Source organism: Bacillus sp. NPDC093026, assembly GCF_044754665.1.
In the GTDB taxonomy this organism is placed as follows: Bacteria; Bacillota; Bacilli; order Bacillales; family Bacillaceae; genus Bacillus; species Bacillus maqinnsis.
The window spans coordinates 115344-230686 of record NZ_JBIVPN010000002.1; the positions used below are offsets into that span (position 1 = coordinate 115344).

Below are 115343 nucleotides of genomic sequence, written 5' to 3' on the forward strand. Positions count from 1 at the left end.
ATGGTGCACTTGTGCAAAATAGCCATACAAACGAAGTCGTGTCAGAGCTGACTTTATCCTACGCTGATTTGAAATTACTGTATGAGCTGAGTCGTCAACTGGATACACCTATGCATTATTTCGATTCAGCTCATTTGTATACACCGAATCGTGATATTAGCGAGTACACGGTGCTTGAATCTTATTTAACAAAATTACCACTTAAATATTTGCCTGTAGAAGAGGCGGATCAAGCGATGAGACTGCCGAAGATGATGTATATTGATCAGCCGGAACGATTGGAAAAAACGATTCAAGCCATTCCTTCCGAGGTGAAGGACAAGTATATGATGGTGAAAAGCACTGAGTACTTTCTTGAAATTCTGCATCCTGAAGTGAGCAAAGGAAACGCTGTTCGGCTTCTTGCAGAGGAGCTTGGTATTACTCGTGAAGAAGTGATGGCGATTGGAGACAACGGGAACGATGTGTCGATGCTGGAGTTTGCAGGCTGTGGTGTGGCAATGGCAAATGCTATTGATGATGTAAAAACAGTCGCTGATGTCGTAACAAAATCCAATAATGATGCTGGAGTCGCCCATGTGCTACATGAGCTTGTATTAGGAAAATAAAGAGAGAGCGGTCTATCTTTTAATGAATGAAAGCGAAAAATCCCTTTTTCTTCAATATGTTTCTTTAGAAAAAGGGTATGACGAAGGTCTGAAAGTAGTCGAATGACTACTTTTTTTGTTCAATCAACATCTGCCCTTATTTAGTTGTTATGAATAGAGAAGTGGTTTTGCATGATTTCATCATATGCAATAGCTGATAGTTAAATTAACGCCTAAGAGAAGTTTCTTGTAGAATTCATACAATCGGTAAAGACTAGGGTGAAAATCCCCCAGTCTTTTTTTATGATGAAGACACGTCCCCTTTTTGCTTGATGCTAGTTGTAATGAGCTGTGTCAAAGTATCGGATCCACTTGTTGAGAGGTGGACACCATCTGACTGAAAATACGCTGGCTTCCCTGTAGCGGCTGAGTGCCAATCAATCAACGTAATGTTACTGTCTTGTTCAGCCACTCGCTGCATGACTGCATTGACATCATCTTCCCAAGTTCTAGGAACTCTCGTGTTCACAAGGAATATGTGTGCTTTCGCAAAGTGTTGAATGAAGGATTTCAATGTCTCCTCTGTGAAAAAACCATTAGTGCCAAGCTCAATAATTACGGCTGCATCAGCTCGGTTAAACGAGGCGTATTGTGGTGCGATACGAATGGCTTCTTTTATTTGTCTTCCAACCCTTGCATCAATGGTGATTTGTTGATAAGTCTTTTCAAGGTTTGGGGCAATATCTAACATGACAGAATCGCCAATGGCGAGAATTTGATGAAATTGTTTTTGATTGGTCGCTTTTTTCTGCTGTTTTTCTTTCTTTTGCTTCGCTTTTGTTTCTTTGTGGTCTACTGCTTTTTTTGGTTCGGTCTTCATTTTCGTCACTTCTTTGGCTTGCGGGGATGTGTGAGACGAGCTTGACATGCCAATCGTAAACAAAATCAAAAGAGCCGCTGCAACCCCAAGGAAGACTTTATTGGAGACGGACCATTGTTTGACGTCCTTTTTCCAAATAGACCAAGAGGCAAAAAATTGTTTGAAGCCAAGCTGACGAATCGGCTGTTCAATGTAACGATAGGAAGCTTCTGCTATAAGTAAAATAGCGATGAGTTGCAATGTGACACGCCACATAGAAGGATTACCAATTTCAATGACAGGTGTGGTCAATACAATTATTGGATAGTGCCACAAATAGATACCGTAGGACCGCTTTCCGAGCCAGACGAGCGGTTTCCAGGACAACCATTTCCCAACGAGACTTGCAGGGTGGCAAACGCATGCAATTAAGATAGCGGTATTGAAGCAGAACAAAAGCATACCGCCCTGATACAGAAAGGGATCAAATTCGTCTACTGCATAAACACAGATTAAGAAAATCACTAGCGAACCAAATCCGGCTATATGTAATATACGTCTGCCGACAGGAAGTAATTTTCTGCTTGAAAGTCTTTGCATTGGCCATACAAATGCAAGACTGCACCCAATCAAAAGCGCAAATGCACGTGTATCTGTTCCGTAATAAATTCTGCTCGGGTCTGAGTCAGGTGAATAGAGAATCGCCATCCATAAGGCGGAGACTAGCGCAAGTCCAAACGTGATCATTGGGAGATGGGTGCGAGTTTTAATCCACTTAAGTCCAGTAATCAATAGCACCGGCCATATCATATAAAATTGTTCTTCAATCGCCAAAGACCACAAATTTTTTAGTGGAGAAACGGCATTGAAGCTATCGAAGTAAGACAACTGATGAAAAATATACCACCAGTTACTGACATAAAAAAAGGACGAAAAAGCATCGCCTCGGATGGACAATAATGCGTTTGTACCTGCGATGGCACAAAAGCTGACAGTTAAAAAGATCATCACATAGGCAGCTGGAAGAAGCCTTCTGATGCGGCCCATCCAAAATGGCAAAAGCTCTTGAAAGCCTAAATCTTGTTTATTTAACAAGATCGTCGTAATTAAATAACCAGAAATCACAAAAAACAAATCAACTCCAAGAAACCCTCCGCTTGCAGAACCAATATGTAAGTGATAAGCAATGACCGCCAATACGGCGATTGCTCTCAACCCATCTAATCCTAATATATAACGTAAACGATTTTCCTTGCTGTTCATCAGAATGAATCCTCCATCAATTTCAAACGCCTCTTTTTAGTTGTCACTTCTAGTGATCAATGATTCTTTTATTTTATATAAGTTTAGACGAATGAGCATCATATTTTGTTGGAGATATTCTGCTTTTTTTTTATGAAAAAAGAAAATGGTATGTACAGGGGGCTGGCCTCTTTTTTATACTCAAATTCAAAATTCCTGTCATAATAGAAGAAGGAAATAAGGGGACTCTAGGTTAGCCTACACGATTTTCTTCAATTGAACATTTGTGCATTATTAGATGAACAATTTGTTATGATAGAAGAAAAAAAGGGGGCTTACAAATGGATCGGGAGAAACAGCAGTTAAGTATTGAAGCAGCAAGGCTTTATTATTTATCTGATTACAGCCAGCAGGAAATTGCCAAACAACTCGACCTGTCGAGACCTACAGTATCACGACTGCTTCGATATGCAAAGGAAAAAGGTTACGTCCAAATTACGGTGATGGACCCGTTTGAGGATTTGAACGAGCTATCCTCGCTGCTCAAAGAAAAATATAATCTGTTAGAAGCACATGTTGTGTTCTCGCCAAAGGACGACTATCCAACCATTACGGATTATCTCAGCCAATTTGGTGCGGACTATCTGCAACAGACAGTCAAAGATGGTGATATCGTTGGAGTGAGTTGGGGAACTACAATGTATCAAATGGCACAAAAGATGCAACCTAAACAGGTAAAAGGTGTAGAGGTTGTGCAGCTTAAGGGAGGAGTCAGCCACTCACATGTGAATACATATTCTGCTGAAACCATTCAGCTGTTTGCAAAAGCCTTTCAAACAACACCTCGTTATTTGCCGCTCCCCGTTATTTTTGATAGTGCAGTCGTCAAGGAAATGGTGGAAAAGGACAGACATATCCAACGCATCATTGAAATGGGCAAACAGGCGAATATTGCTGTTTTTACTGTTGGTACAGTGAGAGACGAGGCGCTTTTGTTTAGGCTTGGTTATTTTCGTGAAGAAGAGAAAGCATTGCTCAAACAATCAAGTGTAGGCGATATATGCTCACGATTTTATGATCAAGACGGACACATTTGCAGTGAAGCCATTAACAATCGCACGATCGGTGTAGAGCTTCATGATTTAAGAGCAAAAGAACGCTCCATCCTTGTAGCTGGCGGACATCGAAAGGTCGCCTCCATCCATGGTGCTCTTAGAGGAAAGTATGCAAACATATTGATCATTGATCAGCATACCGCAAGAGCTCTTTTACATGTCACAAAATAGATGAACAAAATTTCACAACTGTATTTACAATTGTTCAGCCATCATATAAGATGAAAGTATCTTAACTAAAAGGAAGTGTGAAGCATGACGATAGCAAAGCTCATTGATCATACGGCACTAAAACCAGATACATCTAAAGCTGCGATTCAGCAGTTACTTGAAGAAGCAAAGACTTATCAATTTGCCTCCGTTTGTGTAAATCCAACGTGGGTTTCACTTGCAGCGAAAGAACTCGCTGGGACAGGCGTTGATGTATGTACAGTTATCGGTTTTCCACTAGGAGCAAATACAACAGCGGTCAAAGCATTTGAAACAAAAGATGCGATTGAAAATGGGGCTACAGAAGTTGACATGGTGATCAACATTGCGGCACTAAAAGATGGCGACAATGAACTTGTTGAAAATGATATTCGTGCAGTTGTAGAAGCTGCAAAAGGAAAAGCACTTGTGAAAGTCATTATTGAAACATGTTTACTGACAGACGAAGAGAAAGTAAGAGCATCTAAGCTCGCTGTGAAAGCCGGTGCCGATTTTGTCAAAACCTCGACTGGATTCAGTACAGGTGGTGCAACTGTTGAAGATGTCGCACTCATGCGTAAAACAGTAGGTCCTGAGATTGGAGTTAAAGCATCAGGTGGTGTCAGAACGAAAGAAGACGTAGAGGCAATGACAGCTGCAGGAGCTACCCGTATCGGAGCCAGTGCAGGCGTATCTATTATCAAAGGGGAGCAATCAGCTCCTTCTAAAGACTATTAATTTATACGATCCTATGGTAGGATAACACTCATGAATCATTATAAATCATGCGGAAGTATCTCATTTATGGGAATATCTTCCGCCATTTGTTTACGTTATCGCCTTTATTTGTTACAAGCGCATTAATGTAAACGAATTCATTTAAGGAGGAAAAACATGAAATATGTAATTGGCATTATCGGTTTGCTGGTGATTCTGGCTATTGCATGGCTGGCGAGTAATGGGAGAAAGAAAGTCAAGTTCCGTCCAGTGATTGTAATGATTGTATTGCAATTCATTTTTGGTTATATCCTGCTTAATACAGGTGTTGGGAACTACCTAATCGGTGGCTTTGCTAGAGGTTTTAACATGCTTTTAGGCTATGCTGGTGAAGGAATTAACTTCGTATTTGGCGGTTTGATGAATGATAAAGCTTCAACTTTCTTCCTCAACGTATTGCTGCCGATTGTCTTTATCTCTGCATTGATCGGTATCTTGCAACACTGGCGTATCCTTCCGCTCATCGTACGCGGAATTGGTTATTTACTTAGTAAAGTAAATGGTATGGGGAAACTTGAATCTTACAACGCTGTAGCGTCTGCTATTTTAGGTCAGTCAGAAGTGTTTATTTCCATTAAGAAACAGTTAGGATTATTACCTAAGCAACGTCTTTATACATTATGTGCATCAGCTATGTCTACAGTATCAATGTCGATTGTCGGTGCTTATATGCAAATGATTAAACCAGAGTACGTCGTAACGGCACTTGTGCTGAACTTATTTGGTGGATTTATTATTGCTTCTATCATTAACCCATATGAGGTTTCTAAAGAAGAGGATATGTTAGTGATTGTAGAAGAAGAAAGACAGTCCTTCTTTGAAATGCTTGGTGAATATATTATGGATGGATTCAAAGTAGCGATTGTTGTTGCAGCGATGCTCATTGGATTCGTAGCATTGATTGCCATGATTAATGGCATCTTCACAGCTGTCATTGGCATATCATTCCAAGATTTACTTGGATATGTATTTGCACCATTTGCCTTCCTTGTAGGTGTGCCTTGGAACGAAGCGGTACAAGCAGGAAGTATTATGGCAACGAAAACGGTGTCTAACGAATTTGTTGCGATGCTTGCCCTATCTGGTGACGGTCTTCATTTTACAGCTCGCACAGAAGCAATCATTTCTGTATTTCTTGTGTCGTTTGCGAACTTCTCATCTATCGGTATTATTGCTGGAGCAGTCAAAGGCTTAAACGAAAAACAAGGGAATGTCGTGGCTCGCTTTGGATTAAAGTTGCTATTTGGTGCAACACTCGTCAGCTTCTTAACTGCAGGCGTTGTCGGCTTGATTTACTAATTTAAAAAAGGAATGGTGAAAACTATGAGAATGGTAGATATCATTGCGAAAAAACGTGACGGTAAAGAACTATCTTCAGAGGAAATTTCTTTCTTTGTCAAAGGTTATACGGACGGAACAATTCCTGACTACCAAGCAAGTGCCTTGGCGATGGCGATTTTCTTCCAAGATATGACGGATCAAGAGCGTGCAGATTTAACACTGGCCATGGCGAACTCGGGTGATACCATTGACCTTTCTGCCATTGAGGGTATTAAAGTCGACAAGCACTCTACAGGCGGTGTAGGCGATACAACAACACTTGTTCTTGCTCCACTTGTGGCTGCTCTTGACGTTCCGGTTGCAAAAATGTCTGGACGTGGCCTTGGTCATACTGGTGGAACAGTGGACAAGCTTGAAGCGGTGAAAGGCTTCCACGTAGAAATCACCAAAGATGAGTTCATTGAGCTGGTCAATCGTCATAAAGTAGCGGTTATTGGACAATCAGGCAACTTAACGCCTGCTGACAAAAAGCTATATGCACTTCGCGATGTTACTGGCACTGTTAATTCCATTCCGCTAATTGCAAGCTCTATCATGAGTAAGAAAATTGCAGCAGGTGCAGATGCCATTGTACTTGATGTGAAAACAGGTGCAGGTGCATTTATGAAAACACCGGAAGATTCTGAAAAACTTGCAAAAGCAATGGTTCGTATCGGAAATAACGTCGGCAGACAAACAATGGCTGTTATTTCTGACATGTCACAGCCGCTAGGTTTAGCGATTGGAAATGCATTAGAAGTGAAAGAAGCCATTGATACACTGCGCGGCGAAGGTCCAGAAGACTTAAACGAGCTTGTGCTCACTTTAGGAAGTCAAATGGTCGTTCTTGCGAAAAAAGCCGACACACTAGATGAAGCGAGAGAGAAGCTGATTGAAGTGATGAAGAACGGCAAAGCACTTGAGAAGTTCAAAGAATTCCTAGAGAACCAAGGTGGAGACAGCTCAATTGTTGACCATCCTGAGAAATTACCTCAAGCACCATATCAAATTGAAGTTCCTGCAAAAGAGTCTGGTGTTGTCGCTGAGATTGTTGCAGATGAGATCGGCGTTGCAGCGATGATTCTAGGAGCAGGTCGTGCAACAAAAGAGGACGATATCGACTTATCTGTCGGCATCATGTTGAACAAAAAAGTGGGAGATCGTGTAGAAAAAGGCGAATCGCTCGTGACACTACATGCGAATCGTGAAGACGTTGCAAATGTCATGGAGAAAATTTATGACAACATTCGCATCGCTGATAAAGCAGTTGCACCAACACTGATCCACACAGTCATTACAGAATAAAGGAAAAGGACAAAAGTGATTCGTCGCTTTTGTCCTTTTTTCTAAAAATATTAACATAAAATATTAACATAAAATATTAACATAGTGTTAAGTTGTACTTATCTAATAAATTCTTTGAATACTTATAAATTATGACTCCAATTAATGTACCTAAAGTATTTGTTATGATGTCATCAACATCAAAACTTCTATAATTGTAGCCTACAATCAAATCTAAAACAAATTGTATCAATTCAATGCTCAGGCTCACTAGGAAACCTATATAAATAACCTTTCGTAATTGATAAAATGAAAAAAGAATAGGCAGAATAAATCCAAGTGGTATGAATAGAATAACGTTTCCAATGATTTGTTTTATAAATGATGTCAGGCCTAATTCAAGTGTGACAATTATTGTTTTAAAAGGTATAAAATTATGAATAGTACCTAAATTGTCTTCTATCATGATTTCTATTAACTTCTTTTGATAAGGAAATGGAAAAAAAGTTAGTGAAACAAGACTAGCAATATATAAAGAAAACAATATATAGTATAGAAATAAGATTTTACTTATAGTACCGCGCATAAATTTATATACGAAGATCACTAAACTAATCCCACATATAATGAAATAGGGTAGAAAAGGATTTAACATATGAGACTCTCCTTGAATTTAAGATTATCAGTAACTCAGAGAACCTTTACCTATGATTCTCTTATAATTATAATTTTTCATATTTCGTAGCTATATGTATGCCCTTTTTCTACAGAATAGTCGGTATCTGTATATGGGGAACCTTTACTGGATTTTTCAAATCCTAGACGAGTAACTAACTGAGCATTACTCCACCAGTTCTTTTGTTCATATACATGAATGGTAAAATAGGTATCTCCACCCCAACTTGTCATGTTTATCTTTCCAGTTACTGAATTTTTAGTTGACTTGTATTTACCAATATATAATTGGTGGGTCATATCAAATTTGAAATCTTTAGTTGCTGCTTGAGCTACTAATGGAGTAATCATAATTAAACAAATCATAATAACAGTTAAAAACTTAAGAAAATTCTTTTTCAAAATTATCATCCTTTATTATATTTTAGCTTACTTTTACAATAATTTCATTTTATGGTAATAAAGTCAATGTTTTATTTATTTTGGCAGAGTTGATTCACTTTATGAATTAAATCTCTTGCAAACATTAATCAAAGGGTGTATATTAGTTGATAAGTCAATGATTGATATATCAAACAATTGATCTGAATAGAAATGAGGGGATGGCATTGACTGCATTTTGCTCTGAAGAAGCAGAGATATTATATCGTTTGCAGTGTGTAAACCGTATGATGGGCGTGAAGTTCGAAGCATGCACGGGCGTCAGCCAATCAAGACTGGAGTTGCTATCGCTGTTATTTCAAGCAGATGAAATCAGCCAATCAGATTTGCAGAAAAAAGTAAATATTGATAGTGCGGCTGTGACTCGTCATTTGAAACAGCTTGAAACAAAAGGAATGGTTACACGCAGAAGAAAACCGGAGGATAACCGCGTAACGCTTGTTCGTCTTACAGAAGAAGGAAGAGCAAGAATCGCATCCTCTAAAAAAGAAAAAGAACGATTTATCTCAGAAATGCTTGAAAATGTAAGTGTTGAAGAACGAAAGCTTCTCACTAATGTGCTCACCCGTATACAGCAAAATATAGATAAGATTCAAACCACCTAAAGGAGTGTTACACATGGCTACAATTTTAAAAACAAATGATTTTATGGATATCATGAAAGGGCGTCGTTCAATCCGCAACTACGACCCATCTGTGAAAATTAGCAAAGAAGAAATGACGGAGATCTTAGAAGAGGCAACAACTGCTCCATCATCAGTAAATGCACAACCATGGCGTTTCATGGTCATTGACAGCCCAGAAGGAAAAGAAAAGCTTGCACCACTTGCAAAATTCAACCAAACACAAGTAGCAACATCAGCAGCAGTCATTGCTGTATTTGTAGACATGAAAAACAACGAATACTTAGAAGAAATTTATTCAAAAGCAGTAGAACATGGCTATATGCCGCAAGAAGTGAAAGAAAGACAAATTGCCGCATTAACTGCACATTTTGACAATCTTCCAGAGCAAGTGAATCGTGAAACCATTTTGATTGACGGTGGTATTGTGTCAATGCAGCTTATGCTTGTTGCTCGTGCTCATGGCTACGATACAAATCCAATTGGCGGTTATGACAAAGAAGTCATCGCTGAAACATTTGGCTGGGATAAAGAACGTTATATACCAGTGATGCTGATATCAATTGGTAAAGCAGCTGACGAAGGTTATGCGTCTTATCGGTTACCAATCGATCGTATTGCAGAGTGGAAATAATAATTGTTTAAAGGAGACGAATAAATGATAATTATTCATGCAGGGATGACCATTCATCCAGAAAAAGAAAACGTATTTTTAGAAGAAATCAACGCGCTCATTAAAGCCTCACAAGCCGAAGAAGGCAACGTATCCTACAAACTGTTCAAGGATACGGAAAAAGAAAATGCCTTTTTAATGGTGGAAGTGTGGAAAGATGAAGCAGCGGTTCAGAGCCATAATGCAAGTACACATTTCCAAGGCTTTGTGGCAAAAGCAAAACAATTTTTAGCAGCCCCACTTGATGTCGTCTCATTCAAAGGAGAGCAGCTTTCATAAAAGTACACAAACACCCTAGACGGTCATCGTCTAGGGTTCTTCTATTTTCTACAGCATTTTCACTCAATGATATTCATGCATTGTGCATGTTCCACAAAATTCCTGAAAGTAAAATATTTTTCGACTTAAGTATATTGGAATATGCTAGAATTAGATATTATTTATTACCAAATTAGGGAGGAACCCATATGAAAAAAGGAAAATGGACGAGCATAGCACTAACAGCTGTCCTCAGTTTAGGTACATTGACAGCTTTCAGCACCCCTCTATCTGCCCACACATCAGAAAAGTCAACATCCTCAGATGGCGGTCATTATTCAGGCATTCCATTCGACGCAAGTGTAGTGAATGAAGACCGCCTCATCAAAGCCTTAAAAAAACAAGGGAAAATCAAAAAGAATGCAAATGAGGTTGAAACTCAACAGGCGTTAAAAAACTATCTAAAGAAAAAAGAAGAAGCTGCCATGAAACAAAATGCAAGTAACTTAACAGAAGAGCCTGAGTTCCTGAAAGAATACAAACAAGAAGTACATAATAAACTAGCAAAAAAGAAAAAACTGAAGAAGCATAAAGGAATAGAGAGCAATGAGCTCAAACCAGTCCAAAAGGAAAAGTATAAAGGCGAAGTTCGCAATGATAAAGTGTTGGTTTTATTAGTAGATTTTAAAGATTATAAGCATAATAGCATCAAAAAAGAAGAAACAGATATGTTTTATGAAAATTATGATCAACAACACTATCAAAATATGCTTTTTGGAAAAAATGGCTACATTGGTCCAGACGGTAAACGCAAAGTTTCCATGAAGCAATATTATGAAAAACAATCTGGCGGCAGTTACACGTTGAGTGGAACAGTTGCTGGATGGTACACAGCCAAGCATGAAGCAGCCTATTACGGTGGAAATACGCCTGAAGAAGGAGGCAGTGATGGAAGACCGCGTGAATTGGTGAAAGAAGCCCTTGAAGTTGCTGCAAAAGATCCGAATATTGATCTAAGTGATTATGACCAATGGGATCGCTATGATATTGATGGAGATGGCGTCTATAATGAGCCAGACGGCATCATTGATCATCTCATGGTTGTTCACGCTGGTGTAGGTGAGGAAGCAGGTGGTGGGCAACTCGGTGATGACGCAATTTGGTCGCATCGCTGGTCACTTGGTGATGTTTTTGAAATTCCAGACACTGAATCTGAAGTCGGTCAAGGCGGCAAATTAGGCGGTTTAGATTATACAATTGAGCCTGAAGATGGCGCTGCAGGTGTCTTCGCACATGAATTTGGGCATGATCTTGGTCTACCTGACGAGTATGATACACAATACACAGGCAGAGGAGAACCCGTTTCCTACTGGTCGATTATGTCGAGTGGTAGCTGGGCAGGTAAAGTGCCTGGTACGGAACCAACAGGCTTTAGTCCATATGCGAAAGAAATGCTCCAAAGCTTGCATGGTGGAAACTGGCTTTCTGGTCGAACAATTGATGGCAAAACATTAAAGAAAAGCAAAACAGTGTTGATTGATGAAGCAGCAACAAAAGGCACTAATCATGATACTGTTCGAGTAGATTTACCAGATAAAGAGATTGTCGTCACAAAGCCCGCCCAAGGAGAATACTCCTATTATAGCGGTACGGGTGACAATCTGAATGCGACAATGACGACAACAAGCATTGACTTGACGAAGGGCAACAAAGCAGAGCTTAAATTTAAAGCTTGGTACGATATTGAAGAAGATTATGATTACGCCTATGTAGAGGTACGTGAAGCTGGAACAGATCAATGGAAAACCATTGCTGGAAATATTACAAATGATCAAAATACAGCAGGTGCAAATGAAGGCAATGGCATAGATGGCAAATCGGATGGCTGGGTAGATGCGACCTTTGACTTATCTGCCTATGCAGGGAAAAAGATTGATCTGCAATTCCGCTACACAACCGATGCGGGTTATTCGCTACCAGGTTTACTAGTGGATGATCTCAAAGTAACAGCAGATGGAACTGAAGTATGGTCAGATGATGCCGAGGGAAAATCTACTTTTTCATTTAATGGATTCTCGCAGTCTAACGGAAAGCAATATACAAAACAATATTATTTACTAGAGTGGCGCTCCTATGCCGATGTAGATAAAGGGTTGAAGCATATCAAACGTGGAGCGAGCCTTATGAGCTATAATAATGGTTTACTCGTGTGGTACGTAGACCAATCTTATAGCGATAACTGGGTGGGGAAACATCCAGGAAACGGTTTCCTTGGTGTGGTAGATGCTGATCAGCAGGTATTGAAATGGAGTGACGGCTCAATCGGAGCCACAGGCTTCCAAGTACATGATGCAGCATTTTCTCTTAATCCAAGTACAAAGCTGAATATTGATTATACAGCGACAACAGGACTGACGTTGGAAGATCGCTATATTCGTCCAACTCGTACATTTAGCGATAAAAAGAATTACGTCAATTCAAATAATCCAGATGCTGGACGTGATGTACCGACATTTGGTGTTTCCTTTAAAGTCATTGGACAAAGTAAAGATCGCTCCGTTGGGAAGGTATTAATTTCTAAAAATAATTAAATAGAAAGCCGGATTCTACAATGAATCTGGCTTTTTTATATAGCATCAAAAGGAATTTCTGCTTTTATGATTTGTTTTTATCGAATATATGTTCTGATTTGTTTTGATATCCGAATGAAATCATTATATAATAGAGACTGGAAGGTTTTTCTTTCAATTAGGACTCTTTTAGCTGTTAAAAAACAGGAAAGGATGAGCGTTATCAATGAGTTGTGTCACTGACAAGCAATTAAAAGTGATTCGAGGGACGATGCAGACTTTTTGCAGCCATTTGGAGTATGATGGGCATGGTAAGCTTCATATTAATACCATCATGGCTTTTCTTAAAAAGGAATTCGGTGTAAAGAAAATGAAAGATATTCCACAAAGTCGTTTTAGTGAGGCTTTAGATTTGATACAAGACTTTGATTTATACACCGATAAAATAAAAATTCATGATCGTCTACAAGAAAGGAGTTAACTAATTGAATGTTTTGGCCATGATTTTAGTGGGTATTGTAGCTTTTGAACATATTGTCATCATGTTATTGGAAATGTTTTTTATGCAATCAAACATGGCAAAGAGGTCTTTTCGGTTACCTGAACATTTACAAGGAGACCCAAATGTGAAAGTGATGTTTGCCAATCAAGGTCTGTATAATGGTTTTCTTGCTGCAGGACTCATTTGGGGGCTTATTCTCGGATCAAATCCAGTCGGATATATGATTCAGTTATTCTTCGTCATTTGTGTAGTAATGGCTTCTTTGTTTGGGGGCTTTACATCCAATAAAATGATTATTGTGAAACAAGGATTACCAGCTATATTGGCATTAGCTACGCTCTTATATGTCATGTAATCTTGATCATAAAAAAATGCCGCCACATTGGGCGGCATTTACTTTCGAAGGCTAATTAATCGAACAACTGATGTCAGACAGATAGCAAGGGCAACAGCCAAAATAATTTTTCCGAACAGGACTGTTGTTAATTTCATTAAAAATACGGCCAATATGATACAGATTGTGATGATGATCATCACAATCGAATAGGTTTTCATCTCGTTTTCCACTCCTTTGAAAGTCTCTTCTAGGGTAATAGGTTCTTCATGCATTTTTTCATAATCATATGACTCAATGACAATTTTACATGAAAATCCCTTTCAATAGAATATGATCTATTGATTAGATATCATTTTATGTAAAATATTTTAGAAAATCGGGTATATTTAAAGACTTTATCCCAAATCTAATTGTTTGATATTTAATTGTACAAAATATAAAATGGTCACATGATGAATGGAAAGGATGATTAAATTGAGTAAGAAAGTTTTATTAGTATCGACAAGCAGCAAGGAAATGAACGGACATCCAACTGGTTTATGGTTAGAAGAATTAGCTGAACCATTTCATATTTTTAAAGAAAATGAGCTAGATGTACAAATTGTCTCCATTCAAGGCGGCACTGTACCGATTGATAAAAACTCAATCCCAGATGGTATTCCAGCAAAATATCAAGATGTGTATGAATTACTTCAAGACACAACAGCTTTAACAGATGTCAACCCAGCTGATTATGATGGCATCTTTTTTGCAGGAGGACATGGACCGATGATCGACTTCGCTTCCAATTCACTAGTAGCCGATGCGATCTTGGCTATTTCAGAGAAAAATGGTGTAGTCGGTGCCGTTTGCCACGGGGTTTCTGCCTTCGTTGATGTAAAAGGTCAAGATGGTCAACCATTTATCGCTGGTAAGAGAATAACAGGCTTTACGAACGAAGAAGAAGATGCCGTTCAGCTCACTTCAAAGGTTCCATTCTTATTGGAAACGAAGCTTCGTGAGCAAGGTGCAAAGTTTGAAAAAGGTGAAGCATTTGCGCCGTTTGCGATTGTAGACGGACAAATCATTACGGGACAAAATCCAGGATCAAGTGAAGAAACAGCACGTCTTTTTGTCAAAACCATCTAATATACAGATCAAAACATTGAATTAAGAAAGGCGGTTGACAGCCATTCGCCACAAGTGTAGAGTAAAGATAATTAAATGACAAAAGTCCACTAGGGGAGTCATGTATGACTGAGACAAGAGAAATCTTGGACCCTTTGAACCTGATCTAGTTCATACTAGCGGAGGGAAGTGGAGCTGGACCTTGTCTTATTCATGATTGAATCGATAAGAAGGCCGCTCCATTTGGGGTGGCTTTTTCATTTATTCAACTGAAGAAGAGGAGGCTTTTTTATGACATTTTCAACGCAATTAAGGAAAGAAGCAGAGCCATTATTTGAAGCCATTTATCAACATCCGTTTGTCAGGGGACTGGCAGCAGGAAAGCTTGAAAAGGAACAGATCATTCATTACGTCAAACAAGATGCAGAATACTTAAATGCATTTATTAAAATTTATGCGGCAGCGATCAGCAGGTGTACAGACAGAGAGGACATTGCCTTTTTCCATCAGCAGATGGCTTTTGTACTAGATAGTGAGACACATCCTCATCAAAACCTATGCCGAGTGGCAGGTGTGGAATATGATGATTTGCAAGGTTCTCCTTTGGCGCCAAGTGCTCATCACTATATCCACCACATGCTGCAAGTTGCTCAAGAAGGTACACTTGGAGAAATAATCGCCGTCCTGCTTCCATGTCCTTGGACATATTGGGAAATAGGTAAGCGGCTGATCTCAGACGTTCAACCTAAACCAACTCATCCATTTTATGAATGGATTACGTTCTATGGAGGGCTAACCGATTCAGTAACAGTAGAGCTCTGCAAACGGCTTGATCAGTGGGCAGAAGAAGCAAGTAAAAAAGAGAAAGAAAAAATGAAACAGCATTTTTTCTTAAGCTGCCAGCTTGAGTATAAATTCTGGGAAATGGCGTTCACTGTGGAAAAGTGGCCAGTCCAACTGGAGGTGCATTCATCATGACGTGGAAGATGAAAGAAGTCGTCCTTGCTGTGATTCTATCTGTTGTGTGCGGTGTGATCTACTTAGGATGGTCCACTCTTTATTTACCGATTACAGCACTTGTTGGTCCAGCAGGCGGCAATATCATGTTTGGTATTTGGGTGATCGCTAGCCCAATCGTTGCTTACATTATACAAAAGCCAGGCGCTGCTCTCATTGCAGAAACTGCAGCTGCTGCAGTGGAATTACTAACAGGCAGTCATTTCGGATTGTCTGCGCTATTGATAGGTGTATGCCAAGGACTTGGGGCAGAAATCGCTTTTGCTCTTTTTGGCTACAAACGATATCACATGTGGATTCTCATGCTGTCTGGTGCCTTTGCGGCTGTGGGAGCCATGGCTTACAGTCTTATCGCCAATGGATTTGGTTATTACACGCCTCAAGTTTTACTCATGACACTTGTGACTCAAATCATCAGCGGCACGATACTTGGAGGATGTTTAGCAAAAGTTGTAGTGGATGCATTATCCAAGACCGGTGTACTGAATCAATACGCGATCATGAAGGAAAAACGAAACAAGGGTGAACAGCATGGATTCATTTCTCGCGTGCAGTAAACTCACTGTCCGTTTTTATGAGCAGTCAAAGCCCGTCCTTCAGCAGGTTTCCCTTTCTATTCAGAAGGGGGAAAAGGTGCTTATTTTAGGACCGAGCGGCTGCGGGAAATCCACACTGATTTCTGTACTTGCTGGGATCATACCAGAACATATGGAAGCAGATATTCAGGGAGAAGTTATTTTAAGAAAGCATACAGGTGTCATGTTTCAAGACCCTGATACTCAGTTTTGTATGCACCGGGTCAATGAAGAAATTGCATTTAGCTTAGAGAACCGTTCCGTACCTCGTGAAGAGATGGATGACATCATTCAGCATCTCATGCAAAAAGTACAACTAAATGTCGATCCGCATACAGACATTCAAACATTGTCTGGCGGCATGAAACAGCGTTTGGCTCTTGCTTGCTTACTAGCTTTAGAGCCAGAGGTACTGTTCTTTGATGAACCAACTGCACAGCTCGATCCAGCAGGGCGAATGGAGGTATTTCAACTGCTTCAGAACCTTGCAACTGATCAAGATCAGACCATGATTTTTGTTGAACATGTGTTAGATGGTGTCATCGAATGGATGGATCGAGTTATCTTATTAGATCATCAAGGTCATATTTTAGCAGATGGACATCCAAAAGACGTGATCACAACATATGAGGAAGAGATGAAAGCAGCAGGTATTTGGCGACCAAAAATATTTCCCGAGAAATGGTCAACTATTATTCAAGACCCATTTCATCCAATCAGTCAAACCCTCATTCAAACTTTTGAAGCAAGAAAACAGCAGTGTGAACAGAAAGAATCCACAGATTACGAGACGTTTATTCGAACAGAGAAACTGCAATTAGGATACGGAAAAAAGTCGATCATGAGTGATCTTCAAGTTGAAATGAAAGCTGGGGATTGGATTTCTGTGATTGGGGAGAATGGAAGCGGCAAAAGCACATTTCTCAAACATTTGATTCGTTTAGAACCAGTGAAAAAGGGTCACATTTTCTTGAAGGAAAAACATCTGAAAAAATGGTCTGACCGGTTATTATATGAAAAGGTAGGCTTTGTGTTTCAGAATCCAGAGCTTCAGTTTGTACAGGATACAGTGTTTGATGAAATCGCATTTGGTGGGAGACAGCGGAATTGGCCAGAATCAGATGTGCGAGAAAAAACGTATCAACTTTTGGAAGAATTCGGTCTAGCCAAACATGCAAAGGCACACCCATTTACTTTAAGTCTAGGGCAAAAGAGAAGATTAAGTGTCGCCACGATGTTGCTCTTCGATCAAGATGTATTAATCTTAGATGAACCGACATTTGGTCAGGACGAAAAAACAGCGAAGGAATTAATTAGACGTTTGAAAGAGCGTCAACGTCAAGGGACAACCATTATCATGGTCACACATGATATGGAGCTTGTCGATGAGTGCGCTGATCAGGTACTTCTTTTTCATCAAGGGGAGCATGTGTATGATGGCACTCCTTATGATTTATTTTCGAATCGTGAACTTGTTGATTCTTATCAATTGAGAGTGCCATTGCATTATCAATATATGTTTGAAAGAAAGGAAGTGCTGACCATTGCAGAGTAACCACTCCTTTCTTTCCACGGTAAATCCAGTATTGAAATTACTTGCTCATCTTCTTGCTATGTGCTGTTTGATGGCCATTTCAGATCCAAAAACAACTTTCATCATTTGGTTATTTGCGGTTGGGATCGGGCTTGTCTTAGGTGGATGGAATATCAGGTATCTCACAACAAGACTGGTTCCTTATCTACTCTTTTTCATTCTAGTGTTTTGGATGATGGCGGCTTTTGGCAAGGGGGATCATACTGTCTGGAAGTGGGCATGGTTTCATATGACAGAGGAGAGTCTAAGAAATGGACTGACCATATCTTTCAGAATGCTTGGCTTTGTTACATTTGGTCTCCTTTTTACGTCAACGACCGATTTGACTGCTTTTATGATGAGTTTGATTCATCAATGTCGACTTTCACCAAAATGGGCGTATGGTATGCTCGCTGGTTTTCGCTTTATCCCTTTGTTTCAAAGTGAATTGAAACAAATGAAGGTTGCACATAAAATTAGAGGATACAAGCAAAAAAGCGGCTGGAAGGCCTTTATTCGCTATGCAGTGCCCCTTTTTACACAAGGTGTACGAAAGTCAGAACGCATTGCCATTGCGATGGAAGCAAGAGGCTTCACAGGGACGAGGGAGCGAACGTATTATCATGTCATCAGCACATCCTGGATCGACTATATGTATCTTTTATTCATAGTGGTCAGTGTCCTATTATGTATGCTCTTTTTTTAAAAACACACCCACAATCTTTTAATAGAATGTGGGCTTTTTATATGTCTTAGGTCATTTGGTTGATATTAGTACACATTGCAGGCTGTAATAGATCATATAAAGAACTGACGGTATTAGAGTGAGAGTTAATATTTTTAAACTTAATTGATGTCGCCTTTCGTTTTGGATAAATTGGTAAATATTTATATTTTCACTTTACCACGAAGAAATATAATCAAACAACTTTATCAAAGAAAAGAAAGAACCGTAAGCGGTCCTTTTCTTGGTTGTATCAGGTTTTAAGTAGATCAACCTATTCCCACACTTGGTCAGCAATCTCGATTACATGGCGCAACTTTTCCCATTGCTGTTCTTCTGTCAACAGATTTCCTTCTTCAGTGGAAGCGAATCCGCATTGTGGACTCAGACAAATTTGGTTGATGTTCACATATTGAGTCGCTTCTTCGATTCGCTTTTTGATTTGTTCAGCAGGCTCAAGCTCACCGTACTTTGATGTCACAAGTCCAAGAACGATTTGAAGGTTTGGATTTTTGACATATCGAAGGGGCTCGAACCCACCTGAACGCTCATCGTCGAACTCGAGGAAAAGACCATCCAAGTCTAAACCATCAAAGATCGTTTCTGCCGCCGCCTCATAACCACCTTCAGCCGCCCAAGTTGATTTGAAATTACCACGGCAAATGTGCATAGTGACGACTAAATCGTCTGGACGATCAGCAACGGCCTCATTGATTGTTTTAGCAAACGACTCACGGAGCTCATCTGCCTCACGACCAAAGGCTTTAATTTGTTCATGACCTTTTTCAGAAAAGAACACAGCCCATGCAGTATCGTCTAATTGTAAGTAGCGACAGCCAGCATCATAGAAGGCGTGAATTGCTTTTTTATAGGCTTGTGCGACATCATGGTGGAAATCATCTAAATGGTCGTACACACCTTCTTCTAGCTTCCCACGGAAAAAGAGCATATTTGGGCTTGGGATGGTCATTTTAGCCGTATGGTTACCTGCAATGCTGTGAAGAAAACGATAATCCTCTAGCATCGGATGATCTGTAAAGTCAATTTTGTCCGTCACTTTAATGCCTCGTGCTTTTGTTGTTGTGTTGTGGAATTGAATGCCCTGATCTGCTTCAAAGCCTTCGACTCCATCAAGCCCTTCAAGGAAATCAAAATGCCACCAAGCACGTCTGAACTCTCCATCTGTGACAACCTCTAGCCCAATCTCTTTTTGTTTTTCAACAATTCGTGTGATTTCTTCATTTTCAATTTGCCGAAGCTGATCTGCTGTCAGCGTACCGGCTGTTCTTTGCCGGCGTGCTTCTTTAATGCGGTTAGATCGAAGCAAACTGCCTACTTGATCTGCGCGAAACGGCGGTTTTTTTGTTTTCTTTCCGGTTGTTTGCACTTTAGTCATAGTGAATCCCTTCTTTCCTTGAGTTCAAAATAAAAAAGCCCTTCCTTTGATAAGGAAGAGCATCATATACTGTAAGATCTCTGCCTTATCTTCAAACAAGCACATATGCTTGTTTAAGGAATTAGCACCATTCTGTTCCAAGGAACAGCGGTTGCCGGGTTTCGCAGGGCCAGTCCCTCCACCACTCTTAATAAGGTTACCTTTTGATTCAATTTTCTTAATAAACACAATTATTCAACCTTTTTGAGGAAAAGTCAATGATTTTTCAATTTATTTTTCTACATGAATCAATCAGCAATGAGGACACCGGCTAGTCCGACGCAGAAGCCGTGAGATCGTGATACTGACGGCAATCATCCAGACTTCAGGTTTTCAGGTCACGCTAAAAAGAAAACAAAGGGCTAAAATGATACTTATTTAGCCCTTTGTCCATTATCTGAAAAGAGCCACGTGGGAGACTCTTTCTTTACTCTATACTTGTTTGGGTGCATTGTTTAAAGGGTGTTGGCGTTTGCCATTGTAATGGCGGCGGATACGAAAGATTTCAAACTCCGAGAGATCTGCATTTTTTCGTTTTTGGGTGCGGTTATCTTTTTTGAAAGAGAAAAGTAAGTAGCAACAAAGTGAAGCGATAATGAACAAAATGATCATATGACATTCCTCCAATTCATCCTATTCTTTAAGTATAGACAGGGTGAGTGATGTTTATAACTGAAAATAAAAAGCAGAAGTGACTTAGTTCTTTTGGTTTAGTACATCTGCTAATTTAGGTATAAAATACTGGTTGTTTTTAACTATTATATTTCCAATTATTTCATTCGTCAAGAAGAATTTTTCTGGGGTTGTCTTTATTAGTACGAATCAGTGTCATAAAAGTTTCAGAAAATTGTAAACTTTTATTAAAAAACCGTTCCCGAACAGGAACGGTTGTAAACATATTTTATGCTTTTTCTTCAAATAAACGCGCTATTTCTACGATGACTTCTGTTGCTTTGAGCATATTTTCAACAGAGATAAATTCATATTTGCCGTGGAAGTTCTCTCCGCCTGTAAAGATATTTGGTGTTGGAAGTCCTTTGTATGAAAGCTGAGAGCCGTCTGTTCCGCCGCGAATTGGTTCAATAATAGGTGTCACTGATAGGTTTTCCATCGCTTCATAGGCGATATCCACAATATGTTTCACCGGCTCAATTTTTTCTTTCATATTATAATATTGATCCTGAATCTTGAGCGTGATGCTCTTTTCGCCGTAGACAGCTCTTAAGTCATTTGCAATCTTTTCAAAGAGTGCTTTGCGATTGTTGAATGTTTCTTTATCAAAATCTCGAATAATATACTGTAGCTCTGCTTCTTCCACTTCTCCCACAAACTTCGTCAAGTGGAAAAAGCCTTCATACCCCTCTGTATACTCTGGAGATTCATCAGAAGGAAGCTTGTTGTGAAAAAGCATCCCGATTTTAGCAGCACTGACCATCTTGTTTTTCGCTGTTCCTGGATGGACGTTGTTTCCTTGAATGGACACTTTCGCACCTGCTGCGTTGAAGCTTTCATATTGAAGCTCTCCAAGCGGTCCGCCATCAATCGTATAAGCATAGGAAGCGCCAAATGCATCGACATCAAACTTGTGCGGTCCCCTTCCGATTTCTTCATCCGGTGTGAAGGCAACTCGAATCTTGCCATGCTTGATCTCTGGATGCTGAATGAGGTAATGCATGGCGGTCATAATCTCTGCAATGCCCGCCTTGTTATCTGCACCAAGCAAGGTTGTGCCATCAGTGGTAATGATCGTATGTCCTTGGTACTTTTGTAAATTAGGAAACTGTTTTGGAGATAAAACGATATGTAGCTCTTCATTTAACGTGATGTCGCCGCCCTGATAGTTCTCATGAATCTGTGGTTTCACATTCTTACCGGTGAAGTCCGTCGCTGTGTCGATATGAGCTAGGAAGCCAATGGTCGGTACTTCTTTATCTGTATTGGATGGTATTGTTCCCATGACATAACCGTTCTCATCCATTGTCACTTCTTGAATCCCGATTGCTTTCATTTCATCGACAAGCTGTCTAGCTAAGTTCAATTGTCCTTCAGTGGATGGGCAACTTTCTTGATTTGCATCAGACTGGGTATCAACTTTCACATAGTTTGTGAAACGTTCAATCATTTCCTCTCTCATCTATACGTCACTCCTTTTGTAGAATACCACCATTTTATCATGTCTTGAATGCGCTTCATAACAAGAAAGGTTTTCACTGGAAAATAGAGAGGAAAAAGGCCTACTTTGATTAGGTGATGTGCTGAATGGTTTTTTAGAGTGATTTTTTTGGTGTCTTTTTATTTATAATGAGAACATATAAAATCATCCATTTGTACGTTAAATTGGGAAAGGGGTGCGAAAGTTGGATTCAAGTCAAACGCTTGCGCTCACTCAAAAGTTTCAGGAAGCGGCTGAAGAGATTCGGCAGTCGAAGCGGAAATTCGAGAATGGGAAGAGCTTGAGCGAAAAAGACGAGAGGAAAAGAGAAGAAGGGATATAAAGACTATGGCATGTAACATTGCGGTGTTTTGAAAGGACCCGGATTCATGCTGTAGTGGATTAAGGGAAAAAAGCATTTGAGCTAGCGGGTAAGGTGTGAAAGCAGCCAATGACACCATTGATCAAGCAAATCAGGTGATACATAAAGGGATAGAACCACTGATATAATAAGCATAAAAGAGAGGACCATGTAAAGGGTGCCTCTCTTTTATTTTATACTTTCAGAGTGTTTTTCGCCCGAATAAAGGCAACAAGCTGTTTAATGTCTTCATCGGTTAGTGGAACGCCATCTACGAGGACGGTTCCTTCTTTTGCTTCCGTTAGTTCAATTTTGATATCAGAGATGTTACGTTGGAACTCTGGCTCGTCCGTTCTACCAAGTAAAAAATCAATGGACGTATCATACAAATCAGCGAGCAGCTTCACTGCTTCAAGCGAAGGTCGTCGGTATCCAGATTCGTAACCGGCATAGGTGCTTTTGGCGATACCTAGGCGATCTGCCGTATGCTGGAGAGACCATTTTTTCTTTTTTCTAAGGGTGGTTAAACGATCGAGTATCATACATGAACGCTCCTTTATATACAAACAGTATATCATATTCTTATTAAAAGTGTACGCGTAATGCGTAACAGTTTCTTGATTAATTCGCGTTATGTGACTATAATGGCAATGACGGTACGCGTAAAGCGTATATTATAGAATAGCACAAGGGAACTTATCATATGCGTGACAAACGAAGTCATTTTACTGAAAGAGGTGGACCTGTTGAAGAAACTATTACTTTTAACCACTGGTGGAACGATTGCATCTGTAGAAAGTGAAAATGGTTTAGCTCCTGGTGTCAAAGCTGAAGACCTTTTAAAATATTTAAACGAAATTAATGCTGAGTACACAATGGACACGAAGTCCCTTATGAGTATAGATAGTACAAATATGCAGCCTGAATATTGGGTGGATATCGCAACAGCCATTTATGAAAATTACGATCAATATGATGGCTTTGTCGTCACCCATGGAACAGATACAATGGCTTACACATCAGCAGCTCTTTCCTATATGCTGCAAAATCCTGATAAGCCAATCGTGATTACAGGCTCACAAATCCCTATCACGTTTAAGAAAACAGATGCAAAGAAAAACATCACAGATGCGATTCGCTTTGCATGTGACGGTGTAGGCGGAGTGTATGTCGTGTTTGATGGTCGGGTGATTCAAGGAACTCGTGCAATTAAACTAAGAACGAAAAGTTATGATGCATTTGAAAGTATTAACTACCCATATATTGCATCTATTGAAAATCATCAAATTGAATACAATAACAAAGTAAAAAGAACATCCATGAAACCGTTTAAATTAGATGCGTCTTTGAATACAGATGTATGCCTATTGAAACTGCACCCCGGTCTTAAGCCAGAGTTTTTAGATGCCATCAAAGGTGTGTACAAAGGTCTAGTGATCGAAAGCTATGGCAGCGGCGGAATTCCTTTTGAAGGAAGAAACCTTTTAGAAAAGATCAACGAACTGTTAGATGAAGGCATTTCTATTGTTATCACGACTCAATGTCTGGAGGAAGGGGAAGACATGAGTGTGTATGAAGTAGGGCGTAAGATCAATCAAGAACTTGTAGCACGTTCAAGAAATATGAATACTGAAGCCATCGTGCCAAAACTCATGTGGGCACTTGGTAAAACAACAGATCCAAGAGAAGTGAAAAAGATTATGGAAACACCAATCGCTGAAGATTTAGTGATTTAACCTATTTTATAGAAAGCAGGTCATATGAAATGGTTCACGCAACTTATCGCTACGAGAAAGATTTCCTTGGAGAAAAAGAAATTCCAGCAGATGTGTACTACGGCGTCCAAACCTTACGTGCAAAAGAGAATTTCCCGATTACTGGCTATCGCATGCACGAGGAACTGATTAGAGCCTTTGCCATCGTCAAAAAAGCGGCAGCTCTAGCCAATATGGAAGTTGGACGCTTATATGAAGGAATCGGCAATGCGATCGTCAAGGCCTCTGAAGAAGTCATTGAAGGAAAACTGCACGAGTACTTTATCGTTGATCCGATTCAAGGCGGCGCAGGAACTTCCATGAATATGAACGCTAATGAGGTCATTGGCAACAGAGCCTTAGAGATAATGGGACATCAAAAAGGTGAATACATTCATCTAAGTCCCAATACGCATGTCAACATGTCACAATCGACAAACGACTCATTTCCAACCGCTATTCATATTGCGGTGCTCAAGCAGTTAGACATTCTACTTGAGACGATGCAAGCAATGCAAGATGTGTTTCAAAAGAAAGCAAACGAATTCGATCATGTGATCAAAATGGGGCGAACGCATTTACAGGATGCTGTTCCAATTCGTTTAGGACAAGAATTTGAAGCATATAGCCGCGTAATAGGGCGTGATATCAAGCGTATTCATCAATCAAAGCAGCATTTATACGAAGTGAATATGGGTGCTACAGCCGTTGGGACTGGTTTAAACGCAGACCCTCGCTATATTGAGATTGTGGTGAAGAAACTCGCTGATATTTCTGGATTACCTCTTGTTGGGGCAGATCACCTTGTTGATGCGACTCAAAATACAGATGCTTATACAGAAGTATCCGCAGCTTTAAAAGTATGTATGATGAACATGTCTAAGATTGCCAATGACCTTCGTTTAATGGCATCTGGTCCGCGTGCAGGTCTTGCTGAAATTGCACTGCCAGCCCGTCAGCCTGGATCATCCATTATGCCTGGGAAAGTGAATCCCGTCATGGCAGAGCTCATTAACCAAATCGCTTTCCAAGTCATTGGGAATGATCACACCATCTGCCTTGCATCTGAAGCAGGTCAGCTTGAGTTAAATGTGATGGAACCTGTTTTAGTCTTTAACTTGCTGCAATCTATTAGTATCATGAATAACGGATTCCGTTCATTTACTGATCATTGCCTGACTGGTATTGAAGCAAATGAAAAACGTTTGAAAGAATATGTAGAAAAGAGTGCAGGTGTGATCACTGCAGTAAACCCTCATTTAGGTTATGAAGTAGCTGCAAGAATTGCTAGAGAAGCGATTTTAAAAGGTCAATCCATCAGAGATCTCTGCTTGCAGTATGATGTACTAACGGAAGAAGAACTTGATATTATTTTAAATCCTTACGAGATGACAAAGCCTGGTATTGCGGGTCAAGAGCTGCTTGAGCGGCAATAATATCAAAAATTTAATTTTTCTAAAATGACGAATTGCCTGTGAAAAAGAGAGAAGCAGGCAATTCGATTTCGTTCAATGGACGCACTCTTTCACAATAATTTGAAAACGCTTAACAGACGAACAAAGGAAGGAAAAAATGAAATCACCAGGTCTACTGTCTTTGATAGAAGTCGTGTCTGTGCTTGGTTTGTTTTTCGCAATCGTTTTTTCATTTACTCATTATTCACCCTAATATTTTCTTATTAGCTACACTTGTGATATGTGCCATTATGTCTATTGCAACAGGGACTTCTTGAGGCGTGTCCACATTCGAGGTTAAGCTTTGTTGTAATGAATCTTGTGATTATTTACGGGTACACAGGTCAATTCATTTGGACCAACAAAATAGAAAAGAATCGGCGCCGTAAAAGCCGTTTGAAAAAGTAAGTCACTTCTGATCGAGTGGCTTTTTAATGTCCTAGGACTTGATAACTATTCACTATACATAGAAGGAGAATGTGATTTTAGACCCCTTATAAAGAAGGACTAAAGGTGTAGCGTATGGCAGATTAAAAGCATATTTATGACAGAAAAAGAGTATAAATACCTATTTAAACATGAGTCTTTGAACCTTATAATAACAATATTGGAAAAAGTGCTATTCACCAGTGCGCTCGTTTAGATCTATCTCTAAGCAGCGTTTTTATTTTTTAGACAGGAGGGAGGAACCCTTATGAGCTTATCGGACATGCTTTCTGCCCTTAACGGCGGTATCTCAAGTAAACAAACAGAAATAGAAGAGAAAATAGCTCGACTAAAAAAAGCGAAAAGCAATGTGGAGAAAGAACAAGATGCGGCAGAAACAGACTTAAAGCAAATCAAGCAGCCAAAGCTTGGGACCTCTTGGAAAGGTGAGCGAAGCCAAGATTTCAATTCAGAGCGAAATGAAGCACACAATGCGCTACAAACGATCGTAAATGAACAATATCCTCGTTATGTAAGCCGTATCGAGTTTAAGATCAGTACATTAGAAGCCGAACTAGCAACGTTATCCTTTGCCAGTTCCTTAGCTGGAGATGCGGCACGTCTTGCTGAAAAAGGGGAAGACGCAGTGGAAGATGCAAAACGTTTGATCTCAAAAGCATGGAGTAGCTTGTAGAGCTACTTTACTAGCGGTTACATGAACAAATTTGGAGGATATCATAAATGGGACAAATTAAGTTAAACAATCAATTAGTCATGGGAAAACTAGATGAAGTCTCGCAAGCAGTAGAAGCCTTAATGATGAAAAAAGCATCAGATAAAGTTGGTGAAAACAGTTTGGAGTTTGTGTCAAAGTGGACAGTGCGTGAAGCTAAGATCAATGAAATGGTCTCTGCTTTTAAGAAGGCCCTCATCAAAAATGTCCAAGATACACGCTCCAATGTGAAGACCTTAAAAGAACAAGACGAAGCGATTGCTGCAAAATAAAGCAGGACACATTATTCGTTTTTGATATGAAGTGAAATGATAAATATAGACCTAAAGACTTATATAAGATTCGTGATTTATGGCTTTGATTTATTCCTTTTTCCTTCCAAAAATCTCGTTAAAAGGACACTTTTTCCTATTTGAGACTAAGTCTTTTCGCCTTATACTATAACAGGAAGCGAACGATAGAAATCAATAGAAAAAGTAGGTGCGCTTGCTAGATTCAATTGTTTCTTACGGAGTGTTTCGTAAGATGTCCAATAGAGGTGGATGACATGAATTTATCCGAGATGCTTCATCATTTGCATATGGGGATTGAAAACAAACGTGCGGAATTTGACGAAATGATCTCTCGGCTAAAGACAGCAAAAAGCAATATTCGTACAGAACAAGGTCTTGCACAGTCAGACATAACGGAAATTGAGAAGCCTGCTCTTGATTCGTCATGGAAGGGTAAAAGGGGAGCAGACTTTCATTGCCTTCGGAAAGAGGCCTTCAGTGCCATGCATCACATTGTGAACAATGAGTATGAACAATACATCACTGAAATTGACCAAAAAATCATGCACTTTGAATTGAAGAAAATGGAGCTTGCTGTCGCAAGTAACTTTGCGGGTAGAGCCCAGGATGTCATGGAAAAGGGCGAAGATTTTGCAATGGATGTAAAACAATTGATTGAACGGGGCTGGAAAGCTCTTTAATGAAATAAATGGGCAGCCGTCTATAGTGGACGGTTGTTTTTTCATGTTTCTCATCTTTTGTCACATCTAGCGCCGCCAATACTATCTCCATTACATGAAGCGTCGTGTGCATGATGGTGCATTGTTTGATCTGTACATGATGAAAATGATTCTGATCAGAAAAGGAAATTCTTCATTTGGTCTTAGGAATGATCTGATTAAAAGGATGAACAACAAGAGAATACAGCCGATAAAAAAGATAGTAAACATGTGATCTCTCCGCATAATTGCTTCTATACATGTGATACGATTAAAAAGAATAGAAGTTCCGATCACTTCTTCATAAAAGTATGGTTAAGTCTGTTATCATCACACATACAGAAAGAGAAGGATAATTTATAAATGATAAGGAAAAATATTTTTTTAGCTGTCGGCATTACACCGAATTCGCATTACACCGAGTCTTTCACCAGAAAGCTTTGGCAGGCTGGTAGAGGGGAATTCTTAGATTTTAGATCATAAATGTTCCACATGAAACATTTTACGACAAGTTTCACTATAACGAATCAATCAATCGACAATCACATACAGTGGTCTTGATCTGGATAGGTTTCAAATGTGATCATAAAAAGAGAATATAGTTTTTATGGTATTGAGAAAAGAAAGGAAGAGAGGATTATGTCAAATTTTTTTGGAATCGACCATGTTCAATTAGCTGCCCCAAAAGGTAGTGAAGAGAAAGCACGTTTGTTTTATGGCGAAATTTTAGGAATGGAAGAAATACCTAAGCCTAGTAATCTAGCTAAACGTGGAGGTGTCTGGTTTCAATGCGGCAATCATCAGCTTCACATTGGCATTCAGGATCAATTTCAAGCTGCAAAGAAAGCCCATCCGGCTTTTCTTGTAAAGAGTCTATCGGAATTAAAAGAGACATTAGTGAAACATCAAATTAGTATAAGAGAAGATGAGCCATTGGAAGGAGCGATCCGGTTCTACGTAGAAGATCCATTTGGAAATCGAATTGAATTCTTGCAGAGAATAGAATAGTAGACCGACATAAAAGGGGAAAATTAGACAATTTAGCTATTATCATTATTTTTATCATGGACTCTGTTCAATTATTACAACCTTTAATAATAATTATCGTTCATATGTTGTTGCAAATGACAGGCTCGTCGTACCTCCCATCGATGCAAGCATTTACTAAGGAACGGTTTGAAGAAAAAGATGGAAGTTGTGTTTTTCTTTCAAATCAACTCCCCTTTTACATCAAATACGTTTTTTACTAAATCAGAAACAGAAAATAATAAATGATTAATCCCTTTGATCGACAATTTTTTTCCCCATTTAAATAAAAGAGCTTGTAGACAAAATCTACAAGCTTTTGTTGTTCATTGATAAACGGGATAACCTGTTATTTTGATATCTTTCCCCAATTGTTCAATGGTGAGCTGATCAAGTTCAATCGCATCACTCATCAGGCTTATGCCTTCGCCTCCGAAAAAGGAAGGGGATTGTTGTCCCCCGATGAGTTTAGGTGCCATGTAGATGACAAGTTTATCAACGAGCTGCTGCTCTAAAAATGAAGCATTGACTTGTCCGCCGCCCTCAATCATCAGTGAGGAGATGTTCTTTTCTCCAAGCACCTGCAGTACGTCCTGTAAAAGCACTCGATGCTCTCCACCTGTCATAAAGACCTTTACGCCAGTAGCTTCTAGTGCTGCTCGTTTCTTCTCATCAGCTCGCTTCGTTGTAAAAATCCATGTAGGGGCAAGCTGATCGGTAACGACCTTTGCCGTTGGCGGTGTGGAGAGTGTAGAGTCTAAAATGACCCGTATCGGATGATGGCCATTTGGAATCCGAGCGGTTAAAGATGGATCATCATGAATAACGGTATTGGCACCGACCAAAATCGCATCATTGATACTGCGTATGTGGTGAGCGTCATAACGTGAAGCCTCTGATGTAATCCATTTGCTGTCAGAAGTAGCCGATGCAATTTTCCCATCTAGTGTGATGCCCGCTTTTAACGTCACGAAAGGCGTTTTCTTCGTAATAAAGTGATTAAACACTTCATTCATAAGGATGGATTCCTGCTCACATACACCTGTGATGACTTGAATGCCTGCCTCTTGTAAAATAGCGATTCCGCGACCAGCTACAAGTGGATTAGGGTCGAGTGCCGCAACCACAACAGTTTTGACACCGGCTTTTACAAGTGCTTCAGCACAAGGACCTGTGCGCCCATGGTGTGAACAAGGCTCTAGTGTCACATAAATCGTTGCCCCTTTTGCTTTTTCTCCAGCCATTCTAAGTGCATGAATTTCAGCGTGGGGTTCGCCGGCTTTCATATGAGCACCGACGCCCACAATCTCATTATTTCGCACAATCACAGCCCCGACAAGCGGATTCGGTGATGTCTGTCCTCTCATCGCCTGTGCATTTTCAAGGGCCAGCTTCATATATCGCTCATGATGTGGCAATTGTACGCACCTCTTGATCCGCTTTTATGTGACCTGAGCGGTTAATTTTTGTTTGCAAGTATTTTTCATTGAATTCTGAGACATCCCCCCAAAGCGGGATACGTCCAGAAAGTGAGAGGCCTGCATGACTGATGGCATCTGTTTTTTTCGGATTATTTGTAATGAGTCTCACTGGTTTTGTGCGCAATGTTTGAAGGACGGCGATCGCTTCTTCATATTGACGTGTATCATCCTCAAAGCCCAGCGCTTCATTTGCTTCCACTGTGTCATAACCATTTTCTTGAAGAATATAAGCCATGGCTTTGCTGAAAAGACCAATGCCGCGACCTTCATGGTTGGCTAAATAAAATAATGCACCAGCGCCATTTTCCTCAATCATGCGCATTGATTGTTTCAATTGGAACCCACAATCGCAACGTTTGCTCCCAAAAATATCGCCAGTATGGCAGATGGAGTGCATGCGAATGAATGCTTCGTCGGCATTTTCGAAATCTCCATATACAAGGACGCTAGATTGCTGGTGATCTGCAAGCTGTCGAGAAGAGAGGCTTTCAATGAGAGCTTCATCTGACAAAGCTTCTTTTCCCTCGTCCTTTAACCAAGAATACCATTTGAACATAACTGTTCTGCCGTCCAAGTTGATTGGCAGTTGAATAGGTCCAGTGATATATATATAACCATCATCTTGTTGTACTCGTTTGATTTTATCTTTTAAAATGGCTGTTTTCAGATCTGTCTGTTTGTCCATGTTCTGCACCTTCTTTTTTGTCTATTTCTTCAATCTGTAAACGAACGCGAATGCCAAATGGATCAACAAATTCGTTACTTTTTTCTATCGTTTCTACGTGAATGCCTGCTTCTGTCAGACGCTCTACGACGGATTGTCTGTCTGTTTCTTGTGGAAAAATGAGCGTATAGCTTCTAATTCCTGAAAAACTTGGATTAATGGCTCCTTTTCTTCCGCCTCCCCATGCATTAAAGGCAAGGTGGTGATGATACACACCATATGCGATAAATAGACTCGCTGGCGGAGCCATTCGGATATAAAAACCGAGCGTGTCCACATAAAATGAATTGGCTTCCTCTGGATTGAGATGGAAGTGCAAATGTCCCATGACTGTGCCAGCGGGGAGTCCTTCCCATGTGGAATCGGCTGCTTCTTGCATGAGACCATCTCCATCAAGCGGTGCATTTCCGCCACCTTTCAGTTCTCCATTTTCGCCTACCCAAATATCCTTAGGGCGGTCAGCATATATTTCAACACCAATGCCGTCAGGGTCACTTAAATAAATGGCTTCACTGAAATAGTGATCGCTTGCTCCAATTAAAGGATAGCCTTTTTTGATCACATGTGCCAGCCATGTGCCTAGGTTTTTTCTGGCAGGTAATAAAATAGCAAAATGATAAAGCCCTGGCTCATGATCAGGCTTTTTCTTCAAATGCACGTCTTCTTTTAGGAGGAGAATAGGTTCCTTTGCATTGTTTCCAAGTGTGATAGTTGAATCTGTTTGTTCTAATAACGTGAATCCTAAAATGTCTGTATAAAAAGGCAAGGAACGCTCAAAGTTGGAAACATGTAATTCTGTTAAACCTAATGTTAACTCCTCAATCATATTCAAGCTCGCTCATCTCCCTCATGTGATATGCATTGGCATGTTTAAATGTTTTTAAATAGCTATTGTAAATTTATACCTTGTTACTTTTAGTAACTAAACTATATAATAGTTAGTGACTTATTTCAAGTAATTAATTGTGTTATAATGAAAAAAAGTGGAGAAAAGCAGGAGGGAGTAAGAAATGCTTCAAGTAGACAGATGCCCAATTACAGATGCTATGGAGATTCTAGGGAAGAAATGGGTGATTCTGATCATCAATCAGCTTCTAACAGGACCCAAACGGTTTTGCCAGTTGGAAAACGAAATGAAAATTAGCGGACGACTATTATCCGAAAGGCTGAAGGATTTAGAAGCTGAAGGACTCGTTGAGAAAAAAGTATACCCAGTCATTCCGGTGCGGATTGAGTATGAATTAACGGAGCAAGGAAAGAAAGTTGAACCTGTCATCCGAGAAATGTATTCATGGTCTGTGGAGAGGCAAAAGAGCAGAAAAGGCGAACACTTGCCTTCTTAATCAATTTCGATCAGTATGACTGATCGAAATTTTTTTGTGCGATGTTCCAACATTCTAAATCAATTTTTCCATGAATTATGATTGGACAGATTGCTTAAAAACAATGTGCGTATCAAATCATCAGCGAAATACAGACATCTTTGCCGCTTTGGATGCAAAGGTTTAATTTTCAGCGTGTAGACAGAACATCGCACTGTTTTTTTCGGTTCATTCCATTCTGTCACATATTTTTGACAAAGTAGTCAAATAACTGACACAATACCATCCAATTTTTAGGTAAAATTTACTTTATTTTTGAATCGTATGGGTGTAAAGTACAGGTATAAATAACTAACCGAATGAAAAACAAGAGTAAAATTTCACTAGGAGCACCATTTCAGATGCACTCTTATTTGTGAAACATTGAACAAACAGTGAACTTATTGTGAAATGGTGAACATAGTGATTCCGAATCATTCGGCATATGAAAGTAAGGGAGGATGTAAAGCTGTGAGTGAGTTGTTTTTAGCAAGATTTCAATTTGCCTCAACGACATTATTTCATTTTATTTTTGTTCCTATATCTATAGGGTTGGTCTTTATCGTTGCATTGATGCAGACCCTCTATGTTGTAAAGAAAAAAGACATTTATAAAAAAATGGCGAAATTCTGGGGACACCTTTTCTTGATCAACTTTGCAGTAGGTGTGGTCACAGGGATACTGCAAGAATTTCAATTTGGAATGAACTGGTCTGATTACTCACGGTTTGTCGGTGATGTATTTGGTGCACCGCTTGCTATTGAGGCACTACTAGCCTTCTTTCTAGAGTCTACATTTATTGGGCTTTGGATTTTTGGTTGGGATCGTTTGCCGAAGAAAATTCATTTATTGTGCATTTGGCTTGTTTCCCTTGGTACGATCTTTTCAGCGTTTTGGATTTTATTAGCTAACTCATTTATGCAGGAGCCGGTCGGATTTGTCATTAAAAATGGCCGTGCAGAAATGAATGACTTTGGGGCACTTGTCACCAATCCGCAGCTCTGGGTAGAATTTCCGCACGTACTGTTCGGTGCACTTGCTACAGGCGCCTTCTTTATTGCGGGTGTTAGTGCGTATAAAATGATCAAAAAACAAGAAGTAGCCTTTTTCAAAAAATCATTCCAGCTTGCAATGGTTCTTGCTTTAATTTCTGGCTTAGGTGTTGCGTTCTCTGGACATGATCAAGCAAAGCATTTGATGAAATCACAGCCGATGAAGATGGCAGCAAGTGAAGCCCTTTGGAAGGATAGCGGGGATCCAGCTGCATGGACACTATTTGCCAATATTGACACAGATAAGAAAGAAAACTCTGGAGAAATCAATATTCCTTTTGCGTTAAGTTATCTGGCTTATCAGAAATTCAGTGGAGATGTTCCAGGAATGCTGTCACTTCAAAAGGAATATGAAGCAAAGTATGGTCCAGGAGATTATATTCCACCAGTGAAAACGACGTTTTGGAGCTTTAGAATCATGGTAGGTTCAGGTATGCTCATGATTTTTGCCAGTATGTTTGGATTGTACTTGAGTTTTAGAAAGAAACTTGAATCAAACAAATGGTATTTACGTTTCATGGTTTGGATGATAGCTTTCCCATTTATTGCGAATGCAGCAGGCTGGATTATGACGGAAATTGGGCGTCAGCCGTGGACTGTTTTCGGCATGATGACAACGGCACAATCAATCTCGCCAAACGTTTCATATGGCATGCTTCTCTTCTCAGTCATTAGCTTTACGACTATTTATCTGATTCTTGCAATTGTGCTGGCGTACTTGTTTGTTCGTGAAATTAAAAAAGGTGCACATTCTGAAGATGACAAACATCTAAAGGATGAAACGGACCTATCTACAGATCCATTTGATGGAGGCGCATATCATGGCATATCTTAATGAGATTTGGTTTATGCTTGTCGCAGTGTTGTTTGTTGGGTTTTTCTTTTTAGAAGGATTTGATTTCGGTGTAGGTATGTCCATGCAGCTACTTGGTCAAAACGCACATGAGCGCCGTATTTTAATCAATACCATCGGACCATTTTGGGATGCAAATGAGGTCTGGCTCATTACAGCAGGCGGGGCGATTTTCGCTGCATTTCCTCACTGGTATGCCACGATGTTTAGTGGGTACTATATTCCGTTTACCGTTCTTTTGTTAGCACTCATAGGGCGAGGGGTCGCCTTTGAGTTTCGAGGAAAGGTTGAGAAAGCCTCTTGGACCAAAACTTGGGACTGGGTGATCTTCTTTGGTAGCCTGCTTCCGCCATTTTTACTAGGTGTTTTATTTACAAGCATTTTACGCGGAATGCCGATTGATCAAAGCATGAATATGTACGCTGGTTTTACAGACTTTGTGAATCTCTATTCGTTGATTGGCGGCGTGACGGTCACAGTCCTATGCCTCCTGCACGGATTGATTTTCGTTACGCTTCGAACAGAAGGGGATTTAAAACAGCGTGCAAGAAGGCTCGGTCAGCGTGTATTGCTGATTGCACTGCCACTCCTCGTCTTATTTGTCGGTGTGTCGATCATGGAAACCGATATTTATACAGTGCGCCCGATCATCACCATTCCTTTAACTGTGCTGATTGTGGTCTGTTATGTAGCCGCATTTGCGTTCATGAAAAAAGAGCGTGATGGATGGACATTCTTGTTCACAGGATCAGGCATCATGGTCACAGTAACGATGCTCTTTGCCGCATTGTTCCCGCGCGTGATGATTAGTTCAATCGATCATGCGTTTGACCTAACGATTCAAAACGCTGCATCAGGTTCTTATTCACTGACGGTGATGACGATTGTGACCATTTCTTTGCTGCCTTTTGTGCTTGGGTATCAAATATGGAGCTATTACGTCTTCCGTAAGCGTGTAAGCGGTAAGGAGCCAATGACGTACTAATGGATAAACGTTTGCTTCAATTAAAAGGAATGAGAGGGCTACTTGCCCTCTTAGGTATTGTGTCGCTCATCCAAGCAGCAAGCATCATCTTTCAAGCACAGTGGCTGGCACATGCTATTACAACGCTGTTTGACGGAAAAAGCCTCACGCAGGCTACTCCCTATGTTTTGCTGTTCCTTGCTGCCTTTGCGGTGCGACATTGCTTAACCTTGATTCGAGAAAAAGTCATGTTTGTCTATTCCTCTCGAATTGGTGCAGACGTGCGGAAACAGCTTCTGGACCAACTATTCCGTTTAGGTCCGGGCTTCGCAAAGAAAAAAGGAACAGGAAAACTTGTGACATTAGCAATGGAGGGGATCGCTCAGTATCGTCAGTACTTACAACTGTTTTTGCCTAAAATGGTGAATATGGCAGTCATTCCGGTCATGGTGCTCATCTATATATGGATATTAGATGAGACATCTGCCGTTATTTTGATCGTGACGTTGCCGATTTTAATAGTTTTTATGATTTTGCTTGGACTTGTAGCCCAGCGAAAAGCGGTCAAACAGTGGAGTTCGTATGAGAAATTATCCAATCATTTTACTGATTCACTCCGTGGTCTGGAAACGCTTCGTTACTTAGGTATCAGCAAAAAACATTCCCGCAATATTGCGGAGGTGTCGAAGCGATATCGAAAGGCGACCATGAGCACGTTGAAAGTGGCATTTCTTTCATCATTTGCACTTGATTTCTTTTCGATGTTATCCATTGCTACCGTCGCTGTGTTCCTTGGCTTACGGTTAATTGACGGTGATCTTCTGTTATTGCCGGCTTTGACAACGTTAATGCTTGCACCTGAATATTTCTTACCAGTACGAGAGGTTGGGAATGACTATCATGCGACCTTAAATGGAAAAGAAGCGAATGAAGCCATCCAGGTCATTTTAGATGAGAAGGGCTTTCGGACGCAGGATACACAATCAATACAGCTCAATCGGTGGACAGACCAAGACGTGCTGTCACTACAAGATATTTGTGTCTTGCATGAAAAAAATGCTCCTTATTCGATTCAAGATGTAGACATTACTGTTAAAGGAAAGAAAAAGATTGGCATCATTGGTGCAAGTGGTGCGGGTAAATCGACGTTAACAGATGTTCTTGGTGGCTTTGTAGAGCCGTCTGCTGGTCAAATGATGATAAACGGTCAGCCACTTTATCATCTGCAGATGAATTCGTGGCAAAAGGAAGTCGTCTATATGCCGCAGCATCCTTATTTGTTTCACACTACTTTAAAGGAAAACATCCGTTTTTATGAACCGAATGCAACAGATGAAGAGGTGGAAAGAGCTGCTGAAGAGGCAGGTTTATCACAGTTAGTGGCCCAGCTTCCAAACGGTTTTGATGAGGTGATTGGAGAACAGGGGAGAGGGCTAAGTGGCGGGCAGGCGCAACGAATTGCACTCGCTCGAACCGTTCTATGTCAGCGTTCAATTATGCTTTTAGATGAACCAACTGCTCACCTCGACATTGAGACAGAGTATGAGTTGAAGAAAACCATGCTTCCGTTATTTGAAGACAAGCTGGTGTTTCTTGCGACACATCGGCTTCATTGGATGACAGATATGGATGAGATCATTGTCATGGATCAAGGAACAATTGCGGAGATGGGGACGCATGAGTCATTAATGAAAAGAAAAGGTGTGTACTATCAATTGGTACAGGAGCAAATGGGGGCGGTTACGTGATCAGTAAAGGTTGGTTTATACCGTATATCAAGGAGAATCAAAAGTTGTTTGCCTTGGTGATTTTTTTAGGAGCTGTTGCTGAGTTCTCCGCTTCCATGCTGATGTATACCTCGGGGTTTCTCATATCAAAAGCGGCGACAAGACCTGAGAATATTTTAATGGTATACGTGCCGATTGTGGCAGTGCGGACATTTGGAATCTCGCGTTCCGCAGCTCGTTATGCGGAGAAGCTTGCGAGCCATCAATTGATTTTAACCATGATTGAAAAAATGCGAGTACGCTTGTATGACATGGCTGAACGAAGTGCCAAACAGAAAAGGCTTGGAACAGGTGAAATGCTTGGGCTTTTGTCAGAAGATGTAGAGCGATTGCAGGATGCTTATTTAAAAACAATCTTTCCGTCCATTGGCGCATTGCTTTTATATGCTGCATCAATTGGTGCACTAGGACGATTTTCATGGTCATTTGCTGGTTTGATGCTGCTCTATATGGCACTTTTGGTGTTTGTCTTCCCATACATCACAGTACTTGTCAATCGGGCAAGGCAAATCCAAATGAAAAAAGGCAGAAATGAACTGTACAGTCATTTAACGGATGCTGTTATGGGTGTTAGTGATTGGTTGTTTAGCGGCAGACAAAAAGATTTTGTTGAAGGCTATGAACAGAAAGAGGCACAATTGTTAAAACTTGAAGCAGCAAAACAGCGGTTTATCCGTTTGCGTCAATTTCTTGTGCAGCTTGTCGTTGGAGGAGCTGTCGTGATGGTGGTTTATTGGAGCGGCTCGGTCGTACAGTCAGGATCTATGTCGCACACACTGATTGCAGCCTTTGTGCTTGTGCTGTTTCCGTTAACGGAAGCATTTATGCCCCTATCCGATGCAGCAGGTGAAATTCCTGTTTATCAGCATGCTGTGAGCCGATTAACTCAATACGAGAAGCAGTCGTTTGAAGGGTCTTTTGACAAGGTTGCACTGAATCAGTCAACTGTTCCTGATGATCAAATGGTCTGTTTTAATCAAGTGTTCTTTGGCTATGACGAGCAGAACCAAGTGCTTCAGGGGTTGTCATTTTCGCTCAAGCAAGGTGAAGCACTCGCCCTCTTAGGAAAAAGCGGCGCAGGAAAGTCAACGGTATTAAAATTATTAGAAGGTGCTGTCCTTCCAAATCAAGGATTTGTGAGCATTCAAGGAATGCCGGTGCAGCGTATTCAAGAACATATATCAGATTATGTGTCTGTTCTCAATCAACAGCCATATTTATTTGATACTTCTGTTTTGAATAATATTCGACTAGGCTCACCAGAAGCGACAGAGGAGCAGGTGAAAGAAGCGGCTAGACAGGTGCAACTTCACGATAAAATTGAGTCGCTTCCAGAAAGTTATCAAACAGGCGTACAAGAGACAGGGGTTCGTTTCTCAGGTGGGGAAAGGCAGCGTATTGCGCTGGCTCGTATCTTGTTGCAAAATACGCCGATTGTCGTATTGGATGAACCAACTGTTGGACTTGATCCTCGTACGGAACGTGATTTGCTTAAAACGATATTCCATGTTTTAAAAGGGAAAACGGTGATTTGGATCACTCATCACCTGACAGGCTGTGAAGCATGTGATCAGATCATGTTTATTGAAAATGGACAAATCGAAATGAAGGGACATCACCAAGAATTACTCAAGGAAAGCCCGCGTTATCAAAGGTTGTATCAAATGGATCGTCCGTTTTCTACCATTTAAATAAATGAGAAGAGCGTTCGGACAGGTGATCTGCCCGAACGTTTTGTATGGTTTATGGGTTTATTTTTCCAACACCAGTATTTGATAAAACTTCTGATTTGACATTGTTCACGTTAAGCAAAGAGTAGCTATAAGGAAGATTGTACGTACCTGTTGAAGACGTTGGTAGACTGCCTGTGCTGTTAATATAGGAGTTGTTGATAACATGCCATGTTCCAACTTGACGGCTGTCCCAGCTACCAATGGCATTATTCGTATTTTCAAATACGTTGTGCTCAATTCTCATCTTTGCGCCCATACGAGAGTTAATGGCTGTTGTTTGGATGCCTTTATAATAGTTGTTATACAAATGACCTTCTCCGTAACGCATGGATGGTACACGAGAGTTCAAGTTTTCAAAGCGATTGTTGTGGAAGGTGATTTTACGGTTGTAGTTGTCGTTATCAGAGCTACCCATGAGCATTGTTTTCCAGCTATCATGCACATAGTTCCAAGAAAAAGTAATGTAATCAGAGTCATTTTTGACGTCAAATAAGCCGTCGTAGTCATCCTTATCAGAGTTTAAGGTGTTATACAGTTCATTATGATCTACCCACACGTTTTTAGAACCGCCTTCGATTCCGATAGCATCCTTATCGCCAATTTTGCTGTGATGGATTTTGAGGTTACGGATGATCACATTATTCGCTCGCCATATCTTAATGCCAATTCCGTTAAATTCGCCTTTCGTGCCTTTACCGACGATGGAGACATTGTTTGTATCTTTGACATCAATTTTATTTGCAGATGTATTAGAAGGGGTAATCGTCCCGTCTACAATGATTTTTAATTTTTCATTTGTACCTTTACTTTTAAGGGCGGCTAATAGTTCATTTCCGGTTTTTACTGTCACTGTTTTACCGCCTTCACCGCCTGTTGTGCCGCCATTCAACGTGGAGAATCCTTGCTGATTAAAATTGGCCATAATAGAAGGACTTTCTGGATATTTGGCTGCCGCTTTTGCCTCCCCATTTGGTGCAAATAATGAAGTCACGAGACCAACCGCTAACACACCAGCTAACATTGGAACTTTTTTCTTCAAAATCAACCTCTCCATTCTATATCGATTTAATGTAAACGTTTCCAAAATAAGCTGCGATTCAAACGCTCCTCCTTCTTTCGCCGGCATCGCCTCATTCGGAATGTAGGAAGAGCATAGCACGCGAAAAGGTATCATCGGCTAAGAATTGGCGCAGTGTATTCCGGGATTTTCTAGGAAACTAAGGCGATGATTATTTCATTTTCATCTAAATGAGACAAGGACCATTGACGATAGGTATTGGGATGACATCATGATTATGGGGGAGAGGCTATCCGTTTCATAGAAAATCAAGATGATTACGAAAACATCATTTTGTTAGAGACGAAGGAATGTCATAATCATTACATAAGAAAAAAATGGATGTAAAACGAACCAATGACCGGATCAACAGGGAGAAAAGGAGACATTTTAAAAAATAGAGCCTATTTTGAACGATGTCGTCATCCATGTCGTCTCATGAATAAGAGAAGAAGAGGAAGGAGGGACGTGTTTGGAGCAGACAGAAGAGACATTATTGATTCAGCGGGCAAAACAGGGAGATGATGCCGCATTTACAGCCCTTTATCGGCAACACTATTCCTTTCTTTACCGGTATATGATGAAGCTCACCCTTCAACAAGAGCTGGCAGAAGAAATCATGCAAGAGACGATGCTGAAAGCGTACATGAAACTTTCTTCATTTAGAGGAGATTCCTTATTTTCAACATGGCTCATCTCCATTGCATCGAGACAATTTTTAGATCACCAAAAGAAAAGAAAACGTGAACAAATGAGAGAAGGGAAGGCAAATCAAGAAGCCATACGCCGCTTCAAATGGGACGTTCAGCAAAAGGGACACACATGGCATGAGATGTGGGATGCTTTAAATGAATTGAAGGCTCAGGAGAGGGCACCGATTATTCTACATTATTATTATGGCTTTACTTACCCAGAAATCGCTTCAATGCTCGGTATGAGAGAAGGCACTGTGAAGTCGAGAGTTCATCATGGATTAAAGAAAATTCGAAAGGAGTGGTTCTTATGAAGGAAGATCGTTTTACCGAACGTTTAAAAGAAGAGTTACAGCAGCTAGATGAACAAATTGAAGTGGAAAAGCCAAGTGAGCAGGCTGTCATGATGATGCTAAAGCAGGCAAAGGAAAAAGAAAAAAGACGTTTTAAACAAGAAATGCTGGCGTACGTTCTCATCAGTCTCACCATTCTGGCACTTTTTGCGGCTGCCATCACCCATTTGCCTATTATTTTAATTCTTCTCCAAGTGGTGAGCGTCCCGCTTTGTGTAGTAGTAGGCATTAAGGAATATCAACACATTAAAGGAGGGTCTTCCTTATGAGTCAGACGGAAATGATCATCTTATTGTGCGCATTGCCGTTATTATTTGCACAGGGATTTCTTTTGTTTATGGATGCCAAAAAAAGAGGGCGTTATAAGTGGTTCTGGGGCATTGTTGGTTTAATTAACTTCCCATCGTCTTCAATTTTATATTGGCTTTGTGTCGTATTACCTGATCGAAAAAGAGGCGAGAATCTCCGAAAGGATTGAACGCGTACCATCAAACTTTTGACCCTTTTTTCGTTTTGAAATCATCTAGAAATAATAGATGGTTCATCAATATGTCAAAGATGGCGGGATACAGGAAGTCCAATTGATCATTTCTAGCACAATAGTCATTCCTTGAGCGGTTATTTTTAAAGACAATAGTTGCTGCTGCTTGATCCATCTCAATTCGGCATCATTTTCATCTGTTATCAATATTGATCATATTTTACAAATGATGTTAAATTAGTCTCAATATGCGTTAGAAAATCTAACAATCAAATGTGTGAAGTTATCTACAAGGAGGCAAATGAGACATGTTGACCTTAGATCGAGCAGCACAAACAGCTCAAAGCTATATCCACCGCGTTTTAGAGGATGTGGAAAAAAGGAATCCAGGAGAGGAAGAATTCCTGCAAGCTGTCAAAGAAATTCTGGATTCACTCGTCCCCGTTTTTGCGAAGCATCCAGAGTATGAAAAACTAGCGATATTAGAAAGGTTAGTTGAGCCAGAGCGGCTTGTCGTTTTTCGTGTGCCATGGGTAGACGATGCAGGCAAAGTACAAGTGAACAGAGGATTTAGGGTTCAATTTAATAGTGCCATCGGTCCTTATAAAGGAGGCATTCGGTTTCATCCATCTGTTAATGCGAGTATCATTAAATTTTTAGGATTTGAACAAATTTTTAAAAATGCACTGACAGGTTTACCCATTGGGGGAGGGAAAGGCGGAGCTGATTTTGACCCGAAAGGAAAGTCTGACGGGGAAATCATGCGTTTTGTCCAAAGCTTTATGAGTGAGCTTAGTCGATATATTGGACCTGATCAAGATGTTCCAGCAGGGGATATTGGAGTAGGCGCACGCGAGATTGGTTATATGTTCGGTCAATACAAAAAAATGCGAGGTGCTTATGAAGCTGGTGTTCTCACAGGGAAAAGTCCTGGGGTTGGCGGCAGTTTAGTGAGAAAAGAGGCGACAGGATACGGACTTGTCTACTTTATGGAGGAAATGTTGAAATCTCATGAACTGCAATTTGAAGGTCGATCAGTTGTCGTTTCAGGCTCGGGAAATGTCTCCATTTATGCAATGGAAAAGGTGATGGAGCTAGGTGGAAAGGTTGTCGCTTGCAGTGATTCAAGTGGTTGTATTTATGACCCTAAAGGCATTTCACTTGATACAGTCAAGCGGCTGAAAGAAGTCGACAATAAGCGAATTCAAGTATACACAGATGTTCATCCGCATGCTGAATTTATTGAAGATTATGAACAAATTTGGTCAATTCCATGTGACATTGCACTGCCGTGTGCCACCCAAAATGAGATATCAGAGACGCATGCGAAGCAACTTGTGGCAAATGGCGTGTTGGCTGTGGGAGAAGGTGCAAATATGCCATCAACCCTTAAGGCAGTGAAAGTATTTGAGGAACACGGCATTCTGTTTGCACCAGCAAAAGCAGCAAACGCTGGCGGAGTGGGCGTTTCTGCATTAGAGATGGCACAAAACAGTGCGAAGATGTCGTGGACATTTGAGGAAGTAGATCGTCAGTTGAAACAAATGATGCAATCCATTTACCGACATTGTATCAAGACAGCAGATGAATACGGACACTCCGGGAACTTAATTGTAGGAGCGAATATTGCAGGATTTCGTAAAGTAGCAGATGCAATGATCGCACAAGGTGTTATATAACTCCTGCTCCCTCTGCATCTGTTTATTTCATGACAAGATTGGGAATAGTCTTGTATGAATGACAATAAGGAGGCACAGGAGATCATGAAAAAATGGCTGAAACAAATTGTCAAATGGGCACCAGTTATATATCCATTGTTGAGAAAAATATATAAAGAACGGAAAACATCAAAAAGTCGGAACGTCACAGCCGGATAATCCGGCTTTTTTTTTTTGGAGTTCAGTGTTTGATACAAAAGAAAGAAAACATCACTACATATGCATGGGGTTGGACCGCTTACATGCTCTCTTTCTTTTCAGTAGAAAAAACGAATGTTTGAAAGACATAAAGGTATAAAGCTATCCGCGTAAAAAGTTTTTTCGGATGTTCCTTTACAGGCAATCTCAATTAAATCACATGCACTTGAGCATTTAAGCATGCGGCAGGTACACATAAAAAAAGCGCGTCATGTATACTTTGTTAATCACCTCATAAATAAGGGCGAATACACTAAGGTGTATCGTCTTTTTTTATGACTTCCATTGTGCGATGAAGAGGGAGATTAATAGATCATTGGTTACGTTTATTAGTATAAATAGAGCCTTTTGTCATATAAATAAGTTGGTCATTTTTATTTCTTTTCAGTAGAATATGGATAATGAAGAGAACCTGCAAGCGCATACAACTTAACCAGTCAAGGCAGATTCTCCATCCTCAAATAAGGAGGTCGATCCTATGTTGAGTAAAAGGCTGGCTCACATATTAAGTCAGCTCATGGCAACTGAAACCCCTCTGTCGAGCTCTGTCCTTTCTGTCAGCCTGCAAGTGACAAGCCGCACCATTCGAACCGACATCAAGGAATTAAATGAACGTCTAGCCCCTTATCATGCTGCTGTATTAGCTGTTAAAGGAGCTGGGTATGAGCTGTTAATCAAAGATGAGAATGCTTTTCGCCGTTTTATGAAGGAGGAGGTCGAGCAGGAAGAGCCTCTAGCCGTCCTGCCGGAAGAGCGTGTTCTGTTTATTTTAAAAAAGCTTCTCTTAGCTGAGCAATATGTGAAGCTAGAAGATTTACAGGAGCATCTGTTTATTAGTAAATCGACGATGAGTAACGATATGAAGTCGGTCAAACGTAAACTTGAGCCATTTGAGTTAACGCTCGAAGCAAAACCGAATAAAGGCTACCGGATTCAAGGTTCAGAGATGAAAATCCGCTATTGTATGTCAGAATATTTATTCAATGAGCGCCGATCCTACCAAACTATAATAAGCACAGCTGTGACTATTTTGCCAAAACACGAGTTAGAGTTAATTCAGAAAACGGTGATTGATTATATAAACGAGGAGAGAATGAATCTATCGGATATATGCATGAATAATTTGATTGTCCACGTGGCCATTGCCTGTAAACGAATTAGACACGGAAATTATGTATCTGTTCTTCCAGAGGAAATTAAAGAGATTCCCCGTGCAAAGGAATACGAGGTAGCAAAGAAAATGGTGGAGCGTCTTGAAGGTTTGCTAGATGTCTTATTTCCACAAGAGGAGATTGTATATATCGCCATTCATTTGCTTGGAACGGCAAAAATGGTGCAATCTTTTTCAACGAGTGGGCAAAAGCAAATTGTGGATGATGACACGAGCCGCCTTGTCCAGAAAATGCTGGCGGCTATTGATCAAAAGCTGCAACTTGATTTAGCGGATGATGCGGAATTAATGATCGGATTAAGCCTACACTTAAAACCGGCGATGAACCGCTGTAAATACGGAATGAACTTAAGAAATCCTATGCTGGATGAGATTAAGGCAGGGTTTCCAATAGCTTTTGAAGCAGGAATTGTCGCAAGCAAAATCATTGAAGAACAGACAGGACTGCCAATTCATGAGAATGAGATTGGATATATGGCGTTACATTTTGGTGCTGCCTTAGAGCGGAGAAAGATGGAGATTCCGCCAAAGCGTTGTCTCATTGTATGTGCATCGGGTGCAGGTAGTGCGCGGCTCTTGCAAGACCGTTTGCGGTCACAATTTGGGTCAAAACTGACCATCTTAGGAACGGCAGAGCTTTATTCACTTCCTCATGTCTCCTTACATGCGCTGGATTTGATGATTAGCACCGTACCTATTCAGTTGGAGTTACCTATTCCGGTAATCCAAGTGAATACCATATTGGGAGGCAGTGACTTTCAGAAAATTGAAGAAGCCCTTACGAGTGAAACAAGGGTGACATTGGCATCACAATATATAAAAAAGGAATTAGTCTTTACAAAACGTGCATTTCAAACAAAGGAAGAAGTCATCATCTTTCTCACCAAAAAAGTAATTGATATGGGTTTGGCGCCAGTCGATCTGACACAATCCGTCTTGGAAAGAGAGCAGGCAGCGCCTACCTCTTTTGGTCATGATACAGCAATCCCACACCCCATGACACCAATGACAGAAGAGACATGTTGGGCAATATGTACATTAGAAAAACCAATCGCTTGGGGTGACAAAAAAGTCCAATTTGTCTGCCTACTTTGTGTAGAAAAAGAGAACGCCAACGATTTAAAGGGAATGTACCGACTGCTAGGAGAGCTTGTGCACAATGTCAAATTAATTCATCACCTAATCGCCTGTGATACGTTTGAAGACATGCTAGATGTAATGTTTAAAAAGCTTCCTTCGTACAAGAACTAACGTTGTGATATTAACTTTTTCCGCTTCCTATAGGAAAAAGTATAGGTGTTTATGAAAGCGATTTCATAATATGATGAATGTGTAAAGAAAAACTTCAAATTTCTAAAAGGGGGCGTTTACTCATGAACATCTTATTGGTTTGCGCAGCAGGTATGTCCACAAGTTTACTGGTCACAAAAATGGAGAAAAGCGCACAAGAACAAGGAAAAGACTATCGGATATGGGCGGTATCTGGAGATGCTGCAAAAAGTCATATTGATCAAGCAGATGTGCTTTTATTGGGACCTCAGGTTCGATATTTGTTACCACAAATGAAAAAGCTTGGAGAGGAAAAAGGCATTCCGGTGGACGTCATTAATACAGTGCATTATGGCGTATGTAATGGCGCTGAGGTTTTGAAATCTGCTGAACAGTTAGTGAACGGATAAAGGGGGCGAAAGGGATGAATGGGTTCAACCGATTTTTAGAAGAGAAGGTCATGCCGTTTGCAGGGAAGATTGCCGCTCAAAGACATTTACAAGCATTGCGTGACGGAATTGTTTTAACCATGCCTCTCATTATTGTCGGTTCACTGTTTCTCATTTTAGCCAACCTTCCAATCCCAGGATATAGCGATTTTATGGCAAGTATCTTTGGAGCCGAATGGGCCACGAAACTATCCTATCCTGTCAATGCAACCTTTGATATTATGGCACTTGTTGCGACCTTTGGGATTGCCTACAGGCTTGCTGAAAAGTATGGTGTTGATGCGCTATCTTCTGGTGCTATCGCAGTCGCCGCCTTTTTATTGGCAACACCATTTCAAGTGCCTTTTACACCTGAAGGATCGACAGAAGCGATTTTAGTGAATGGCGGGATTCCTGTTACATTAATGGGCAGTAAAGGGTTGTTCGTCGCCATGATTATTGCCATGCTTTCAACAGAGGTCTACCGCTTTATTGTCCAGCGGAACATCGTCATTAAAATGCCTGATGGTGTACCGCCAGCAGTGAGTAAATCGTTTATCGCACTTATTCCAGGTTTTGTGGTTATCACCTTGATCTGGGTTGCGAGACTTATAATTGAGATGTCACCTTTTGAGAGTATTCATCACATCATCACCGTCTTAATTGGTACGCCGCTTTCCATTCTCGGTGGAAGCTTAGGCGGCAGTATCGTGGCCATGGGTGTGCAAATGCTTCTCTGGGCTTGTGGGATCCATGGGGCAACGATTGTCGGCGGCGTCATGGGACCGATTTGGCTTGGTGCAATGGATGAGAACCGCCTTGCGTTTCAAGCAGGAGAAATGCTGCCGAATATTTTCACAGCACAGTTCTTTGAAATTTTCATCAACGTTGGCGGAAGCGGAGCGACACTTGCCTTAGTACTGACCATGATTTTACGTGCAAGAAGTAAGCAAATGAAACAACTTGGTAGGCTAGCGATTGGACCAGCGATTTTTAACATCAACGAACCGATCATTTTTGGAATGCCGATTGTCATGAACCCAATGCTCTTGATTCCGTTTATTCTTACGCCAGTCATGATGATCATCACGACATATATCGGGATGAGCACAGGGCTTGTGGCGAAGCCGGCTGGAATCGCCGTTCCGTGGACAATGCCGCCAATTATTTCAGGCTATCTCGCAACGGGCGGAAAAGTCTCCGGTGCTGTCATGCAGTTGATCAATTTGGCGTTGTCATTTGCACTATACTACCCGTTCTTTAGAATGTGGGATAAGCAAAAATTGAAAGAAGAAAATGAACTAGAAACAAAAGCTTCGACTGATGAACATATAGTCAGTCTGTAATGGAGGGAACAAGGAGGATGCGACCGATGGAAATGGAACAAATTGTGTTTCAACTCATCTTGCACGGTGGAAATGGCAGAAGCTTGGCAATGGAGGCCATGACATGTGCAAAAAAGGGGTGCTTCGATGAAGCGAAACAAAAATTGCGGGAGGCACAAGACGCGTTAAATGAGGCGCATCACGCACAAACAGAGCTGATCCAAGGAGAAATCAGAGGAGAAAAGACCGACATCAGTCTCTTAATGATTCATGCCCAAGATCATCTCATGAACGCAATGACTGTCAAGGAGCTTGCAGCAGAAATCATAGAGCTCTATGAGAAAATGAAGCAATTCGGAGGTGTCAATTCATGAAAGACGGTATTAAAATTGTTACGATCGGTGGCGGATCAAGCTATACGCCGGAGCTGGTAGAAGGGTTTATCAAACGATATCATGAATTGCCTGTGAAGGAATTATGGCTTGTTGACATTCAAGCAGGTGAAGAAAAATTAAACATCGTGGGCGCACTCGCCAAGCGTATGGTTGAAAAAGCTGGACTGCCGATTGATATCCACCTCACCCTCGATCGCCGTGCAGCCTTAAAGGATGCTGATTTTGTCACAACACAATTTCGTGTGGGTCTGCTGGAAGCCCGTGCGAAAGATGAGAGAATTCCACTCAAATACGGCGTAATTGGTCAGGAGACAAATGGACCAGGAGGTTTATTGAAAGGCTTGCGGACAATACCAGTCATTTTAGATATCGTGAAAGATATGGAAGAGCTTTGTCCAGATGCATGGCTTGTGAATTTTACAAATCCAGCGGGTATGGTCACAGAAGCTGTTTTACGCTATACTCATTTGAAAAAAGTGGTCGGATTATGTAATGTACCGATTGGGATGAAAATGGGGATTGCCAAGGCGCTTGATGTAGATGTGGAACGCATTGAAGTGCAGTTTGCCGGTCTCAATCACATGGTTTATGGATTAGATGTGTATTTAGATGGTGTCAGTATTATGGATCAGGTGCTAGATGAATTAGGAAACCCAAATAGCCAGTGGTCGATGAAAAACATTGAAGCGAAAAACTGGGAGCCTTCTTTTGTCAAAGGGCTAGGAGTCATTCCTTGTCCGTATCACCGCTATTACTATAAAACAAAAGATATGCTGGAAGAAGAACAGAGGGCGGCACAAGAAAAAGGAACAAGGGCAGAGGTTGTGCAGCAAGTCGAGCAAGAGTTGTTTGAACTGTATAAAGATCCGGATTTAACCATTAAACCACCACAACTTGAAAAAAGAGGCGGGGCTTATTACAGCGATGCTGCATGTAACTTAATCAGCTCCATCTATAACGATAAGCATGACATTCAGCCAGTCAATACATTAAACAGAGGGGCGATTGCAAGCATCCCAGCTGAATCAGCGGTTGAAGTCAACTGTATCATTACAAAGGATGGACCAAAACCGATTGCTACAGGGGATTTACCCGTTGCGGTAAGAGGCCTCGTTCAGCAAATTAAATCATTTGAACGTGTGGCAGCGGAAGCAGCAGTGACGGGAGATTATGAGACGGCTCTTGTCGCCATGACGATTAATCCACTCGTACCTTCCGATGAGGTTGCAAAGCAAATATTAGATGAAATGCTTGAAGCACATCGTGAATATTTGCCCCAATTTTTTACATCTGTTGATGCATAAAAGTAAACGACTCCATCAAGGGGTCGTTTCAGCTTGTAGAGAGTTTATTTATAAATGCTTACCTTTTCATTTTCAGCGGTTTGAAAATCATTGAGTAGATGGGAAACACATTAAATCAGTGTTACGATAGTTGAAATGATACATTATTATCCATTAGGAAGATTTGATTATAAAATGATCTGCTATCATTTTTTGAAAGGGGAAAAGAAAAATGTCTTTTTGGCTAATGACAGCTATTCTCGCAGTTATCATACTAGGCGGTTCTTTAATCTTTAAAAAGAAGAAGTCGCCTATACAGTATGGATTTCCAGCGATTTTCATAATGGTTAGTCTCATCTTATTTATGATCAGTTTTTTTGTAGGAGAATGGGAAGGTATGGGATTAAGTGCAATTAGCGTATCTTTGCTGATTGCATCAGTTATCGCTTTAATGATGACCAGCATTTTGAGTTATTTTAGTGGTGAATCACAAAGATGACAAGTGATTAACAGCTAGACAACGGGCTTAGGGCACGTTTTAGATGGTCAAGAGAATCTGACTGAGGAACAATATGATATTTTTACTATATAGGCAAAAAGGAACAAGAAAGGGGTCGTCCCCCAAGTCGTTTTGAGTGCTTTAATTAAAACAGGTAAAAACACCTGTAATGGCGTTTAAAAGGTGATTAATCATCTAATCGCTCCTTAGGGTGATCAAGAGAGATAAATTCTAATAAGAGACATGCTACGGTTAGACCAATAGACATTATTATATTATCTGCAATACCAAATGAGCATATAGCACCAACAGAAAAGACACATAAGAACCTAAAAAGTGAAGCAAAAACAGTATTCAAGATATTGTCTCCTAATATGTGTTTGCCTACTGCAATAAATATATGATCGAGGGTAAATAAATAGCAAACTAACGCTAAACTTAGAATAATAATTTGGGTAAAATCTACATCTAAACCTAATGATTTCACGATTACACTTGTTGATCCTGTAATAATCAACACTATAATCATGATCACCACTGTAGGAATTAAAGATAATAAAAGCGCACCTATAAATGTCGAGAACAAATACTTTTCATTTGTTTTGCTTTCCTCAGCTTCCTTTTTTTCTCCTTTATACATAAAAAAGAAAAAGACTCTGAAGAAAATCAAATAAATGAATCCTGTGATGACAAGGAAATTCAATTCTATTCTCCTTAAATGCGTTTTAGGGTATGTCACATTGGCATGTAGATTAAAAATGATAAATAAAAAGCAGACTAGGAAGCCTGCTTTTTTGGAAATACTTTATCAATAATAACCATGGAAAGTGTAAATAACATGGAAAGGAACACCATGTCTAGTATTGTGACATCTGAGGTCTTTTTAATAGCTAGGAACCATAGAAGCTGTAATACTAAAGAAATTACAAAATAAGATATGTACTTAACAGTATTCATCTATCATTCACCCCCTTTACTTTTGGCTTATGGCAACAAACGCTGAACCAAGCAAGGCTGACTGATCATCCAAAATCTAATCGTGTTCTTTCTAATGATTTTTATGATCTCAACAGCTAATTTATTCTATAGATTTTTCTCGATCTATTTTTGCGTTTCACCTGTGATCCATTTCATTGGATAGGGAGCTTTTTTAACCTTTTTCTCCCTCTATTATCAGTTTAACAAAAACAACGGTTAATGCAACGTTCTCTTGTCCGAATTTATACAACAACTAATGGCTCATTTAAAATAAAATACACCTAAAAAAGATTGCTCTTGCTTCCTTGTGTAATGGGTATAATACCATCTATTAAGGCAAGGCTCAATAAATAATGTTCTCATATAAAATGCCCCATCCATGTTCATTTGTTAGCTTTCGATTCCAAAACTTATCAATGTATTTTGATGCCAGAGTATTTCCTGTTTTATGATCAATCTTGCTGTCATAATTGATCATTCCGTAGCATTCGTCCGCAATTTTTGCCTCTTTAGGACATTGAATACTGCATCTTGAGCATCATGACTTGATAAGGAGATTTTGACAAAATTATATATGTAAAGCCGGAAATAATTCCGAGAAAAAGAACCCTTCATCTTAAATGAAAGGTTCATTGGAATGATTATGCTTGTTTGACGACAGAGTCGACTTCTACTGTCCAGCCAAAGATATCTGGCTGTTTGCCTTTTTGAATACCGGTAATGGCGTCGTATAATTTTTTAGATACTTCACCTGTTTGACCATCTTGAATGACATATTGTTGATCATGATAGATTAATTCACCAACAGGAGAAATGACAGCGGCCGTTCCAGTACCAAAAATCTCTTCAAGCTCTCCTGTTTTGTGTGCTTCAATGATTTCATCAATTGAAATTTTGCGTTCTGTCACTGGAATCTCCCAATGCTTTAACAATTCAATGACAGAGTGACGTGTAATCCCCTCTAAAATACTGCCGTTCAATTCAGGCGTGACGATTTCCCCATTGATTTTAAAGAAAATATTCATGCTGCCCACTTCTTCAATGTACTTTTTCTCAACCCCATCAAGCCAAAGAACTTGTGAAAATCCTTTGTTCTCTGCTAATTGCTGTGCTTTCAGGCTAGATGCGTAGTTTCCTGCTGTTTTTGCATTTCCAGTTCCGCCTTTTACGGCACGGACAAATTCGTTTTCAACAGCAATTTTTATAGGATGAATGCCTTCTTTATAGTACGATCCCACCGGAGACAAAATAATGAATAACTTATAGGTGCTAGACGGTGCAACACCTAAATAAGGTTCAGTCGAAATAATAAATGGACGGATATACAAGGAAGTTCCCTCTGCATCAGGTACCCAATCCTTATCAATGCGAATGAGTTCAATTAATCCCTCTAAAACCGTTTCTGTATCAATTTGCGGAATACATAGGCGGTCATTGGATCTGTTCAGGCGTTCCATATTCTTTTCCGGACGGAATAAGAGAATTTTTTGATCTTCAGAAACATAAGCCTTTAAGCCTTCAAAAACAGATTGGCCGTAATGGTAGACCATAGACGCTGGATCCATTGGAATGGCCTGATAAGGGATAATTCTTGGATCGTACCAGCCTTTATCAATTGAATAATCCATCACAAACATGTGATCTGTGAAGATCTTTCCGAATTCAAGCTGATCAGATTGAGGTTTTGGTTTTTTTGTTGAACTAAGTTCAACGCGGATGGGTTGTTTTGACATTGTAAATCTCCTTGCTGTTTGATTATTTGAAAATTCTAATAATATGAAATAATTATGATTCTATTCTATACCTTCACAAAATATTAGCAATAGGTTTTCTGGAATTCAAATAAGAAAAATCTGTTAAAGCGCTTTCCTCCTCCCTGCCGAATGTTTTTTGATTTCACCTCTCTTCAAAACAAGATATAAAACCTAAATGCATGATTAACTGATTAATCTGATCATTTAAAACAAGTTGTTTTCCTGTAAGATATTCTTTCAACCATACACCTTCTGACTAGAAAATTGCAAGGGGCAAAACATCATATGTTAAAACCTCTTTTTAATTGATACGGAAAGAAGAGATGTGAAAGGAGCGGTCAAACTCTGGGAAAGCTGTCATTTATGCTTCAAGTGAGCAGTCAGAAATTGCAGGTATAGCAGACCGAATGATGTTATGGATATTGTAAAAGAATCTGTTCTTGAGCGAGCTTTGACATTGACCTATTACAACAGCGAAGCTAACGACGTATCATTTTTTAAAACCAATCACGTCCTCTCTTCGTCTAATAAACGGAAAGCGGTGTAAAAGCCGTTTGCTTAAAGGAGATGACAAATAGAAATGAATATGTCAGCAACTCATGTAGAAGATTTGAAAAGTGTCATGGAAGATTGGAAAAATGAATTGTTAGTATATAAATTTGCGTTAGATGAGATAGATACAAAGTTTTCAATTATTAGCCAAGAATATAATTTAATCCATGGACACAACCCCATTGAGCATACAAAATCACGTATTAAATCCTTTGAAAGCATCGTGAATAAATTAGCGAGAAAGGGATGCGACATCACTACACAATGTGCTAAGGAGCATATTCATGATATCGCAGGTGTCCGCATCATTTGCTCATTTATTCAGGATATCTATAACATTATTGATGTACTGAGGCAAAGAGAAGATTTAAAGATTCTCGAGGTAAAGGATTATATTCAGCATCCAAAGTCAAACGGCTATCGAAGTCTTCATTTAATTGTTGAGATTCCGGTCTATTTAACCAATCGTGTGGAGCATGTGAAGGTCGAGATTCAGGTGCGGACCATTGCGATGGATTTTTGGGCAAGTCTTGAACATAAAATCTATTATAAACTGAACAATGATGTCCCTGCTCAGTTGACTGATGAATTGAAGGAAGCGGCAGATATTGCCCATTACTTAGATGAAAAGATGCAAAATATTAAACGAGAAATTGACTAAAAAACCGTCCCCATTCATCAGTTTCAGACCGTCATGAAAAGTGTAGAATGCTCATGATTCTTTAACAGATATGAAAAACAGAGTAGCTGTAATAAACAATAGCTACTCTGTTTTGTCATTGGCAGTACCTAAAGGCTGAAGGTGTCCATGTTAAGGGTTAGTTCCACGATCTCTCTGAATATTGGTTCCCGTATCTTGTGATTGTGCGGTTTGGTTGTCTTTTTGGGTGGAACATCCTATGAAAACACCTGTGATCACGAGAGCAAAAATCCCACTTGTTATGAGCCATTTCTTCATTACTCATCAACTCCTTAGATCAACATGTCTTTAATGATAACGCTTTGTTCCAAAAATAAGTTGATTCTTCATAAAGACCATTTTCTGTTAAATATTCTGCCACATCCGTACAGATGGCCTCAAGGTCTACGAGAAAATTCATTGATTCTAATTGATCACAATACGACGTGATTTGTTCAATCATGTTGGATTGCTGTAACATGAGCGCTTCCAAGATGGATAACTTAAGCGAAATGTTTCGCTGTTTTAAATTTTCTGCTTTTTGAAGTGAAAGCTGTACATAATAATGGAACAATCCAGGCTTTTTCAGCTTAAATAACGCTTTTGTATAGGTATACATGGCAAGCAAATAGCCGCCTGGAGAAGAAGTTTCAAATGTCTCGATCAATAAAGCCTTCTCAAGAAGCGGCACAGCTTCACTGTATTCGTTTCTCAGACTTTTAATAAAGGCAGCATTACAATACGCGTGACCGAGTAAATCTGGGTCTTTCATATGTTCTAGTGAATGAATCACCTGCTGAAATAAAGTCTCTGCCTCATCATATTTTGCTTGGTCAGCATAATTCAACGCGAGCATCATCTGACAGCTAATTGATTTTTTCACATAACATGGGTCTGCGTCATAAATAGATGAAGCAATCTTCAAGTGGTGTATAGAGAGAAGTGTAGACCTGATATTGTAGTATAGGCACCCTGTTTTATAATGAAACTCTGCTTTTTCAATGTCGTCGTGCACGAGATCCAACTTATTTTCAGCCAATTTTAAATGGTGAAATGCTGTATTGTGATTCCCTCTGCGCATCTCATACATTCCTTTAAAGAAGTAGAAATAGTAGCTGAGCATATCATCAGTACGGATCGCATCTTCATCGACAAAAAGACTATGATCTAGCGATGAAGTATCTTCAACGAGGTCTTTGAAACGGTATTCTAGTAATTGATAATAAAGTAAGACGTCTTGATTCTCTTCCATTCGATCAAACGCTTTAAGAATGTCTTCTTTCAATTGAATGGCATCTTGTATCTCTCTTTTTTTCATCATGATATACCAGTCATTTAGCATATTTGCTACGTCAACGGATGACAAAACCTTTGTTTCTTCCAATTAGTATCCTCCTTTCTTCATTATTAAAGCTGGTAAGTCCAGAACATGATATTATTTTACAATTAAACATTGGTTAGAATTTAAATATTTTCTTATATTTTAAGCTGTCTCACACAATTTGTAAAACGTGTTTTTTGATGTAAATTCAACCAGTAGTGAAAAATTTAGGGGGGTGTAAAACCTTTTTGTATGCACTTGCATTCCTTTAGGTAAAAAGAGGTTCATCGGAAAAATATATCACAATATCAATGGGGACATTGGAGCCGTCTTTGTACGCTTAATCCATAGATCAGGAAGAAAGCACTGATTTCAAGAAAACTCCTCATTTTTTGTGAGATTATGTCACATAAATATTGTGACTCACTCCCCTTTCAGAATAAAATGAGTTATTCGCAAAAAAGTAAAATTTAAAGAGACTATTGGTCTAGTATTGTATGAAACTTTAGTATTGATAAAAAATATCACACACTATAGCTTTAGCGTGGTATAGTAATATTGTTGTAGCGAATATTGAGACAAAACTGACAATAGGGGGTCTTTTGTATGAAGAAATCGATTTTACTGATGATGGGACTTGTTGTTGTGCTCGTCATGGCAGCCTGTGGATCAAAATCGGACAGCGGTTCCGGAGAAGGCAAGGGCACATATAAAATAGGGATAGATACAACATATCCGCCATTTGAGTTTGAAAAAGGCGATAAATACGAAGGAATAGACGTTGATTTAATTAATGCAATTGCCAAAGACCAGGGCTTCAAAGTCAAACTTGAGGCAATGGACTTCTCAGGTATTATTCCAGCCATGCAAGCTGGCCAGCTTGATGTTGGAATGGGCGGTATGAGCATTACTGATGAGCGTAAAAAGAAAGTGGATTTCTCAGAGCCATACTTCGATGCCGGTCTAACGGTTGTTGTGAAAAAAGACAGCAGCATCAAATCGATTGAAGATTTAAAAGGGAAGAAGCTAGCTGTTAAAAATGGAACAACAGGTGCAAAATTTGCAACTGATAACGCAGATAAATATGGGTATGATATTGTTCAATTTAATGACAGCCCATCTATGTTCCAAGAAGTATCTAACGGGAATGCAGATGCACTGATCGAAGACTATCCAGTCATTACCTATGCAATTGCTCAGCAAGATTTAAATTTGAAAACAGTCGGAGACCGCTTGAATGGAGATCAATATGGTATCTCTGTCATGAAAGGCAAAAACCAAGACTTATTGAAGAAAATCAATAAAGGTCTAGAAAATCTAAAGAAAAACGGTGAATATGAGAAAATTCTGAATAAATATTTGAAGTCATAACACAAGCGAAGCGCGCTCGAGTGCGCGCGCTTTCTTTATGTGTAACTCGTATGTGAATGATGGAGGGAGAAACATGGATACGATTATCAACGCATTCCCGTATTTAATGGATGGTTTGCAAACCACTTTATATATCTTTGTTGTTGCTATCATTTTAGGATTTATTATTGGTTTAATTGTGGCATTATTTCGCCTGTCACCATTTAAAATATTGAATTTCATCGCACTCGTATTTGTGAATGCGATTCGAGGCACGCCATTTATCGTACAGCTATTTTTCATTTATTTTGGCTTGAATACGCTTGAATTCATTTCGCTTGATCGAGTGCCGGCAGGGATTATTACTGTAGCAATTAATGCAGGGGCCTATTTCTCAGAGATTATACGAGCAGGGATTCAATCAATTGATAAAGGACAAACAGAAGCTGCGCGGTCTTTAGGGTTTACAGGGGGCCAAAACATGCGCTTTATTATTCTGCCACAGGCATTCCGCCGTATGTTGCCAGCCATTACAAACCAAGCAATAATCAGCTTGAAAGATACATCGCTCTTATCTATTATTGGCATCGCCGATATTATGCAAAGAGGACAAGTCCAAGCATCTGCCACGTTTGATCCTTTAAATGTATGGCTCATTGTGGGTGTCATTTATTTCGTGATTATTTATTTACTTTCTCTACTGGCTAGCTATGCAGAAAGGAGATTCGATATCAAATGAGTATGATTAAGGTGAAAAATCTAAAGAAATCCTTTGGTGATCACGAAGTGTTAAAGGATATTAATGTAGTCATCGAGGAAAAAGAAGTTGTTTGTGTCATTGGTCCATCTGGATCAGGGAAAAGTACATTTTTACGCTGCCTCAATAAATTAGAAGATATTACGGCTGGAGAAGTCGTTGTCCATGGACATACGATTACAGATCCAAAGGTCAATATCAATAAAGTGCGCCAAGAGGTCGGAATGGTGTTCCAGCACTTCAATTTATTTCCTCATAAAACAGTTTTAGAAAACATCACGATTGCGCCGATCAAGGTAAAAGGCGTAGACAAGAAGGCGGCAGTCGATAAAGCCCTTGATTTGCTAGAAAAGGTCGGCTTAAAAGAGAAAGCAAAAAGCTACCCTAACCAACTATCTGGTGGACAAAAACAGCGTGTTGCTATCGCAAGAGCCTTAGCGATGGACCCGAAAGTTCTATTATTTGATGAGCCAACATCTGCTCTTGATCCAGAGGTCGTCGGGGATGTATTAGCCGTCATGAAACAATTAGCCATCGAAGGAATGACGATGATTGTTGTAACACATGAAATGGGTTTTGCAAGAGAGGTAGGAGACCGCGTAATCTTTATGGATGGCGGATATATTGTCGAAGAAGACAAGCCAGAGGCGCTATTTGGAAATCCGCAGCACGAGCGCACAAAATTATTTCTTAGTAAAGTGTTATAAACAGAGTAAAAGCAGGTATGTGTGCTATACCTGCTTTTACTCTGTTATTTTTCGTGAAAAAAATAGAACCACATCTCTTAACCAGGTGCTCACATTGCCCACTAAGAGGCGGTGCCCAACACTTATAGTTAAAAGCCCAATGATGGTTAGGCAGATGGCCCCGATAAAAAGTTTTCATTGATTGAATTGACCTAAAGAATTCTACGATAAATCACCAAGCATTTCCTAGGAAATATTAACGCTGGAAGAATTCAATCCATTCTTGGTCTGGTCCTCTGAAGAAGAAGTAGCAGTAGCCATTTGGAAGTGTTGTAATTTCCTCATCAATCAATTCAATTTGAAGCTTTTGAATGCGACTGAACAAAGAAGTACCTCCTCTATGTGACTAAGATAAACGGTTCGGGGTTTTGGGATGATAGATCTTTTGAGGGGGTTATTGCTGCAATGGGAAATGTTGGTTTCCCATTAGTTTTAGCTGTGGACCTTTTAATAAGATTTGAAAAGAAAATAGAGAATTTGACTACAGCGGTAAACCATTTAAAAGAAGTTATTAAGAAATAGGGTGAATTACGGGGGAGGTTTTCTCTTTTTGATTTTGCTGTCGATAAAAAGAACTTTGATAATTTAGGGTTTTTGGTAAAATAAAGTAATGCAATTAATCATTTGAGGTGGTGATTGTTTGTCCAAGTTAATATTGTCTATATTTTTAGTTATAAATTTGTTTTATATCTCAAATTATTTATTTGAGATTGTGGAACGGTTTAATATTTTAAGTGGTGTTTGGTTAGCTATTTTTGCATTCGGGGTTATCGTTTCTTTGATAGACTTGTTTAGGTATAAACAGGTGTCTGGGGTTAATATTTCTCTCGCACTGGGTGTTTTAGTTACAGCTATAAGTTCTTTTGGAGTATACGGTTTTTATTTTTTAATGGTAACTTAGATAGAGAAGAGGGGTTCTGTCCATCTTCTTTTTTATTAGCATACGCTTCCTAAGTGGCTTTTAGCACATTCATATCCAAAATCTGCAACCATATACCAACCAGGATTTGATGTTTTGCTAGTACAGCCGGTAAAGTTCCATATCAAAACCGTTAGCACCATGTCAAGGTGATAAACTCGATAAGGTTAGCTACCTCTTTCATTAAAGATTCTATAAGTTGTTCATTTAGTGGTGTAATTGTGATCCCCATTTGATTAATCTGGATGCGGTGATCAAGAATTTTGCAATTTGCAGTTCGGTGCCTTATTTGTAGCAGTCACATCGGTTAAAAACCACATCCCCTTTTGAGTAATTTTATATTCTGCTGGCAGTATTTGCGGTTAGGTTTGAAAAGGAGATTTGATTGGGCGTTATCAATTAATTTTTTATCCATATATGTATCCCTCCTTTTTGCTCTTAATATTAAAAGTGATATTAGATTTAAAAAACTAAAAAGAAAATGAAAATCTTTTTAAGTTTTAAAAAGATCTCATCACTATTAAAGACAATTGCCTTTAAGAAGGATGGTGGCGGGAGCTTGTTATTATTGATTGACAGGACCTCCTGCGTGTATTACTTGTACGGTTATAAATATGGAGGAATACCTGTGGTAACAGCAGTGTATTGTGTATATAAGGTGTGGTAATAATGGTTTGTGAGGGAGGTGTAGCAATGAGTGAAGAATAGATAGACCTGAATAAGGGAATTTTTATGGCTGTTTTTGATACTGTCACTCTTGGAGTCCCTTCCTATCTTTGGTATCTTGTTAAGAAACCTAGTAAAATACTTAAACTTTCTTTAGTGATTTTTCCGATTGTCTCTATAATAGTATTTTTATTATCGAATTAAAAAGAAGTGTATAGTCGTTCCCCCTTTGAAGAAAAAGCAGTCCCTAGTCCGCTTTTTGAGTGTTTTTCATCAAAGGGGATTGGAAACTAAAGAAAAAAGTAGGCTATCTAAAAGTCTACTTTTAGATAGATTGAAATTCATTTGAGGAATTTTGTGATTATCCTGCTTTTTTATAACGATTTGAAATATATCGTAAAATTTTTGTTATTACAGATGTGCACATGCTTAAAAAAGTCACAATTCCTACCCAATACATATTTGACATGTCGAACCCAGTGTAGGCAAATATGAAGATGGTCGATGTTATAAATGTGATCATGAGTACCACATAGACCTTCTTAAAGATTAAATAGCCGATCATCCCCCAAGCCAAATACAATAATGGCAATGTGAATAACACAAGACCCATGGGTTGAAGATAATGTAAGTTAATATACTCCACTCTCCTCTATAGTTATCTTATAACTTCCATGCTTGTCATTTCCCAATCTCTATCAGATTTTAGAGATATCTCTTTAGAGTCTTTGCTTTCAATATTATATTCAATAATTCTGCCAATAACTCCATCCTTATCTCTATCAAACATTCTTACCAATGCATAAATCTTGCCGTCTAAAATCTTGACCTCTTCTAAACGTTCGTCATCTGATTTAAAATTAAGTGGAATTTTTTCAGATGATAACTCTTTGAAGTCTTTATTGAATGTCTTGACTTCTCCTTCATAGGAAACCATCGTGACTCTATCCTTATCTACATTGGTCTTGTAGATAGTGAATCCCTTATCCATTACTATTTCTCTTTTCTTATCGAGAGTTTTTTTGTCGAGTATGATTAGAATAGAGTTTTTCTTACTATCGACATCGTCATTGAGAGCAATCATTAATTCTTTATTGTTCAATGACTTCAAAGATTCATTGTTGTCAGGATAGAAAACAGAGTCAACGTCCAGCTTCTTTCTTTTAGCCTTATGGCTTTTTGGGTCTATAGAGGATAATATGATATTTTCATCATTGTTCAAAATGGCATATATTTTTTTATCGTCAAATATAGCTGTTCTCAATTCACCGTTGAATTTGACTTGTTCTTTACTTCCACTGTCTTCTTCCCAATAAACTAACTCTCCTGCTAATCCACCTTCTACATAGCCAACGTTTATATCATATAGAACATAGCCATTAGAGTAGTTAATGAAGAATGCTCCCTCGTCTTCTGTAGATTTTGAAAGTGATTTTGTATGTAGAGGGTTTACCTTGCCATTATTCTTGTCTATCGATACATGATAATTAGACCTATTAGATGAGAAGTACATATTATTATCACTCCGAGTAGATGAAGTAAACCCTACGCAGTCTTTTAATGACACGCTTGATAGCTTACTCCCTGTATCGTTATAGTTTACTATCTCGCATCCTCTGTCCATCATCTCTGAATAAATTACAACAAATTTGCTGTCTTTCATATCGCTCAACTCTCTTTTAGGGGAATCTACCACTGCATCCGGCCTCTTTGAACATGCTGTACATATTAATGCTATGGCGCAAGCTGATACAAATAACTTAAAGTATTTCATTCAATCATCTCCTTTCAATTTTAAACAAGCAAAGCAATCGGGGAATATCCCCGACTGCTTATTTACTTACTTTTTATGATAAAAGACCTTCGTGTTGTTAGAGTTAACTAATTCCATTGGCGACACGACTGTATCAATTTTTATATTGTCAATATCGTGTCCTTGATTCTTCCAAGCTCTCCAAGTTAATTGAGAGCAATAAAAAGCCTTTGTGGTATGTTTATTGAAAAAGTTTATATTGTATGGCTTCTTTTGTTTAGCTTGTTTCTCGGCATATTTAGCCGCATTAATATATTTCTTGTTATTAGACTTCTTCACCCAAAGTCCATAAACCTTCTTTCTAGTACCCCATTTATTATTGTATTTTCTGACTCCATGCTGTTTAATTGGACTCCAGTTTTTATGCCAAGATTCTACGGTCTTAGCTGGTTTTCTTGAGACAATTGCGGCGTGTCCGAAACCAATTGCAGAACTACCTGAATTCAAGTCATAACTAACCAATACATTGTCTTTAGTTCCTCAATAAAGTGGAAGCATATTACTACTTATGAAAGCTTATTTTCATTACATCTTTTTACGTTAATTACACAAATTTCGATTGTTTTTTATTAATTATGGAGTAAAAATGGAGTGCGAACTTACCAAAGTGGTTCTCTACTCCTTCTTTATTGAACAAGGTCTATCCATATTTAAAGCAGCTAATTTTTTAAATTTTAAAGGCTAAGCGTTGCACATCTTCAGAAGCTAAAGCTTTATCATGTAATTTAGATATATCCCCTAAAGCCTGTTCTGCTTCATCAAGCAAATAGAGCGCATCCCGCATAGAATAAAATCCCCCCTTTTTTCATAAACAAGAATTATTACACCAAAGAATAGGTGAAAAAATCTTAAAGAACTATTGTGAAATATTTGAAGAGTAGTTTTCTGCTAAATCGATTCTTTGAATCTAAGGTGGTGATGGTACTGATGACCTTGAAATGAAAAAAGAATTGTACGAGTGGCGTTTTGTTGAGGCAATGAATAAAGAATAAGCGCTATCTCTTCCCTTCTGCTCAAGATACATAATGCTAGCTGTGCTTATTCTTTCTTAGCGTTACAATAAAGCTCCCTCATAACAAGGGAGCTTAAATTAAAAAGCTTTATTTAACTCATGTTTAATCCAAAGTTCGAAGTATTGAGTAGCTTCATCTTCACTTAAATCTTTACTTGTTATCGAGAATATCTTACAACCGAATGGATCGATTTTTGAAAACTTCAAAGGCGGCTCATCCATTGCATGATCCTGAAAGTTAATATACACGTCCCAAACATCAACATCTAGTCTCTTTAATCCTACTGCTTCAAAATCTAATCCATTTTTATTGTAACTAATATGTAGATGTTGCGTTTCATCATAATTCATTAGGAAACCCTCCCTTTAGAAAATGATATGATGTTTTTTCATGTTAGGCGGCACATGATAATGAAGTTTATAGGGGCCTCCCGTCTTAACTGGATAATAATCTAATCTGAAAATTGGTTTTCCGGTAGATTTTAAACGAACTTGAATAATTCTGCCACCACCACCGGGGCCATCAATCTTGTATTTACTCGGCGCCTTTAAAGCTTTTTCAACATATGGTCTCGCGATTGCCCAACCTTTTTTCATTCCAGACCTGCCAACTTTGCTAATTAAGACCCTTAAAGCTGTAGCAACAATTGGCACCCACATCGGTTTTATTTCAGCGGCCTTAACCTCTTGTTCGGCAAGCACCTGTTCTAACTGCTGAAATACTGGGTCTTCTATTAAAAAATCAAACTCTTTTTCAAACTCTTCATTATCCAAACTTTGAATATTCTTTTTATTGAGTGTTGAAATTGATGATATTCCATCAATGTTTTTTGGAAAATTCTCATTCAATGTATTGAGAGTTGAGTTGAAATCAATGCTTTCATCCTCTTTCCCCTCTTCAATTGCTTGAGATAATGGACTTAGAACACCCATAACCAACACAAAGACCAAAAGTGAGACAATAGTTTTAATAAACTTTTTCGCCATATTTGACCTCCTAGTTAATCATTTTCATTCCAAATATATCAATATATGTTATGAGAATCAATAACTAAAAAAACTAGATGAATATAAAAAATACCAAGGGCGCTTAAACCCTTGGTATTCCTATGATGCGACCGAGAGACTTGAACCTCCACGGGTTATTCACCCACTAGGCCCTAGTGCAGTGGCATTTACGCTCATCTTATCTTTCTCTTCGTTGTATTTAGGCAAATACTCGTCGATCACACCATCTTTGATATATTGGTCGATATCTTTCTGCGACTCTTCGAATATAGCTTCTGCTTTTGCTTCTGTAGATACAGAGTCATATTCCTTTTTGCTCATCTCGTAAAGCTCTTTAATCTGTTCAGAGGTCATTCCCTCTGCCTTCATTTCTTCTACTTCTTCCTTGACTCTTTCATCATTCATAGAAGGAATACATCTTTTGCCTGAGCGTCTCCTTCCAATTCAAACCCAGTGAATAATACAGATGCTGACAACAAGGATGTGACAATAACGTTTCGTTTTTTCATATTATTACCTCCAATTCCTTTTTTCAGTGTGCAACACATTTACCATATTAATAGTTAATATGTATCATGTATACAAAAATAGGAATTTAAGGATTATTTAATGTATGTTGAATTGACATGTAAAATTTGAGTAAATTTTTAAATTAAAAAAGAGACTACTCGTAGTAGGCTCCCTTTCACTCAGGTACATCGTCTTTATTATTGTCTACTCGATCTAAAACTTTAATGACTCGATTATAATAGCGCCCAGTTTCTTCTGCTGCTTCTCTTGAAACATCAATTACTAGGACGGGTTTCTTTTTGTCTTGGGATTCAACCAATACAATGTCACCTTCTTGGATATGGTCTCTTAGTCTTTTTTGAATATGCTACTTGAAAGCCTAAGGAATCCACCTTTAAATGGATCTTGTACACTTTTGTAAGGTGTTAATGTTCTATATACGAAAGAGTATGCGTTATCTTTAGGAAGTGCACTTGTTTTAATTTTATCTTCTTGATTGAATATCTCTTCTGTTTTTTTAAATTCTAGTTCATTGTTTTTAGGGATTGTGATAAATATTAATAATTCTCCATAAATGCTAATTACATTTTTTTCTTCTTCAGTTTTTGTTGTGGCCTATTAATTGCCTATAGTTTGTATTCTTTTTCTAATGTAATGTCTTTATCTTTAAAGAATAAATTCTTCGTTTCTCCGACTTTTTTCATTTTTAAACACTTCATATATACCATCTTCATCAGGTAACTGGTCCCGTTTTATAGTAACAGATTTGCTGCTTGCTGTGGTTTCAAGGATTGAACTATTAATCGCTTTTTCCATAGCTTTTGCTTCCAGACCTTTAGTATCATCACTGTTTGTTTTCCGTTTATTTCCTTTTGGTTTATTGATATTTAATTTAATAATTTTTTTCTTTTCAAAGACTCCAACTCTATATTTTTGAATGTCATCTGTGAGTTTATCTTTAAATGTGTTTGATTCCCCTTCATATATTCATTCGTCATTTTTTCATATTTTATAGTAATCACCATGTGTTTATATCGACTTTCACTGAGTTATCACTAGTTGAGATGTTTGTTTCTTGTTGTTCATTAGCAAACAATTGATCGGGGATGAAAATCAGTATTAACACTGTAAATAAGAAAATTAAGAAGTTTATACGTTTTTTCAATTTCAATCATCCATCTGTTAAAATATAGTCATTCAAAAATTTGTAAAGAAAGGGTATTATGAGAAGTTTAACTATGCCGATTCTGCTTTCGAGCTTATCTTTAGGAGTAATTCAATATCTTATTGTTGGTCTTTTTTCTGAGGTGTTTTTAATTTTTGTATTTTACTCTTTATTTTTTTATTCCTTTGTTAGTTTTTGCTTTTCCTTTACAGTATGTGTTGAATAAAAAACCTAAAAAATTCTCTTTTATTTATTTTTTTTATTATCTTTTTTTATCCTTATTGGCTAACCTTTTGCTTTTTTATGTGTTTGTTTCGTCAGTTTATCCACTTACTATTACAAGGGTGGAGCTGTATTTTTATGCTTTTGTTTCTGCTCTTGTGTATTGGTTTTGGGATTCTATTTTTTTAAATATAAAAAAAGCAAGATAAAGGTCACCTCTTCAAAGTATTTTTTGGTTGCGGTGTCCGCAATCATTTTTTTATTTTTCAGTGCTTCGGTTTGATAAATATTTCTGTGATAGAATCCCTTCACTGTGGGGGTGAATGGATTGGTGCATTCATTTTTTGCATTATTATGTTCATTGCATTTGTTTATTCAGAAGAAGTAGGCGACTGAAGCCTGCTTCTTCTATTAAAAAGTTAGAGAAAAAGCTTGATTGAATAATACTTATATTAGTAGCAACCACAATATTTTTAGTTTGAAATTCAGTGGGTTTGTTTCTTACTTTCTTTTATATATTTCAGGATTAAATATACGTATAAATCTAAAAAAGACTAGTAACAGAAAAAGGCAGAACCTCTGTATCGTTCTACCTTCCAATACGCCATGCTTGGTTCAGCGTTCTCTGTATTGTAAAATAAGCTAAAAGTAAAGGGGACAAATTAATATGAACGGTCTTAAATACATATCTTATTTTGTAATATCTCTAGTACTACAGTTGCTGTGGTTCCTAGCAATCAAAAAGAGCCCATATATCACGTTACTAGACATGTTAGTCCTGTCTATATTATTCACACTTTTCATGTTTGTTACTGATAAAGTATTCAAGAAAAAGCAGACTTCCTAGTCTGTTCAGGCTGTCGAGAAAATCTCAACAGCCTTATTTTTTCTAAATTTTCCATCTCCTCATTTTATAATAGAGTAAAGTCCGTTAAAGAAAGGTGTGTTTTTCATTTATTGTATTATCAAAGAAATCAACGATAAATCACCAAGCATTTCCTAGGAAATATTAACGCTGGAAGAATTCAATCCATTCTTGGTCTGGTCCTCTGAAGAAGAAGTAGCAGTAGCCATTTGGAAGTGTTGTAATTTCCTCATCAATCAATTCAATTTGAAGCTTTTGAATGCGACTGAACTCTGCGTGAATATTGTCTGTCGTGAAGGCGAGATGATGCACTTTTCCTTCAGCAGGCAGCTCACTGTTGTAGCCTTGAATTAACTCAATTTCCGTTTCTTCCTCATCCTTAAAACCGAGAAATGCAAGCTCAATGACTCCGTTTGAATGGGTGATCCGATCTTTTAATTTCATGCCCACAACCTTTTCATAAAAATCAATGGACTGATCAATATCTTTTACCATCATACCTGTATGATCTAAGCGTAATGTTGTCAAAAGAAGTACCTCCTCTATGTGACTATGATATTTTTTCTCATCTTATCATAATAGAAGTAACACATACATTCATATGGTAGGATAGAGAGAGTCAATTTAGGATAAGGATGACACATATGAAAAAAATCATTTTAAAACAAACATTTGCAGAACAAGTGAAAAAGGGATATCCGCTTATTTCAAAAGATGCTGTGTTGCGTGTGAATGGTATACAAGAGGGCGATCTCATTGAATGGGTGGATGAAAGAGGTTCTTTTTTAGGTAAAGGTTATTATGGTGTGCAGAATAAAGGAATCGGCTGGGTGCTTTCTTTTGATGCGAAAGAAAAAATAGACCAAGCCTTTTTTGCTTCTAAGTTAGAGAAGGCTGCTAAAAGCAGAACGCATTTATTTCGAGATGCACAGACGACAGCTTTCCGTGTATTGAATGGAGAGGGTGATGGAATTGGTGGTATCACTATCGATTATTATGATGGATTCTATCTCATCCAATGGTATAGCCAAGGAATCTTTACGTTGAAATCTGACATTTTAGCTGCGATTGAGCAGGTGTATCCAGATTATAAAGGGATTTATGAAAAGAAACGCTTTGATACGTCAGGACAATATATTGAGGATGATGACTTTGTCAAAGGGGAGAAAGGCGAATTTCCTCTTATCGTCAAAGAAAACGGAATGAGTGTGGCTGTTTACTTAAATGATGGTGCAATGACTGGTATCTTTCTTGATCAACGTCACGTGAGAAAAGCGATTCGAGATCGCTATGCGAAAGGAAAGACGGTTCTCAACACCTTTTCATATACGGGTGCTTTCTCAGTTGCAGCAGCGCTTGGTGGAGCGAGCCGTACGACAAGCGTTGATGTGGCAAATCGTAGTTTGAAAAAGACGTCCGAGCAGTTCGAGATCAATGAAATTGATGTGTCTGGACACGACATAAAAGTGATGGACGTATTTAAATACTTCCCATTTGCAGCAAAGAAGGGGTGGACATATGATTTGGTGATCTTAGACCCTCCTTCCTTTGCGCGCACAAAAAAACACACATTCAGTGCTGCTAAGGACTATAAAAAGCTGTTAAAAGAAGCAATCCAAATCACGGCTGAGAACGGCGTCATTGTGGCATCAACCAATAGCAGTGCATTTGGAATGAGGAAATTTAAAGGGTTTATTGACCAAGCCTTTAAGGAATCTAGACAAACGTATCGTATCCTTGAAGAATACACACTTCCTGAGGATTTCCGTACAACAAAGAACTATCCTGAAGGAAACTATCTGAAGGTCGTATTCATCCAAACATAATGATAAAGCCATTTTCCAGCCATAAAAAACTCCCCTAAGGCAAACAGATTTGTTCATTCATCTGTCTATCTTTAGGGGAGCATTTCATCAGAGGAAATGGCTTTTTTCTATAAGGCAAACGACATGAGGAGGGGGGCCGCACATAATGTAATAATGGCTGAAATAATCATCGATACACTTGAGATCGTACCCGAGACAGAGCTTAACTCAAAGGCCTTTGAAGTGCCTGCGCCGTGTGCACCTGTACCGAGCAAGACGCCTTTTGCGATGTCATTGTCAATTCGGAAGTAACGGATGACCATTGGGCCAATGATGGAGCCGAATAGTGCAGTTAAGATGACGAATACAGCCGTAACGGACGGCATGCCGCCAATCATTTCTGAGACACTCATGGCAATTGGTGTTGTCACTGATCTTGGGACAAGACTTTCAATAAGGCCTGTATCCAAATGAAACAATTTGGCGATAAACGCTGTTGATAAAATCGCAATGACAGAACCGCAAGCAACATTCAATACAATTTCAACTGCATGCTTCTTCAGAACGTGAAAATACTTATATAAAGGAATGGCAAAGGCAACAGTCGCAGGCTGAAGCATATTCGTTAGCCATTTCCCGCCTTGATTGTAAGCATCGTAAGGAATGTTTACGATTAACAGCAAGACCACAAGGACAAGCGGAGTTACAAGTAATGGGGAAACATACACTTTCGGATGCCGTTTGTATATCGCTTTTGATCCAAGATATAAAAGAACTGTTAAGATCAGAAATAATCCGCCCACTAACATAGCTTTTTTCGCTCCTTTCTTTTCGCAATCATTTGCGTCATGATGCCAGTTGAGAGCATGACCACAAAGGTACTAAGTAAGACGACAAGGACAATACTTGTGCCGGATTGAGAAAGCAATTTCCCATAATCAATCACACCAACGGCCGACGGGATAAAAAAGAGCAGCAGTTCTCCGAGCAGCCATACGGCGCCAAGTTCAATCCATTTTAATTGAATGATGTTAAAATGAAGTAATAAGAAAATGACAAAAATGCCCAATATCGTACCTGGGATTTTTAAATGCAAAAAAGCCGCTAGGGCATTCATTAATTTCGCAAAAACAAACAAAGCTGTAATCTGAAGGGTAGCAATCAGCGACGTTTTAAGCAATTGCACTTTCCATTCACTCCTTTTTCTATATAAAATGTTCACTATTTCACAAAAACTTAACAACGTTTTAATTGATGAACTTACTTTAAAGTGTACAGCACGTTTCGTTATAGGTAAAATACATATATTGAATAGTTATTATTCCTTTTGTCTATAGGGGGTGACCGAGATGGACATTAGACATTTAACATATTTCTTAGAAGTGGCAAGGTTAAAGAGTTTTACGAAAGCGTCTCAATCTCTTTATGTATCACAGCCGACCATTTCCAAAATGGTCAAGAATCTTGAAGATGAGCTGGGCGTCCAGTTATTTTACCGAAATGGTCGGCAGGTTGAAATGACAGACGCAGGACTAACCATGTATACAAAGGCAAGTGAAATCACACAATCTTTTCAAAATTTAACGAGTGAATTAAATGATGTAATGAACGTGAAAAAAGGGCACATTCGAATTGGGCTGCCGCCAATGATAGGATCAAGTTTCTTTCCAAATGTCATGGGGGAATTCCGCCAGCAGTATCCAGATGTCACGTTTCAATTGGTCGAACATGGCTCCATTAAAGTGGAGGAAGGGGTAGAGGATGGTTCGTTAGATATTGGTGTCATTGTTCTCCCTGCAAATGATAAAATTTTTCATACGTACACCATTATGAAAGAGAACATGAAGCTTGTGACGCATCCATCACATCCGATGGCATGTCGTGGTGAGGTGGAGTTAGCAGATTTAAAGGAAGAGTCTTTTATTTTCTTTAGAGAAGATTTTGTTCTGCACAGCCGGATATTGAATGAATGCATGAATGCAGGCTTTCGACCCAATGTCATCTATGAAACCTCTCAATGGGATTTCATTAGTGAAATGGTAGCCGAGAATTTAGGGATTGGGCTTCTGCCAGAACGAATCTGCCGTGATCTTGATCCTGAAAAGGTAAAGGCCATATCCTTAAATCCGTCAATCCCATGGCATTTAGGTGTCATTTGGCGAAAGGACCGCTATTTGTCGTTTGCGGCAAGAGAATGGTTAAAGCATACTAAATCCTATGTGTGGGATGCAGAGTAAAAGGGAGGACGATACTGATGAAAATTAGCTACGCGTCTCATTTATTGGAGAAGGTTCGAGCGGAAAATCCACTCGTCCATAACATTACCAACCAAGTCGTGACGAACTTTACAGCAAATGGACTGCTTGCCTTAGGTGCTTCTCCGGTGATGGCAAATGCGAAAGAAGAAGTCGCCGAAATGGCTCAATTAGCTGATGCGCTTGTTTTAAATATTGGCACTTTGACAAAAGAGACAGTTGAAGCGATGATCATTGCTGGACGAGCGGCCAATGAAAAAGGTGTGCCTGTTCTATTAGATCCTGTTGGTGTGGGAGCAACAACATTTCGGACAAGTGCAGCAAATCAGCTATTACAGCAAGTCAATATGTCAGTCGTAAGAGGAAATGCTGCGGAAATTGCGAACTTGATCGAAACGGATGGCTGGGAGTTAAAGGGTGTTGATGCGAAAAAGGCGAATGGTGACGTGTCAGCATTAGCAAAGCAAGCAGCGAAAGCACTTCATACGGTTGTCGTCATTACAGGAAAAGTAGATGTTGTATCGGATGGAGATGTGGTGATGTCCATTCATAATGGACATGAGTGGCTGACAAAGGTGACAGGAGCAGGCTGTTTACTCACATCTATCATGGGGGCATTTTGTGCAACAGGTGAACAGCCTCTTCATGCAGCGGCATCTGCCCTGTTATTTTATGGTGTCGCAGCAGAAAAAGCGGCTTTGCAAACCAAAGGAAATGGACCTGGGACGTTTCAAATGGAACTTTTAAATGAATTATCAAACACAAGCGCTACAGATGTGATCACTTTAGGGAAAATAGAGGGAGATGTATATGACAAAGGTTGACCAACAGCAACTCAAGGAGCAATTGTCGCTTTACTTTATTATGGGAACAGCGAATACGGATAGGCATCCGCTAGACGTCATTAAAGAAGCTATTAAAGGCGGGATTACGATGTTTCAATTTCGCGAAAAGGGAGAAGGAGCACTGCAAGGTGAAGCCAAGAAACGATTGGCTGAGCAAATACAAGTACTTTGTAAAGAAGCGCATGTCCCTTTTATCGTGAATGATGATGTTCAGCTCGCCATAGAGATTGATGCAGACGGTGTCCATGTGGGTCAGGAAGATGCAAATGCACAAGACGTACGACAGAAGATTGGGGAGAAAATTTTAGGTATCTCCACTCATCACATTGATGAAGTCAAGCAAGCAATTAAGGACGGGGCAGATTATGTTGGCATGGGACCGGTCTATCCAACAAAAACGAAAAAGGATACACGAAGTGTACAAGGGGTCTCTTTGATAAAAGAAGTACGTAGCCATGGTCTAAATATCCCGATTGTCGGAATTGGGGGCATCACATCTGATAATGCTGCACCCGTGATACAAGCAGGTGCAGATGGCATTAGTATCATTAGTGCCATTAGTCAAAGCAAGCAGCCAAGAAAAGCAGCAGAACAACTGAAATCACTTGTTGTATCAGAAAAAGCATCTCTCTAAGTCTTTGAGTCTTGGAAGGTATGGATCAACTCATCTATGCCTTTACTTGTTCGGGGATAAAAATGGACAGGGGGAGAAACGGTTGTGTACAATTTTATCATTAGGAAAATAAAGAAGAATGCATGATGGAAGTGCTTAGTACGTATTTTCGATACGATGAAGCGGGTAAAGGTCAGAAGCAAATGGATGAATTGTTTTCTGATAACGTCATGATTATGCTGAATGGCGCTCAAAAGCTTGTTCATAAAGATATTAAGCATAGTCAATGGGGAAAAAGAGAAGATGGAAACGTTGAAACAAACAGGGCCGTTTGCGGGAAGCTGACGAACGGTCATTATATACAAGTAGTAGGAATTAACATTGTTTGTTGCGCTAGACGAAAATGGAAAAATCATTTACTTAGAAAACGTTCCACAACATCCAGCATTATTTCAGCGTTACTAAAAAGCCGGCTTTTAGAGCCGGCTTTTGCTTATGAATCAGTGCCCATGTGCATCCCTGTATGTGCCTTCACTTGAATTTCTGTAAAGGTTTCATGATCAGCTTTTTCAGAGGAGAAAATCGTTCCTAAATAAGCTGCAAGGAATCCAAGTGGAATGGAAATAATGCCAGGGTTAGACAGCGGGATGAGTGGTTCACCTGTAAAAATGGCTGCACCTGACGGATCCCAGACACTCGGGCTGAGCGAGACAATGAGGAGTGCACTTAGAAGACCGGTTAAACTTCCTGCAATGGCTCCAGTTGAGTTGAATTTTTTCCAAAAGACGGTGAAGAGAATTAATGGTAAATTGGCACTTGCTGCAACTGCGAAGGCAAGTGACACAAGGAAAGCAACGTTTAAGGACTGGGCAAATAAAGCAAGAACGATTGATAGAATGGACACGCCAATTGAGGCAAAACGAGCCGCTCTTACCTGCTCTGGTTCGCTAGCTTGCCCTTTTCGAATGATCTGACTGTAGAAATCATGCGCAAATGCAGATGCGGCGGATAGCACAAGCCCTGTCACAACAGCCAAAATGGTCGCAAATGCGATAGCGGAAACAAATGCAAATAAGAAATCTCCTCCAAGGGCTTGTGCAAGTAGCGGCGCTGCCATATTTCCTGCTGCATCCGCTGCTATGATCGCTTCTGTTCCAACAAATGCAGCCGCACCGAAGCCGAGGAAAACCGTCATTAAATAGAAAATCCCGATGATCCAAGTCGCAGAAAGAACAGATTTCCGCGCGGAGATGGCATCCTTTACGGTATAAAACCGGATCAAAATATGTGGTAAACCCGCAGTCCCAAGTACCAGTGCAAGGTTAAGAGAAAGGGTTTCTAATGGGACGTCATATTTATTACCCGGATGAAGGAAGGACTCGCCTAGCGGGGTCGCTGTTTTCATTTGCTCAAACATGTTCATAAGGTTAAAATCAAACTTTGCAAACACGAGCAGTGAAATGATTAAAGTACCAAGCATCAGGAGAACGGCTTTTGTGATCTGTACCCAGCTGGTGGCGATCATTCCCCCAAACACCACATAGATGGTCATCAATACACCCACAATCAAAACCGCAATCCAATAATCAATGCCAAGAAGTAGCTTGATTAATGCTCCTGCACCAACAAGCTGTGCAATCATATAAAAAGTAGAGACAGTGATCGTATTAAAGGCAGCGACTCCTCTAATTGCAGGTCGTTTAAATCGTGCAGCAATCATATCTGCCATCGTATATTTCCCGAGATTTCGAAGCGGTTCAGCTACAATATACAAAACGACAAGGTATGCTACGAGAAAGCCAATGCTATAGAAGAAACCATCAAACCCATTTAACGCAATCATCCCCGCTATCCCTAAAAATGAGGCAGCGGACATATAATCTCCAGCGATGGCAAGACCGTTTTGAAACCCTGTCAGCCCTCCTCCTGCTGTATAAAAATCACTAGCACTGCTTGTTTTCTTCGCGGCAAAATACGTGATGACCAAAGTGAGTCCTACGATCGCTACAAATAAAATGAAAGCGGTCATGCTCATTCGTCATCACCTCGAGACTCAATTTTTAAAGCGCTTACATATTTGTCGAACTGAGCAGCCTTTTTCGCATAAAGTCCACATAAAACCCATGTCATGATGAATTGTGTGAGGGCGAATAACCAAGCCCATGAGATTGCACCAATTGCTGGTGTGTTCAAAAAGGTGAAGTAGGATGTAGCAACCGGAAGTGAAAAGTAAAAGAGAAAAAAGAAAATCGTCAACGGAACAATAAATCGGCGTTTTTCCTCAAGAAGTTTTCGGAAATCCTCTGAAGCAGCAACCTTCCTATAATGAACTTTTTTGTCTGCCATTGTTTCCTCCTTTGTACGAAATAGGGACAAGGTACTCCAATGCATATGAGACAATCTAGTTGTTTATGACAGTATAACATAAAAAAGACACCCGAAAAGGGTGCTTTTTACTGATAATTTGCAAGAAATATTTGTCTAGCTTTCTCATATGCATCCGCATCAAAGTGATCTCCGCATTTGTGAATACACCAAGGTTCTTGCTGTCTAGCGATACCGACTTCATAACCATTTTTGATAAATTCACAAGACTGCGAGACATCATAAAAATGAAACCCGTCAAAGAGATCATCACGCCACTTTATATCATATTGCGTGGCCATCAGTAGACCGTCAATAGCTGCTGCTTTAATAAAGTCACGAGGCCCGGCTTGCTCATGGACTGTTTCAAATGAAAGCAATTGATATGTGTCGTGCCGATATTCAATCACCTTGCCTCTGCAACCTTTGCTCTCCCACCAAATCCCATTGTCAGGAATACTTTCTGCTCCAATCACCCCGAGCATTCCAAGTGACGGATTTTGTAAAAAAAGTGGGATGAGTTCAAGTAACATTTGTTGTTTGACAATCAATGTATCCTGATGAAGATAAATTTTAAATTGAGCGGGATGAGTCAATGCCTTATTATATCCGGAGGCCATACTCGATGCATCTCTAATTGGAAAAACCTCAACGTGATAACCATGCGGAGCAGGGAGTAAGGCGAGCTGCCGGAAGCATGCTTGGAACATCGACTCATCGTTAACACATAGTACAAAAAGAATGGTCGGGTTATTCATTAAGCGGAACCGCCTCAACAACATATTGATAAGCTGTAGATGCCTCATGAAAATCGAAACGTATTCCATGCTTCACAAGCAGGTCGTGTAAATCATTGGTCACGTTCGCATAGGAAGGATGCTGTACACGAATGGTCTCCAGATCACGAATACGGTAACCTGCTGACTGAAAGAGTGCATGTATTTCGTGAAGGGTAAAGAAACGTAAGTGTGTTTGATCCATCAGCCCTGCATCTGTATAAGACCACCTTCCAGCTAACAATTCTAAAACAGTTGAGATATGGCCGATATTTGGGATAGATGATAGGATGGTTCCCTCCTTTTTGAGGAAGGGTTTGACTTTTTTTAAGACAGCCCAAGGATCAAGTAAGTGTTCAAGTACGTCGCCGAAGATGATGCAGTCAAATTGTTCTTGACGATAAGGGAGAGTCATCTGTTCTATATTACCGCATAGAACATGATCTAACTCCAGTTCAGCCTGCTTTGCTGCATGTTCAAATGATTCGATTCCGCATATTGTCCGCCCCTCTTGTTTCAAGGCTTTTCCAAGCTGGCCTGTTCCGCATCCAATATCCAAAATAGATGTCCATTCATCACGAATACGATTGACGATAACAGGGTTCGCGCCGTGATAATATTGATCCTTTTTTTGGTGATAATACGAAAGGGAATCTGAACTCACGCTCTACCCCACCTTTCTTTTTTTCTCATCGCTTTCATGATTAATATATGGAAGGGAAGCTTGTTTTTATAACGAAGGTAGGCAGAATTTATTCAGTGCGGGCAAAAAGAGATCATATAAAGAACATGAAACGGACTGTCCTCCTAATATAGAAAGACAGAACCCCATTGTGAGGAAGGGATTGGTATGATGAGGTGTTGAACAATTGTAGCGCGTCATGAAAGGATTTTCCAAAGGTCTATTGACCGGTCAGAACTTTTCGCCAAAGCATTCTGAAAGACAAAGGATAACGGCGTTGATTTATGGTTTGTTTATCATCTTCTGATCACCGTTGGATGTTAAAAAAGCTTGTATTTCTTCGATGCCTAGTCCGATTTTTTTCGCTTCCTGAATCAAATAAACCCACTCTTCGTCAACTCTTCTTTTCACTTGCGTTTCCATAATATCCTCCAGTTCAATAAGACATATTCATCTGCAACCAATGACTTGAACAAACCGTCTAGTAACTGTACGTGTTTTGTGAAAGCTGCCGCAAAATAGATTCTTGTCGAAAAAAGATGACATTTAACCTATTTTGTAAAAAATATCACCTACCACACTCCTAAAAAAATGACTAAAAAATCCAAAAAATATTGATTTCTTACTTCTAATAATAAACAATTGTAAAGTCAGTTAAAAGATTATAAATTAAAATAATGACAAAGACCTAAATCATATGACTCGTATAAACCATTTAGGTTAAATTGTGCCATCTCTTTGAATGACTTTCATCTTTGCAGAATGTGAATATTGTTCATTTGGGAAGTTCTTGTCAAGATGGTATTCTAAAAGAAACAGAAACCACCAAGAAGGAATGAAGAAAGACATGTATAGCCTTTTTCAAAAGTATCAAGAAGTCGTCATGTATCTTGTCATGGGTGTGTGTACAACCATTGTCAACATTGTCAGCTTCTATCTATTCGTTGAGATGTTTTCCATGGATTATAAAACGGCAACGGTTGTTTCATGGGTATTTGCTGTTCTCTTTGCCTATATCACCAATAAGAAGTATGTCTTCAAGCAAAAGGCACGTGACACAAAAAGCCTGATGCGTGAGCTTTCTTCATTTTTTAGTGTACGTCTCATGTCTCTAGGTGTTGATATAGGGCTGATGATTTTATTTGTGAGCCAGATGGCATTAAATGAAACCGTCGCAAAAATTCTTGTTAACTTTGTGATTGTGGTGGTCAATTATGTCGCCAGTAAATGGTTCGTCTTCAAGAAAACAAAAGAAGATGCGATTTAACCACATGAAAAAGATAGGTGATCTGAAATGAGCAGCAGGCCAGACGAATTATATGATGTCATATATCAACAAACAGAAAAGCAGCATGAACAAGTGCTGAAGCTAGTCAAAGAAATGACCGCACATCCAGAAGCGTTTACGGAACAAGAAAAAGAAAAGATCGATCGCATGGACATTGCGCTTCAAACGGCAACGGACATTTTAGAAAACTTAATGACCCCTGACACGCAAATGACCATTGTTTTAAGACAAGGGAGAATTCGTGTTGATCTGACGAAAGCGTAAAAGAAGCAGCCAATTGAAAAGCGGCTGCTTTTTATTATGCATCGCTTGTTTCCCGCAGTTGCTTTGGAGACATGCCGATTTTCTTGCGAAAGACTTTATTTAAGTAATTCGCATTTCGGTAGCCGCACTGTATGGCGATTTCTTCAATCGAGTATTTCGTTGTTTTCAGTAACGTTTCCGCCTTTTCTAATCGAATATTTGTTAAGTAGTGAATAGGTGTAAAGCCAGTTGCCTTTTTGAATTCCCTCGTAAAATGACTTTTGGATAAACGTGCCACAGCCGCCATATCGTCAGGACCAATTTCTTCGTGAAAATGATGGCTTGCAAATAAAGCTGCCTGTACGATTGGCTCAGGCCATTTCTCCATTTGTCCTTCAAGCTTTGGCAAATAAGAATAAAGTTCCATGACAAATTGATAAGCAAGGCTAGACCCCTCAAACGAATTGGTAATCCGTCTTTCACAGGCTTCATCATAAATCTTCTTCAGCAGGCGGATCGGTTTGGAATTTGGATGAAAACGTATGACCTGCTTTCCTTGTTCTATAAAATGATCGAAGCAAAAATCACAGGCTTCCCCGTAAAGCGTCAAATATAGGAATTCCCAATGCTCACTGTCCTCTGGGAAAAAGTATTGGTAGGCACTGGGGCTTTTCACAAGAAAGGCCTGTCCCGGCAAAACTTTGTATCGTTTTTGACCAATTTCAATCATGCCATGACCGGACAGTGTGAGCTGAAAGATGCATTTGCCTTGATCCTTCCGCTCTACGCCATTCCAGCTGTATAACGAAGATGATTGAACTTCCCAGCCGACAGACCAAATTTGCGCCGGCAATGTCACATCCGAATGGTGAAAACGAAATGCAAATGCTTCTTTCTTCAAATTGGAAATCCTCCTTCACAGCAAAAAACAACCTTTTTTGGTTTTGAATCATGGTACACCTCATATCACATCGTACCATCCACAGCAAAAAAAGGGTATTTTTAAACGGTTTTTTTACCATTGAACACCAGCCATTTAGACAACTAAAATAAGATTATCAGAACAGAAGAAAAGGGGAATGGATATGATCGATACCTTGCGAGCGGCATTTCATCAACAATTTGGGAATAGGGAGCCACTTCGTTATTTTTTCGCCCCAGGCAGGGTGAACTTGATTGGTGAACATACAGATTACAATGGGGGACATGTTTTCCCGTGTGCACTTACACTAGGTACTTATGCGGCATGTGCAAAACGGTCAGATGGTCTTGTCAGGATGTATTCCCTGAACTTTGAAGAAGAAGGTGTGAAAGAAGTGGACCTTTCTGAAATCGCTTACGAAGAGTCAGACGGCTGGGCGAACTATCCAAAAGGTGTATTCAGCAAGTTTGCAGAAGCAGGAATGAACGTGAAAGAAGGCTTTGATATTGTGTACTTCGGTAATATTCCAAATGGTGCAGGACTGTCTTCAAGTGCCTCCATTGAACTTGTCACAGCTGTATTGATGAATGAATGGTATTCATTTGGCGTATCAAACGTCGATCTTGCCCTTCTTGCACAGCGTGCAGAAAATGAATTTATTGGCGTCAATTGCGGGATTATGGATCAATTTTCTATTAGTCTCGGAAAAGAAAATCATGCCATACTTCTTAAATGTGACACCCTTTCTTATGAGTACAGTCCATTTCGACAAGATGGTCTATCACTTGTCATCGCCAATACAAACAAAAAGCGGACACTGGCAGATTCCAAATACAATGAACGCCGAGCAGAGTGTCAGTCTGCCTTAGATGATCTCAGAAAAGAATTAGACATCGCGCATTTATGTGAGCTAACCGCTGATGAATTTCAGCAGCATGCCCATTTGATCCAAGATACAACGAGCCTTAAACGTGCGAGACATGCGGTGACGGAAAATGAACGGACCTTGAAAGCTGTAAATTTTCTGAAAGATGATAAAATTGAGGAACTAGGCGCTCTGATGAAGGCATCTCACCTCTCTTTAAAAAATGATTATGAAGTAACTGGACTTGAATTAGATGCACTTGCAGAAGCAGCTTGGCGTCATCCTGGTACGATTGGTTCACGAATGACCGGTGCAGGCTTTGGCGGCTGTACAGTCAGTATTGTGAAAGATGAGTTGCTGGACTCATTTATAGAAGAAACAGGTGCGATTTATTATGAAAAAACGGGCATTCAAGCATCGTTTTACACAACTGGAATTGGAAACGGCGCAAGAGAAATAACATAAGGAGGAATGGTAATGACAATTTTAGTTTGTGGAGGAGCAGGTTTCATTGGCAGTCATGCGGTGGCAGCCCTTTTAGCCAAAGGAGAAAATGTGGTGATTGTCGATAATCTCCAGACAGGTCATAAAGAAGCTGTCCTCGAGGGAGCGGTATTAGAGCAAGGTGATTTAAGAGATACAGCCTTTTTAAGGAACGTCTTTGAGACACATTCAATTGAAGCAGTCATGCACTTTGCTGCCGATTCGCTAGTCGGTGAAAGTGTCATTGACCCGCTAAAGTATTATGACAACAATGTCGGCGGGGCCATTGCCTTACTTCAGGTGATGAACGAATTTGATGTGAAAAAGATTGTGTTTTCTTCAACAGCTGCTACATATGGTGAACCAAAGCGTGTGCCTATTGTGGAAACCGATGAGACGAATCCAACCAATCCTTACGGTGAAACCAAATTAGCGATTGAAAAAATGTTGAAATGGTCTGAGAAAGCATACGGCATTGAATATGTTGTGCTTCGCTACTTTAATGTGGCGGGTGCTCATACAGAAGGGCTTGTCGGTGAGGATCATCAGCCTGAGACGCATCTCATTCCCATTATCCTTCAAGTAGCTCTTGGGAAACGGGATCAAATCATGATTTACGGTGATGATTATGAAACAGATGATGGTACATGCATTAGAGATTATATTCATGTGATGGACTTAGTAGAGGCACATATCTTAGCAGTTGATCGTTTGCGGCAAGGAAAAGGGAGTGCAACTTATAACTTAGGAAATGGTACAGGTTTTTCCGTCAAGCAGGTTGTAGAAGTGGCAAGAGAGGTAACAGGTCATCCTATACCAGCACAGGTGGCAAAAAGACGAGCAGGAGATCCGGCAAAACTCATTGCTTCATCCGACAAGGCGCTCCAAGAACTAGGGTGGCAGCCTCAATACGCAGATCTTCATACAATCATTCAAAGTGCATGGGAATGGTTCCAGAAACATCCGGAAGGCTACCAGAGTGAATAAAACCTAACCGGCAGGCATGAGAGGAGAAAGAGGGAATGGCAATTGATATTTTTGAAAAACTTGAACAGTTAATTCGATACGGGATAGATACAGAGCTCATCACACCACTTGATACAGATTATGTGAGGAATCGACTGCTGGAGGTGCTTGGTCTTGATGACGCTGAGCCAAGAACGGTCTCAGGTGGTATCGAAATTGAAGAGATTTTGTCACCTATTTTAGATTGGGCAGTAGAAACAGGTCTTCTTCCTCATGGAACAGATACGTATCGCGATTTACTTGATGCAAAAATCATGGGTTGTTTGGTGGCACCGCCAAGTGTGATTGAAGCCAAGTTTGAAGAGATACGTCTTCATGAAGGAGCAAAGGCAGCCACAAGCTGGTTCTATGAGATGCAAAAAAATGCACATTACATTCATACGGGCAGAATAGCCAAAAATGTTCAGTGGTTTACAACAACAGACGATGGTGTGCTGGAAATCACAATCAATCTATCTAAACCGGAAAAAGATCCAAAGGCAATTGCTGAAGCCAAGAAGCTCAGTCAAAAGCAATACCCTCTTTGTCTTCTCTGTAAAGAAAACGTTGGATTTCAAGGGCGAATCAATCATCCAGCTAGACAGAATCACCGTATTATTCCTGTCACGTTAAAAGGAGAAGCGTGGTATCTGCAATTTTCACCTTATGTGTATTACAACGAACATTGTATTGTGTTCAAAGGCGAACATGAGCCGATGAAGCTTACAAAAAAAACATTTGAACGCTTGCTTTCCTTTATATCAATCTACCCGCATTATTTCATTGGATCGAACGCTGATCTCCCGATTGTCGGAGGCAGTATATTAAGTCATGATCATTTTCAAGGCGGTGCTCATGAATTTCCGATGGCGAAAGCAGAAATGGAGGATATCTTTTCTCTTAAGGCGTTCCCAGAAGTGAAGGCTGGGATTGTGAAATGGCCAATGTCAGTCATTCGATTGCAAAGTAACAGTCAGCAAGTTCTTGCAGACGCCGCTGGTTACATTCTAAACAAGTGGAAAACGTATTCAGACCAAGAAGTCAATCTGATTTCTCATACGGGAGATACCTCGCACAATACCATCACACCTATAGCACGCCGCCAAGGTGAAGCTTATGAATTAGACCTTGTGCTCCGTAATAATCGTACAGATGAACAACATCCGTATGGTATTTTTCATCCGCACGAAGAAGTACATCATATTAAAAAAGAGAATATCGGATTAATTGAAGTCATGGGTTTGGCCGTTCTTCCTGGAAGATTAGCCGATGAATTGAGCCAATTAAAAGAAGCGCTATTATCCAAGCAGCCTCTTGAAGAAATCAAACTCCGCCCTGCCATCATGAAGCACGAAAGGTGGGCAAAGCACATGCTCGAAGAGAAAACCTTCACAAAAGACAATGTAGCAGCTATTTTACAAGAGGAGATCGGGCACATCTTCTCTCGCATTCTCGCACAAGCTGGTGTGTTTAAAAGAACAGAGCAAGGGAAAACAGCTTTTAAACGTTTCATTCATACATTAAACACAGGCGGGTGATGAAATGATAGAACAAGTGAGAAATCTTATGAAAGAAAAACAGCTCGACGGTGTCCTTGTGCAAAAACGAAATAACTTCTCTTGGCTGACTGGAGGAAGAAGGAATCACATTGTTTTAAACACGCCAGAAGGTGTCTGCAAGCTGCTTGTGTTGAAAGATGACATTGTATTGTTTGTGAATCAAATGGAAGAAAAACGAATCATTGAAGAAGAAATGGCGTATGTCGATCACCCATTTCAAGTGGTGACGATGGATTGGTATGAAGAGGATGACACTTACGTTCAAACATTCACGAAAGACAAACGAATTGGGGCAGATACACAGATGGAAGGGTTTGAATGGATTGAGGCAGAATTGTCTCACATTCGATCTATTCTCTCCCAATCACAGCTCAATCAATATGAGAGTCTTTGTCATCAGGCGGCGGTTATAGTAGAAACGGTTTGCAAAGAAATCGTTCCGGGTCAAACGGAGCACGAGATTGCTTCACTTGTGGCGCAAAAAGCAATTGCTCAGGGGATGACCATTGAGGTACTGCTTGTCGCAACAGATGACCGCATTTATCAATACCGTCACCCCATTCCAACAGAGAAAGCCTTGCAAAAGCATGCGCTCGTTGTTCTTTGTGCTGAACGGCATGGACTCGTCGCCAACGTCACAAGGTCAGTTTACTTTGGGCGTCTCCCGAATGACCTTGAAGAAAACAAAGAAAGGCTTGCGCGGATTGATACGGTCATGAATGCGGCAACACGTCCAGGAAGAACCATTGGAGATGTGCTCAAAGCAGGAATTGCCCAATATGAAAAAGAGGGTTTCCCTGACAGTTGGAAAAAACTTCACCAAGGCGGAAAGACGGGTTTTGTGTCCAGAGAGATCATTGCAGTGCCCTCATCAGAGGAGGAAATCCAGCTTCATCAGGTGTTCACATGGAATCCATCATTGCCTGGTTTAAAATCAGAGGATACAATAGTTGTAGAGAAAGAGGGAAATCGATTTTTAACCTATACTGGTAAATGGCCGTATATTGAAATCGAACATGAAGGTCACGTCTACAGACGACCTGACATCTTGGTAAGACATGGATAAAACCGATAAGCCGGCGATAAGCCGGTTTTTTGATGAAATTCTGTAGTGAGATTTCACTCATTTATCACGATTACCATTTCTTACAACGCATAGGTCAGTGATCGAAGCTTTCTTTTCTCGTTAACTTGCGTTAAAATAAGTAAGGTTTTTGTTAAATACGGGATACCTATTTAGAAATTGTTTACCTAGATAAAATTTCATAAAGTTAAATTGAAATTTGACCAAACTTTTTTATTGTGGTAAACCTAAATTTGACAAAGTTCTTTCTTGTATGTCCTTTGCCTTCAACTCTCAACTTTTCAAATTCCTAGAAATTTATTGTTCATACAATAATATAAATTTATGTCGAAATTATGACACTTTAATAGAAATCTGTTAAAAAATAAATGAACTTTTTAAAAAAGGGAAGCTAACTTCTACAGATTTTGATAGCATTACAAAGGGAAGAAAAGTTTTAGAAGGCAGATGGCTTTTCACAATGATTCAGCAATTTATACATTATATAAGGAAGGATGGTGATCTTCTTGTTCAGAGCCATTAAACCTATGCTTTTATTAGCGATGCTCGTGAGTGTTTTTATATTAGGAGGTTGCAGCAATATTGCTGTTTTAGATCCTAAAGGACCAGTCGCAGCACAACAAAAAGACTTGATTCTCTTATCAATTGGATTCATGCTCTTTATCGTTGGTGCGGTATTTGTTCTATTTACCATCATCTTAGTTAAATACCGTGAGCGGAAGGACGTTGGAAACGCCTCTTATAACCCAGAACTACACGGGAATACGCTTCTAGAAGTTGTCTGGACAGTGATCCCAATATTAATCGTTGCTGCCCTTTCGATTCCAACTGTGAAAACAATTTATTCTTTGGAAGAGGCACCACAAGCAACAAGTCACAAAGATCCGCTTGTCATCTACGCAACAGCTGTCGATTGGAAATGGATCTTTAGTTATCCAGAGGAAAATATTGAAACAGTGAACTACTTAAACATTCCAAAGGATCAGCCGATTTTATTCAAAATCACTTCCGCTGATACAATGGCATCACTTTGGATTCCTCAGCTAGGTGGAGAAAAGTATGCAATGGCTGGAATGGAAATGGAACAGTACCTTCAAGCTGATGAAGTAGGCACATATGAAGGAAGAAACGCAAACTTCACAGGTGAGGGTTTTGCTCAGCAAAAATTCAAAGTCAATGCAATGACGCAGTCTGACTATGATCAATGGGTAAACAAAACGAAAAAAGAAGCACCGAAGTTAACGAAAAAGACGTATGACTACTTGATGCTTCCTGACGCTGCAGATGTGCAGACATTCTCATCCACACATTTATCCTTTGCGAAGCATGGAGAGGATTCTGAATACGCACTTCAAGCTCGCAAACGTTTAGGTTATGAAGCAGTTTCTCCGCATTCAAAAACAGATCCTTTCGAGAATGTGAAGAACTATAAAAGAAAACTAGAAAGTGAATAAACTGACTAAGGAAAGGAGGAGGCCGTTATGCATTTAAAATGGGATGAGTTTTTTGTAACTGGAGACCCATTAATTCTTGGTGCGCAAATTTCTATCGCTCTGACTTCCATTGCCATCATTTTTGTCTTAACATACTTTAAAAAATGGAAATGGCTCTGGAAAGAATGGCTTACATCAGTTGATCATAAAAAGCTAGGGATCATGTATATCCTTGCTGCTGTGATTATGTTCTTCCGCGGTGGAGTAGACGGACTGATGATGCGCGCACAGCTGGCGCTTCCTAATAATACGTTTTTAAATTCAAACCACTATAATGAAATTTTCACAACACATGGTACGATCATGATTCTCTTCATGGCGATGCCATTTTTAATCGGTTTAATCAACGTTGTTGTACCTCTTCAAATTGGTGCACGTGACGTTGCATTCCCGTATTTGAACAACTTGAGCTTCTGGACATTTATGGTCGGAGCTATGCTGTTCAACATTTCCTTCGTCATTGGAGGATCACCAAATGCAGGATGGACGAGTTACATGCCGCTCGCTGGAAATGACTTCTCACCAGGACCTGGACAGAACTATTACTTGCTCGGGCTCCAAATAGCAGGTATTGGTACACTGATGACAGGTATTAACTTCATGGTGACCATCTTGAAAATGCGTACAAAAGGTATGACGCTTATGCGTATGCCGATGTTTACATGGACAACATTGATTACTTCTGTGATCATTGTCTTCGCATTCCCTGTATTAACTGTTGCTTTAGCACTTATGACATTTGATCGTTTATTCGGGACGGCATTCTTTACACTCGAAGCAGGCGGTATGCCTATGCTTTGGGCGAACCTTTTCTGGATTTGGGGACATCCTGAGGTATATATCGTTATCCTGCCGGCTTTCGGTATTTTCTCAGAAATCTTTGCGACGTTCTCGAGAAAGCAGTTGTTTGGTTACAAAGCGATGGTTGTATCAATTGTGGCAATCTCTGTTCTTAGTTTCATTGTGTGGGTTCACCACTTCTTCACAATGGGGAACAGTGCAGCGGTTAACTCATTCTTCTCGATTACAACAATGGCCATTTCTGTACCAACAGGTGTAAAAATCTTTAACTGGCTCTTTACAATGTATCGTGGACGTATCAGCTTTACATCACCAATGCTTTGGGCACTTGGTTTCATCCCGAACTTCGTTATCGGTGGTGTCACTGGGGTTATGCTTGCGATGGCAGCTGCGGATTACCAGTACCATAACACGTACTTCCTTGTATCCCACTTCCACTATGTATTAATCGCAGGTACAGTATTTGCATGTTTTGCTGGTCTTGTTTTCTGGTATCCAAAAATGTTTGGCTACAAGTTAAACGAAAGAATTGGCAAATGGTTCTTCTGGGTATTCATGATCGGATTTAATATCTGTTTCTTCCCGCAGTACTTCTTAGGACTGCAAGGTATGCCTAGACGTATTTATACGTATGGACCAGAGGATGGCTGGACTGCACTAAACTTTATTTCAACAATTGGTGCATTCATGATGGGTGTTGGATTTATCATCCTTTGCTATAACATTTACTATAGCTGGAGACACTCAAAACGTGAAGTGTCTGGAGATAGCTGGGGAGTTGGACGTACACTTGAGTGGGCGACATCTTCTACGATTCCGCCACACTATAATTTTGCAGCACTTCCAGAAGTGACAGCACCAGATGCATTTCATGTTTGGAAGCAAAACAATGTGGACATTCACCCAGAAAAAGAATTTAAGAAAATTCATATGCCGCACAATTCAGGCAGACCACTGATTATGTCCGCATTCTTCGGACTTGGTGCATTCGGTCTTGTGTTCGAATGGTACTGGATTGGCGTCATCGGCTTAATCGGTGTATTTGCAACAATGATTTTACGTTCATTCGAATATGACGATGGCTACTATATTCCTGTTGAAAAAGTCATTGAAACAGAGAAAAAGAATAAGGAGGCGCAGAAGTAATGGGACATAATGATAGCAGTTACGCAAATGCCCCGCTTGAATATCAGTCTGAAACTGGACGGTTAAACATCCTTGGTTTCTGGATATTCCTTGGTGCGGAGATCGTGTTGTTCTCAACACTTTTTGCGACCTACTTTGTTCTTCATGGCAGAACAGCTGGTGGCGTGTTACCAGCTGAACTATTTGATATGAAGCTTGTATTAATCATGACATTCCTGCTATTGGTTAGTTCATTTACTTGTGGGATCGCCGTTCATGAGATGCGTCGTGGAAGTACAAAAGGGGTTGTCATTTGGACAATTCTGACGTTACTTTTAGGTGCAGGCTTCGTTGGCTTTGAGATTTTCGAGTTCTTCCATTATGTACATGAGGGTGCCTCTATCCATACAAGTGCGTACTGGTCTGCCTTCTTTGTACTTTTAGGAACTCACGGATTACACGTATCAATCGGTATTTTCTGGATTTCTGGTATTTTGTTCCAAATTAAAAAGCGTGGATTAACTCCACAAACAGCAGCGAAGATCTTTATTTCAAGTTTATACTGGCATTTCCTTGATGTTGTATGGATTTTCATCTTCACAGCTGTTTACTTGATTGGATTAGGGGGGCTTTTGTGATATGGCAGGAAAAACACATTCCTCATCAGAGCACGAACACTTCCCTTGGAAACATGTAGTCGGCTTCATCTTGTCCATTGTGCTGACGATCTTAGCATTTTGGATTGCCATTGGAGCTGAACTTGGCAGTGCCGCAAAACTTTGGATTATCTTTGGTTTTGCATTTATTCAAGCATTCTTGCAGCTTTTCATGTTCATGCATATGACAGAAAGCGAAAATGGAACTGTTCAAGTCGGAAACACATTGTTTGGTCTATTCTGTGCGATTATTTTCGTTATCGGATCTGTTTGGATCTTTGCGGCTCACTACAGCCACGGAGAGAACAGCAAAGACGGATATTCACCGTCTGCACCAAAGCAGTCTGAGCATTCAGGTCATTAATAAAAAACCACTCATCCTTGTAGATGAGTGGTTTTTATGATGGTATTGGTAACGCTTCCAATTGGTGGTGTTATGTCTATCTGCTACTGAATCTTTTGCGAATGAACGGAAGACCATAGATGAGGAATGCAGCGATGTGAGCCAAGATCACATTTATCGCAAAGAATGCAATCATGAAGGTATGTCCTGTTGGAGATAAACTACTTGTCATGTAAAGTCCGAAAAAGACCCACATAATCATGATCGGTGGAATAGAAGCAATTGCAATTTTTCTGTTTTCTAGCCATAAAAACAGGGGTGTAGCCGATGCAATACATAGGTACGCAAAGAACATATCCATCGTATCCAACTCCTTTGTCAGTTGATGTTCAATTCAAATGAGAGGTCAGGATTCAATTGTGTCTGTTTTTAGGAGATATTGTGAACATTTTGTTACAAGTATTATACCACAATTGACATTGAAGTAAACTCAATAATTGGAAAATGGGTCTTATTCCATAGTAGGTGTGTCTTTTATCATCATATATCAATCCCGTACGCTACCTTTGTGTTTGCTCGATTTTTTCTCCACAAAGATAATTGAATTTTCCCCTTAAAATCTGTAAAATGATCTTTTTAAAGGACTGATGATCGTATCAAATAAATGAGTAGAAGGAATTTATTCCTATTGTTAGAAGGAAAAGTCTTTCATTTTTGAAAAATGAATGGAACTTTTGGGGCTTATCCTCCGTCATATTTAAAGTGAGTTGCTTTTGTGAAAATTTAAATTTAATATAAATAAGGGCTTTTATGTTTTGTAATAAGGGTGGTTAGTTCATGAACAAGCAGAATACATCCCCTTACTATCAGGGAGATTTGATTTTTATATTTTTAGCGTTCTTTGCCATTAGTGTGATTGCCATTTATGCTGCTGGTCAGTTCGGACAGTATGGAACTAATGCTTGGACCAGACAGATTATTTACTACATGGTTGGTGTCATTTGTATTATTGCCATTAATTATTTTGATCTTGAACAATTAGAAAAGCTGAGCTTATATATTTTTATTGGTGGGATTCTGCTGCTGATCCTCCTTAAAATTAGTCCTGCGCAAATCGCTGGTCATGACTTTGCACCAATTAAAAACGGTGCAAAAAGCTGGTTTGTTTTACCAGGTGTTGGGACGTTTCAGCCTTCAGAGTTTATGAAAATTGGTTTAATCATGATGCTAGCATCTGTCATAGGAAAGTCGACGCCTAGAGGTAAGCGAACATTAGAAGATGATATTTTTCTTCTGTTAAAAATCGCTGGGGTATCTGTTGTTCCAGTTGGACTCATCTTCATGCAGGATGCAGGTACGGCAGCCGTCTGTATGTTTATCGTTATCGTGATGGTGTTTTTATCAGGTGTCAATTGGAAGCTTATTTCACTAATTGGATCTGTCGTTGTGCTATTAGTCGCTGCAGTGTTAGCTGTGATCATTTTATTCCCTGATTTTGCGCAAAAAATAGGGATTCAACAGTACCAAATAAACCGGATTACTGCTTGGATACCGGACGATTCCAGCTCTGCCAACCAAGCGCAGACACAGGATGCCTCTGGGTCTGATAAATATCAAGTGGATCAAGCGATTATGGCCATTGGTTCTGGTCAAATCTTCGGTAATGGGATTAAAAATTTAAAAGTATATGTGCCCGAAGCCCAAACTGATATGATTTTTTCTATTATAGGAGAAGCCTTTGGTTTTGTAGGCTGTGCGTTTGTCGTAATTATGTTCTTCTTCCTCATATACCGGCTTGTCGTGCTGATTGACCGTATCCATCCCTACAGCCGATTTGCGTCATTTTTCTGTGTAGGATATACGGCGCTGATTGTGATTCATACGTTCCAGAATATTGGTATGAACATAGGTGTCATGCCTGTTACAGGCATTCCGCTTCTATTCATCAGCTTCGGAGGAAGTTCTGTTTTATCTGTATTAATTGGATTCGGCATCGTATATAACGCAAGTGTTCAATTAACAAAGTATCAAAGTTATTTATTTAAATAAAACAGGGAAAAGGCAGTCTATTCATAGGCTGTCCTTTTTAATGGAATGCGAGTTCTCATTTTTGAAAAACGATACACATTTGTCTTATGATAGAAGGAGTGAAGGAGGTCTACAAATTGAATAAAACGATAGAAACGATATTAAACCACCGTTCGATACGTTCTTTTACAGATGAACGTCTAACAAAGGAAGAGGTGCTGACGCTTGTCAAAAGTGCACAGGCTGCCTCGACATCGAGCAATGTGCAGGCGTATAGCATCATTGGCGTAACAGATCAGGATAAGAAGGCCAAGTTGGCTGAACTGGCTGGCCATCAGCCATACGTTGAGAATAATGGGCATTTGTTCGTTTTCTGTGCAGACTTGAAACGTCATGAGTACATTGCCCAAAAGGCAGGAAAGAATCATCAGGAGGCGCTTGAGAATACCGAAGCGTTTTTAATTAGTGTGATTGATGCGGCGTTAGCTGCGCAAAATGTCAGTGTAGCAGCGGAATCTATGGGGCTTGGCATCTGCTATATCGGCGGCTTGCGTAATCAGCTTGTAGAAGTCTCTGACCTACTTGAAACACCTTCTTATGTCTTGCCGTTATTTGGTCTAGTTGTAGGACATCCAGCCAATCAGTCGTCACAGAAGGAACGGTTACCGATTGAACTGATCTATCATGAAAATACGTATCAACAAGACGAAGCACATCTGGATCGCTATTTACAGGAATACGACGAACGAATGTCGAGATATTACGAAAAACGGACGAATGGCGAAAGAAAAGATACTTGGTCTCAGCAGATGATTCGGAGTTTTAGCCAACCAAAAAGAGCCTACCTTGATGATTTTGTAAAAGAGAAAGGCTTTAATCGAAAATAAATGTAACATCCCCCTTTCATCAAGAGAGGGGGATTTCTGTAAAGAGGTGTGATATGTTGAAATTAAGTATTTTGGATCAATCTCCTGTCATTGGTGATGCAACACCTGCTGAAGCACTGAGACAAACGGTTGAGCTGGCGAAGCAGGCGGAGAAGTGGGGATATCACCGATTTTGGGTATCAGAGCATCACTTTTCAAACCGGCTTGCAGGTTCAAGTCCAGAGGTACTCATCGGGCATTTATCAGCCGTTACGTCTCATATGCGTATTGGCTCAGGCGGAGTCATGCTTCCCCATTATAGTGCCTACAAAGTAGCTGAGAACTTCAGGGTGCTAGAAGCATTAGCTCCAGGGAGAATTGATCTTGGCATCGGCCGAGCCCCAGGAGGGATGCCGATCTCTTCGATTGCGCTTCATCACGGTCAGCGAAAACGTTTAGGAGATCGTTATCCTGAGCAAGTAGAAGAATTGAAGGTCTATCTGCATGATTTGGCAGATGAATACTATCCGTTACCCCATTTAATCGCTTCTCCAAAGGTTGAAACAGCACCAGAGGTATGGATGCTTGGCTCATCGGAAGAAAGTGCAAGGCTTGCAGCGAAAGCAGGCGCAGGATATACATTTGCTCTTTTTATTAATGGTGAAGGCGGGGAAGATTCTGTTGAGCAATATGTGAATCGCTTTGAGCCTTCAGTATTTGCTGATGAACCGCGCATCAGTCTCGCTGTATTTGTTTTATTTGCAGAAACAGAGGAACAGGCAGAAAGGCTGGCTATGAGCTTAGATTTATCATTACTGGCAAATGAGCAAGGACAAAACCTTGGCAGCTTTCCTTCATATGAAGATGCAAAGGACTATCCTTATAGTGTGTATGAAAGACAGCGGGTTGCTGCCAATCGAAAGAGGATGGTCATTGGAACCGCATCCTCTGTAAAACAGCAGCTCACCGCACTGGCGAGGGTTTATCGTACAAATGAGCTAATGGCTGTGACCATCACACATCAAATGCAGGATCGGCTCACATCGTATCGTTTGTTAAAAGAAGCATTTGATGAATAAACGTATGTATTTAGCGCCTACGCAGCCAATAAAAAGGTGTGAGCATCACCATGCTGAAAATAAAGAGGATGGTGACTAGCAAGCTTAATGGGTATATACATGTAATATGAATGGTCAGCTCACATGCTTGATGAAAAGGACGAGGCTGTTTTTCTTGTAAAAAAATAAGTAAATAAAGCAAGGTCAACATAAGAAAAAAAGAAGTAAAAAAAGAAGCGATCCATAACAATATCAACATATGTGTACATTTCCTCCATACATGATAGAAAAGCCTTGATGAGCTAACACGCTCATACAAGGCTTTTTATGTGATTCTTGTTTATTCAGGGTAAAATTTCAAATGGTTCTTTCGTTTGAATTGTATCTGATTTTCCTTTCAGGCTGGCATAGGCAAGTAATGTATATGCGCCAGCTTCTAGCTTTTGCCCTTGATTGATTGTGCCATTCCATTTAAAGCGCTGTTCACCTTTTTCGATGTTTCGATAGACACCAGCTTCTCCTACAAACTCACCATCTGTAGAGTAGACGAGGAAAGCAAGGTTTTCAGCACCGCCGGGAAGATAGCTGTTAATGACAAAGCTTCCAGCACGATTGTCTGGCTCGACTGAAACAGAGGTTACGCGCGGATAATCAGGTTCTTTGACAATCAATAACGTTGGGATTTCTGTGACCTTTCTACCGTTTTCGCGAATGGTGATACTGCCTTGGTAGGTTCCCTTCTTTATTGTTGCATAATTGACTTGTACAGAAGAATGGAATGTTCCAGTTGAGTTCCCTTTTACTGTGATTTTTTTCGTTCCGTTTGTACGAATTTCTTTACTGTCAAACTTGGCATCTATGGTATAGGTTTTCGGCGCTTTTGAAAGGTTTTCCACTTTGAATTTCTTTGACTTGGTCTGAATACCCTTTTCTTTTAAGAAAGTGCCGTAAGAGTAACTTGCGTCAGAAACGATCGTTGAGGCTTGGAGTGATTCGATGATTCGAACACTTCCTGTTCCCTGTGTGTTGTGAGGGAATGGATGTCCATCTGCGTCAAACAGTTTTTCAGCCGTATTCATGAGAACCGCTTTGATTTGTTTTGTGGAATACGATGGCTTTGCTTGTTTGATGATCGCTGCTGCCCCGGCTACATGCGGTGATGCCATGCTTGTTCCTTGTTTAGAACCATATCCGTAAGGGTTAGATGAATTGTGAGTTGGGATCGTACTGACAATGCTAACGCCAGGTGCTGATAGATCTGGCTTCACCATCCACGTATCCACAACAGGTCCGCGAGATGAGAAGTCTGCTACTTGCTCACTCAGTTCTTTGACAAATTGAATGGAGAACGTTGTGGTGTTTTGCCCATCCTCAACAGCTTTCACAAGAGCTGTCCCCTCAGCTTTTGAAAGCTTAATGGTCGGTAGTGCAAGACCCGGCACATCAACTGGAATTTCCCCGTCGGTATTGTTATACATGACAACCCCGATTGCGCCAGCCGCTTTTGCGTGATCAACTTTATCCACAAAGGCGATTGCTCCTCGCTCTATAACAGCCACTTTCCCTTTGACGTCAATGTGTTCGAACGCTTTTTCATCACCGATACCGGCATTGACGAGCGTGACTTGTTTTTGGTCAAGTGCTATTAAATCACTTTCTTGATAGTAGCCCATTATTTTTGCGGAAGAATAATTCGGGAATTTCACATTGTATAGATTGTAAGGAAGCTGAGTTGCTCCAACAGAAATGGCATTTCTTGATGTGCCAGGAGAACCAACTGTCCAGCTGTTAGGACCGTTGTTTCCATTTGATGTGACGGCAACAACGCCTTCAGACATTGCCCAATCGAGTGCGGTGCTTGTAGCATAATCAGGGTTATTGACACTGTTTCCAAGAGAGAGGTTCATGACATCTGCCCCATCAGTGACAGCACGGTCGATACCAGCAAGGACATTCTCAGTTGTACCAGAACCACCTGGTCCGAGTACACGGTATGCAAGGAGGGTAGCATCTTTTGCGACACCTTTCAATTGCCCATTAGCGGCAATGGTTCCTGCGACGTGAGTGCCGTGATCTGTTGATTCGCCTCTAGGGTCTCCTTTCGGTGTCTCTTGCGGTGAATAATCATGATCTACAAAATCATAGCCTTTGTATAAACCAAAGTTTCCTTTTAAATCAGGGTGGGTATAGTCTACTCCTGTATCAATGACAGCGACTTTGACCCCTTTTCCTGTATAGCCGGCATCCCATGCTTTAGGAGCACCGATGTATGGAGCGCTTTTATCCATAAGTGGAGATACATCCTCATTTGGGAGCTGAATGCTTTCCTTTTTGACTTCATCTGTCTTATATGTAACATCCGGATAAACAGCTTTTACGCCTTCAACTGCGAGCAACTTCGGGATTTCATTTGCAGGGAGTTTCATAGAGAAGCCAGAGAAGACTTTTTCATATTCTTGGTGAACGCTGGCTTTATTAAGTGTTTTTAGTGCGTCCTTCTTTACTTTTGTTCGAGATTTTTTGAGGGAGGCTTTTGTTTGTGCTTCGCCTTTTTGCTTGGCTTCAACTAAGGACTTTTCCTTTAATTCAACAATGACAGTGGTATGTTTTTTTGAGTTGACATTGATTTCGCCGAAAATTTCCGCCTTCTCTAATTCCACCTTTTTATTAGATGGAACGGCGATAGCCTGTTGACCTGAAAAGAATGTGGATAAAATAAAAATGGTGGAGAACAATAGAACAGAAGAACGAGAGATTCCTTTTTTCAATTCATTTTCCCCTTTCTAATTGTGGATTTAGGGAGATAGCCTTTCTTTTTTGTGGATAAATAGGAAAGATTCACTGCCCGTCATTAAGTATTCAATAAGATGAAAACAATTCCTTTACTAAAATGGTCTTATTTTACATAGTCACAAAGAATTATTTTGTTTATAAGCTCTTACTTATGCACAGCTAGTTGTTAATAACTCAATCATTTGAATATATATATGGAAAATAAAAATGATATAGATACAAAATCTAGTGAAGGTATGTTGATATGTGGATAAACTCTGTTGATAAGATGTGCTTATCTTTGGGATAGTATGTGAATAATATTTACATAGAAAAAATCATCGAACATGATGAACTTCTGCACTTTTCAACAAAACTTCTGAAAACTAGTTAGTTTTTTCACCTAGATTGTGACAAACATTTCTTTTTTCTCGGGATATGATAGGAGCAGTTGTTTTGCTAGAGTTGCTAGTTTCTAAGAAATGTGGAGGGATGTTCTGTTGAGAAAGCTGAAGAACTGGTTGAGTGTATGGTTTGGGTTGATGATGCATGTGCTTGTGAATCCTGGTTTGATGGTGAACAAGCAGGGCTTTGCATTTTTCGTGGCTTATGCTAAGTCCTCTAAAGTGGTGAATGAGATACAACAAGAGAAGATGGCAGAAGAAAAGATGAAGATGCGCAGGACCTATATGCTGCTTGGTAAAGGGTTGATGCTGCTGCATGAAAAGACCAAAAAAGAGGCGCGTGCTGGTCCGGTCTTACCTTTACAGAAGAGGTGAAACAGGGTAAAATCCCACATAAGAAACGTTGTCTAGTGGGAGAGGATACCCCTTGAAGATATATAAAATATTGAATAACAATGCAGTGATCGTAAAGGAGGGTGATCAGGAGAAGATTGTGATGGGACCTGGTATTGCTTTTCAGAAGGGGAAAAATGACGTCATTCCCGTTCAAAAAATAGAGAAAATCTTTGTTGTGCGTGAGGAAAATGAGAAATTCAAGCAAATTCTTTCCACTTTGCCAGAAGCGCATATTGAAGTGGCGGAACATATTATTAGCTATGCGGAGGGTAAACTGATGATGCCGCTCAGTGATCATATTCATATATCACTGACAGACCACTTATCCTTTGCGATTGAACGCGTTCAAAAGGGCATAGTGTTATATAATAAATTGCTTGGTGAGATTAAAGTCTTGTATAAGCAGGAATATGAAATTGGAAAGTATGCCATTTGGTATGTACAAGAACGGCTTGGGGTTAAACTGCCTGATGATGAGGCAGGGTATGTGGCACTTCATATTCATACGGCCAAAATGAATACGGAGTCCATGAAGAAGACGGTCAAATACACAACGATGATCAAAGAAATGATCGAGTATATCGAAACATATTTTGGGCATTCGATTGATGAAGATAGCATTTCCTATCAGCGGCTTGTGACACATTTGAGGTATGCACTAGGCAGATTGGAATCAAATGAGGCATTTCAAATCATGGATGATGACATGCTGATTTTTATCCAAACAAAGTATGATACGGCATACCGGTGTGCGCTAAAACTAGCTGACTTTTTAAAAAATGAATATGGACTTCAACTCCCAGAATCGGAGATCGGCTATATCACGCTGCATGTCCAGCGTCTGCAAGATGCCGAATTGGTATAATGGTTGTGCCTGCATGCAGGCATTTTTTTATGCACACTACTTTTCATAGTGTATATGGGTCAATCGATTCGAAAAAATTGGTTGACTTAGGTTATTCTCTTATACTATGATGAAAGCGTAATCAAAAGTTGATATCGTGGGATTGTGACTGTCAGGCAGGCAAGACCTAAAATTTGCGTAACGATAGGACGCGTATGTCCATTGATCGTTGGTGAATTTTAGGTCTTTTTTGCTTTTAAAAAAGGAGGAGACAACATGAATTATCAAAAAACAGCTCAAGAATTAACAAAATTATTAGGTGGTAAGGAAAATGTGATCAGTGCTACGCATTGTGCAACAAGGCTCAGATTGGTGATAAAAGATGAGGATCACATTGATAAAGATGCCATTGAAGAACTAGAAGGTGTGAAAGGGGCATTCTCAAGCTCGGGTCAATTTCAAGTGATCTTTGGTACAGGATCTGTGAACAAAGTATATGAGCAATTTGCACGTGAGGCTGGGCTTGAGACAGACGACAAGAAACAAAAGCCTGTCAGCCATGATGATGCTGTGAAACAAAAAATGAATCCACTCGCACGTTTTGCCAAGATGTTATCCAATATTTTTGTGCCGATTATTCCGGCCATTGTTGCAAGTGGATTATTAATGGGTCTTTTAGGAATGATGAAGGCATTTAAATGGGCAGACCCAAGCTCAGCTATCTTTCAAATGCTTGATATGTTTTCAAGTGCTGCCTTTATCATTTTACCGATTTTAATAGGTGTCAGTGGAGCGAAAGAATTTGGCGGTAATCCATACTTAGGAGCCGTCATTGGTGGAATTATGATTCACCCTAATCTACTCAATCCGTGGGGACTGACAGAAGCGAAACCGGAGTATATGCATTTATTCAATTTCGATATTGCCCTTCTTGGTTACCAAGGAACCGTCATTCCAGTCTTGTTGACTGTGTATATCATGTGTCTGATTGAAAAGAACTTAAGAAAGATCGTTCCAAACAGCATTGATTTACTTGTGACCCCGTTTGTGACGGTGATTGTCACTGGGTTTGTGACGTTTATTGCGGTTGGGCCACTTGGCAGAATGCTCGGTACAGGTATTTCTCATGCACTGACATATGTATATGACCATGCAGGGTTTTTGGCAGGATTGATTTTTGGAGGCGCCTACTCTTTAATTGTGCTGACAGGGGTTCACCATAGTTTTCATGCGATTGAGGCAGGCCTTCTTAACGATATTGGACGTAATTATTTGCTTCCAATTTGGGCAATGTCCAATGTAGCGCAAGGTGGTGCTGGATTGGCTGTCTTTTTCTTAGCGAAGCGTGCGAAAACAAAGGAGATTGCGCTCCCTGCTGCATTTTCTGCTTTCTTAGGGATTACAGAGCCGGTGATATTCGGTGTAAATCTTCGCTATCGTAAGCCGTTTATAGCCGCAATGATAGGGGGAGCATTAGGAGGTGCATTCGTTGTCTTCACAAAGGTGGCAGCCAATGCTTATGGATTAACTGGCATTCCGATGATTGCGATTGCAGCCCCATTTGGTTTGCAAAATGTGGTGAATTATGTTGTTGGTATGTTAATAGCTGTTACTGTTTCATTTATTCTCACTATTATCTTTCAAGTAAAAGAAGTCGAAAAATAATCTAGGAGTGGTCACAGTGATGACAACAACTGACGCAGCACTTCGTCAAAAAGTAGCAGAACGTATTCGAAACTATGAGCATTTGGTGAAAAAAGATGTGTATCGCCAGCATTTTCATTTAATGCCACCTGTAGGTCTTTTAAATGACCCGAATGGATTAATTGAGTGGAATGGTGTGTACCATGTGTTTTATCAGTGGCAGCCCTTTAAAACAGGACACGGTGCAAAATTCTGGGGTCACTACACCTCTACGGATCTCGTGAATTGGCAACACGAAGAGATCGCGCTCACACCAAGTGATTGGTTTGATCGAAATGGCTGTTATTCAGGTAGTGCAGTTATCGACGATGGAAAAATGTATCTGCTTTATACGGGAAACGTTCGAGATGAGCAAGGCAATCGGGAAACGTATCAATGTTTAGCTGTTTCAGAGGATGGTATCCATTTTCAGAAAAAGGGTGTTGTTGCGACATTACCAGAAGGATTTACAGCCCACTTCCGTGATCCGAAGGTGTGGAAGCGGAACGGTCAATGGTATATGGTGCTTGGTGCACAAAGTCAGGATCTGAAAGGGCATCTTGTTTTGTTCACCGCTGACAAGTTAGACAATTGGACATTTCAAGGAATTGCGGCTGGCAATGGAAAGAATGGTCTAGAAGATTTCGGATATATGTGGGAGTGTCCAGACCTGTTTGAATTAGATAGTCGAGATATATTGATTGTTTCGCCTCAAGGATTGAAGCCTAAAGGAATGAAGTATCACAATACATATCAATCCGGTTATTTTGTTGGTACTTTAGATGAAACGTCCTATCAATATACACATGGGTCGTTTGAGGAGCTGGATCGAGGCTTTGACTTTTATGCACAGCAGACATTTGTAGATGAATCAGGGAGACGTATTTTAATTGGATGGATGGGTGTGCCTGATCAAGGAGAAGAGCATCACCCAACGATCTCCTATCAATGGATACACTGTTTAACAATTCCAAGAGAGCTTCGTTTAGATCAAGAAGGAAAACTTATTCAGAAACCAGTATCCGAGCTGAAAAAAATGCGGACAAATGAACAAGAACATGTATACCAAATTAAACGATCTGTTCATTCTATTCCTGTTGATGATATTACGAGTGCAGAGGTATTCATTGATCAAATTGAAACGCAAAAAGGGTTTGAATGCTGTATTCGTGGTGTTGCACGGTTTATTTATGATAAAGATAAGGGGAAACTGACGTTAGAACGCGACCGATTTGAGAATCGATTAAAGGAAATTCGTGAAGCTGAAATAGAGGAACTGAAAGATCTACATTTCTTTATAGATGCATCATCAATTGAGATTTTTGTCAATGGAGGACGAGAAGTATTTACTGCACGTTTCTTTCCTTCCCCGGGAAATAAATCATTCTCGATTAGTGGCAGAAATGAGACGAAGCTTAGGCTGAGAACATGGCGTTTGCAAAAAGAAGCAGGTCGTTGATTTGCTTCTTTTTCTAGTGAGATGAGCCTGTATCTTAGAGCCTATAGAGCGTGAAATCAAGGTTTGTCAACATTGACGAAGTGCGGTTTGATGACGTTTTGCATATATGATAACCGGTTGAATTATGGTATCATTTTTCATTATATACAGCTGTGGCTGACGTTTATCCAAATGCGGTAGGACAAAAAAGGGGTTGTTTGACTTGAATTCAAAACAGCAGCCGACGACTAGAAAACGCTTGGAGACTATGGCAGATCATGTTGAAGATAAACGTGAAGAATATAAAGAATTGCTTATTCTAGTCCAATCTATTCTCGGTGAGCCTTCTCTAGAGCATGGGGAATTAAAAGAGAAGCTGTCAGGTACATATGAACAAATGAAAGAATACGCCTTATTTGTTGAATCAATTGAAACTTTTATTCGAAAGATGGCAAAGGAATCAGATCAGTAAAAATAGGTCTTTATTTCGAAATGATCAAAAGATGAAGAGAGGTGAGCAATGATATTCAAGTATCAAGAAGCCAAAGAAGATTTTATAGAACAGAGATTTATAAAAGACTTGGGAAATGGATAGAAAGACCATAATAACTCCAGCGGCTTCGTTCTCGATAATCAAAAAACCGATTCGCCTGTTTGACAAGGCCAATCGGTTTTTGGTGATTATTTGTTGAATCGGTGAGCAGAATGTTTTGTTGGTCCAATATATTCATTTAGCTGGAAAGATCCTTGAATGGCAGCAGTAATAAATTCTTTTGCTGCATAAATGGCGTCTTTCACTTCTGAGCCATTTGCTAGTTCAGCTGTGACTGCTGCTGAGAATGTGCAGCCTGCGCCATGTGTGTATGGTGTGTCGACCTTATCAGATTCGAGACGTTCGAAGGTTTGTCCATCATAAAGCAAATCAATCGCTTTATCTTGGCTAAGCTTACCGCCTCCAGTGATGACGACATACTTTGCACCAAGTTTGTGGATGCGTTTTGCTGCTTCTTCCATTTGTTCGATCGTTTTGATCTCACCGATCCCGCTTAATTGACCAGCTTCGAAGAGGTTAGGTGTGATAACGGTAGCAAGCGGTGCGAGCTTTTCACGTAATGCTTCAGCGTGCTCAGGGTAAAGGACTTCATTTGCCCCTTTACAAACCATAACAGGATCAATGACGACATTTTTTATATTATATGTCTTGATTGTTTCAGCCGCGAGCTCAATCACGTCGACGGTTGGGAGCATGCCTGTTTTCAGGGCGTCTACACCGATGCCTTCAACAATCGTTGAGAGCTGTGCGCGAATGGTCGCCGCATCGATTGGAAACACTTGATGGTCCCAATTGTTATGAGGGTCCATTGCAACGACAACTGTTAAAGCTGTCATCCCATATACGTTTTTTTCTTGAAACGTTTTTAAATCTGCTTGGATACCTGCACCGCCGCTTGAATCCGAACCTGCGATGGTGAGTGCTTTATTCATAGACATAGTTGCTGAACCTCCAATGTGATGTGTAACAGTTACTGTTCTATTCCTTATTATAATCAGCTTTACCATTTATCACAATGAAACGACATAAAAAAGCGTTCTTGCCATCTCAGAACGCACCGCTTATCTTTTACAATTCATCAATTTCCCTTCCTTTAGCTCTTCTAAAAGCTTCAAAACGAATTCCTGCTCGGCTTTTATATCAAAAATCCCCATTTTATCGGATGATCAAACCGCCTTTTATATCATGAGAAAGAAGTGAATTTATGTTTTAATAAGAAGGGTAAAAACTGTTAAAGGAGTAAGACCGATATGAAGATTTCCCTTTTAATTGTGACACACAACCGACGAAACGCACTGTGCGAATTGCTCGAATCAATTGTCAGACAAACAGTGCAACCTTTTGAGATTGTTGTGGTGAATGATGCGGGTGAGCGAGTGGACATCATTCAGGAACTCTATCCAGAACTTCCTATTCGGCTGATTCATTTAGATGAAAATGTCCAGCATGTGAACGCAAGAAATATTGGCGTTCGGGAGCTAACAGGAGATGTCGTTATGCTAAGTGACGACGACGATTACTTTACGCCTTGTCACATAGAACGCATGAGCGAGGCGTTGCAAGATGTAGATTTTGTGTTTTCTGATGCGGAAATTGTTTCATTTGAAGAAAAAGGAACGACCCGTTATCCAGTGTCGAGACGTCTGTTTGCTTATACAGCTAATATCGAGGACATGCGTGTCTTTTCTACATACGTTCCTTCGGGCAGTATGTATAAGCGTCAATTACACGAAGACATTGGCTATTTTGATCCAGCGATGCATCATTATTGGGATTGGGATTTCTTCTTGCGTGTCTCACAACATGCAAGGGTAAAAAGAGTGCCAGCAGCCAGTGTGATCTATGCTTTCTTTGATGGCGGAGGGAATCAATCAAGTGATCTTGGTGAAACAAGGAAGCGATATTTAGATGACCTTAGTCAAAAGCACCAGCTTGGAGACTTACCGACAGCAAATTTTGCTGTGTTATTAGAAGAACCAGCCATGAAAAAACGAGAATCAGAGAGTAAAATCGTTTGGGACGGAAGTCCAATGATATCGAGATTGGCTCAGCCGACGGAAGGAGTAGAGCAACAATGAAGCCATTCTTAAATGATAGCTGGTGGGCGGTCATGAAAAGTGAATTCGAAAAGCCATATTATCAAGAGTTACGAGAGTGGATGAAGGAAGAATATCGCACACATATTGTTTTTCCGAAACCCCACGACATTTATCGTGCCCTTCATTTGACGTCATATGAAGATGTGAAAGTGGTGATTTTGGGGCAGGACCCTTATCATGGACCAGGTCAGGCACATGGATTAAGTTTTTCCGTTCAACCTGGTGTCAGACAGCCGCCGTCTCTGAAAAACATATTTCAGGAATTAAAAGATGATCTTGGCTGCCCCGTACCGAACCATGGCTCACTTGTCAGCTGGGCAGAGCAGGGTGTGCTACTCTTAAACACCGTGTTAACCGTGAGAAAGGGTGAAGCAAATTCACATAAAGGGAAAGGCTGGGAACGAGTGACAGATCGTGTCATCGATGTGCTGAATGATAGGGATCAACCGGTCGTTTTTGTGTTATGGGGACGACATGCCCAAAATAAAAAAGCGCGCATTAACGAGAACAAGCATTACATCATTGAATCACCCCACCCAAGTCCTTTTTCTGCAAGGAATGGCTTTTTTGGCAGCCGTCCGTTTTCTCGAGCAAATGCTTATTTAAAACAAATGGGGCTTGAAGAAATTAATTGGTGTATTTCCGATATTGAATAGAAAAAGAACGAGTGAGGAGTTCCTTGCTCTTGTTCGTTTATTTTAAAAATGTGCGTATGATGTCAAGACCGTTTTTCGCATTTGGATAACGGAAGGAGAAATCGAACCGATTGGTTTGGCGCAAGATACTTTTCTCATGAGTAAAGGTGAAAAAGCTTTCCTTTCCATGATATCGTCCCATACCGCTTTCACCGACGCCTCCAAATGGCAAATAAGGGGTGGCAACATGCATCAATGTGTCGTTGATACAGCCTCCGCCAAATGAGAGGTTGTCTAGGATATAGGATTCTGTTTCTTTATTTGTTGTAAATAAGTAAAGGGCGAGCGGCTTCGATCTTGCCTCGACCATTTCGGTGACTTCATCCAGTGAATCAAATGTCATGACAGGCAAAATCGGTCCGAAAATTTCCTCTTGCATGACGGGATCTTCCCATGTGATGTGGTCTAAAATGGTCGGTGAGATTTTCAGATCCTGCTCATTTCGCTGTCCGCCAGTTACGATGGTGCCGTTTGTCAGGAAATGAGAGAGTCTGTCAAAATGACGTGTGCTGACGATTTTCCCGAAGTGTGGCTGTGTTTCTGGTCGTTCGCCATAAAAGTCATGTATACAGGTCATCATTTCACGTAAGAGGTCCTCTTTGACTGATTCATGGACAAGCAAATAATCGGGTGCAATGCATGTCTGGCCAGCATTAGTAAATTTGCCAAACGTGATTCTTTTTGCAGCGAGTTTAATGTCTGCATCAGGCATGACAATGCAAGGGCTTTTTCCGCCAAGCTCAAGTGTGACAGGTGTCAGATGCTTTGCGGCGGCTTCCATGACGACTTTGCCGACAGCCACACTTCCAGTAAAGAAGATATAATCAAAGGGCAGCTTCAGCAGCTCTGTACTGACATCTACACCGCCTTCTACGACTGCCGCATGATCTTCTTTAAACACACGTTCCACAATTGAGCCGATTACTTGTGAGACTTGCGGCGTCAGCTCTGAAGGTTTTAATGTCACTGCATTTCCAGCAGATATAGCTCCTACTAATGGAGAGATGGCCAATTGGAAAGGATAGTTCCACGGAGCCATAATCAGTACACTTCCATAAGGCTCCTTGATGATCATGCTTTTTGATCCAATATGGGTGAGGGGTGTTTTCACACGGGTCGGCTTTGCCCATTTGTGAAGATGCTTGACGGTATGATTGATTTCTTCATATACCATACCAATCTCTGTTGTATAAGCTTCCTGTTCGGATTTATGTAAATCATGTGCTAAGGCTTGTAAAATGTCCTCCTCATGCTGTTTGATGACAGCTTTCAAGTTTTGAAGGAGGCGGATGCGTTCTTGGGTGGATGGCTTTTTAAAGGCCTTTTGTTTATTTAAAAGAGCAGTTAGCTTTTCCATCATTCAATTCCTTTCCATGACGATGTTGTTCTTCTTATTATGTGTGAATCAATAAAGCCGGTCAAATGAAGGATGACTAAAAGCACTTTTTGAAAAAAATGTATGAGGATTGACCAATTCGGTTTATTCATTTGGTAAAATAATGTTGAGAACGAAATTGTTGATTGGAGGGTCTACCTTTGAATATTCATATATCAAGTCTGCTTCAAAAAATGGAGGAAGCGGTCCAAAAGGCGAAACAAAGTGGAAGTGATGAAGAGGTGAAACGTCAAGTGGCGGCAATATCTTCACTATGTGATGTCATACTCGACGCACCGTCACAGGCTCAAACGCCGCAGTCTTCGATCATTTCACCACCTCCGCTATCGCAGACAACGGATCAATTGATGCTTGAGAAGATGATGGGTACAAGTGGTGCAAAAAAATATCAAAGCAAAGAGGGTGATCAACAGGAAAAGGATGGGAACGGCGACTCTATTTTTGATTTTTAGAACGGTTTTTTCATGACAAAGGGAAGGTGAATTGTTTGAAACTATTGTTAGGAGCCATTCAATGGATGTTATTTTTTATCGCAGCTTCTATTGCAGTACCGATCGCCATTGCACAAGCCTTTGAGCTGAATCAAGTACAATCGGCGGAGCTGATACAGAGTACATTCTTTTCACTTGGACTTGTGGCTATGGTGCAATGTTTATGTGGGCATATGCTGCCGATTAATGAGAGTCCAGCAGGTCTGTGGTGGGGTGTCTATACAATTTATGCAGGAATGACAGGGACGATCTTTGCCACGTATCCTGAAACACTGCAAGCGTTGCAAGGGGCCTTAATTTTTAGTGCAGTTTTCTTTTTTATTTTTAGTCTGTTTAAAATTATTAATTGGCTCGCTTCTTTATTTACGCCTGTTGTAACAGGCATCTATTTGCTGTTACTTGTTGTTCAGTTAAGTCAGCCAATTATGAAAGGGCTGATGGGCATCAGCTATAGAGGGAATCAGGTAGACGGTCTTGTCTTTTGTTTATCTATCCTGATTATTGTCATGACCTTCATGATTAATCGCTCTAAGTGGCATTATTTGAGACAGTTTTCTGTGTTATTTGCACTTGCGGGCGGGTGGCTGTTATTTGCAATTCTTGGATTGGCAAAGCCAGTTCGAATTCCTGAGCATATCATTGAGTTTCCGAAGCTATTTCCTTTTGGTATACCGGTTTTTGACAGCGGATTGCTTGTCACGTCCTTCTTTATTACAATTTTACTTATTGTGAATATGCTGGCGAGTATTCGAGTTGTGGAAAATTCAGTGAAAGCATTTGGTGAGTTGCGCGAACGCAAAAGAGCTCGTCCTGCTGGTTTTGTCGCGGCATTCGGTCATTTGCTCAGCGGGATGATCGGTGCGATTGCGCCTGTACCTATATCTGGAGCAGCAGGTTTTATTCAAACAACAAAAAGCCCATCTAGAAAACCCTTTTTACTGGGAAGCCTGTTCATTGTGGTGATTAGTTTATTCCCATTATTAATGAGCTTTTTCTCGGCATTGCCGTCACCTGTAGGGCTCGCTGTTAACTTTGTTGTTTTCTCATCTATGATTGGGCTCGCCCTGTCTGAATTTGACCAATACGAGAAGGAGGAAATCCCCCGCATTCGATTTGTGCTTGGTATTGCGATTTTAGCTGGTGTGGGGGCGATGTTTGTTCCTCAGGGAGCCCTAAAAGGCATGCATCCTATCCTTATTTCCTTATTAAGCAATGGTCTTGTCCTCGGTACACTCATTGCGATCGCAGTCGACCAAGCGCTGTTAAGGAAGAAGAAATCCAACAACCTCGTGTCAACCGAAGGGGAAGGTTGATGTCCGATTTGAGGCACGCTAAGATAAACATAACTGACGAGATAAGGAGAATGACGAATGAAATTATTTTTCATTTTAGGTGCAATGAACGCAATGCTTGCTGTTGCGCTTGGAGCCTTCGGTGCACATGGACTAGAAGGGAAAATTCCAGAAAAGTATATTGAAATATGGAACAAAGGTGTTCAATATCAGATGTTCCATTCGATTGGGTTATTTATTGTAGCCTTTCTTGCTGATAAGCTAACAGGCGTATCCTTAGTACCGACTGCTGGCTGGGTGATGTTTGCAGGTATCCTCTTTTTTTCGGGAAGCCTCTATGTCTTAGCGCTGACACAGGTGAAGATTCTTGGTGCGATTACCCCAATTGGCGGGGTGGCGTTTATCACTTCTTGGGTGATGCTTGTCATTGCAGCTGCAAAACATTTATAAGAAAAAACCGATGCTCTGAAAGGGGGTCAGACCCTAGGGGGCATCGGTTTTTTGATTAACTCCAGTAAGGGGAGTAGTTGGGAGGGACCTGATAATAGGGTACATAGTGAGAAGGAGGGACGGGATGGTTTTGAGGAGCCTCTTCTTCTCTATGACAAAACGGACCAATAAACGCACTCGGTTTCACAGGTTGTATCGCCTGTTTCCACTTCGTCTCGTTCATGCAATAAGTATGTGCCATGATGTGAGCTGGTGTGAGAGTGAAAATGTCTGAACCAAGGATCACTTCTGGAGTGGAAGCGTTAAATATTGCCAGTAAATGCGTTCTGTCCTGTAATGCAACTTCATAGTGCCACCAGCCTTGAGGCACGTTTGCCACCTGTCCTGGGGTAATGGTGTAGGTTTGCAGTTTTTTTGTAAATGGATTCAGCATTGATACAGTAGCAGAACCAGTTATACAATAGACAAGCTCCGCAGCATTTTGATGATAATGAGGCTCTACAACTTTGCCTTTGCTCAAATAGATATCCAGCAGGGATACTTGATCCAATGAATTTAATTGTTTTTTTCCTAAGACATTAATGAGATTATGTTGATCATATTTTACAAGGGTACTCTTATTCAAATCAAATGAATATTTGATATTCGGCGAAGTATAATCCAGCTCAACAGTCATTGATTTCACCTCTAGGCTTTTGATATAAACTACTAGGCATCTTATGTACAGTTACCTAAAGGTGTGTCAAAAACCTAGAAACGGCTGTCATATCAACAAGACAAAAGCAAGGGCGTCTGCACCTTGCTTTTGTCTTGTCTTAGTCTTATCTCGGGGAATACGTAGACATTGAATATGGATAGTCGTATTGAATCTCTCCATCAAATGTAATGTAATCAAGGTAGATGGTTAAAAGTAAGTATCTTGTACCTGTCTTGTTATCACTAATGATAATGTGATCACGCCCTGCAGCTTCAATGACCCCTCTAAAAATCTTTGAATTCCATTCTTTACTAGCCTCAAACGTCATATAAATAGTGGCAACCTTGCCACGATTCAAACGCAAAATATTTTCAATATAGGACTGCTCAATTGGTAGCTGACCGGTGAGATTTTGCTGATAAATTGGTCCAGCAGGAATTTGATACGGCTGTCCACCGCTCTGCGCGCCTTGACCTTGTGATGTACCAGTTGACGGCATTGGCGTATACCCCTGCTGCATTTGACCCTGCGCTTGTGTGGGGACTGGATAACCCATCTGCTGAGCAGGATACGGATTCGCTCCATATTGCTGTCTGTAATCTTGCCCATCGAAACCCGAACCTTGCCCAAATTGATTATTTTTCAATTTCATAACGTTCCTCCTCTTTTCTCTTGATGTTCTAAACAGAAGGCGGATAGATGCCTGTTGTTTCCATAGCGTTCTTTCTCTCTTTCACACTATGAGACAGGAGTACAGATTATGTACATTGAACGAAAAAAAGGGGACTGCTTGGAGCAGTTCCCTTTACATCATCCAGTTCACAGCACGCTGAATATCAAATAGGAGCGTCATGATGCAGAAAAAGATCGCCAGCGGCGTGATCACGACAACGAAGGCTTGCCAGACTTTTAGCTGAAGAACAGCGACAACGCCTAAAACAGCCATTCCGAATATCCACATCTTTGCATATACCTCAGTAAGTGTCAAAAGTTCGAGATAATACCACACTCCATAATGCTGATCTAAATAGGGTGAGATTTTGGCAAATGTATAATGACCGAGCATGCTCACGGTGAAAATCCATGTAAGAGCAAACAGTGTGGAGGGGAAAAAGACAGTCAGCGTAAAAGCTTTCAGAACGTCTTTGTAGGCGGCTTTGCTGCCAAAAAAAATCCGCCCTAACCACTGCAAAATGAACGTTCCAAAAAATAGAATGATATTCCCTGCTAAAACACCAAAGCCTGCCCCATGTAACAGAATGAAAGGGAATGGAATATGATTGCCCGTAACCTCACTGAAATACCCTTCATATACCCAACTTGTGCCGGAGATGCTTGCTAGGAGGACCATCAGCCAAATGGGAATAGAGGAATGTTGATAAGAGCGAACAATCGTTTTTGTCGCCACAAAGATCTTGAAAAATCGAAAAAACCCTTTTGTTTCCTCTTCTTGGGAGAGATCATTCTTCATAGCTTCCAATGTTCTTTACTCCTTTAATACAAACAAATGATTACTTATATTACCAAAAAGTTTGTATTTTTCAAAGGTTGATCAATAAAAAAATACAATTTTATGAAAAATAGGTCATTCTACAGTCTCTTTAAGATGAGAAACATATGATAACCATAGTTTGAAAGAGACCGAGGTGATAATTTTGACAAAAGTAACTGTCATTATGACAAGCTACAACAAACCGGCCTATGTTGGCAGGTCAATCGAAGCGGTATTACATCAGACCCTGTCAGACCTTGAGCTTTTTATCATGGATGATGGATCGAATGAAGAGACACTTGCTGCCATTGAGCCTTATAAAAAAGACCCACGTGTACATTTTATCCAAAGCGGCGTCAACACGTTGGAGGAACGAACGGCGAAAACCCGCTATGCGGTACTCATTAATCAAGCACTAGAACAAGCGAAGGGCGAATATATTTCCTATGCAACAGATGACAATGTGTATGCACCGGATCGGCTTGAGAAACTCACGTCCTATTTGGACGCCCGACCAAGTGAAGATATTGTCTATTCTGGTTCTAAAGTTATCTATTTAAATAGCAAAAAAGAGCCAGTAAAGGAAACAATTCGACCTGCACGAACTGTGCAATGGAATGCACCATGTGCTATTGATCATTGCTCCGTTGTGCATCGTGCGTCCATTTTAAAAAGGATTCACGCTGAATTTGGGTCTTACTGGGATGAGAGTCCGCATTTTTATCGTATAGGTGATGCCAGATTCTTTTTTAGATTAAATCATTTTTATCCGTTCTATCCCTATGATGAAGTACTAGATACGAATTACATCACAGAGCAGTCAATCCATTATCAGCTGGCAGAAGAAGAAAAAAGTGACTTTGTAAAAGCACTGCCCCCGCAGTCTTCCTGCTGGGAGCTCCGACATATATTAAAACGTAGACATAGGAGGTGACCCTAAGTGTCGCACTATATTCATCATTATTGGCAAGTCTATTTTGAGTACGTGAACCTGTTGAAGGACTTGTCCTACCATCAGATTCCCCTTGGTTTAATTAGCAATTTTTACCAATACATCAGCCCTGAGGTAAGAGAACGCATGGAGGATGAATCGTTTGGTCATGAACTGACAACCTCTTGTCCTTTGCCGCAAGACATTCAGCCGTTTTTTGATCAGCATAAACAAATGATCAAACGTACCGAATATCGCCCGGAAAACGGAAAGGTGTTGCTACACTTTGAACATCTTCGCTTTACTGAAAGCAATTATACACGATTCCACCCGAATAAAACGGTGGTGTTAGCCCGCTGGAAAAAGGCTGATTATTTCGGAATACCTGTAATCAGTAAGTCTGAATTAGCCGGAGAGGTTAATAAAGAAGCCCATGCTGAATATATTGAAAAAGCAACTGCTCTACTGAAACCTTACGCACATCACCCTGTTTTTGGAAATGATTTTTTTAAAGAAAAACTTCGTAAGGATATTGTGCAATTTATTGATGTGATTGACCAGACAGAGACGTTATTTCACATGCAACCAATAACAGCGATCATTGTCGGTACCACGGAGGATGTATACAGCCGAGTGCTCGCTCTGCAAACAGTGAAACGGAATGTGACGAGTATTTGTCTACAACATGGTGCACTCATGGGGGATGAAGCTTTTTTGCCGATTTTCACAACATTCCATGGGGTGTTTGGGAAGTATGAAAAAGATTGGTATGAAGACAAAGGCTGTCAGCCTGAACAGGTAGAGATCACAGGTCATCCAAGATTTGATTTGGTGCAGGATCGAATGCCGCTTCAGCAAGATTTACTGTTTCGTAAATTGAATTTCAACCCAGCCAAAAAGACGGTGCTTGTGGCGACGCAGCCATTTTCAGAAGCTTTTTATGGAGATGTTCTTAAAACCCTTGCGAAACAGAAAGATATCCAGTTGATTATCAAGCCGCATCCATGGGAAATTGCCAAGAATCGCTTAAATGATTATGTGGCAATTGAGAAGGCAGCAAACCAAGTGAGATTGATCAAAAAAGAAATCGAATTATATGATCTGCTGCCATATATGGATATGGTCATCACACTCACATCGACTGTAGGGCTTGAGGCCATGCTTTTTAAAAAAAGTGTGCTGATTGGGAAGATGACAGAAGGTAGGAGATACCCTTATTACGAATCGCTTGGTAGCTATCATATGGAAGACCCAGTTCAGCTTGTTGAGAAGGCGATCCGTATTTTGTCGGATGAACAAGAGATGAAGCTGGCAACACAGCAAGGAGCTCTTTTCATCAAAGAACATTACCCGCATGCGCGATCTACAGATGTTCTGCTTTCTCTATTGAAAACAAAAACAGGTGTAGATTTTCAGAGATAAAGATAGGGGTGTGCAAGCGATATGGAACAAAAGAGAGCGAAATTTCTTCCTTATGCACTGCCTTTCATTAAGCAGGAAGAAATGGATGAAGTCATTGATACATTAAAGTCTGGCTGGCTGTCAACCGGACCAAAAGTGAGGCAGTTTGAAGAAGAGTTTAAACAATTGACAGGTGCGGAACATGCCATTGCTGTGAATTCATGTACAGCTGCACTGTTTTTAGCGTTAAAGGCGAGAGGGATCGGTGCAGGCGATGAGGTCATCACAACGCCTTTGACGTTCTGTGCAACAGCTAATACCATCATCCATACAGGGGCGAAGCCCATTTTTGTTGATATTAATCCAGCTACCCTTAATATAAATGCGGAGAAGATTGAGGCTGCCGTCACACCAAACACAAAGGCGATTGTACCTGTTCATTTTGCTGGTCAATCATGCGATATGGACCGGATTTTAGCCATTGCCAAAAAGTATGATTTGTTTGTGCTGGAGGATGCAGCACATGCTCTCTACACAACGTACCACGATCAGCCAATCGGATCTATTGGTGATGCGACCGCCTTTAGTTTTTATGCGACGAAGAACGTAGCGACAGGAGAAGGAGGCATGCTGACAACGAATGATGATGCACTTGCAGCAAGAATGAGAAGACTATCGCTTCATGGCATGAGTAAGGGAGCGTGGAATCGTTACGGGGAAAAGGGAACATGGTATTACGAGGTAGAAGAACCTGGCTTTAAAATGAACATGTTTGATGTGCAGGCATCTTTAGGGCTCGTACAGCTAAGCAGGTTGGATGACATGCAGGTGCGAAGAGAACAGATTGCAACGGCATATAATCAGGCTTTTCAAGGTGAGGCTGGACTGATCTTGCCCCCTGTCCACCAAGACGGAAGGCATGCTTGGCATTTGTATGTACTCCAAGTTGACCCAAAACTAGCTTTCATCACACGTGATGAGATGATTGATCAGTTGCAAAAGGAATATAAAATTGGCACGAGTGTTCACTTCATTCCAGTTCATCTACATCCTTACTATAAAAAAACGTTCAATTATGCACCGGCTGATTTTCCTGAAACACTCAACTATTATGAGCGTACTCTCTCTCTTCCACTTTATCCAAGCATGTCAGATGAGGATGTTCAGGATGTCATCACAGCAGTGTTGTCCATTCTAAAAAAGAAGAAGGCGACTTTATGAAGGTCGTTCACGCAATAGACGATCAGGTGTTGGCAGCTTGGCTGGAGGAATATGGACATCAAGCTGAAAACATGACTGGTTTCAAGCAGTTTGCCCTTGTCAGCAGAGCTCAGCTACAGGCTGTGCTCTTATACGAATGGTCAAAATGGGAGAGTGGCATTTTTGATTTGCACATCTTTCATGTGAAATTTGCGGAAGCAAAGTCACCGCTTGCATTTAAAGAGTTGATGGAACGCTTTATTAATTGGATGAGAACGGAAAAATGTGATTTCTTTTTTTTACGTCTTGAAGCCGCTGATCTTCAAAAAAATCGTATAGTACAAAAGTTGCCACATGCGTACTATGTCGGCGGGCTCACGCGGCTTGAGGCGCCGCCTGCTCGAATCGAGGTGACATTAGATCATGATTTGGAGTTTGGTGTACCTGATGAAAACGAGTATGATTCGGCAGCTTCACTAGGTCATCAAGCATTTATGAAAAGCAGGTATGCCTTAGACCCTTTTTTAGACCAAAGGGTTGTCCAGCATTTTTATCAGGAATGGATGAGAAATAATTTATATGGACGCGCAGATATCAATCTAGTGGCAAAGTTGAATGGTGAAGTAGTTGGTTTGATTCAAGGGATGACAAAGGGCGATAAGATGGCGCTTGAGCTTTTTGCCATTAGACCGGATGTTCGAGGGAGAGGAATTGGAAAAAGACTGTTTGTAGAGATAATGAAGTTATCTTATGACAGAGGGCATCATTTCATTTCCGCTGGAACACAGCTTCATAACATCTCAGCCATTCAGCTATACGAGAAGATGGGATTTAAGACAATGAATGCTTTTCTGTATTATCATGTATGGCCGAAAAAAGGGGAGGGATAAGATGGCACATTTCTACATTGGGGAGCGCAAAGTGGGTGACGATGCACCTGTCTTTATCATTGCAGAGGCAGGGATTAACCATGACGGAAAGCTGGATCAGGCGCTTGCTTTGATAGATGTGGCGAAAGAGGCGGGTGCCGATGCTGTGAAATTTCAAATGTTTCAGGCAGATCGGATGTATCAAAGAGATCCTGGCTTATATAAAACAGCCAAAGGAGAAGAAGTCTCTATTTTTACTTTGGTGGAACAAATGGAGCTGCCGCCAGATTGGCTGCCAGTCTTATTAAAACACTGTCAAGAGAAGGGGCTTATTTTTTTAAGCACAGTGTGTGACGAAGAATCTGCGGACGTTTTGAATCAAACAAATCCGTTCGCTTTTAAACTGGCATCCTATGAAATCAATCATGTACCCCTTCTGCGTCACATAGCTGCATATCAAAAGCCCATTATTTTCTCTACAGCTGGGGCAACGATTGCAGATGTTCATGAAGCATATGAAACGATTACCAGCCAGCAAAATAAACAAGTAGCTATTATGCATTGTGTAGCGAAGTACCCAGCCCCAAGGGAATACACAAACCTTCGTGTACTTCAAACCTTAACTTTGGCTTTTCCTGAGGCAGTCATTGGCTTTTCCGATCATAGTGAGCATCCAACTGAAGCACCTGTTGCCGCAGTGCAGCTTGGGGCTGCGATCATCGAAAAACATTTTACGATTGATAAAACTTTACCTGGAGCAGATCATTCTTTTGCGCTGAGCCCTGAAGAATTAAAAGAAATGGTTCAGCACATTCGAGTAGCGGAGAAACAGCGCGGTCAAACAACGACAAGTACTTGTTCTGTGTCAGAGGAGCTACTTGGTAGTTCTTTTAAAAGGACAACAGCTATTGAAGGTCAAATTCGCAATTTTGCGTATCGAGGGATTTTTACAACAAAGGACATTACAAAGGGAGAGACACTTACACTAGAAAATCTAGCGGTTTTGCGCCCAGGACAAAAAAGCCAAGGACTGCACCCGCGATACATGACAGTTTTACTTGGAGCAAAAGCGACGAGAGATATTCCAGCTCATTCAGGGGTTTCATGGAAAGACGTGCTTACGCAGGAGTCCCAAGATAATGACTGATGTGCTGTTTGTGATACAAGCTAGGATGGGGTCCACGAGACTGCCAAAAAAGGTGATGAAATCTATAGGCGGCATGGCACTTATTGATTTGATTGTTGAGCGGGTAAAGCAATCAGGTCATTACAATAAAAAAACGCAAAACCTTATCATTGCAACAACGGTAGAGGCAGAAGATGACCTGCTAGCCCATTATTGTATGTCAAAAGGCTACAAAGTTTTTCGAGGCAGTGAGACAGACGTATTACACCGATTTTCACACATTGTACGTCAGTTTGAACCGCATACGGTTGTACGTTTGACAGGGGATAACCCATTCATAGATCCGACACTTTTGTCGAAAATGATTGAAAAACATATGCAGGAGAATGCTGATTACACATACACGAGCGGTACACCACTCGGTATTTCCGGGGAAATGATTTATGCCCCTATTTTAAATGAAATCGACAAATTTCCACTCACTCATGCGGAGCGTGAACATGTCACGCTGTATATTAGGAAGCATCCGGAGCAATTTCACCACCAATTATTCACACCGCCCAAAGAACTTGCATATCCTACTTATCGATTCACAATTGACACTGAAGAAGACTATGTATTTGCGACCCGTTTGTTTGAGAAAGCAGGTGGTTCAGTTTCTGTGTCGTGCGCTGAGCTAATATCAATCTGTGAACAGGACCCAGAGATTGTTCGTTTAAACCAGTTTGTCAGACAGAAGGATGCTGAATGAACAAAAAAATCATGATTGTTGTATATGGTGGATTTTTAAGAGGTATGGGGCATGTCGTCAGAATGAAACGTTTAGCAAAGGAACTACTGCAAGAAGGGAACCAACTCTTTTTCTATACAAACGAGCAAGTATGTGTGGAAATGCTTTCGCACCCAGAGTGGCACGTTGTCAAGGTTCAGGAAGCAAATGCTCTTTTTGAGTTACAGCAAGCAATAGGAGTGATTGGACCAAATCTTTTGCTCATTGATGTACTTGAATACGACCTTAAGACTCTTCAAATGATCAAGGCTTCTTGTGGCTCTGTAAGGCTGGTCTTATTTGAGGAAAAGAGAGAAGAAGCCTGTCAACTTGCTGATGTAGTGGTGAATGGCATTTATGGTGGTCTTGAGCAACAGCATATTCAAGTGAACGGCACAGAACATTTCAGTGGAACGTCTTATTTATTGTTAGATCACGAGATTTGTAAATTGAAAGACACGTATGAGGTTCGAAAAGAATGCAAAAAGGTTGTCATTAGCCTTGGGGGCAGTGATCCACGTGGTTTATTGTCAAAGGTTGTATCTGCACTCATATCCACAGATCATTTAAATATTCTAGCAGTTTCAGGAAGTGCTTCTCAAACAAATGAACAAGAAGAGACAGAACATATTCAGTTCATTCGCCATACAGATCAATTATCAACACGCCTTTGGGAAGCCGATTTGGCACTGGTTGCAGGTGGCATGACTTTATATGAGGCTGTATGTATCGGGGTTCCTTGCATTGTGCTCTCACAAGTAGACCATCAAGCGGTTACGGCTAGCCGTTTTGCGAAAAAGGGAGCGTGTTTGCATCTTGGATTAGGTGATCGTGTTGATGAGAAGGACATTTTACAAGCTGTTCAGAAACTGTCTAACAGCTACTTTCTTCGTAAAAGCATTCATCTCAATGGACGGACACTGATTGATGGAAAAGGAATGAATCGAGTCAAAAACATTCTTATAAACCTCATGAATCATCACCAAAAAGAACATAAGGATGTGTAGTGATGAAAGGAGTTATTTTAGCAGGCGGAAAGGGATCGCGCCTAGCGCCATTAACCAATATTATCAATAAACACTTGTTGCCGGTTGGCCCATATCCGATGATCTATTGGTCATTGTTCAAGCTGAAAGAGGCAGGTATATTAGACGTCATGCTCATTTCACAGGAAGAACAAATCCCGCAGTTTCAAAAGTTGCTTAAAGGTGATCAAGAACTCGGAATGAACATTGTCTATCAAGTACAGCCGGAAGCGTCGGGCA

121 protein-coding genes, 2 pseudogenes and 2 riboswitches (2 of these 125 cut by a window edge) are annotated in these 115343 nt (G+C 40.2%); of the genes and pseudogenes, 83 read left to right on the top strand and 40 right to left on the bottom strand.

Annotation, left to right across the window (positions count from 1 at the left end):
* Positions 1 to 608, top strand: partial view of a sugar-phosphatase gene (gene yidA / locus ACIQCE_RS05455; protein WP_400493922.1) — the 3' portion only. Its footprint begins 205 nt before the window's first position; 608 of the gene's 813 nt are visible here — the last part of the coding sequence; the start codon falls outside the window, past its left edge; it ends in the stop codon at positions 606 to 608.
* A 280-nt stretch (positions 609 to 888) separates the two neighbouring features.
* On the opposite strand, the gene ACIQCE_RS05460 is transcribed toward yidA, so the two are convergent.
* The gene (locus ACIQCE_RS05460; protein WP_400493923.1) at positions 889 to 2709 is read right to left on the bottom strand and encodes an acyltransferase family protein; all 1821 of its coding nucleotides are present in this window, start codon (positions 2707 to 2709) and stop codon (positions 889 to 891) included.
* 320 nt (positions 2710 to 3029) lie between these two features.
* Between ACIQCE_RS05460 and ACIQCE_RS05465 the strand changes: the two genes are divergently transcribed.
* The 4 genes from ACIQCE_RS05465 to ACIQCE_RS05480 all read left to right on the top strand — a co-directional run bounded on the left by ACIQCE_RS05465 (position 3030) and on the right by ACIQCE_RS05480 (position 7394).
* On the top strand, positions 3030 to 3974 hold the full coding sequence (locus ACIQCE_RS05465; RefSeq protein WP_400493924.1) for a DNA-binding transcriptional repressor DeoR: 945 nt from the start codon (positions 3030 to 3032) through the stop codon (positions 3972 to 3974).
* An 84-nt stretch (positions 3975 to 4058) separates the two neighbouring features.
* Entirely contained in the window at positions 4059 to 4730 is a 672-nt protein-coding gene (gene deoC / locus ACIQCE_RS05470; protein WP_400493925.1) for a deoxyribose-phosphate aldolase, read from the top strand.
* A 156-nt stretch (positions 4731 to 4886) separates the two neighbouring features.
* A complete protein-coding gene (locus tag ACIQCE_RS05475; RefSeq protein ID WP_353854192.1) occupies positions 4887 to 6068 on the top strand; it encodes a NupC/NupG family nucleoside CNT transporter in 1182 nt (393 codons plus the stop codon).
* 24 nt (positions 6069 to 6092) lie between these two features.
* A complete protein-coding gene (locus tag ACIQCE_RS05480) occupies positions 6093 to 7394 on the top strand; it encodes a pyrimidine-nucleoside phosphorylase (protein ID WP_353856650.1) in 1302 nt (433 codons plus the stop codon).
* A gap of 76 nt (positions 7395 to 7470) precedes the next feature.
* On the opposite strand, the gene ACIQCE_RS05485 is transcribed toward ACIQCE_RS05480, so the two are convergent.
* Positions 7471 to 8028, bottom strand: coding sequence for a VanZ family protein (locus ACIQCE_RS05485; RefSeq protein WP_400493926.1), 558 nt, complete (start codon positions 8026 to 8028; stop codon positions 7471 to 7473).
* A gap of 77 nt (positions 8029 to 8105) precedes the next feature.
* Positions 8106 to 8450, bottom strand: coding sequence for a hypothetical protein (locus ACIQCE_RS05490; protein WP_400493927.1), 345 nt, complete (start codon positions 8448 to 8450; stop codon positions 8106 to 8108).
* Positions 8451 to 8656: 206 nt separating this feature from the next.
* On the opposite strand from ACIQCE_RS05490, the gene ACIQCE_RS05495 reads away from it, so the two are divergent.
* From ACIQCE_RS05495 to ACIQCE_RS05520, 6 genes are all read left to right on the top strand, one after another.
* A complete protein-coding gene (locus tag ACIQCE_RS05495; RefSeq protein WP_353854193.1) occupies positions 8657 to 9094 on the top strand; it encodes a MarR family winged helix-turn-helix transcriptional regulator in 438 nt (145 codons plus the stop codon).
* 22 nt (positions 9095 to 9116) lie between these two features.
* Complete coding sequence (locus tag ACIQCE_RS05500; RefSeq protein ID WP_400494465.1) at positions 9117 to 9746, top strand: nitroreductase family protein; 630 nt, start codon at positions 9117 to 9119, stop codon at positions 9744 to 9746.
* A 24-nt stretch (positions 9747 to 9770) separates the two neighbouring features.
* Entirely contained in the window at positions 9771 to 10064 is a 294-nt protein-coding gene (locus ACIQCE_RS05505; protein WP_400493928.1) for a putative quinol monooxygenase, read from the top strand.
* Positions 10065 to 10252: 188 nt separating this feature from the next.
* Positions 10253 to 12634, top strand: a complete 2382-nt coding sequence (locus ACIQCE_RS05510; protein WP_400493929.1) for an immune inhibitor A domain-containing protein — start codon at positions 10253 to 10255, stop codon at positions 12632 to 12634.
* A 205-nt stretch (positions 12635 to 12839) separates the two neighbouring features.
* Positions 12840 to 13094, top strand: coding sequence for an ORF6C domain-containing protein (locus ACIQCE_RS05515; RefSeq protein ID WP_400493930.1), 255 nt, complete (start codon positions 12840 to 12842; stop codon positions 13092 to 13094).
* A 19-nt stretch (positions 13095 to 13113) separates the two neighbouring features.
* A complete protein-coding gene (locus tag ACIQCE_RS05520; RefSeq protein ID WP_400494466.1) occupies positions 13114 to 13470 on the top strand; it encodes a DUF1304 domain-containing protein in 357 nt (118 codons plus the stop codon).
* Positions 13471 to 13508: 38 nt separating this feature from the next.
* Here the strand turns inward: ACIQCE_RS05520 and ACIQCE_RS05525 are convergent, their stop codons facing one another.
* A complete protein-coding gene (locus ACIQCE_RS05525; RefSeq protein WP_400493931.1) occupies positions 13509 to 13670 on the bottom strand; it encodes a hypothetical protein in 162 nt (53 codons plus the stop codon).
* A gap of 256 nt (positions 13671 to 13926) precedes the next feature.
* Between ACIQCE_RS05525 and ACIQCE_RS05530 the strand changes: the two genes are divergently transcribed.
* From ACIQCE_RS05530 to ACIQCE_RS05550, 5 genes are all read left to right on the top strand, one after another.
* Positions 13927 to 14580 carry a type 1 glutamine amidotransferase domain-containing protein gene (locus ACIQCE_RS05530; protein ID WP_400493932.1) on the top strand — a complete coding sequence of 218 codons (654 nt, stop codon included), beginning with the start codon at positions 13927 to 13929 and terminating at the stop codon, positions 14578 to 14580.
* 81 nt (positions 14581 to 14661) lie between these two features.
* Positions 14662 to 14764: riboswitch (TPP riboswitch) on the top strand.
* Between the two features lie 86 nt (positions 14765 to 14850).
* Positions 14851 to 15537 carry a thiaminase II gene (gene tenA, locus ACIQCE_RS05535; protein WP_400493933.1) on the top strand — a complete coding sequence of 229 codons (687 nt, stop codon included), beginning with the start codon at positions 14851 to 14853 and terminating at the stop codon, positions 15535 to 15537.
* On the top strand, positions 15534 to 16133 hold the full coding sequence (locus tag ACIQCE_RS05540; protein WP_400493934.1) for an ECF transporter S component: 600 nt from the start codon (positions 15534 to 15536) through the stop codon (positions 16131 to 16133). Before tenA ends, ACIQCE_RS05540 begins: the two co-directional genes overlap by 4 nt.
* The gene (locus ACIQCE_RS05545; protein ID WP_400493935.1) at positions 16108 to 17706 is read left to right on the top strand and encodes an ABC transporter ATP-binding protein; all 1599 of its coding nucleotides are present in this window, start codon (positions 16108 to 16110) and stop codon (positions 17704 to 17706) included. The genes ACIQCE_RS05540 and ACIQCE_RS05545 overlap by 26 nt, the downstream gene beginning before the upstream one ends.
* Complete coding sequence (locus ACIQCE_RS05550) at positions 17696 to 18430, top strand: energy-coupling factor transporter transmembrane component T family protein (RefSeq protein ID WP_400493936.1); 735 nt, start codon at positions 17696 to 17698, stop codon at positions 18428 to 18430. The genes ACIQCE_RS05545 and ACIQCE_RS05550 overlap by 11 nt, the downstream gene beginning before the upstream one ends.
* Before the next feature lie 292 nt (positions 18431 to 18722).
* Here ACIQCE_RS05550 and ACIQCE_RS05555 read toward each other — a convergent pair whose 3' ends face one another.
* Both ACIQCE_RS05555 and pepT read right to left on the bottom strand, forming a co-directional pair.
* Complete coding sequence (locus ACIQCE_RS05555; RefSeq protein ID WP_400493937.1) at positions 18723 to 19844, bottom strand: 5-methyltetrahydropteroyltriglutamate--homocysteine S-methyltransferase; 1122 nt, start codon at positions 19842 to 19844, stop codon at positions 18723 to 18725.
* An 82-nt stretch (positions 19845 to 19926) separates the two neighbouring features.
* Positions 19927 to 20041, bottom strand: a riboswitch (SAM riboswitch).
* Positions 20042 to 20784: 743 nt separating this feature from the next.
* Positions 20785 to 22017, bottom strand: coding sequence for a peptidase T (pepT, locus tag ACIQCE_RS05560; RefSeq protein ID WP_400493938.1), 1233 nt, complete (start codon positions 22015 to 22017; stop codon positions 20785 to 20787).
* A gap of 223 nt (positions 22018 to 22240) precedes the next feature.
* Here pepT and ACIQCE_RS05565 point away from each other — a divergent pair, with 223 nt between their 5' ends.
* Positions 22241 to 22378: a hypothetical protein gene (locus tag ACIQCE_RS05565; protein ID WP_400493939.1), complete on the top strand. Its 138-nt coding sequence runs from the start codon at positions 22241 to 22243 to the stop codon at positions 22376 to 22378.
* Positions 22379 to 22590: 212 nt separating this feature from the next.
* Here the strand turns inward: ACIQCE_RS05565 and ACIQCE_RS05570 are convergent, their stop codons facing one another.
* Positions 22591 to 22938 (bottom strand): helix-turn-helix domain-containing protein, encoded by a 348-nt coding sequence (locus ACIQCE_RS05570; protein WP_400493940.1) that lies wholly within the window; start codon positions 22936 to 22938, stop codon positions 22591 to 22593.
* A gap of 204 nt (positions 22939 to 23142) precedes the next feature.
* Here ACIQCE_RS05570 and ACIQCE_RS05575 point away from each other — a divergent pair, with 204 nt between their 5' ends.
* The 7 genes and pseudogenes from ACIQCE_RS05575 (at position 23143) to ACIQCE_RS05605 (ending at position 28762) form a co-directional block, all read left to right on the top strand.
* Positions 23143 to 24132 carry an asparaginase gene (locus ACIQCE_RS05575; RefSeq protein WP_353854209.1) on the top strand — a complete coding sequence of 330 codons (990 nt, stop codon included), beginning with the start codon at positions 23143 to 23145 and terminating at the stop codon, positions 24130 to 24132.
* Between the two features lie 29 nt (positions 24133 to 24161).
* Complete coding sequence (gene aspA / locus ACIQCE_RS05580) at positions 24162 to 25586, top strand: aspartate ammonia-lyase (RefSeq protein ID WP_400493941.1); 1425 nt, start codon at positions 24162 to 24164, stop codon at positions 25584 to 25586.
* A 212-nt stretch (positions 25587 to 25798) separates the two neighbouring features.
* A pseudogene (locus tag ACIQCE_RS05585) lies at positions 25799 to 25879 on the top strand (hypothetical protein); the annotation flags it as partial.
* Positions 25880 to 26298: 419 nt separating this feature from the next.
* On the top strand, positions 26299 to 26724 hold the full coding sequence (locus tag ACIQCE_RS05590) for a YwqH-like family protein (protein WP_353854211.1): 426 nt from the start codon (positions 26299 to 26301) through the stop codon (positions 26722 to 26724).
* A gap of 47 nt (positions 26725 to 26771) precedes the next feature.
* The gene (locus tag ACIQCE_RS05595; protein WP_400493942.1) at positions 26772 to 27035 is read left to right on the top strand and encodes a YwqI/YxiC family protein; all 264 of its coding nucleotides are present in this window, start codon (positions 26772 to 26774) and stop codon (positions 27033 to 27035) included.
* A gap of 275 nt (positions 27036 to 27310) precedes the next feature.
* Positions 27311 to 27736 carry a YwqH-like family protein gene (locus tag ACIQCE_RS05600; protein ID WP_400493943.1) on the top strand — a complete coding sequence of 142 codons (426 nt, stop codon included), beginning with the start codon at positions 27311 to 27313 and terminating at the stop codon, positions 27734 to 27736.
* A gap of 657 nt (positions 27737 to 28393) precedes the next feature.
* A complete protein-coding gene (locus ACIQCE_RS05605; RefSeq protein ID WP_400493944.1) occupies positions 28394 to 28762 on the top strand; it encodes a VOC family protein in 369 nt (122 codons plus the stop codon).
* 344 nt (positions 28763 to 29106) lie between these two features.
* Here the strand turns inward: ACIQCE_RS05605 and ribD are convergent, their stop codons facing one another.
* The 3 genes from ribD to ACIQCE_RS05620 are packed head-to-tail and all read right to left on the bottom strand — an operon-like array spanning position 29107 to position 31817.
* Positions 29107 to 30198 carry a bifunctional diaminohydroxyphosphoribosylaminopyrimidine deaminase/5-amino-6-(5-phosphoribosylamino)uracil reductase RibD gene (ribD, locus tag ACIQCE_RS05610; protein ID WP_400493945.1) on the bottom strand — a complete coding sequence of 364 codons (1092 nt, stop codon included), beginning with the start codon at positions 30196 to 30198 and terminating at the stop codon, positions 29107 to 29109.
* Complete coding sequence (locus tag ACIQCE_RS05615) at positions 30185 to 30946, bottom strand: GTP cyclohydrolase II (RefSeq protein WP_353854215.1); 762 nt, start codon at positions 30944 to 30946, stop codon at positions 30185 to 30187. The genes ribD and ACIQCE_RS05615 overlap by 14 nt, the downstream gene beginning before the upstream one ends.
* Positions 30903 to 31817, bottom strand: coding sequence for a VOC family protein (locus tag ACIQCE_RS05620; RefSeq protein WP_400493946.1), 915 nt, complete (start codon positions 31815 to 31817; stop codon positions 30903 to 30905). Before ACIQCE_RS05620 ends, ACIQCE_RS05615 begins: the two co-directional genes overlap by 44 nt.
* A 178-nt stretch (positions 31818 to 31995) precedes the next feature.
* Between ACIQCE_RS05620 and ACIQCE_RS05625 the strand changes: the two genes are divergently transcribed.
* From ACIQCE_RS05625 to cydC, 5 genes are all read left to right on the top strand, one after another.
* The gene (locus tag ACIQCE_RS05625; RefSeq protein ID WP_400493947.1) at positions 31996 to 32328 is read left to right on the top strand and encodes a winged helix-turn-helix transcriptional regulator; all 333 of its coding nucleotides are present in this window, start codon (positions 31996 to 31998) and stop codon (positions 32326 to 32328) included.
* Between the two features lie 489 nt (positions 32329 to 32817).
* On the top strand, positions 32818 to 34233 hold the full coding sequence (locus ACIQCE_RS05630; protein WP_400493948.1) for a cytochrome ubiquinol oxidase subunit I: 1416 nt from the start codon (positions 32818 to 32820) through the stop codon (positions 34231 to 34233).
* On the top strand, positions 34220 to 35236 hold the full coding sequence (gene cydB / locus ACIQCE_RS05635; protein WP_400493949.1) for a cytochrome d ubiquinol oxidase subunit II: 1017 nt from the start codon (positions 34220 to 34222) through the stop codon (positions 35234 to 35236). Before ACIQCE_RS05630 ends, cydB begins: the two co-directional genes overlap by 14 nt.
* A complete protein-coding gene (gene cydD / locus ACIQCE_RS05640) occupies positions 35236 to 36963 on the top strand; it encodes a thiol reductant ABC exporter subunit CydD (RefSeq protein WP_400493950.1) in 1728 nt (575 codons plus the stop codon). The genes cydB and cydD overlap by 1 nt, the downstream gene beginning before the upstream one ends.
* The gene (gene cydC / locus ACIQCE_RS05645; protein ID WP_400493951.1) at positions 36960 to 38693 is read left to right on the top strand and encodes a thiol reductant ABC exporter subunit CydC; all 1734 of its coding nucleotides are present in this window, start codon (positions 36960 to 36962) and stop codon (positions 38691 to 38693) included. The genes cydD and cydC overlap by 4 nt, the downstream gene beginning before the upstream one ends.
* Before the next feature lie 52 nt (positions 38694 to 38745).
* On the opposite strand, the gene ACIQCE_RS05650 is transcribed toward cydC, so the two are convergent.
* Complete coding sequence (locus ACIQCE_RS05650) at positions 38746 to 39777, bottom strand: pectate lyase family protein (protein WP_483861785.1); 1032 nt, start codon at positions 39775 to 39777, stop codon at positions 38746 to 38748.
* A gap of 487 nt (positions 39778 to 40264) precedes the next feature.
* On the opposite strand from ACIQCE_RS05650, the gene sigY reads away from it, so the two are divergent.
* From sigY to ACIQCE_RS05705, 11 genes are all read left to right on the top strand, one after another.
* Positions 40265 to 40798 (top strand): RNA polymerase sigma factor SigY, encoded by a 534-nt coding sequence (gene sigY, locus ACIQCE_RS05655; protein ID WP_034321866.1) that lies wholly within the window; start codon positions 40265 to 40267, stop codon positions 40796 to 40798.
* The gene (locus tag ACIQCE_RS05660) at positions 40795 to 41106 is read left to right on the top strand and encodes a YxlC family protein (protein WP_034321869.1); all 312 of its coding nucleotides are present in this window, start codon (positions 40795 to 40797) and stop codon (positions 41104 to 41106) included. Before sigY ends, ACIQCE_RS05660 begins: the two co-directional genes overlap by 4 nt.
* Positions 41103 to 41315 carry a hypothetical protein gene (locus ACIQCE_RS05665; protein WP_034321872.1) on the top strand — a complete coding sequence of 71 codons (213 nt, stop codon included), beginning with the start codon at positions 41103 to 41105 and terminating at the stop codon, positions 41313 to 41315. Before ACIQCE_RS05660 ends, ACIQCE_RS05665 begins: the two co-directional genes overlap by 4 nt.
* A 311-nt stretch (positions 41316 to 41626) precedes the next feature.
* A complete protein-coding gene (gene gdhA / locus ACIQCE_RS05670; protein WP_400493952.1) occupies positions 41627 to 42997 on the top strand; it encodes an NADP-specific glutamate dehydrogenase in 1371 nt (456 codons plus the stop codon).
* Positions 42998 to 43081: 84 nt separating this feature from the next.
* The gene (locus ACIQCE_RS05675) at positions 43082 to 43195 is read left to right on the top strand and encodes a hypothetical protein (protein WP_400493953.1); all 114 of its coding nucleotides are present in this window, start codon (positions 43082 to 43084) and stop codon (positions 43193 to 43195) included.
* A gap of 517 nt (positions 43196 to 43712) precedes the next feature.
* Entirely contained in the window at positions 43713 to 45656 is a 1944-nt protein-coding gene (locus ACIQCE_RS05680; protein WP_400493954.1) for a BglG family transcription antiterminator, read from the top strand.
* Between the two features lie 122 nt (positions 45657 to 45778).
* Positions 45779 to 46084 carry a PTS sugar transporter subunit IIB gene (locus ACIQCE_RS05685; protein WP_008355465.1) on the top strand — a complete coding sequence of 102 codons (306 nt, stop codon included), beginning with the start codon at positions 45779 to 45781 and terminating at the stop codon, positions 46082 to 46084.
* A gap of 14 nt (positions 46085 to 46098) precedes the next feature.
* The gene (celB, locus tag ACIQCE_RS05690; RefSeq protein ID WP_400493955.1) at positions 46099 to 47448 is read left to right on the top strand and encodes a PTS cellobiose transporter subunit IIC; all 1350 of its coding nucleotides are present in this window, start codon (positions 46099 to 46101) and stop codon (positions 47446 to 47448) included.
* A gap of 26 nt (positions 47449 to 47474) precedes the next feature.
* Positions 47475 to 47801: a PTS lactose/cellobiose transporter subunit IIA gene (locus ACIQCE_RS05695; protein WP_400493956.1), complete on the top strand. Its 327-nt coding sequence runs from the start codon at positions 47475 to 47477 to the stop codon at positions 47799 to 47801.
* On the top strand, positions 47798 to 49126 hold the full coding sequence (locus ACIQCE_RS05700) for a 6-phospho-beta-glucosidase (protein ID WP_400493957.1): 1329 nt from the start codon (positions 47798 to 47800) through the stop codon (positions 49124 to 49126). The genes ACIQCE_RS05695 and ACIQCE_RS05700 overlap by 4 nt, the downstream gene beginning before the upstream one ends.
* Before the next feature lie 211 nt (positions 49127 to 49337).
* Complete coding sequence (locus ACIQCE_RS05705) at positions 49338 to 49604, top strand: YesK family protein (RefSeq protein WP_400493958.1); 267 nt, start codon at positions 49338 to 49340, stop codon at positions 49602 to 49604.
* Positions 49605 to 49791: 187 nt separating this feature from the next.
* Here the strand turns inward: ACIQCE_RS05705 and ACIQCE_RS05710 are convergent, their stop codons facing one another.
* Together ACIQCE_RS05710 and ACIQCE_RS05715 are read right to left on the bottom strand one after the other, a co-directional pair.
* A complete protein-coding gene (locus tag ACIQCE_RS05710; protein WP_400493959.1) occupies positions 49792 to 50307 on the bottom strand; it encodes a hypothetical protein in 516 nt (171 codons plus the stop codon).
* Positions 50308 to 51223: 916 nt separating this feature from the next.
* Positions 51224 to 52315, bottom strand: coding sequence for a branched-chain amino acid aminotransferase (locus ACIQCE_RS05715; RefSeq protein WP_353854229.1), 1092 nt, complete (start codon positions 52313 to 52315; stop codon positions 51224 to 51226).
* 601 nt (positions 52316 to 52916) lie between these two features.
* Here ACIQCE_RS05715 and ywaC point away from each other — a divergent pair.
* A complete protein-coding gene (gene ywaC, locus ACIQCE_RS05720; protein ID WP_353854230.1) occupies positions 52917 to 53549 on the top strand; it encodes a GTP pyrophosphokinase YwaC in 633 nt (210 codons plus the stop codon).
* Between the two features lie 150 nt (positions 53550 to 53699).
* Here ywaC and ACIQCE_RS05725 read toward each other — a convergent pair whose 3' ends face one another.
* Positions 53700 to 53846, bottom strand: a complete 147-nt coding sequence (locus tag ACIQCE_RS05725; protein WP_400493960.1) for a hypothetical protein — start codon at positions 53844 to 53846, stop codon at positions 53700 to 53702.
* 19 nt (positions 53847 to 53865) lie between these two features.
* Entirely contained in the window at positions 53866 to 54951 is a 1086-nt protein-coding gene (locus ACIQCE_RS05730) for a response regulator aspartate phosphatase (protein ID WP_353854232.1), read from the bottom strand.
* 543 nt (positions 54952 to 55494) lie between these two features.
* Between ACIQCE_RS05730 and ACIQCE_RS05735 the strand changes: the two genes are divergently transcribed.
* From ACIQCE_RS05735 to ACIQCE_RS05745, 3 genes are all read left to right on the top strand, one after another.
* Positions 55495 to 56259, top strand: a complete 765-nt coding sequence (locus ACIQCE_RS05735) for a transporter substrate-binding domain-containing protein (RefSeq protein WP_400493961.1) — start codon at positions 55495 to 55497, stop codon at positions 56257 to 56259.
* Between the two features lie 73 nt (positions 56260 to 56332).
* Positions 56333 to 56977, top strand: a complete 645-nt coding sequence (locus ACIQCE_RS05740; protein ID WP_353854234.1) for an amino acid ABC transporter permease — start codon at positions 56333 to 56335, stop codon at positions 56975 to 56977.
* Entirely contained in the window at positions 56974 to 57702 is a 729-nt protein-coding gene (locus ACIQCE_RS05745; protein ID WP_400493962.1) for an amino acid ABC transporter ATP-binding protein, read from the top strand. Before ACIQCE_RS05740 ends, ACIQCE_RS05745 begins: the two co-directional genes overlap by 4 nt.
* A gap of 235 nt (positions 57703 to 57937) precedes the next feature.
* Here ACIQCE_RS05745 and ACIQCE_RS05750 read toward each other — a convergent pair.
* Positions 57938 to 58033: pseudogene (locus tag ACIQCE_RS05750) on the bottom strand (VOC family protein); the annotation flags it as partial.
* A gap of 113 nt (positions 58034 to 58146) precedes the next feature.
* On the opposite strand from ACIQCE_RS05750, the gene ACIQCE_RS05755 reads away from it, so the two are divergent.
* The gene (locus ACIQCE_RS05755; RefSeq protein ID WP_400493963.1) at positions 58147 to 58263 is read left to right on the top strand and encodes a YvrJ family protein; all 117 of its coding nucleotides are present in this window, start codon (positions 58147 to 58149) and stop codon (positions 58261 to 58263) included.
* Between the two features lie 118 nt (positions 58264 to 58381).
* Positions 58382 to 58642, top strand: coding sequence for a hypothetical protein (locus ACIQCE_RS05760; protein ID WP_400493964.1), 261 nt, complete (start codon positions 58382 to 58384; stop codon positions 58640 to 58642).
* A gap of 1045 nt (positions 58643 to 59687) precedes the next feature.
* On the opposite strand, the gene ACIQCE_RS05765 is transcribed toward ACIQCE_RS05760, so the two are convergent.
* The 8 genes from ACIQCE_RS05765 to ACIQCE_RS05800 form a co-directional block, all read right to left on the bottom strand.
* The gene (locus ACIQCE_RS05765; RefSeq protein WP_400494468.1) at positions 59688 to 59939 is read right to left on the bottom strand and encodes a DUF2651 family protein; all 252 of its coding nucleotides are present in this window, start codon (positions 59937 to 59939) and stop codon (positions 59688 to 59690) included.
* Between the two features lie 45 nt (positions 59940 to 59984).
* Positions 59985 to 61100 carry a hypothetical protein gene (locus ACIQCE_RS05770; RefSeq protein WP_400493965.1) on the bottom strand — a complete coding sequence of 372 codons (1116 nt, stop codon included), beginning with the start codon at positions 61098 to 61100 and terminating at the stop codon, positions 59985 to 59987.
* 66 nt (positions 61101 to 61166) lie between these two features.
* The gene (locus ACIQCE_RS05775; RefSeq protein ID WP_400493966.1) at positions 61167 to 61586 is read right to left on the bottom strand and encodes a hypothetical protein; all 420 of its coding nucleotides are present in this window, start codon (positions 61584 to 61586) and stop codon (positions 61167 to 61169) included.
* A 643-nt stretch (positions 61587 to 62229) separates the two neighbouring features.
* The gene (locus ACIQCE_RS05780) at positions 62230 to 62502 is read right to left on the bottom strand and encodes a DUF3986 family protein (RefSeq protein ID WP_400493967.1); all 273 of its coding nucleotides are present in this window, start codon (positions 62500 to 62502) and stop codon (positions 62230 to 62232) included.
* Positions 62503 to 62517: 15 nt separating this feature from the next.
* Entirely contained in the window at positions 62518 to 63138 is a 621-nt protein-coding gene (locus ACIQCE_RS05785; protein ID WP_400493968.1) for a hypothetical protein, read from the bottom strand.
* A gap of 159 nt (positions 63139 to 63297) precedes the next feature.
* Positions 63298 to 63564, bottom strand: a complete 267-nt coding sequence (locus ACIQCE_RS05790) for a hypothetical protein (RefSeq protein ID WP_400493969.1) — start codon at positions 63562 to 63564, stop codon at positions 63298 to 63300.
* A 280-nt stretch (positions 63565 to 63844) separates the two neighbouring features.
* A complete protein-coding gene (locus tag ACIQCE_RS05795; protein ID WP_400494469.1) occupies positions 63845 to 64033 on the bottom strand; it encodes a DUF5839 family protein in 189 nt (62 codons plus the stop codon).
* A gap of 302 nt (positions 64034 to 64335) precedes the next feature.
* Positions 64336 to 64485: a hypothetical protein gene (locus ACIQCE_RS05800; RefSeq protein WP_400493970.1), complete on the bottom strand. Its 150-nt coding sequence runs from the start codon at positions 64483 to 64485 to the stop codon at positions 64336 to 64338.
* A gap of 564 nt (positions 64486 to 65049) precedes the next feature.
* Here ACIQCE_RS05800 and ACIQCE_RS05805 point away from each other — a divergent pair.
* On the top strand, positions 65050 to 65265 hold the full coding sequence (locus tag ACIQCE_RS05805) for a UPF0715 family protein (protein WP_400494470.1): 216 nt from the start codon (positions 65050 to 65052) through the stop codon (positions 65263 to 65265).
* Positions 65266 to 66065: 800 nt separating this feature from the next.
* On the opposite strand, the gene ACIQCE_RS05810 is transcribed toward ACIQCE_RS05805, so the two are convergent.
* Positions 66066 to 66449, bottom strand: coding sequence for a glyoxalase GlxA (locus ACIQCE_RS05810; protein ID WP_400493971.1), 384 nt, complete (start codon positions 66447 to 66449; stop codon positions 66066 to 66068).
* Between the two features lie 116 nt (positions 66450 to 66565).
* Between ACIQCE_RS05810 and ACIQCE_RS05815 the strand changes: the two genes are divergently transcribed.
* Complete coding sequence (locus ACIQCE_RS05815) at positions 66566 to 67747, top strand: class I SAM-dependent rRNA methyltransferase (RefSeq protein ID WP_400493972.1); 1182 nt, start codon at positions 66566 to 66568, stop codon at positions 67745 to 67747.
* A gap of 107 nt (positions 67748 to 67854) precedes the next feature.
* Here the strand turns inward: ACIQCE_RS05815 and ACIQCE_RS05820 are convergent, their stop codons facing one another.
* Together ACIQCE_RS05820 and ACIQCE_RS05825 are read right to left on the bottom strand one after the other, a co-directional pair.
* Complete coding sequence (locus ACIQCE_RS05820) at positions 67855 to 68535, bottom strand: CidB/LrgB family autolysis modulator (RefSeq protein WP_400493973.1); 681 nt, start codon at positions 68533 to 68535, stop codon at positions 67855 to 67857.
* The gene (locus ACIQCE_RS05825; RefSeq protein ID WP_400493974.1) at positions 68529 to 68912 is read right to left on the bottom strand and encodes a CidA/LrgA family holin-like protein; all 384 of its coding nucleotides are present in this window, start codon (positions 68910 to 68912) and stop codon (positions 68529 to 68531) included. The genes ACIQCE_RS05820 and ACIQCE_RS05825 overlap by 7 nt, the downstream gene beginning before the upstream one ends.
* A 163-nt stretch (positions 68913 to 69075) precedes the next feature.
* Here ACIQCE_RS05825 and cidR point away from each other — a divergent pair, with 163 nt between their 5' ends.
* From cidR to ACIQCE_RS05845, 4 genes are all read left to right on the top strand, one after another.
* Positions 69076 to 69963, top strand: a complete 888-nt coding sequence (cidR, locus tag ACIQCE_RS05830; protein ID WP_400493975.1) for a cidABC operon transcriptional activator CidR — start codon at positions 69076 to 69078, stop codon at positions 69961 to 69963.
* Between the two features lie 17 nt (positions 69964 to 69980).
* Positions 69981 to 70805 carry a hydroxyethylthiazole kinase gene (gene thiM, locus ACIQCE_RS05835; RefSeq protein ID WP_400493976.1) on the top strand — a complete coding sequence of 275 codons (825 nt, stop codon included), beginning with the start codon at positions 69981 to 69983 and terminating at the stop codon, positions 70803 to 70805.
* Positions 70792 to 71460: a thiamine phosphate synthase gene (gene thiE, locus ACIQCE_RS05840; protein WP_400493977.1), complete on the top strand. Its 669-nt coding sequence runs from the start codon at positions 70792 to 70794 to the stop codon at positions 71458 to 71460. The genes thiM and thiE overlap by 14 nt, the downstream gene beginning before the upstream one ends.
* Before the next feature lie 125 nt (positions 71461 to 71585).
* On the top strand, positions 71586 to 71978 hold the full coding sequence (locus ACIQCE_RS05845; RefSeq protein WP_400493978.1) for a hypothetical protein: 393 nt from the start codon (positions 71586 to 71588) through the stop codon (positions 71976 to 71978).
* On the opposite strand, the gene ACIQCE_RS05850 is transcribed toward ACIQCE_RS05845, so the two are convergent.
* The 5 genes from ACIQCE_RS05850 to ACIQCE_RS05870 form a co-directional block, all read right to left on the bottom strand.
* A complete protein-coding gene (locus ACIQCE_RS05850) occupies positions 71933 to 73474 on the bottom strand; it encodes a solute symporter family protein (protein WP_400493979.1) in 1542 nt (513 codons plus the stop codon). The two genes, ACIQCE_RS05845 and ACIQCE_RS05850, sit on opposite strands and share 46 nt — an antisense overlap.
* Positions 73471 to 73785, bottom strand: a complete 315-nt coding sequence (locus ACIQCE_RS05855; RefSeq protein ID WP_400493980.1) for a DUF485 domain-containing protein — start codon at positions 73783 to 73785, stop codon at positions 73471 to 73473. Before ACIQCE_RS05855 ends, ACIQCE_RS05850 begins: the two co-directional genes overlap by 4 nt.
* Before the next feature lie 107 nt (positions 73786 to 73892).
* Positions 73893 to 74561, bottom strand: coding sequence for a glycosyltransferase family protein (locus ACIQCE_RS05860; protein WP_400493981.1), 669 nt, complete (start codon positions 74559 to 74561; stop codon positions 73893 to 73895).
* Positions 74554 to 75243: a methyltransferase domain-containing protein gene (locus ACIQCE_RS05865; protein WP_353854246.1), complete on the bottom strand. Its 690-nt coding sequence runs from the start codon at positions 75241 to 75243 to the stop codon at positions 74554 to 74556. Before ACIQCE_RS05865 ends, ACIQCE_RS05860 begins: the two co-directional genes overlap by 8 nt.
* Positions 75244 to 75543: 300 nt before the next feature.
* Positions 75544 to 75684: an anti-repressor SinI family protein gene (locus ACIQCE_RS05870; RefSeq protein ID WP_353854247.1), complete on the bottom strand. Its 141-nt coding sequence runs from the start codon at positions 75682 to 75684 to the stop codon at positions 75544 to 75546.
* Between the two features lie 460 nt (positions 75685 to 76144).
* On the opposite strand from ACIQCE_RS05870, the gene ACIQCE_RS05875 reads away from it, so the two are divergent.
* Both ACIQCE_RS05875 and ACIQCE_RS05880 read left to right on the top strand, forming a co-directional pair.
* Positions 76145 to 76528 (top strand): GtrA family protein, encoded by a 384-nt coding sequence (locus ACIQCE_RS05875; protein WP_400494471.1) that lies wholly within the window; start codon positions 76145 to 76147, stop codon positions 76526 to 76528.
* A gap of 27 nt (positions 76529 to 76555) precedes the next feature.
* Entirely contained in the window at positions 76556 to 76813 is a 258-nt protein-coding gene (locus ACIQCE_RS05880) for a hypothetical protein (protein WP_400493982.1), read from the top strand.
* A 34-nt stretch (positions 76814 to 76847) separates the two neighbouring features.
* Here ACIQCE_RS05880 and ACIQCE_RS05885 read toward each other — a convergent pair whose 3' ends face one another.
* A complete protein-coding gene (locus tag ACIQCE_RS05885; protein ID WP_400493983.1) occupies positions 76848 to 77693 on the bottom strand; it encodes a helix-turn-helix domain-containing protein in 846 nt (281 codons plus the stop codon).
* A gap of 184 nt (positions 77694 to 77877) precedes the next feature.
* Between ACIQCE_RS05885 and ACIQCE_RS05890 the strand changes: the two genes are divergently transcribed.
* The 8 genes from ACIQCE_RS05890 (at position 77878) to qoxD (ending at position 87149) form a co-directional block, all read left to right on the top strand.
* Positions 77878 to 79044 (top strand): galactokinase, encoded by a 1167-nt coding sequence (locus ACIQCE_RS05890; RefSeq protein ID WP_400493984.1) that lies wholly within the window; start codon positions 77878 to 77880, stop codon positions 79042 to 79044.
* Positions 79045 to 79056: 12 nt separating this feature from the next.
* Positions 79057 to 80049: a UDP-glucose 4-epimerase GalE gene (gene galE / locus ACIQCE_RS05895; RefSeq protein WP_400493985.1), complete on the top strand. Its 993-nt coding sequence runs from the start codon at positions 79057 to 79059 to the stop codon at positions 80047 to 80049.
* A gap of 35 nt (positions 80050 to 80084) precedes the next feature.
* Positions 80085 to 81605, top strand: coding sequence for a UDP-glucose--hexose-1-phosphate uridylyltransferase (gene galT, locus ACIQCE_RS05900; RefSeq protein ID WP_400493986.1), 1521 nt, complete (start codon positions 80085 to 80087; stop codon positions 81603 to 81605).
* 4 nt (positions 81606 to 81609) lie between these two features.
* A complete protein-coding gene (locus tag ACIQCE_RS05905) occupies positions 81610 to 82692 on the top strand; it encodes a M24 family metallopeptidase (protein WP_400493987.1) in 1083 nt (360 codons plus the stop codon).
* A 515-nt stretch (positions 82693 to 83207) separates the two neighbouring features.
* The gene (gene qoxA / locus ACIQCE_RS05910) at positions 83208 to 84164 is read left to right on the top strand and encodes a cytochrome aa3 quinol oxidase subunit II (RefSeq protein ID WP_400494472.1); all 957 of its coding nucleotides are present in this window, start codon (positions 83208 to 83210) and stop codon (positions 84162 to 84164) included.
* A gap of 27 nt (positions 84165 to 84191) precedes the next feature.
* A complete protein-coding gene (qoxB, locus tag ACIQCE_RS05915) occupies positions 84192 to 86150 on the top strand; it encodes a cytochrome aa3 quinol oxidase subunit I (RefSeq protein WP_400493988.1) in 1959 nt (652 codons plus the stop codon).
* Positions 86150 to 86767, top strand: a complete 618-nt coding sequence (gene qoxC, locus ACIQCE_RS05920; protein ID WP_353854255.1) for a cytochrome aa3 quinol oxidase subunit III — start codon at positions 86150 to 86152, stop codon at positions 86765 to 86767. Before qoxB ends, qoxC begins: the two co-directional genes overlap by 1 nt.
* Before the next feature lies 1 nt (position 86768).
* Positions 86769 to 87149 (top strand): cytochrome aa3 quinol oxidase subunit IV, encoded by a 381-nt coding sequence (gene qoxD, locus ACIQCE_RS05925; protein ID WP_353854256.1) that lies wholly within the window; start codon positions 86769 to 86771, stop codon positions 87147 to 87149.
* A 76-nt stretch (positions 87150 to 87225) separates the two neighbouring features.
* On the opposite strand, the gene ACIQCE_RS05930 is transcribed toward qoxD, so the two are convergent.
* Positions 87226 to 87489 carry a spore morphogenesis/germination protein YwcE gene (locus tag ACIQCE_RS05930; protein ID WP_400493989.1) on the bottom strand — a complete coding sequence of 88 codons (264 nt, stop codon included), beginning with the start codon at positions 87487 to 87489 and terminating at the stop codon, positions 87226 to 87228.
* A gap of 476 nt (positions 87490 to 87965) precedes the next feature.
* On the opposite strand from ACIQCE_RS05930, the gene ACIQCE_RS05935 reads away from it, so the two are divergent.
* From ACIQCE_RS05935 to ACIQCE_RS05945, 3 genes are all read left to right on the top strand, one after another.
* A complete protein-coding gene (locus ACIQCE_RS05935; RefSeq protein WP_353854258.1) occupies positions 87966 to 89177 on the top strand; it encodes an FtsW/RodA/SpoVE family cell cycle protein in 1212 nt (403 codons plus the stop codon).
* 116 nt (positions 89178 to 89293) lie between these two features.
* The gene (gene nfsA / locus ACIQCE_RS05940) at positions 89294 to 90043 is read left to right on the top strand and encodes an oxygen-insensitive NADPH nitroreductase (protein ID WP_400493990.1); all 750 of its coding nucleotides are present in this window, start codon (positions 89294 to 89296) and stop codon (positions 90041 to 90043) included.
* A 53-nt stretch (positions 90044 to 90096) separates the two neighbouring features.
* Positions 90097 to 91101, top strand: a complete 1005-nt coding sequence (locus tag ACIQCE_RS05945; protein ID WP_400493991.1) for an LLM class flavin-dependent oxidoreductase — start codon at positions 90097 to 90099, stop codon at positions 91099 to 91101.
* 323 nt (positions 91102 to 91424) lie between these two features.
* On the opposite strand, the gene ACIQCE_RS05950 is transcribed toward ACIQCE_RS05945, so the two are convergent.
* Positions 91425 to 93848, bottom strand: coding sequence for a S8 family serine peptidase (locus ACIQCE_RS05950; RefSeq protein ID WP_400493992.1), 2424 nt, complete (start codon positions 93846 to 93848; stop codon positions 91425 to 91427).
* A gap of 504 nt (positions 93849 to 94352) precedes the next feature.
* Between ACIQCE_RS05950 and ACIQCE_RS05955 the strand changes: the two genes are divergently transcribed.
* The 5 genes from ACIQCE_RS05955 to ACIQCE_RS05975 all read left to right on the top strand — a co-directional run bounded on the left by ACIQCE_RS05955 (position 94353) and on the right by ACIQCE_RS05975 (position 99089).
* Positions 94353 to 94631 carry a hypothetical protein gene (locus ACIQCE_RS05955; protein ID WP_400493993.1) on the top strand — a complete coding sequence of 93 codons (279 nt, stop codon included), beginning with the start codon at positions 94353 to 94355 and terminating at the stop codon, positions 94629 to 94631.
* A gap of 52 nt (positions 94632 to 94683) precedes the next feature.
* Positions 94684 to 95517, top strand: coding sequence for a PRD domain-containing protein (locus ACIQCE_RS05960; RefSeq protein WP_353854262.1), 834 nt, complete (start codon positions 94684 to 94686; stop codon positions 95515 to 95517).
* 255 nt (positions 95518 to 95772) lie between these two features.
* Positions 95773 to 97161, top strand: coding sequence for a sucrose-specific PTS transporter subunit IIBC (locus tag ACIQCE_RS05965; protein WP_400493994.1), 1389 nt, complete (start codon positions 95773 to 95775; stop codon positions 97159 to 97161).
* Positions 97162 to 97180: 19 nt separating this feature from the next.
* Positions 97181 to 98638 (top strand): sucrose-6-phosphate hydrolase, encoded by a 1458-nt coding sequence (locus ACIQCE_RS05970; protein WP_400493995.1) that lies wholly within the window; start codon positions 97181 to 97183, stop codon positions 98636 to 98638.
* Positions 98639 to 98840: 202 nt separating this feature from the next.
* Positions 98841 to 99089, top strand: a complete 249-nt coding sequence (locus tag ACIQCE_RS05975; RefSeq protein WP_400493996.1) for a hypothetical protein — start codon at positions 98841 to 98843, stop codon at positions 99087 to 99089.
* Positions 99090 to 99298: 209 nt separating this feature from the next.
* On the opposite strand, the gene ACIQCE_RS05980 is transcribed toward ACIQCE_RS05975, so the two are convergent.
* On the bottom strand, positions 99299 to 100108 hold the full coding sequence (locus ACIQCE_RS05980; RefSeq protein ID WP_400493997.1) for a bifunctional hydroxymethylpyrimidine kinase/phosphomethylpyrimidine kinase: 810 nt from the start codon (positions 100106 to 100108) through the stop codon (positions 99299 to 99301).
* A 312-nt stretch (positions 100109 to 100420) separates the two neighbouring features.
* Here ACIQCE_RS05980 and ACIQCE_RS05985 point away from each other — a divergent pair, with 312 nt between their 5' ends.
* The gene (locus ACIQCE_RS05985; protein ID WP_400493998.1) at positions 100421 to 101248 is read left to right on the top strand and encodes a glycosyltransferase family 2 protein; all 828 of its coding nucleotides are present in this window, start codon (positions 100421 to 100423) and stop codon (positions 101246 to 101248) included.
* On the top strand, positions 101245 to 101925 hold the full coding sequence (locus ACIQCE_RS05990; RefSeq protein ID WP_400493999.1) for a uracil-DNA glycosylase: 681 nt from the start codon (positions 101245 to 101247) through the stop codon (positions 101923 to 101925). The genes ACIQCE_RS05985 and ACIQCE_RS05990 overlap by 4 nt, the downstream gene beginning before the upstream one ends.
* Positions 101926 to 101962: 37 nt before the next feature.
* On the opposite strand, the gene ACIQCE_RS05995 is transcribed toward ACIQCE_RS05990, so the two are convergent.
* Positions 101963 to 103321 carry an aldehyde dehydrogenase gene (locus tag ACIQCE_RS05995; protein ID WP_400494000.1) on the bottom strand — a complete coding sequence of 453 codons (1359 nt, stop codon included), beginning with the start codon at positions 103319 to 103321 and terminating at the stop codon, positions 101963 to 101965.
* Positions 103322 to 103500: 179 nt separating this feature from the next.
* Here ACIQCE_RS05995 and ACIQCE_RS06000 point away from each other — a divergent pair, with 179 nt between their 5' ends.
* The 3 genes from ACIQCE_RS06000 to ACIQCE_RS06010 are packed head-to-tail and all read left to right on the top strand — an operon-like array spanning position 103501 to position 105593.
* Complete coding sequence (locus tag ACIQCE_RS06000) at positions 103501 to 103812, top strand: YwdI family protein (protein WP_400494001.1); 312 nt, start codon at positions 103501 to 103503, stop codon at positions 103810 to 103812.
* Between the two features lie 35 nt (positions 103813 to 103847).
* Positions 103848 to 105164, top strand: a complete 1317-nt coding sequence (locus ACIQCE_RS06005; RefSeq protein WP_400494002.1) for a purine/pyrimidine permease — start codon at positions 103848 to 103850, stop codon at positions 105162 to 105164.
* A gap of 57 nt (positions 105165 to 105221) precedes the next feature.
* The gene (locus ACIQCE_RS06010) at positions 105222 to 105593 is read left to right on the top strand and encodes a DUF423 domain-containing protein (RefSeq protein ID WP_353854270.1); all 372 of its coding nucleotides are present in this window, start codon (positions 105222 to 105224) and stop codon (positions 105591 to 105593) included.
* Between the two features lie 55 nt (positions 105594 to 105648).
* Here the strand turns inward: ACIQCE_RS06010 and ACIQCE_RS06015 are convergent, their stop codons facing one another.
* The 3 genes from ACIQCE_RS06015 to ACIQCE_RS06025 all read right to left on the bottom strand — a co-directional run bounded on the left by ACIQCE_RS06015 (position 105649) and on the right by ACIQCE_RS06025 (position 107761).
* Positions 105649 to 106269, bottom strand: coding sequence for a cupin domain-containing protein (locus ACIQCE_RS06015; protein ID WP_400494003.1), 621 nt, complete (start codon positions 106267 to 106269; stop codon positions 105649 to 105651).
* A gap of 145 nt (positions 106270 to 106414) precedes the next feature.
* Positions 106415 to 106942, bottom strand: coding sequence for a spore coat protein GerQ (gene gerQ / locus ACIQCE_RS06020; protein ID WP_400494004.1), 528 nt, complete (start codon positions 106940 to 106942; stop codon positions 106415 to 106417).
* Between the two features lie 153 nt (positions 106943 to 107095).
* Positions 107096 to 107761 (bottom strand): hypothetical protein, encoded by a 666-nt coding sequence (locus tag ACIQCE_RS06025; protein ID WP_400494473.1) that lies wholly within the window; start codon positions 107759 to 107761, stop codon positions 107096 to 107098.
* Positions 107762 to 107945: 184 nt separating this feature from the next.
* Here ACIQCE_RS06025 and ACIQCE_RS06030 point away from each other — a divergent pair, with 184 nt between their 5' ends.
* The 8 genes in view from ACIQCE_RS06030 to ACIQCE_RS06065 are tightly spaced (at most 21 nt apart) and all read left to right on the top strand, a layout consistent with a single transcriptional unit that may run on beyond the window.
* Positions 107946 to 108716 (top strand): glycosyltransferase family 2 protein, encoded by a 771-nt coding sequence (locus ACIQCE_RS06030; protein WP_353854273.1) that lies wholly within the window; start codon positions 107946 to 107948, stop codon positions 108714 to 108716.
* 6 nt (positions 108717 to 108722) lie between these two features.
* Entirely contained in the window at positions 108723 to 110135 is a 1413-nt protein-coding gene (locus ACIQCE_RS06035) for a capsular polysaccharide export protein, LipB/KpsS family (protein ID WP_400494005.1), read from the top strand.
* A gap of 21 nt (positions 110136 to 110156) precedes the next feature.
* On the top strand, positions 110157 to 111335 hold the full coding sequence (locus ACIQCE_RS06040) for a DegT/DnrJ/EryC1/StrS family aminotransferase (protein ID WP_400494006.1): 1179 nt from the start codon (positions 110157 to 110159) through the stop codon (positions 111333 to 111335).
* Complete coding sequence (locus ACIQCE_RS06045) at positions 111332 to 112204, top strand: GNAT family N-acetyltransferase (RefSeq protein WP_400494007.1); 873 nt, start codon at positions 111332 to 111334, stop codon at positions 112202 to 112204. The genes ACIQCE_RS06040 and ACIQCE_RS06045 overlap by 4 nt, the downstream gene beginning before the upstream one ends.
* A gap of 1 nt (position 112205) precedes the next feature.
* Positions 112206 to 113330, top strand: coding sequence for an N-acetylneuraminate synthase family protein (locus ACIQCE_RS06050; protein ID WP_400494008.1), 1125 nt, complete (start codon positions 112206 to 112208; stop codon positions 113328 to 113330).
* Positions 113320 to 114060, top strand: coding sequence for a cytidylyltransferase domain-containing protein (locus tag ACIQCE_RS06055; RefSeq protein WP_400494474.1), 741 nt, complete (start codon positions 113320 to 113322; stop codon positions 114058 to 114060). Before ACIQCE_RS06050 ends, ACIQCE_RS06055 begins: the two co-directional genes overlap by 11 nt.
* On the top strand, positions 114057 to 115085 hold the full coding sequence (locus ACIQCE_RS06060; protein WP_400494009.1) for a PseG/SpsG family protein: 1029 nt from the start codon (positions 114057 to 114059) through the stop codon (positions 115083 to 115085). Before ACIQCE_RS06055 ends, ACIQCE_RS06060 begins: the two co-directional genes overlap by 4 nt.
* 2 nt (positions 115086 to 115087) lie before the next feature.
* Positions 115088 to 115343, top strand: the beginning of a protein-coding gene (locus ACIQCE_RS06065) for a sugar phosphate nucleotidyltransferase (RefSeq protein ID WP_400494010.1). It continues 479 nt past the right edge of the window; only the first 256 of its 735 coding nucleotides appear in the window; it begins with the start codon at positions 115088 to 115090; the stop codon falls past the right edge of the window.

Bases quoted from the DNA above. Each gene is read 5' to 3' on its own strand.
- thiM (WP_400493976.1), top strand. From the start codon at position 69,981: ATGAAAATTAGCTACGCGTCTCATTTATTGGAGAAGGTTCGAGCGGAA.
- ACIQCE_RS05785 (WP_400493968.1), bottom strand. From the start codon at position 63,138: ATGGCGAAAAAGTTTATTAAAACTATTGTCTCACTTTTGGTCTTTGTG.
- ACIQCE_RS05765 (WP_400494468.1), bottom strand. From the start codon at position 59,939: ATGGGTCTTGTGTTATTCACATTGCCATTATTGTATTTGGCTTGGGGG.
- gerQ (WP_400494004.1), bottom strand. From the start codon at position 106,942: ATGAAATTGAAAAATAATCAATTTGGGCAAGGTTCGGGTTTCGATGGG.
- ACIQCE_RS05820 (WP_400493973.1), bottom strand. From the start codon at position 68,535: ATGTTAGTGGGCGGATTATTTCTGATCTTAACAGTTCTTTTATATCTT.
- ACIQCE_RS05850 (WP_400493979.1), bottom strand. From the start codon at position 73,474: ATGAGCATGACCGCTTTCATTTTATTTGTAGCGATCGTAGGACTCACT.
- ACIQCE_RS05460 (WP_400493923.1), bottom strand. From the start codon at position 2,709: ATGAACAGCAAGGAAAATCGTTTACGTTATATATTAGGATTAGATGGG.
- ACIQCE_RS05905 (WP_400493987.1), top strand. From the start codon at position 81,610: ATGATAGAACAAGTGAGAAATCTTATGAAAGAAAAACAGCTCGACGGT.
- qoxD (WP_353854256.1), top strand. From the start codon at position 86,769: ATGGCAGGAAAAACACATTCCTCATCAGAGCACGAACACTTCCCTTGG.
- pepT (WP_400493938.1), bottom strand. From the start codon at position 22,017: ATGAGAGAGGAAATGATTGAACGTTTCACAAACTATGTGAAAGTTGAT.
- deoC (WP_400493925.1), top strand. From the start codon at position 4,059: ATGACGATAGCAAAGCTCATTGATCATACGGCACTAAAACCAGATACA.
- ACIQCE_RS05800 (WP_400493970.1), bottom strand. From the start codon at position 64,485: ATGGAAAAAGCGATTAATAGTTCAATCCTTGAAACCACAGCAAGCAGC.
- ACIQCE_RS06045 (WP_400494007.1), top strand. From the start codon at position 111,332: ATGAAGGTCGTTCACGCAATAGACGATCAGGTGTTGGCAGCTTGGCTG.
- ACIQCE_RS05540 (WP_400493934.1), top strand. From the start codon at position 15,534: ATGACGTGGAAGATGAAAGAAGTCGTCCTTGCTGTGATTCTATCTGTT.
- gdhA (WP_400493952.1), top strand. From the start codon at position 41,627: ATGTTGACCTTAGATCGAGCAGCACAAACAGCTCAAAGCTATATCCAC.
- ACIQCE_RS06015 (WP_400494003.1), bottom strand. From the start codon at position 106,269: ATGACTGTTGAGCTGGATTATACTTCGCCGAATATCAAATATTCATTT.
- tenA (WP_400493933.1), top strand. From the start codon at position 14,851: ATGACATTTTCAACGCAATTAAGGAAAGAAGCAGAGCCATTATTTGAA.
- ACIQCE_RS05680 (WP_400493954.1), top strand. From the start codon at position 43,713: ATGTTGAGTAAAAGGCTGGCTCACATATTAAGTCAGCTCATGGCAACT.
- ACIQCE_RS05930 (WP_400493989.1), bottom strand. From the start codon at position 87,489: ATGGATATGTTCTTTGCGTACCTATGTATTGCATCGGCTACACCCCTG.
- ACIQCE_RS06025 (WP_400494473.1), bottom strand. From the start codon at position 107,761: ATGAAGAATGATCTCTCCCAAGAAGAGGAAACAAAAGGGTTTTTTCGA.
- ACIQCE_RS05590 (WP_353854211.1), top strand. From the start codon at position 26,299: ATGAGCTTATCGGACATGCTTTCTGCCCTTAACGGCGGTATCTCAAGT.
- cidR (WP_400493975.1), top strand. From the start codon at position 69,076: ATGGACATTAGACATTTAACATATTTCTTAGAAGTGGCAAGGTTAAAG.
- ACIQCE_RS05780 (WP_400493967.1), bottom strand. From the start codon at position 62,502: ATGAATTATGATGAAACGCAACATCTACATATTAGTTACAATAAAAAT.
- ACIQCE_RS05625 (WP_400493947.1), top strand. From the start codon at position 31,996: ATGCTTCAAGTAGACAGATGCCCAATTACAGATGCTATGGAGATTCTA.
- ACIQCE_RS05970 (WP_400493995.1), top strand. From the start codon at position 97,181: ATGACAACAACTGACGCAGCACTTCGTCAAAAAGTAGCAGAACGTATT.
- ACIQCE_RS06010 (WP_353854270.1), top strand. From the start codon at position 105,222: ATGAAATTATTTTTCATTTTAGGTGCAATGAACGCAATGCTTGCTGTT.
- ACIQCE_RS05990 (WP_400493999.1), top strand. From the start codon at position 101,245: ATGAAGCCATTCTTAAATGATAGCTGGTGGGCGGTCATGAAAAGTGAA.
- ACIQCE_RS05745 (WP_400493962.1), top strand. From the start codon at position 56,974: ATGAGTATGATTAAGGTGAAAAATCTAAAGAAATCCTTTGGTGATCAC.
- ACIQCE_RS05945 (WP_400493991.1), top strand. From the start codon at position 90,097: ATGTTGAAATTAAGTATTTTGGATCAATCTCCTGTCATTGGTGATGCA.
- ACIQCE_RS05695 (WP_400493956.1), top strand. From the start codon at position 47,475: ATGGAAATGGAACAAATTGTGTTTCAACTCATCTTGCACGGTGGAAAT.
- ACIQCE_RS05875 (WP_400494471.1), top strand. From the start codon at position 76,145: ATGTATCTTGTCATGGGTGTGTGTACAACCATTGTCAACATTGTCAGC.
- ACIQCE_RS05770 (WP_400493965.1), bottom strand. From the start codon at position 61,100: ATGAAATACTTTAAGTTATTTGTATCAGCTTGCGCCATAGCATTAATA.
- celB (WP_400493955.1), top strand. From the start codon at position 46,099: ATGAATGGGTTCAACCGATTTTTAGAAGAGAAGGTCATGCCGTTTGCA.
- ACIQCE_RS05555 (WP_400493937.1), bottom strand. From the start codon at position 19,844: ATGACTAAAGTGCAAACAACCGGAAAGAAAACAAAAAAACCGCCGTTT.
- ACIQCE_RS05515 (WP_400493930.1), top strand. From the start codon at position 12,840: ATGAGTTGTGTCACTGACAAGCAATTAAAAGTGATTCGAGGGACGATG.
- ACIQCE_RS05605 (WP_400493944.1), top strand. From the start codon at position 28,394: ATGTCAAATTTTTTTGGAATCGACCATGTTCAATTAGCTGCCCCAAAA.
- cydB (WP_400493949.1), top strand. From the start codon at position 34,220: ATGGCATATCTTAATGAGATTTGGTTTATGCTTGTCGCAGTGTTGTTT.
- ACIQCE_RS05980 (WP_400493997.1), bottom strand. From the start codon at position 100,108: ATGTCTATGAATAAAGCACTCACCATCGCAGGTTCGGATTCAAGCGGC.
- ACIQCE_RS05675 (WP_400493953.1), top strand. From the start codon at position 43,082: ATGAAAAAATGGCTGAAACAAATTGTCAAATGGGCACCAGTTATATAT.
- cydD (WP_400493950.1), top strand. From the start codon at position 35,236: ATGGATAAACGTTTGCTTCAATTAAAAGGAATGAGAGGGCTACTTGCC.
- ACIQCE_RS05545 (WP_400493935.1), top strand. From the start codon at position 16,108: ATGGATTCATTTCTCGCGTGCAGTAAACTCACTGTCCGTTTTTATGAG.
- ACIQCE_RS05660 (WP_034321869.1), top strand. From the start codon at position 40,795: ATGAAGGAAGATCGTTTTACCGAACGTTTAAAAGAAGAGTTACAGCAG.
- ACIQCE_RS05965 (WP_400493994.1), top strand. From the start codon at position 95,773: ATGAATTATCAAAAAACAGCTCAAGAATTAACAAAATTATTAGGTGGT.
- ACIQCE_RS05465 (WP_400493924.1), top strand. From the start codon at position 3,030: ATGGATCGGGAGAAACAGCAGTTAAGTATTGAAGCAGCAAGGCTTTAT.
- ACIQCE_RS05520 (WP_400494466.1), top strand. From the start codon at position 13,114: ATGATTTTAGTGGGTATTGTAGCTTTTGAACATATTGTCATCATGTTA.
- ACIQCE_RS05855 (WP_400493980.1), bottom strand. From the start codon at position 73,785: ATGGCAGACAAAAAAGTTCATTATAGGAAGGTTGCTGCTTCAGAGGAT.
- ACIQCE_RS05700 (WP_400493957.1), top strand. From the start codon at position 47,798: ATGAAAGACGGTATTAAAATTGTTACGATCGGTGGCGGATCAAGCTAT.
- ACIQCE_RS05715 (WP_353854229.1), bottom strand. From the start codon at position 52,315: ATGTCAAAACAACCCATCCGCGTTGAACTTAGTTCAACAAAAAAACCA.
- thiE (WP_400493977.1), top strand. From the start codon at position 70,792: ATGACAAAGGTTGACCAACAGCAACTCAAGGAGCAATTGTCGCTTTAC.
- ACIQCE_RS05860 (WP_400493981.1), bottom strand. From the start codon at position 74,561: ATGAATAACCCGACCATTCTTTTTGTACTATGTGTTAACGATGAGTCG.
- ACIQCE_RS05870 (WP_353854247.1), bottom strand. From the start codon at position 75,684: ATGGAAACGCAAGTGAAAAGAAGAGTTGACGAAGAGTGGGTTTATTTG.
- ACIQCE_RS05510 (WP_400493929.1), top strand. From the start codon at position 10,253: ATGAAAAAAGGAAAATGGACGAGCATAGCACTAACAGCTGTCCTCAGT.
- ACIQCE_RS05525 (WP_400493931.1), bottom strand. From the start codon at position 13,670: ATGAAAACCTATTCGATTGTGATGATCATCATCACAATCTGTATCATA.
- ACIQCE_RS05485 (WP_400493926.1), bottom strand. From the start codon at position 8,028: ATGTTAAATCCTTTTCTACCCTATTTCATTATATGTGGGATTAGTTTA.
- ACIQCE_RS05705 (WP_400493958.1), top strand. From the start codon at position 49,338: ATGTCTTTTTGGCTAATGACAGCTATTCTCGCAGTTATCATACTAGGC.
- ACIQCE_RS05685 (WP_008355465.1), top strand. From the start codon at position 45,779: ATGAACATCTTATTGGTTTGCGCAGCAGGTATGTCCACAAGTTTACTG.
- galT (WP_400493986.1), top strand. From the start codon at position 80,085: ATGGCAATTGATATTTTTGAAAAACTTGAACAGTTAATTCGATACGGG.
- ACIQCE_RS05505 (WP_400493928.1), top strand. From the start codon at position 9,771: ATGATAATTATTCATGCAGGGATGACCATTCATCCAGAAAAAGAAAAC.
- ACIQCE_RS05595 (WP_400493942.1), top strand. From the start codon at position 26,772: ATGGGACAAATTAAGTTAAACAATCAATTAGTCATGGGAAAACTAGAT.
- aspA (WP_400493941.1), top strand. From the start codon at position 24,162: ATGGTTCACGCAACTTATCGCTACGAGAAAGATTTCCTTGGAGAAAAA.
- ACIQCE_RS05570 (WP_400493940.1), bottom strand. From the start codon at position 22,938: ATGATACTCGATCGTTTAACCACCCTTAGAAAAAAGAAAAAATGGTCT.
- qoxB (WP_400493988.1), top strand. From the start codon at position 84,192: ATGCATTTAAAATGGGATGAGTTTTTTGTAACTGGAGACCCATTAATT.
- ACIQCE_RS05615 (WP_353854215.1), bottom strand. From the start codon at position 30,946: ATGGACAAACAGACAGATCTGAAAACAGCCATTTTAAAAGATAAAATC.
- ACIQCE_RS05735 (WP_400493961.1), top strand. From the start codon at position 55,495: ATGAAGAAATCGATTTTACTGATGATGGGACTTGTTGTTGTGCTCGTC.
- ACIQCE_RS05995 (WP_400494000.1), bottom strand. From the start codon at position 103,321: ATGGAAAAGCTAACTGCTCTTTTAAATAAACAAAAGGCCTTTAAAAAG.
- ACIQCE_RS05815 (WP_400493972.1), top strand. From the start codon at position 66,566: ATGAAAAAAATCATTTTAAAACAAACATTTGCAGAACAAGTGAAAAAG.
- ACIQCE_RS05725 (WP_400493960.1), bottom strand. From the start codon at position 53,846: ATGAAGAAATGGCTCATAACAAGTGGGATTTTTGCTCTCGTGATCACA.
- ACIQCE_RS05790 (WP_400493969.1), bottom strand. From the start codon at position 63,564: ATGAATGATGAAAGAGTCAAGGAAGAAGTAGAAGAAATGAAGGCAGAG.
- ACIQCE_RS05600 (WP_400493943.1), top strand. From the start codon at position 27,311: ATGAATTTATCCGAGATGCTTCATCATTTGCATATGGGGATTGAAAAC.
- ACIQCE_RS05880 (WP_400493982.1), top strand. From the start codon at position 76,556: ATGAGCAGCAGGCCAGACGAATTATATGATGTCATATATCAACAAACA.
- ACIQCE_RS05755 (WP_400493963.1), top strand. From the start codon at position 58,147: ATGGGAAATGTTGGTTTCCCATTAGTTTTAGCTGTGGACCTTTTAATA.
- ACIQCE_RS06050 (WP_400494008.1), top strand. From the start codon at position 112,206: ATGGCACATTTCTACATTGGGGAGCGCAAAGTGGGTGACGATGCACCT.
- ACIQCE_RS06060 (WP_400494009.1), top strand. From the start codon at position 114,057: ATGAACAAAAAAATCATGATTGTTGTATATGGTGGATTTTTAAGAGGT.
- ACIQCE_RS05845 (WP_400493978.1), top strand. From the start codon at position 71,586: ATGGAAGTGCTTAGTACGTATTTTCGATACGATGAAGCGGGTAAAGGT.
- ACIQCE_RS05665 (WP_034321872.1), top strand. From the start codon at position 41,103: ATGAGTCAGACGGAAATGATCATCTTATTGTGCGCATTGCCGTTATTA.
- ACIQCE_RS05985 (WP_400493998.1), top strand. From the start codon at position 100,421: ATGAAGATTTCCCTTTTAATTGTGACACACAACCGACGAAACGCACTG.
- ACIQCE_RS05740 (WP_353854234.1), top strand. From the start codon at position 56,333: ATGGATACGATTATCAACGCATTCCCGTATTTAATGGATGGTTTGCAA.
- ACIQCE_RS06040 (WP_400494006.1), top strand. From the start codon at position 110,157: ATGGAACAAAAGAGAGCGAAATTTCTTCCTTATGCACTGCCTTTCATT.
- qoxC (WP_353854255.1), top strand. From the start codon at position 86,150: ATGGGACATAATGATAGCAGTTACGCAAATGCCCCGCTTGAATATCAG.
- ACIQCE_RS05475 (WP_353854192.1), top strand. From the start codon at position 4,887: ATGAAATATGTAATTGGCATTATCGGTTTGCTGGTGATTCTGGCTATT.
- ywaC (WP_353854230.1), top strand. From the start codon at position 52,917: ATGAATATGTCAGCAACTCATGTAGAAGATTTGAAAAGTGTCATGGAA.
- ACIQCE_RS05480 (WP_353856650.1), top strand. From the start codon at position 6,093: ATGAGAATGGTAGATATCATTGCGAAAAAACGTGACGGTAAAGAACTA.
- ACIQCE_RS05935 (WP_353854258.1), top strand. From the start codon at position 87,966: ATGAACAAGCAGAATACATCCCCTTACTATCAGGGAGATTTGATTTTT.
- ACIQCE_RS05890 (WP_400493984.1), top strand. From the start codon at position 77,878: ATGATCGATACCTTGCGAGCGGCATTTCATCAACAATTTGGGAATAGG.
- galE (WP_400493985.1), top strand. From the start codon at position 79,057: ATGACAATTTTAGTTTGTGGAGGAGCAGGTTTCATTGGCAGTCATGCG.